Raw genomic sequence first — 92,414 nt, 5'->3', positions numbered from 1 at the left:
TCGTGGTTTTTGATGATTTCGGTTGAGATTTTGTCCAAGTAATCTTTTCTAGCATTTGATATGTATTCATGAATTCTAGCTACCTTGACTCGTTGTTTATTCCACCGAGAAGATCCTTTCATTCTTCTAGAAAGAACACGCTGTGCTTTCGCCAACTTATCTTCTAATGATCGGAAAAACTTCGGATTTTTATAGGGTTTTCCATCTGACAAAATAGCGAAATCTTTTAGTCCTACATCTATTCCAATGTAAGAATGTGTTTTCGGAAGTTCTTGTACTTCTGTTTCAACTAATAGTGACACAAAATATCTGCCAGAAGGGCTTCGTCTAACAGTAGCACTTACAATACGTCCCTCTACTTCACGACTTTTGGCACATCGAACAAGGCCTAGTTTCGGCAACTTTATTTTATTCCCTACAACGGCAATATTTTCATTTGTTTGTTTTGTGGTATAAGATTGTACGTTGTTCTTCTTAGATTTAAAGCGCGGGGCGCTGTTTTGTTTTTTGAAAAAGCGCGTATAAGCATCCGCAAGGTTGCGAACAGACGACTGAATCGCAATACTATCCACTTCTTTGAGCCAAACAAAATCTTTCTTCATGGCAGGGAGTTTGGCTGAGCATGTACCATAGGTCAAGCCTTGCCCTGTCTCTTTGTATGCGTGATCCCATAAGGATAGGAAATGATTGAATACAAAGCGGGAACAACCAATCGTTTTGTTGATTAGAATTGCTTGTGCTTGATTTGGATAGATACGAAACTTATAGGCTTTATTAATCATCATTTCATTCACCTCCATTTCGGTATATAACTATTATAAACCAAACGTACATTCGATAGATAGTAAAGTAACACTTTCTATATGTCGAACAATTAAGATTGCTTCCTGCCATCCCTTGTTCGAAGCCAATTCATCTCCCACCTACTCCTGGGCTGTTGCCCTTCACACACTCCTTGAGGAAGGAATCTTCTTGGCTAAAATGATAAATATATGCACATACTATTAACGGAAGGCTTGAATCATTGTCATTGAAAATGTTCAGCACTTCCGCTCCTTAAGAGAACAGTCTACGCAACTGTTCTCTTTCCTATTTCCTTTTTTCACGCATATAATCTGACAAGCATTATTAACTCAAACTCTCCTACAATCAATCGCATTGCAACATTTTCAATATTCCCTCAACAAATTCTCAATATTTTTCATGGACAACAGCACACTTTCTCAACGGTTTTAATATCTTAATATTAGATACTCAAAGGAGGTGTTGAAAAATGACTTGGTTCATTATTTTAGGATTTATGCTTATTTTAATAATAAGCGGTTTTCATGCACATAGTATTCATATCGTTTTCAAAATATGTTCAGATACAAAAGCTGTGCCAAGTTGGTCTTTCGTTAATAAAATAAACTTCCAAACATTAAAAGAATTAATAAAAGGACTAAATAAGGATAAACTTAAAATCCTTACAATAGGAGAACTTGTTATTCCTTTAAGTTTCTTTAATAGATTATTTAGCAAAACATTAATTTTTCTATTCCTATTCTTTTACTCTCAATACTTAAACTAACGTAATTTAAGATCAGTTAAAGAATAACAATCACTAATCTTAGCAAGCCAACATTATTCAATCACCTATGATGAACTGGCCCCAAAGAGTTAAACAAAAATTAAGCGACCATCTGAATGTGAGTCCGGTATTGTACTGGACTCATTCCTTTTAACTGTACTTTGATTCTTTTGCGATTGTAATGACCTAGATAATTATCTAATACTATCTTAATATGTTCCATACTTTCAAATTTCATAAGATAAATTACTTTTGCTTTGTCTTGTTCTGGAATTCCTTCTCTTTTTCAACTAAAACCTTTAACTTTTTTAAATAATCTATTTCCATACGTAAACATTCATTTTCACCTTTTAATGCCTCTATAGCCCCTTCAATAGCTGCATTATCTAACTTTGATTTTGTATTTGTAATTCCCATAGCTGGATCCCCTTTCTTCTTTTATATAGGAAATCCATGTCTTATAAATCATATATTTCCCTTCATCTACGGACTATTTCAATGAATTCCTTAAGACAAACGATTCATTTATTTCCTTTGAATTTAATCTATTTATAAACATTTCAGATATACTCTTTGATAGATCCCACTATATTCATTCCATATTTTTCTCTCCTAAATGAATCATAGTACATATTATCCTCAATACATTTATAGGTTTTTATAGGATTTTTAACAAAATCTTCTTACATTTAAATAGACATACTACTTTAATCTGTCAACTCCACCTATATTGATAAATACGAAAAAACAAATCTATTTGACGTTTCGATGACTTCTAACAGGAAAATATATACATTAAATGAAACCTGATATATCTTTAGTTTGTAAGTTGTAGTTAGTTGGCCAACTTTCCATACAATTTAATAATTTAAAATATGGGGGATCTAAAATGAATCAAGTATTAAGAAAAAGTAAGAAAAAAATGATGTATCTAGTTGGTTCACTTCTAATTTCTCTATCAATGTTTTCAACTACTAGTTTTGCAGCTACAGAAGGTGCTGTAAAAAGTGTTACAAATAGTACCTATACTGGGATTGCAGCTGATATAAATCTACCAAAATCAGTTGTTGTTAAAGATGGGTATGTGAATTGGTATTTAGGTATTGGAGCATCTAAAGTTGAGGGTGGTATTTCCAAAACACCAAGTGGATATAAAGTATTTCTAAATTCAGGATATAATGAATCAGGTCAAAACAGTAAGTATTGGAACACACAGTTTGATGCGTCAATTAAAGATGGTGATCGAGTAAATCTTAAAATAGTTAATAACGGAAATGGTACGGTTACTATGTATGTAAATGGAAACCCTAGATATGCAAATCAGCCTGTATATGGCTCATTTTCTCAATATGAGCCAGTAAAAATGGTTCAGGGGGTTGAAGATACTGGACGTAACTCCTTTAGCCAAGCTAGCTTTTCAAATGTACTTCTAAGAACAGATACATCTGGGGCTACCTATAAAAGTTGGAACGGTTCAATTTCTTCCTCATTTTCAAGACACGGTACTTATGGTAACAATTTCATAGTTTATTCCCAAGTACCCTTAAGCGCAAGTCTACGCTAAAGGTGTTATGTGCATAATAATGTTTTTGTGAAAAAAGTAGTTGCACTTGCAACTACTTTTTTTATATAGGATCCATTGTAATAGATATTCTTGCCAATATAAATACCATCTTCAACTTTTTCAAAAAACAAGCTGTTTATCTAAATGTTATGTACAAAAAAGCGTAGAAATTTTTAATTTCTACGCTTTTTATAAGTTAAGCAATTCATTTACTATTACAATTCTTCAAATTCATCAATTTCAGCTTTACGCTTTAAAAATAGTTCCATATCTTTATTCTCTCTTTCTATTAAACCAAGAGCATGTGTATCATCCAAGGCTAACTCTTTATATCCCCATATATATAATCTATAGTTGTATCTTTGACATGTCTGTGTTCTCCACAATACCATTCTATAGGTTGTAACGCATCGGATATTTTAAATAATTCTGCTGGATACCATGATGGCATATTTTCACGTTCTCCTAAAATTAAATATGTCAACTCACCACTTTGTAACTTGCATATGCCATAAACAATATACTTCTTTTTAATAACTAAGTTAAATATTTCCTCGGTTTCCTTTGTTAGATAATCTCCAGTGTTGTACAAACAAGTTACTTTCATAATAAACGCCCCTTATTTTTTATCTTTAAATTTAAAATCATCAAATTCACCAGTTTTTGTATTTTTAACATAATGCATTTCCACACCATTTACATTATGGGCCATTTTGGCCCATTCGTCTTCCTTAGACCATTTAGGATTTGTCATAGGTACCCTTATTTCCTTATCTTGAGAATTTGATTTAACTTCCTTCATTGCTAGTTGCACTTCTTTTTCAAAATAGGATTTCTATGTAAATGGAAGTCCTAGATACGTAATCAACCTGCATATGGTGCATTTTCTCATAATGAAAAAAATATTGTTTTCTTATGTAAAATTACCTCAAACACCTTCCATATTTACATTTCCCACTTATACCTTACTAGTTCGTATGAGTTTCTACTTTGGGCAAATATTTCATAAAAAACAAGAAACCACCCATTTGGATGGCCTTTAAATTTACTAGTTTTAATATTTTTCTGCTACTAAAATATAATCAAAGTTATTATCTTCATTCCCTCTTACCGATGAATTTACTTCAATTTGAATGATAAATTATTAAATCAAGATTTATTATTATGCAAAATTACATTTCAATTGTAGTTGATAATCATTCTTAATGTAACTATAATGATTACATGTTGGGTGATATAAGAAAGTTATTTACGAATTAAACCTAACTACACATTTAAATACAATTGGAATGGAGATGTTATAAGGTATGAAAAAAATCATTTTAGCTGGTGCATTAGGAATTGCAGCTCTTGCAGGCACAAATCTACCAGGATTAGAAGTAACAAAAGCAAGTGCAGCTTCTATCGAGTCAAATTTATCAACAATTGAAGGGCGTGTAGTTGAGGTTACTGATAATGTTATCTCTGTTGAGTCAACAAAGTATTCAGAACCTATTAGTATCTATTTAAACTCTACACCAAATGTAAAAGTTGGTGATCAAATAAAAGCTACTGGTGCAATGATGCGTAATTTTACGGACTATATGATTGCAGAGTCAATTGAAAAGGTTCAAGGTACTGATACATTACACCAGGGAAGTTATTTAAAACATGTTTTTGCATACGAATATGAAATAGGACATGTTACAAAAGTAGATAAGTTTAAATCTGGAATAGAAGAATATAATTATGTAATTGTTCAATATACTGGAAATGACGGAAGTAAACGTAATGTTACAGTTTATTTAACACACGGGCAGAAATTTAATGTAGGTGAAAAGGTTAAAGTTCATATGGCGAACGCTGAAAGAAGTAATGAGTGGTCGATAACAGATGAGATTGAAAAAGTTAATGATTCTCAAGCATTAACTGATGATCGATGGATTTGGTCTTAATATAAAATTGTATTTTTTCTCTTATTGAAAAGAATTATTTGTCATGGTTAATTTCTTCTGTTAGTAATATGAAGAATTGAAATATTATCCAACCAACTAAATGTATAAACCTTTTAATCGAAAAGAACTTGTAGACAAAACTACAAGTTCTTTTTACTTTTCCAAATAATAAGAGAAAGTAAACAAATATTCAAAACTTCATATTTATAAACCAATCTGTTCAAAATCGATGGTATATTCTATAGCAATATTGGTTCTTTAATGGTTGGTAAAAACTCGATACTCATAGCATAATTTAATAACAAATTGATATACTCTTGATTCGGTTCTAAACAATGTATATTCTTCAAATATCCTTGCGTGTATAAACAAGATGGTATAGCTACTGATAGCTCTTCTACAGATTCTAATAAAGGCATTATGAGCTCTAAAGCTTTCTGTTCATCAGTAGTTAAATTCGTATTAAAAAACTTCTCTATATACTTCTCTTGTTTCATTAACAGGATATCGTATCCAAAAGCTTGTAAACTATTAATAAATTGTTCCCATTTTAGCTGTATTGGATTACAAATATGCATGGTTTTATTTACTGTATTAGCCTTATAGGATAATTCAGTAATAGCTAAACTTCCATAGTCTACAGGCGTTAAATCTACATACGTAATGATTTCAGGCGCTATGCTAGATAGGCATATCCCTTTTAATAATCTATAAAATGCGTTTTCATTAATATTGTATTGAAATTTACCCGTTTTAGAGTTACCCACTAAATTCCCCACACGGTATATCGTGGCACGAACTCCTTTTTCCATTGCTTCTCTGACCATTTTCTCGCCTTGAAACTTACTTTCTAGGTACAGATTATCTAAATTTTGCCCTCTATCAAAATTTGACTCAAAGAATTCAAATTCTTTTGGATCGCTTTTAGCCTGACCTACTACACTTAAAGTCGATATATAATGAAAACGTGCATTTGTGTTCTTAGCTAATTCCAATAAGTATTTTGTAGACTGAACATTTACCTTTTGAAAATGCTCACGTTCTCCATAGTGTCTAACTTCTCCACCACAATGTATGATTGACTCTACCTTATTCTTTAAATGGTCCAATTGCTTTGAATCTAGACCTAGATTCATCAAAGATAAATCTCCTTCAATTAATTCTACTCTCTTCTTCAACTTTTGGAGAATTTCTTTACCGAAATAAAACTCCATTCTTTCTTTTAACTTTTCTCCAATTACTTGATCCTCATTTTTTCTTACTAAACAGTAAATAGTCGTAGATGGTAACTGTAATAACCGTTCTAAAATATGTGCTCCTAAATATCCTGTTGCTCCTGTAAGGAAAACTGCCTTTGGATAATTCACCATATCTAACTCACATTCTTCTAATTTAGTTGTTTCATAAACAGGAGTCATTTTCGTTTCATTTTCCATACATGCCACATTCATATTTTTCTCTATCTTGAACGACATATCTTCCATCGCTTCAATATGAGAGGCTAATTTTTCTATTGTTCTATACTTAAAGAAATCTTGAATTTTCAAGTTAGGGTATAACGGTTTTAATTTGACTAATGCCGGCATAACTTTTAAAGAATGTCCACCCAAATTAAAGAAATCATCTTTTAAACCTATAGATTTAATGTTTAGAACTTCGGACCATACTTTTGCAATATTTTTTTGCACTTTAGTTTGAGGCTTAAGTACACACGCTTCCTTTTGTTCATTATCAAACTCTATTTCTGGCAATTTTTCAAAATCAATTTTCCCATTCGCAGTTATTGGTATTTCTAACACATGAGAGTAATATTTAGGGATCATATATTCTGGCAATACATTTGATAAATGTATTGCTAACTTATTTTTCTCTATCCCTATACCGTCCACTGTTTTATAATAAGCTTGCAGTAACATTCCATCTTTCGTTTGTGTTACCACAGCCTGACTTATCCCCTCAAGTTGTAACATTGCATCTTCTATTTCTCCTAATTCAATTCTGTGCCCTCTAATTTTAACCTGCTTATCTTTTCTTCCCATAAATTCTATATTTCCATTTGGTAGCCATCTTGCTAAATCACCTGTTCGATATAATCTTTTACTCTTATCTTCCGAAAATGAATTCGAAATAAATGCCCGTTTTGTTTTCTCTTCCTGCTTCCAATACCCTTGGGCCAATCCTAAACTTTCAATATATAATTCACCTATGCCTCCTACCGGACAATGTTGCATATATGAATTCAATATATGAACCTTTGTATTAGAAATTGGTATACCAATCGGTACGCTTCCTAAAAGATTATTTGCGCCTTCTAAAACTGGTATGAAATAATACATTGCTGAAACGGTTGCTTCAGTAGGGCCATACTCATTTACCAGCTGTACTTGGTTTTTAAAAGTACTTTGCCAACTTCTAATAGCATTTGTTGATGCAGCTTCCCCTCCCATTATTATAAATCTTAAAGAACATATCTTTTCGCTATCAAGTTTAGTTAATGAAGTCGATAATTCATTGAAAAATACTGTTGGTAAGTCAGAAATAGTTGCTTGTGTTTCTTGAATGGCTTGAGCATATGCGACAGTTGAATAGCGCTGTTCATCACTTAATAAATTTAGTTCCGCCCCATTTAACAAGGTAGAAAAAATTTCTGATACTGAAGAATCAAAACCATGGGAATAAAACTGTGTTACTTTATCATTTTGGGAAATCTGAAATACTTCATTTCTCCATTCAACTAAATTTAATACTCCTTTATGCGTTAATAATGTACCTTTTGGTTTTCCTGTTGATCCTGAAGTATAAATTACATATGCCAAGTCATCTGGTTTATTTAAAATTTTCACATCATCATTTATAGTCGTACGATATATATCCTCTATTATTGAAACCTTATAATCACTTAAATTTAAATGACTTTTGTATTTGTTACTCGTTATAATTCTACATGCCTCACTGTCACGAACTATATAATTTATTCTATCCTCAGGATATTTTACATCGATTGGTATATAGGCAGCACCGGCTTTTAATATTCCAAGCATAGAAATGATACTATTCATACTTCTATCTAAAAATATGGCTACCTTATCACCTCTTTTTATACCTTTTTCGAGTAAATGTTGAGCTACTTGATTAGAGCTCATATTTAATTGTCTATATGTTAAAGATTCCGTTTCAGTCGCTATAGCAACCCGATTGGATTGTCTATCTACTTGCATATAGAATTGCTCTTGTATATTTTGAAAATAAGGATATGGTCTTTCTGTATGATTTACCTTTTTATATAGAGATTCTTCTTCCTGTGATAGAAATGAAAGATTCTCATACGCTACTGTTCGTTGATGAATAAATGCATCCAGTATAGTAAGTAAATTTTGAGTAAACCTATTAATTGACTCTTCCTTGAAAAGATTAATATCATACTCAAATGAAATCCCTACATAATCCAATCCTTCTTCAACAGCTAAAGAAATGTCAAACTTACTAATATCTTGTTTATTAGGTAACAATTGAAGCTTGTACGCATCCTGTTGCTGCAGAATATCTTTCTGATAACTAAACATAGTAGAAAAGATCGGGTTATTTCCAAAGCTTCTATCAGGATTTATTTGTTCAATTACTTTATCAAATGGGTACGATTGGTTTTGGAAAGAATTCAAACATTTTTCTCTCACTACTTGTAATAGCTGTGTTAAATTTTTCACATCATTTAATTGTGTTCTAATCGCTAAGGTATTTACAAAAAACCCTTGTATTTGTTCAAATTCTTGATGATTCCTTCCAACCACCGGTGTACCTACAATAATATCTTTTTGATCCGTGAGATAATGTAACAATTGAATATATGCTGCCAAAAATAGCATATACATCGAAACATTCTCTTGTTCACATACTTGTTTCAAAGACTCTTTCATTTTATTATCTAACTTCATTTCAAATACTGTACCTCTATTTGTACTTTGATGATTCTTACTAAAATCTAAAGGAAGATTTAGTATAGGAAGAGGTGCTGCAAGTTCGGCCATCCAATAAGACTTTTCTGTATCCCACCGACCTAATTTTAACTGCTCCTGTTCCCACTCAACATAATCTACATATCGATTAGAAATAGTTGGCAACGCAGGATTTCTTCGTTTAGCAAAGGCACTATATACCTTCATTAATTCATCTAATAAATTCCTTACACTCCACTCATCTGTAATAATGTGATGTAAATTGATATATAAATAAGACTTTCTCTTATTCAGATTAAAAATCCTAATCCTAAAAAGAGGGCCCTTTTCTAAATCAAATGGAGTACGATCCGTTTGATTTATTGTTGTACGTATATATTCTTGTTGTTCTTTTTTAGACATGTGTTCAATCTCATCGTGAATCAGGTCAATCGCTATTGAGTTTAAGATGACTTGTCTAGGCTCCCCATTTCTTTCAATAAACACTGTTCTCAGCATCTCGTGTCGTTCAACTAAAAATCTTATGGTGTCTTGTAAAATATTTTTTTTCAAACTCGGCTCAATATATATGTGTAGCGGTGTATCATATACTCTATTAATGGCGTTATATTTATTTAAAAACCAGATTCTTTTTTGAGCACTTGATAACTGATAACTTTCCTGATCTGCAACTTTTAATATTTGTATCTTCTGTTCTTCCCTATCATGATTTACATCCATTAATTTATCGATGTAAGCAGATAGACTAGCAATAGTTGTATGCTCAAAAATATCTCTAATTTCAATTTTTAGATGAAACTCTTTTTGAATTTGATTTAACACTTGCACAGCAATTAATGAATGTCCCCCAAGTTTAAAAAAGTCATCATCTCTGCCGATTCTATATTTCTCTAAATTTAAAATCTCTGCCCATGTTTTTGCCAACCTTTTTTCTGTTTCACTTATCGGTGGTACATATTGCTTCTGCATGTTTTCAAGTAAATATGGGATTTGTAATTCTAATTTTTTTCTATCTAGTTTCCCGCTTGGTGATACAGGAAAACTTTCAAGGTGAAATATATAATTTGGCATCATAAAATCTGGTAAACTTTCACTTAAGAATGTTTTTAATGCCTCTTGTTTTAGTTCTGTATTGTCTTTAGATAAATAAAAACTAACGATTTTGTCGTTTTGATAAGTGAATACTACAGCATCTCTCACCTCTGGATGTTTAAATAATGTTCCTTCGATTTCATCAAGCTCAATTCGATACCCACGTATTTTTACTTGATTATCTTTCCTTCCGATAAATTCTAAATTTCCATTTGGTAAAAGACGGACTAAATCCCCAGTACGATACATCTTTTTATCATAATTATAGGATTCATCAAAAGAAATAAACGACTCTTCTGTTTTTTCCTTTTGATTTAAATATCCGTTGGCAACTCCATCACCGCCAATAAATAACTCACCTACTACACCTGACGGACATAATGTATTGAACGGACTTACCACGAAAACTTCACTATTAGCAATTGGTTTACCTATTGGAATATTAGAAATTTCTTTTTGCATCTCACCATTTACTTCATACATGGTTGCACATACAGTAGTTTCAGTAGGACCATATGCATTAAGAACTGGAATCTTTAACCCTAGTTTACTTTGCCATTTACGAACTGATTCAGCAGGTAAGGTTTCCCCTCCCACAAATAAACGTTTTACAGAATTTAATTTAAGTAACATTTCTTTTGGCATATCAGCTATTAATTTAAAAAACGCAGTTGGTAAAACCACATTTGTAATACCATTCTTTTGACTTACATTTATAAATTCCTCTGCTGAACGTTTTTCGATTTCAGAAATTAAATGCATTCTTCCTCCACATAGCAAAATCGGAAATATTTCCATAATGGAGGCGTCAAAAATGATCGTTGCAAATTGTAAAAACACATCTTCTTTTCCTAAATGAAATGTATTGATTACTGAATATGATAAATTAACTACGCCTTTATGTGGAACAACGACTCCTTTTGGCAAACCTGTTGAACCTGACGTGTAGATAATATAAGCTGCATCTTCTACGGTGTGTGTAGACGCAATATTTTCTATAGAATTAGCGTAATGAAAATCTTCTAGATAAATTGTATGAATCGCAAACCGTTCAACCAAATCCCTGTATTCTTTCTTCGTAATAATCATTTTACTTTCGCTATCTTTTAAGATGTATTCTATTCTTTTTTCAGGAAACTTTGGATCAATTGGTACATAAACTCCACCTGATTTTAGGATACCTAGAATCCATACAATGGTATCAATCTCTCTTTCCATAGTAATACTTACACGTTGTCCCTTTTTTATATCATTTTCACGTAAATAATTCGCAATTTTGTTGGACCTTTGCTGCAATTCACAATAGCTAATAGATTTATCCCCCATTGAAATCGCTATTTGATTTGGCGATTTTAATGCTTGTAGATCGATTAATTGATCTAGTGTTTTTGAATTAGGATATGTAAGAGCATTTGAGTTCATATCTTTGTATAGACGATGATCTTTCTCTAAAAGCAAATCCAATGAATGGATAGGCTCGTTCACATTCTTCATTAGTTTTTGTAACAAATATATATATCTTTCAACTAAATCATTAATACTCTCTGGCTTATATAAGGCGGAGTTATAGTCAACCTCAATTTTATTCCCTGTTTCCCCTTCATATCTCATTATTCTCCAGGTCATGCTAAAAGGATTTACTCTTTTACAATCTGTTAAAACTGCGGACTCAATATCCGGAATTTTCAATTGAGGTACCCTTACCGTATTAAATGCTGTGGAATATATCATATTATCATTTATATTTTTATTTATATCTATATTTAAATCTTTTACTATATGTGAATAATGATTATGCTTATACTTAATAGCTAGATGAATAGATTTATTCACTTTATTAAGTATCCCCTTAAATGTCTCTCCCTTTTCTATTGTTATACGTATAGGTAATGTATTAACAAAATAACCAAAAGTATTTCGTTCTTCTGTATGTGGTCTAGTATTAATTGGAATACCAACAATTATCTCTTCAGCATTTGTCATTTGATGAAGTAAGGTACAATAAGTACTTAACATAACCCGATAGACACTTATGTTATTTCTTTTAGCAAAACATTGTATTTGATAAAATAGATCGGCATCAATATTCTTGCTTATATTTTTGTTCGTATATATCGGTTCATTCATTTTATTAATAGTAGCAGGAAACTCTGTAGGAGGTAATTCACCTTGTAAATAATCTTTCCAATAGGATGATCCTTCTCTATATATTGCACTGTCAATAAAACCTTCCTCAAATTCTACAAGGCTCTTATAAGGAGATTCTAATACTAAACCCGTATTTTCTTGAAGTAATTCACAATACGTATGAGACAATTGTTGGATAAAAATTCCTAAACTACATCCATCATAAATAATGTGATGAAAAATCATATGTAAAATAAATTCATCTTCACAAAATTTAATGATGTGGAATTTAAACAAAGGCCCTTCTTCTAAATTAAATTTCTCATTCACTATAGAGCCTAAGAATTTTTTTAAAATAAATTTTTGTTCTGTGTTTTTAAAAGCAGTTAAATCCTTAATTGGTATATCAAAGTCTATACTCTTTTGAATGAATTGTTTAATTTTTTCGTCCCTCTTAATAAATAATGTACGTAGCGCCGGGTGAGATTGCACTATTAAAGTAAGCGCTTTCTTAAGGGTATCTATTTGAAGATTTCCTTTTAGCTTTATTATGTTAGCTTCATTGTTCATTCCATTTTCTAATTCCATTTGATGAGCTATCCATAATGCTTCTTGCCCTACTGTTGCAACCAATTCTTCTACAATTTCATATTGCTTTTGTATTTCCTTCATATGAATTTCTCCTTTTATAAATATTTCAAAACGGATAATATTTACAATTACAACTATATGTACACATTCTGCGATTTGTAAATGTATATTTTCCGACTAAATTCAACATTTATTTCGCTTATTGCATAGTTATTAAAATGATGAATAAAATTCATATTTATACCGTGAAAGTTCATACTTTTATTCAATTTAAGCATAAAAAACCATTTCACTAATAATTCCAATTACTTTTTATAAAGTAATCTCATATATATTTATTAAAATATATACTCTAATTTACACCCCGAAAACAAATTCAAGAATATTCCAACTGGTGACTATATATATTTCTAATAATATAAACTGAAATGGAGGAGTCCGTACATAATGGAATATAGATTATTAGGTAACACAGGATTAATAGTTTCTGAGATAGGATTCGGCTCTTGGGCAATTGGTGGAGATGAATGGGGCACAGTAAAAGATAATGAATCCATTGATGCAATTGAGAAAGCAATCGACTTAGGGGTTAATTTTATTGACACTGCTGACGTTTATGGACTAGGTCATAGTGAAACACTCGTTGCAAAAGCTATAAATAATCGCAGGCAAGATATAATCCTTTCTACAAAAGGTGGTTTAATTGGTCATCATTATGACCCCAATCAACCAGCCGTTTATGGAGATCCTCAAAAGATCATTGATGCGTTTGAGGCTAGTTTACTGCGGCTTAAAACGGATTATATAGATGTGTACTTTTGTCATATTTGGTGGGATAAACCCGAAGAAACAGCAGCCTTTCTACAAGCTTTCCAAACCTTAAAAAAATCTGGCAAAGTGAGAGCTGTTGGCGTTTCTACTAATGATTTAGATTATATAAAACATTTTAATCAGGATAATGATTTGGATGTCGTACAATTCGATTATAGTATTTTGAATAAAGAACCTGAAAAAGACATCCTTCCTTATATTGAAAAACATAATTTAGGTGCTGTGATAAGAGGTCCACTTAAGATGGGAATTTTAACTGGGAAATTTAATCATGAAACTCAATTTCCAGACGATGATTTAAGAAAAGATTGGCCAAAAGAAAAGTGGTTTAAAGATAGCTTAAACACAGTAGAGAAATTACGTTCACTTGTACGTTCAAATCGAAGTTTAGCACAAGTTGCTTTACGTTATGTTTTAAGTCACCCAGCCGTTTCAGTTGCTATTCCTGGTGCAAAAAATTCTACCCAAGTTGAAGAAAATTCTTCACACTTAATTCGTCCATTATTATTAGATAATGAAATTGAATTCATAAAAAAACTTTGATTGAATAATTATTAATCCATAAAAAATCATGCTGATTTTTCTACCAAATCCATACTACTTCTTCTCCACTAGAACATATCTTTAGCACTTCCACTCTATTTTTTTATCTTTCCCCAACAATTTATACAGTTTATAAGGTAGTTGAACCCTTTTATTCAACTACCTTATAATACGTTCTACATTAGATCAAATTATCTACTACACTAGTTGAATACATGCTAGGGTATCATGCAAACCAAATAAACAATTAATTCAGAAATATTTTGAGAAACTTCATTATCTCACAATTACTTTTTTTAAAATAAATCAAAAAATTTTTCTTTACTTTAAATTCCATAGTTCATATAATCTTCTATGGAATTACATTTTTTTCTAAATAGCTCCTCATTTCTAAGTATTCAAAAGGGAAATTACAAATTATTATACCCTTATGTTTAACCAAGTAAAATAAAAATCCAGTTTTTCACAAGGAGAAGTGACTGCATGCAAGATATTTTAAAATTATTTCCGAGCGTTGACGGAAATGAAGAAAAACAACAACTTTTATTAGAATCTATGCAGAAAATAATTAAAAATCTTGACCGATTAAAAAATGAAGAGCGAGCTACTTTAGGTAAATGTGAGGAAAAATCAGAAGGATACTACAATGACTTAATTCACCAAAGTCATATTCCACTAGCTGGCATCACTATGTCTGAGGTTATAGAAGAGCTAAACCAATTTATGAATGGCCATCCTTATCCAAATAAATACTATTTATCGAACGCAGTACCACTACCAAGTGTTCCATCATTATTGGGTATACTAACCATGGCACTTTTAAATGGTAATGGTGTTTGGGATGTCTATGGCCCAGGGGCAGCAGAAGCAGAAGTAAAAGTTGTATCCATGCTTTCAAAACTGATTGGTTATAATCCGCATAATAGCGGCGGTTATACAACATGGGGTGGACAAGGTTGTGTATTTTCGAGCTTACGTTTAGCAATTTCTAAACAATTCCCATTAGCAAAAGAATATGGTGCTCCACAAAATGTATATTGCTTTACTTCTGAAAATGCACACTATAGTTTATTAAAATCAGCTGAAGCAACTGGCATTGGATCAAATCACTTAATTAAAGTGAAAACTGATCCTTATTCAAATTCTATGGATATAGATGATTTAGAGGCAAAAATGATACAAGTTATTAATAATGGTGGTATCCCCCTTTATATTCTAGCTACTATGGGGTCAACAGATACTTTTACCATTGATGATATAAAAAAAATTAAAGAGAGCGCTGAAGCAATACAAAGAAAATATAAATTAAAACCTATTTATATCCATGCGGATTCTGCAATGGGTGGATTCTATAGTTTCTTTAATAATTATAATTTCGAAGAAAATCCACTTTCATTTGAACCTAACTTAAAAAATGCTTTACTATACGTACAAGATAAAATGCAATACATGGCACTTGCTGATAGTGTATGTTTTGATTTTCATAAATTAGGACAAACACCTTATGCTTCAAGTATTTTAATCGTAAAAAATCATACTGATTTACAACTGATGGACATTGACCAAGATGATACACCTTATCTTGGTAATAGGTCATATGGAAGTTATCATACAGGCTATACCTTAGAATGTTCACGATCTGGTAGCGCTATTCCAATGTATGTCAATCTATTAGCCTTTGGAATTGAAGGATATCAAAAAATATTAGCAAATTATATTCGTGTAAACCTATTATTTAGAGAGAAGTTGCGCAAGGCTCTCCCTCAAGTCGCAATCACAAATGATTTTACATATGGACCAATTACAACTTTTCGGTTCTATATGAATGGAGATGGCCAAGAAAATTGGGAAAAAGAACGAATAGGTCTTGCAAGAAAAGAAGAAATTGAGGATACAAATCGGTTAAATATAGAACTATTTAATTATCTAGGAAAAAATCGTGATCAAATATTTTTAGGCGATACAACTCGTTCATGTGTAGTAGACGCAATAAACAGTTGTGATAGAAATCCGATTTCTACATTAAAATTCTTTTCTATCTCCCCATATACAACTGTTGAATGTATAGATGAGGTCGTAGCATTTCTTTATGAACATATTTCGATTGCTACTAAACAGATTCATTCATATGTTTAATAACCATTTTTATTAGCGCTTTAATAGTTAAACTTAACTAAATGAAATAAAATTTTTAATCCTTTTAATTACTATTAACTATATCAGGAAAGAGGAAAAACATATGAATATAGAGCTACTTGATACACACCACGTGAAAGATGCAGCACATTTACTTGCACATTCTTTTGTAAATAATGAACCTCTTGTAAGCAGTTTACAAATTCCTTTTGCTCCTTTTCACAAAATGTGTGAAGAAATGATGAAACAAGCTGTATCTCAAGCTATGTCATTTGTAGCAATAGAAAATTTTCAAATTGTTGGCGTTCTTTTAACAAAAAAAGTAACTCAGCCACTAATAGATACAGAGAAAGCGATTGAACTATGCCCGCAAATGGAACCTATTTTTCAACTTTTAGATACATTAGAGACAGAATCTATTGAGTTTTCTCATTTAGATAAAGAAAAATTGGTCTATCTAGATATGGGCGCTTGTCATCCAGATTGGATGGGAAGTGGTATAGTCACTACCCTTCTTTCTCATGCCATTCAAGAAATAAGTAAAAGAGATTATGATTTTATTGCCGCTTGTACAAATAAAATTTCTCAAAAAATCCTTAAAAAACTGTATACGACCTTTGAAATGAATGAAATAGTGTATAGTAAATTTCTTTATAAAGAAGCATACCCATTTGCTAATACAACAACTTCCTTAGCAGCTCAATTACTATATATACCTCAATCCCAATTCGTCATCAAGGCCATATAAATTTGTGAAGAAGACTAGCTGTACTTTTGTGCAGCTATTTTTTATACAGAATAAGTTAGTAATAGATATTCAAGTTAACATAAGTGTCACCTTTCACAATTTTACCAAATCATTAAAGGAATCTCCTTTCCCCTATCGAATTATTGTAGAGGAAAGGAGAGGAATACATGGAAATTCTAGGATTAGATCCTCGCGCATTAGCGACTTTAGGTGCACTTGAATACACCAATCGACGCAATAAATTAATTGAAGACTCAGAGAATAACATATATGAGTGTAAAGAAATAAAAGAAATACTTCAATCACTCCCTAAAGAGAAGCAGATTGAGGTTCTTGAGAATCAAGCTCACTTTGAAGCAGTGGCAAAGATGATTGAACAAAACAATTTAATTCTTTTAGAACAGATGAAAGCTCTGCAGCTAATTCAGAAATAAGAAATTTATGATTAATTAATTCTACATATGCTTCCATAAATAATATAACTTTATTTATACCATCAGCCTCTGTTTTTACAGGGGCTTTTGTTATGCGTTGATTCATATTTTGAATTTGAATGGTTTCTTTCACATGTATGAATAGATCTTCTAACAAACCTGGTGTAGACTCTAATTCCTGCTTTTCAATTTCCTCTGTGACGGCACTGATAAATTCCCATAGTACTTTTGCACCTAGTAGTTCTGCTAAACGTTTTTCACGCATTTCAAATGTTTTCATGTTCATATTGAACACTTCCCTTCTCCGTATTTTTTACCGTTAATTAAATTGTTTAGATTATGATGTAGCTGCTATGTAAGGTAATTGAATTCTCACTCACCCCACTTGTAAACTATAGTTTACAAGTGGGCCCAAAAATAGATTCAACGCTTTTTCCCAAAACCTTTGCTATTTTTATAGCTAACTTAACGTTTGGTTGTTTTTTATTATTCTCTATCTCAGAAATATAAGTGCGCGATAAACCAACTTGTTCCGCTAATTTTTCTTGTGATATTAGTTTTTCTTTCCGTAATTCAGCTATCCTATTCACTGATCTACTCCTCTCCGCTTATGTATTCATATGATTACAAAACAATTGTAAACCATGGTTTACTAAGTCGTCAACAATGCTTTACATATTTTTTCTCTATTTTAGTTTCTTTTTGTAAATTATTGTTTACAATTGTAATAGGAGGATTACATATGAAGAAAACTCTTGGTGAAATTATTAAAAATTATCGTTTAACAAATAAACTATCCTTGCGCGATTTTGCTCAAAAATGCGATGTTAGTCATACTTATATAGACAAACTTGAAAAAGGCGTAGATTCCAGAACAGGAAAACCTGTAGAACCAACACTATTAGTAATAGAAAAAATAGCAAACGCCATGAATATAAGTACTAAATCCTTATTAGAAGAAATAGGATTCATTGCAAAAGATAGTACCGAAGTACATAATACAGAATTAGAGAAATGGTTTACATCAATTAAAAGTGCCTCTCCCCAAAAGCGAGAGGAATTAAGGAAGTTTTGGGAATTTATAATACAGAAAGAAGATTAATGTATCAAAAAGACCTCCACATTGACAGGATAGAGGTTTTGAGTTCGAGCCTCTCCGGGGTCATAGTTGTAGAAACCGTGTCAAATTAATGTTTGATGCGGTTTTTATTTTCCGTTGACTTAACATTGACTTGACGCAGGGTGGCGGTCGGCTGCAACGGTTAGTTATACGCCTCCCATTTCGTTTTTTCTATAACACTTAATAATGAAGGAACAGTTTCAAAACATAAAGGAACACGTGTAAAGACATAGTGACGAATATTCGCTACACAAACGATTGACGATTTGTTCGAGAGATTCTATCATGCCAAGGTAGCTGAAAGACGAGCTACACGCACTTTGCATCAGTATAAAGAAAACTTCCGATACTTACGTATTTCCTCGATTACAAAGGTCTTAGCAGAAAGATAGATACAATTACGACTGATGTGATCCGCAATTACAAAGTATTTATGAAGAACGAAAAAATACAGTTTGAAGACCAATTGTTTTACAAACCTGATGATTGTAAAACAATTGGTCTCTCCCTTCAACGATTAATACAAGGCTAAAAACATTACGAGTGATGTTCTGCTTTTTAGTTGATAATGAATTGATTGAGCGTAATCCTATGAAGCAAATAAAAAATGTAAACGAACCACAAGAGGAGATTGGTGTACTTACAGTTGATAAATTACGACATTTACTTGATTCTCCAAATAAACAAAGCTATAGCGATTTTCAAAATTACGTTATTATGAATCTCTTATATACACATTCTTACGTATTAGCGAAGCGCTGTCACTTACAGTTCACGATTTTGATTTTTCCATAGTAACACCCGATTGTTATTGAATTCTTTTTTCTATGTATAAATCCGACTCCTGAATTGCTTCGTAACGTTAATTTCAAAAAAGCTTCAAAACTTCACATTCGTATATCTTGGAAGAAGCGCCGGTAGAAAGATAGCCAGCTACTACTCTCGTCTCTCACACTATTAAATCCGACCCTAAGTCGATTTTATAGCGGGGAAACTGAAAAAAACGCAAAAAAGACGTGAACCAAGGTTCACGCCTAGATTTCAATTATTCTGCTATTATTTATTCTTCATCTTCGTCATACATAAAATGTTTAGCTATCTATCACCTATCCTACACTCTTAACTTTTGAAGAATTTAAGATACTTAACATCCTCATTTTCAAAACATCTTCCTTCCGATTTTTTGTTAGCAAAGCTGAAAAACTCTTTTGCTATTTCTAAATCACCCAATTCATACGCAACTTTTCCTGAAATAAATTCTTTTTCACCTGTATCAATACGCATAAATCCAGTTAAAAACATTTTATCTGACCATTTTTTTGCTTTCTTAAAATCCTTTACAATAAAACAAGTATCAATAATATCATTCACTAAATCATAACTTTCATTATAAATACCTTTCGGAGTAGGCAATACACTCCAAGCCTCTTCTAATAATATAATAGACTCATTATGATTACCTTTATCAAATTCATCATTACTCTGATTAACGAGACTTTCAAATTTCTCTTTTATAGGTGATTGTAATATAGCCATATTGCTCCTCCTTAAATAATGTCTTTAATCAAGTCAAAATATTTTTGATCTTCTTCAAAAAATATCTTGTAACCCTCTAGCATGTATGCTTTTAATAAATATTCCTTAGCTTTTTCAAGTTCTCCACATTCGAACAAGCTTTCTCCAAGTCTTAACAAAATCAATGGATTCGAAATACCGTCTGGACAGTTTAAAGCATTATAAAAATTACTTTTTGCCATTTCATAGTCATCTTTAATAAGATAAGTGTCGCCTATTACTGTATATAACCAAGTACTTGCTTCCCAATCTGTCTTTGGTACTGGCACCATTTCTAAAGCCACTAAATATTTCTCCAGTGCTTGATCAAATTGTTCTACTTCAAATAGCATATCTCCCTCTTCACACAGTTGTACAATTTGATTGTATACTTTGTCATCTAGTTCCAATTCCCGTTACCTCCAATTATTTTTTAGTTGGTGGCAAATATCTCTCACCTAATTTAGCACCTGCTGATCTATTTAAACTAAAATGATCCAATTCATAATTAACAGAATCTAGCATCCATTTTCTAACTTTCTTAGACTTTGCTCCATAATGCCTACCAATACTATTCCACCACGAGACAGCATCGGTTAGATGAGTCATATCTGATTTATTAAGATCATACCACACTCCATCACTTGCCTTAAATTGCATTTTACCGGCACGTGTTGTCCTAATTCTTGGTGGATTTTCATTTTTCATTCTTTCTATTACTTCACGGTCAGTTTTTGATTTCTTTCCCGGTTTCTTTCCTAAAGATTCATTGCAAAAGATAGTACCGAAACACATAATACAAAATTAGAGAAGTGGTTTATATCAATTAAAAGTGCCTCTTCCCAAAAGCGAGAGGAATTAAAGAAGTTTTGGGAATTTATAATACAGAGAGAAGATTAATATATCAACAAGACCGCAACCTTAATAAGGTTGCGGTCGCTGGTTCGAACCTAAACGAGAATATACTGTTATCTCCCTGATATTCAAGAGGGTTTCTTATGTATAACAATGGAACAGCTCTTCTAGGGAAGAAAATTCTATTTGACTTAAGCTTCTTTTCGATATTTAGCTAATACTTGTTCTAAACGTTTACGTTCACCTTAGGTGCATTCTTTTCTAAGGCTATTTCCATTGCTTTGAGAACAAGTTCTACATTCAAATCTTCAATCCCCGCATTATTCCCTTCAACCACAAATGGTTTACTAACTCCAAAGTTTGCTCGTTGAATGCTATTGGATTTTCTTCTACTACTTTTCTATCACTTGAGCAGCTTGCTGCTTCTTTTTCCTTCATATCAAAAGCCTTTAAGCTAATTTTTCTCGCGTTAAGTTAGAGCTATCTTGTTAGTTTATTAGGTATAGATCCTTTTTTTCTTATCCTATATTTCTAACCTTTTAGTCTATCCATTTCCACGAATCACATATTACAAATTCATTTATAAATCACTCTTACAAATAAAAATAGAAGATCCATGCGAATAAACGCTTTAGAATCTTCCTATTCCTCCATACACACCCTTAAAAATAGTTGGCTTATTGCTTTGTATTAGATAATCCCCTTTTTCAATAAACTTACATAACTATTATCTCCAATGATGACATGATCTAGAAGAGGGATACCAATAATAATTCCACATTCTTTTAATCGCTTAGTTACTTCAACATCTTCTTGAGATTCCATACTATGGCCTGAAGGGTGGTTGTGAAAACATACTATTGAAGATGCATTGTTTAATATTGCTGTGCGGAACGTCTCGCGTGGATGGACTAACGATGAATCAACAGTTCCTTCGAACACAATGCTACATCCAATAATTTCATTCTTGGTATTTAAGTTAAACACACCAAAAATTTCATTTGGCCTTGATTCTATATCAAATATAATCTGTGCAAAGCGTACAGCATCCGCTGGACAAGTGATTTTCTTTTTCTCAATATCATAAATACGATTACTGTCTTTTACCAACTTTACAGATTGAACCATAATTTTCTTACCCATGTCCTTCTCCCTTCGAAATAAAAAAGACGAAACTGCTCCTCTCATCTTTTTTCAACTTCTTTTGTATTTTGAAATTCAAAATTCTTACTTCCTTACTACATTTCTTAAAAAGTTAAGACATCCTATCACTTCCCTGTTAGTTCAATACTTGTCCTATTCCTATAACGCAAAAAAACCTCTCAGGAATACATTCGTATTACAAATTAGCGTATATGTTTTATACACTTCCTTGCAATGAATCGTAAACCCGAAAGGTTTGTGGTTATTTAGGAATGATTAAAAAGGAAAAATTTCTTAGTGCTAGTATATAATATATTCAATATTCATTCAATTATTTTTATACATAATATAAAATAACTTTTATTGATTAACAGCTAGCAGATTTTCTAGTAACTACCATATATTTTGACATTAATAAGTAATACTTCAATTAAACTTATTTTGAATAATAGCATGTATCACTACTTAAATAAACATAATAAATAATTCTATAATCACCCCTGTATCAAGTCCTATGCAGAATTAATCCACTTTATTTATGGCCTTTTTTCAATTTTAACTTTGTACACCATTTATAACATCAAATCATATTTATCCCATTTGTTTAACTCAATAATCATTTTTAATCTCCTTAAGGCCTTGGCTTCTACTTGTCGAATACGCTCTCTCGTTAAATTATATTCGACCCCAATTTCTTCTAACGTCATCTGTTTATCCTCATAAAAGCCCATACGTTTTCTTAAAATATCAGCTTCTTTATCGGTTAATAAATCTAATAATTCATCCAATAACTCTGCTGTATCTATACTTATACATGCTTGATCAGGTTCTTCAAAATAGTGTAATTGTATATTAAAACCCAAATCCGGATTAGGATTAATCAGTTCCAATAATTCTGTTTCCTCACCGTCTGGAGACACATGTGTATTTAATGAAGCTAAGCTATAAAAATAGTAATCTATTTTTAATAATTCATTATATTTTTCTTTGTTAATACCCATTTGATCCGCGATCCACATTCCATCAATTTTCCGCTGATTTTCAATTGATTGCTTTTGTAATTTTTTTAACCTAATTAATTGTCCATGTAAATGTACTGGCAACCTAATTGTAAAGCCAAGGTCCATAATTTCTCTATTTATCCTTTGTTTAATCCACCAAGTTGCATAGGTAGAAAAACTATAACCTAAGTTCTCATCAAATTTTTCAACAGCCTTATACAATCCTATTATTCCTATTTGTACTAAATCATCAAATTCTAGCATGTGACCTAAGTTAAGAAATTTTTTAGCTATTGACTGCACCAATTTAATATTTACTTCTATAATTCTATCTAAATACTTAGATTCATTAGTGTCTCGATACTTTTGAATCAAATAATCATTATCACTATGTGTATACATACTTAAATCAATATTATTTTTAACCTCATCTAAAAATTCATTGGGATTAAAAGGTTTCCTCTTGTTCTTTAGTTCATCTCTTTTATTTCCTACTACAACTGGTCTTTCTTTCTCTACATATTTAATCTCTTTTACTTTTTCTTCTGGTGTTTGGTTAAAGAACATAAAATATCCTTTGCTCTGTAGATAGGAAATTAATTCTTTCTCACTTACGTCTTTAGTGGAGAAAGAATTACAAATATGTAAAAACCATTGAATATTTATTGGGGAATTTTTATCCAGACTTATTAATCGAGAAGAAAGGATATCATCCAAGAGTTCTCTCACCAAAAACACCTCCCTTACGTTTCCGTAAATGAATAAATACTGATATAATAGTAACATATTTACATTTACTAGGGGGTGTCTTTTTGCTTAAGCAAATTTTTAGAGATTCTTTTTTAAGCTTAAGAGAAAAAAAACAAGATACAAATACAGTAATTTATATTTTCAAAGGATTTCCACATGATTGGTTACAAGAAATTTTAGACTTCAAATTATTAACAATCCCTTTAGATACTTCTTTACTTTCCTTAGACTTAAAAAAACAACAAAATATTATAGATTTTTTTAAACAAGCTTCTTTAAAAAATCATCACTGGCTTACTTATGAAGAGTTTCAAACCATTCCACCAGGTAATATTTCAATTGTTGGAAAACCAATTATTATTAACAACAACTTTTATGATGCATACTACCCTTTAAGTTATTCTATTCCACCAGAACACCTAGATGCTTTTCATGACTCTCAAGTTGAGTCAAAAAATAATAATGAAGCCAATTATTTATTTGAATTCTATTCATCAATTGAAGTCTCTCCGAAAAAAAATATTTATGTTTCATATGTTACTAAAGAAGACTTCGAAGAATTAAATCTATTTAACAAGATTAATGAATTACAATTAGAAGAAATAAGTGAAAAAGTTGATTATGTTGAATTAGGGGGAGAAATCCCGTTTGATTTTTTAGATATGGTATCTGATCTAATCCAATCAGCTAAAATAAACAGTTCAATTTACATAAGTTTTGGAGAGAAATCCACTAAAAACTATATAGAAAGTCTTAATTTAGATAAACTGACTTTACTTTACTCATATATACCAAATCTAAAAGTTTATAAAGTGTTGAAGCAGGTGCAGCAAAATGAAATTCCTTCTGAAATGGAAGCAGCATACTTAGATATTTTGAAACGTTATTGGGGATATGATTCTTACCGCTCTTTAAAAGTTTATAAAAATGTTGACTCCCTTACTAATAAAAAGGAAATCATTGAAGTCTCTCAGATACAAATTATCCACGATGTAATTTCACAATCGGAAGCTGCAAAAAAAAATGGTACAATACCAAACTTTAGAGATATTTTTGTTACCGCACCAACAGGAGCCGGAAAATCTATTATGTTTCAAGTGCCTGCTATTTATTTAGCTGAAAAATATGAGTATCTCACAATCGTTATATCACCATTGATTGGCCTTATGAAAGACCAAGTCTATAATCTACAAGAAAAAAATATAACATTTAGTGCGACGATTAACTCTGAGATTTCTCCAGTAGAAAAAGCAAATATTGCAGATCGAATATCAAATAAAGAAATCTCCATTTTATATATTTCACCTGAAACACTTTTAAGTAGAGCCGATATCTCAGCACTTATTGGAGACAGGGAAATTGGACTGTTTATTATTGACGAAGCACATATTGTCACAACTTGGGGTAAAGCTTTTCGAGCAGATTATTGGTACTTAGGAGATTATTTACAAAAGATTCGTAGAGGTAAAACTTATCAGAAAAATAATCCAACAGATTTGGAAACAAAGCATCAATTTCCTATTGCTACTTTTACTGCAACAGCGATTTATGGTGGCATTGAGGATATGTATGCTGAAACTCGTGATAGTTTAATATTAAATAATCCTATTAACTACTTTGGCTATGTAAAGCGGGATAATATTGAAGTTCAAATTAACCCAATAAATTCGAATAACATAGAGAATGCAAATGATAAAGAGTACCTTGCAGCTAAGCACAAGTTTTTGTTGGAACAAATAAAATACGAGCTAGTAGATAATCGGAAGGTGCTCATATACTTTCCATTAATTAAATCTATTCTTAGTTTTAAAGAATATTTAGAACGCCATGCCTCAGATAATCTTTTGGAAAATATCGCAATTTATCATGGACGCCTTAAAAAAGAGCAGAAAAACGAAAATTTCTTAAGATTTAAAGATGGTAACGCAAGAATTATGTTAGCTACAAAAGCTTTTGGAATGGGTATTGATATTCCAGACATCGATACAGTTTTACATTTTGCTCCAACAGGAAATGTATGTGATTATGTACAAGAGATAGGTCGCGCTGCACGTGGTTTAGAGATGGGATTAGCAAGTTTCACTTATTTAAAAGAGGATTTCAAGCACGTGAATCGACTCCATGGTATTAGTACAATTAAAAAATATCAATTGATTCAAGTTATGCAAAAAGTTTTAGACTTATATAAACAACGAAGCAAACAAAATAAATCTCGTCACTTGTTAGTGAGTTCCGAGGAATTTCACTATATTTTCCAGTCTAAAAAAGATGATGCTTTTGACAGTGATTTAATAGATAACCAACTCAAAACTGCTCTCTTAATTATTGAAAAAGGCTTTATTAACTCACCTTTAAAATATTCACCTATTACTGCACGTCCACGCAGTATGTTTGCTGTAGAATATTTTAAAGTATTTAAAGAAGATGAATGTGATTTATTAAAAAATTATAAAGAATATGTTGAAAAATATCGCGAGGTAGATGCAGAGACACATTGTATTTATAAAATAAATCTTGATCATCTTTGGAGAGATAAATTTAGCCATTTATCATTCCCTAATTTCAAAAGAATCTTGCATGAAAAGGGAAGTCAACTTAAAGATAAGTTATTAGAAAAACTTGATCCAATTTTTATTATTTCTAGCCAATTGCAAGCCCCTTCCCAGGATTTCTTTATGTATAAGTTAGAAGAAAATCTTAACAAATTAAATGAAGTTCTCTCGCAATATATTATGAAAAGAAAAGTTTTTGAAGCTAAGGAACTTCAGGCCCTTATAAAAGACCATTTTTCTATTTCATCCTATAAAGCAGAAGCATTTGTCAGTCAATTACTTGAAAGTATAATCAATTACGAATCAATTATGAATAAAACAAATAACCAAAGAACATATATACTAAATAAAAACGAATATCGACTTTCAACAACATATCGAATTCATCCTAGTTTTAACACCTTTATTAAGTTTATTACCCAAGAAACTTCCAAGCTATTACATTATGCTAACAAACTAAATGAACAAGGAACTTCTATAGAGTATCTCTTACGAAAGCAAGACTCTTCTGGATCAGCTAAGCTATTTTTAGTCTTAGGTTTACTAGAAATGTTTGAGCTCTTAGTTTATGAAGTTAAAGGTGGCGACCACCCACAAATTTATATTCGTGTCGGTTCGGAATATCAAATTGAAAAAACACTCCAAAATCCTGCAGGATATAACAATAGTATTTTAAAGAATGTACACGATCGTCACTATACCTCTGTAGAGATGTTGAGATATTTATTCGAAAACGACTTTACCTCTGACGATTTTTGGAATCATATTGAGAATTATTTCTTAGGAGATTTACCTGATAAGGTTGTGGAAAGAATTAATACTAAGAAACAAACTCCAACTAATTTATAATAAAATGTTTATCCAAACTACTATTAGTTCTTTAATAGGCAAGTTTTACATTAATTCAATTTGAACAAAAAATGACTAGCATACAAAATTCAACTGTGAAATTTTGTATGCTAGTCCATTTAAAAGTCCATAATACTTTCACTCTAATTATACGAAAATATTCTACACATATTACCTGTTATTAGGAAGGCTCTATTAAACTAAAATATTAATAATAGTTTATGGTTCACATGAAGTTATAATTCAGACTACCCTCCCAATAAATGACAATTCAAACAAATAGAGTCAATGAATTTTCAAACTGACTTTTTAGAACATTAGTTATTTCTACATTCCTCATACACATTTTATGTATCTAAAGATACATAAACACCTTTTATAATTTCTTTTAACTCTCTAACAGTCTCAGGAAATTCATCAATTCTTATCGTGCACATTTCGATAGTTTTTTCAGTATCGATAACTTCCCACACAGGATGATCGGCTTCTATTTCTTGTTTCGGGTACAGCAATATACACCTTTCAACTTCCTTATAAGCAGTTACATACGCATACATTTGATAAATGTCGCTCTGTACATAACTACTTCTTCCATTATTTGTTGCACTTTTCCACTTCGTATCCATGATTATCATATTATCAATCACAAAATCTGGTTTTAATAAAATGTTCCGGCGTCCACTCTTCTTATTACGTAATAGCCTCTTCTCTGCATGTTGACTGATTATTTTATTATTACCAATAGCTTCTTGTAGTGCTACTTCAATATATTTTTCGAACAACATATTCATTTGAAATAAGAAAGAGAACGATGATGCTCCTCGGCCTTTACTATAAATCGTTGCCCGCTCAACAATTAGCTTAGCAAACAAAGCAGCTTGACGAAAACGTTCATTCTGTCGGTTAAATGTAATACTCTTTAATTCCTTCTCTGTGAAATACACTACATCCACAGGTTCTAAGTAGCCTAAACAGCGCTCAAGATAAAGTTTTAAAGTATGTATTTTTGTATGCTTTTTTACAATGAGCAATGCACATTTAAATAGCTGGTTTAAAGAGTTATTTTCCGTATATTCATCAAATGCACAATATGCTTTTGTTTTTTGAAATACATTCTTATAAATGTGTTTACTAAGCTCGAGTTTGCCACGCAGTGTATTTAAATTTTCTTCATGACGTTCGTATGTTTTAAAAGTCCCTTTTCTGAGTTCATTTAGCAAACGAGTAAGAAATGTAGCAAGAAATGCCGTAAGCAGTTCCCCTCTATCTTCACCATTTAGTACTTCCTCATAAAATGAAACCGGCAAAAATCCTGTAACCGAAAGCATTCTTAGCAATGCCTTTCGATCGTCATTAGATGTGAGTTTTATTTTGTGAATAATTTCGTACCTCACATCAGAACATTGGATCACACCAACATAATTAATAAAGCGAAGTCGTTTATACTTTTGATCAATCACCTGTTCATTGGGATATTTTTCTTCAATATATCGTATAAGCTCATCAAATTGTTCTGCTGTAACGTCACTTTCTGTAATCCAGTCATACGCCTCACGCACTATAATTGTCTTATTCATAAATCGCTATTAGCTCTTGCGCTGTTAATTTTCGTTTTACTCGGTACAGTGCAGGAATATAAATAGATGGCTTTTGTTTAAACAATTCATTTACATTAACTTCTTCTTTATAAACAATATATTGATCTTCCTTTGAACTCCCTATTCCACCCAAAACAAGACCGATCTTTTCCCAATCATCATAAAAATACTCTTGTAAAAGTGGAATGATTTTCGTTTGAAAAATAGCTATAACTTCATTATCTGTTTTCGCGTTTATAAAATATGCATGTCCAATCATATGATCGCGGTCATACAGTACTTCAATCCGCTTATTAATAACAGAAAGCATTTCAGCAAGGTCAATTTCATCACCAATCGATTCAAGAAGATCAGTATTTGGCATGATTGCTTCAAACACAAAACGGCGACGTAACGCTGTATCAAGCAAAGCTATAGAGCGGTCAGCCGTATTCATTGTTCCAATTACATATAGATTGGGAGGTAACGTAAACTTCTCTTTTGAATAAGGTAATTCAACAATCAATTCATTACTTTGTGTTAAACGCTTATCCTCTTCCAGTAACGTTAACAGCTCACCAAAAATTTTAGAAATATTACCTCGGTTCATTTCATCAATGATTACAACATGTTTTTTCGCATTCGAATAATCAAAGGAGCCGTTTTCCAGCAATGCCTTTTGAATAATTGCCTTTTTCTCATCTCCTTCAACTTCCATTTTTTCTTCTTCTGTTGTATCTTCCATTTTTTCTAGTATCCAATTTAGTACGGACCAATATTTCGTCTGATTACACCCACCAATTGCCTCACGAACAAACATTATATTATTCTTCCAATCAATATCATGCTCCTGAACATAGCGATACAAGCTTAGTAAACGATTCTTTGAAACTATTGAACTAGTTTTTACATCTTCACTCGTTACAACTATATTATTTTGCTCTGAAATATATGAAATGAAACTTGTCGTTCCTGTTTTTGATTCAAATTGAATATTATTCTTCAAACCATTTTCAACCAGGTAATCATAAAGTTGCTCAAAACGAACTTCATTCGAAAACTCCTGACTTGTACTTTGAATTCCTTCATACATAGCTTCAAGTGCCGATTTTTTCAAAATACCATCCGTTGGCACAAAATTCCCTTTTCCATCAGATTTCAAGCCTTCTATAAAATCTTCATATCCATATGACTGATGGAACGTTACAAGATGAATTTGTCCTTCTTTTGTTAAACGTGAAAACTCTTGTTGTAATGCTTCTCGTCCATCTACTTTCAGTTCCTCATATGTTCTTTTATCGATCAATTCAAGAGCACGTTCAACGATTTGATATGTTTTCCCTGTTCCAGGTGGACCAAAAAAGACATAGTTTCTTGGATCTGTATCTAATTCTTCGATAGATTCTTGGGGCGTATTACTTGTTTCCTTTCCCTGCATAAATACTAAGTTAATGACATTTTTATTTTTCACTTCATTTAATGTACTACGATATCCTCCATAACCTATGAACTCTCTCTCTTCAATATTAATCCACTCAACAGGAAGTAGATGTCCGTACTCTTCAGAGAATTCATAACCATCAATAGTATCTTTGGTAATTTTCCCAACAGCACTAACTCGTAACACTGATCTTGTCTTCCCATCAACCTTACGAGTAAATGATGTTTTTAAAGCAACAAGGTCTCCTTCTTTCATTTTTAAAAATTGCTTTAATGCTTTTTGTCCTGCTGATGTTTCTTCCTTCTCATCAATGATATCCTCAATATTTTCTTCTTCTAAAAGAGAGGATAAATTTTCACGTAAAAAGCCTATCGCTATACAGTTGTTTTTCAACAAATAATCTTGGATGGAACGATCTTTTCCATATGTATGTCCAGCTAGCCAATAGTTTGTATTCTTATCAAGCGATTTATCCCGCTCAGAAAATGTATCCCAGATAAATCTTGAAATCTTTTCATTTGACCAATCTAAAAAAATATTTTCTTTTTTAATAGAATGCAACACTGCATGATTCAACTCAATTGCATTCTGAGGAGTAAGCAATTCATCTTTTATATGTAATTCTTTTCCAAGCTCAATCAATATTGGTGGTGAATAAATATTAAAAAATTTCTCTGGAACATAAATATTTAAAATTTTTAGCAGCACCATATTATAAATTGGTAAATTCAATTTAAGAATTTCAGAGATGCGGCCTTCCTTTGCAAGTCGTATTGCCTCACAAATCCCTTCTTTTAGGACTCTAAATTCTTCTTGTAACTGTTCATCTTTTAATACCACTTTTTGTTTACCATAACTTTTACAGTACTCACCAGTTTTAGCAAGATAAATACCGAATTTAGCAGAATTGGCTCCACCAATGCCGCCTAAAATATTTTTTCGCTCGAGCCAGTAATTGAAACAATCTTTTGTTTTAGTATTTGCATATTCTTCTATGGTGAGATTTCTTAAGGATTCTAATGGAAAACGTTTTACGAATTCTTGGCGCCCTGATTCTTTTTCAGCAAGCAATGAAATATCGGGTTCAAATTGAGTAGCTTTTTGGGTCACGGTTTGAAGCTTCATTTTGGAAATTACCCCCATTTAATTTTATAGATTAATTATAGAATATGAGGAGAAAAGAAGGAAGTAATTGGGTGCAGATTAATAAACTTTGTGGATTAGGTTTGAAGATTGAAAAATAGTTACTTCCTCTAACTTAACTAGGAGAGCGGCACCTTGACAGGGTGGAGGTCGTGAGTTCGAGCCTCTCCGGGGTCATACATTGGTCGAAAGCCGCGTCAGATTAACGTTTGATGCGGTTTTTTATTTCCCGTTGACTTAGCGTTGACTTGACGCAGGGTGGCGGTTGCCGTCCAAACACGGTGGCGGTCAGCTAAGACGGACAGTTATACGTCTCTCATCTCGTTTTCAAAAACGAAATAGGAGGCGGTTTTTGTATGGCATCTAATAATAATGAAGGAACAGTTTCAAAGCGTAAAGGGAAACGCGTAAAGAAGGAGTTACGAACATTTGCTACACAAACGATTGACGATTTGTTCGAGAAGTTCTATCACGCTAAAGTTGCTGAAGGTAGAGCTGCCCGTACTTTGCATCAATATAAGGAAAACTTTCGATACTTTACGCATTTTCTCGACTACAAAGATCTCAGCAAAAATATAGATGCAATTACAACAGATGTTATCCGTAATTACGTAGTATTTATGAAGAACGAGAAGATACAGTTCGAAGACCATAACTACAAGCCAAATGATTGTAAAAAGGTTGGTCTCTCCCCCTCTACGATTAATACACGACTGAAAACATTACGGGTGATGTTCCGTTTCTTTGTTGATGAGGAGTTGAGTGAGAGTAATCCAATGAAGCGAGTGAAAAATGTAAATGAACTGCAAGAGGAGATTAATATACTTACAGTCGATGAATTACGAAATCTACTTAATGCTCCGAATAAACGAAACTATAGTGATTATCGAGATTACGTTATTATGAATCTTTTATTAGATACATTTTTACGTATTAGCGAAACATTATCGCTTACCAACAATGACATTGATTTCTCTACCAAAGTTATCACAGTTCGTGCAACTGTTGCCAAAAATCGTAAAGCACGTATTGTCCCAATTAAAAATACGACTGCGAACTTACTGAAAGATTTGATAAAGGAAAACGAAGAATTTGAAACGAATTACGTCTTTGTTACGAACTATGGAGAACAGATGGATCGTAATCATTTTCGGAAACGACTGAAGGTATATGCAAGGAAGGCTGGTATTACGAAGAATGTACATCCCCACCTATTCCGACATACCGGCTCTACGATGTTTCTAGAAGCTGGTGGAGATATACGTCATTTGCAGATGTTGCTCGGTCACGCTGACCTGCGTATGGTGATGCGTTATACGCATCTATCGAGACATGCGTTGATTAATCAGCATGATCAGTTTTCTCCGTTGAATGCTGTTATTGGAAAGTTGAATAAAGAGCGTAAAATATTGCGTTAGACGTCATCTGCGGATGACGTTTTTTTCTTTTCTGTATTCTTATTAAAACTATAGCCAACCCTTAGATTTCGTACGAGATAGTAACTCCTACTTGTTCACACCTAATTAACTACTTTTGAAAAAACTTTTTAAAAATTAATGTTTAAAAAAATCCTTTAACGGCTAGCATATAAGTAGTTTTTCCTAACCACATTATAATGTTACCAGAAAACAATGTATCAAAAAATTGGAGTACAGTGACATAAAGAATGTAATACAAGAAGAACTAATACGAGTAGCCGAAGTTGGAATACAGGTTATTTATATACTTTAGTGTAAATAAATACGTGATATCTTAAGGAGGATATATAGATGCCGAGGCCTATGCGAAAATTAAATGTAACTTATGAAGACTTATACAATTGGCATCACATCGATAGGTTAACACTTAAAGAAATACAAGAGCTACTTAAAACCTCCTATAGAGCACTAAGTAGAACTATGAAAGAATTAGGAGTACCGATTAAAAGAGCAGCAGATTATAAAATTAAATACATTCCTAATTTAAACACTGAGAGACTAGACTATTTATACAATGTTCGTAATCTATCTATTAAAAAAATAGCAAATCTATTTAATGTCTCGGAGTGTACCATACAAACAAAATTTAGAGACCTTGGTATCCCAAAAAGGACTAGCGGTGAGTCTAGATCAAAATTCTTTTGGGATCAATTTCCCTTTGAGTTAATGGCGCAATTGTACAATCGTTTTAACAAAAACATAAATAAGATAGCAGTGTTTTTGAACCAGTCTCCTAGTTCAGTAACACACTCCTTAAGAATTTATGGACTATTAAGAAGTAGAGAGCAGTATTTTGAAGATGTAAAAGCTCAAAATGATTCTGTAAATCCAGACTTCTTTAAAACCATGTCAAAGGAACTTGCATATATACTCGGCCTATTACTAACAGATGGTTGTTTATCTCCCGATAACGGAATAAGTATTGAATTGATTGATGAAGATGTTGTTAATTGGATTGCACAAACTATTCACTACAAGCATGAAGTAAAGAAACGGTATCGAAATGGAAATTGGCATTATAAAATTCAGTTTCGAAATGCAGAAGTGATTTGTGAACTTATGAAGTACGGAATGACATACCAGAAGACAACGACTGTAGAATGTCCAGATATTCCCAAACGGTTCCGTCCAGCGTTTATTAGGGGCGTTTTTGAAGGGGATGGTTCGGTTGGGAATAAAAAGAAAAATTACATAATTATGTTCAGTGCATCGAAACCATTTATGGAAAAAATAAAGCAATATGTAGAGGAATTAATCGGTGGAAACAATAAGCTGTACTGCGCCAAATCACATCGTAAAAAACCTTTATATACCTACACAAGAAGTTCTATGGTTGATATCATTGCCTTTTGGGATGCTATTTATAAAAATTGCACCTATGGTATGGAGAGAAAAAAGAAAATATTTAGGGATAAATATGGCTGTAATATCTAATATTCAACAAAAAAAATTTCCACTATTAGCGTTGTCCCGTTGGATATCATTAGAGATTTCGACATTTGTTATACATATTCATCCATCATCAGGCATAGTACGATATAACATATGAGTTTTCTCTTGTTTACGGGCAGCCCCTAAGCGTGGTCCAGAGCATACGGCCACTATGCGATGATAAATAAAAATTGAATTACTCGGCGTTTCGTTCTAATGTTGTTTCTGTTCCTATAAATGTTTGTAGGTTATCTCAGTAATTAAAATATTTAGCGGTTACTACATAATTTAAAAGCACATAAAAAATAACCCCATATTTTTCGAAGTGCTTGCGTGTCGCTTTATCTCACTGGTATTTTTACATAATTAACCCTGTAACACTCGCCCACCAAATAAAAAAGTAGCCGTTTGGCTACTCGTACAAATACTTATTGTTACACTATTCCATCGGAAGACGGTATTTATTAGAGTTCAATTTCTGCTTTTCTTGCCTTCTCCGTTAAGTAGTTAACAAAGGCCGAACATGTCACAAGCATATATTGAGCATCTTCTACATTAACTTCCTCATCATCCTTTATATAATGGCGAATACCTCCGTCACTTGTATAACCATACATCTTATCAAAAGCTACTTTTAATGTTGGATGTAATTCAATGTGCGCCTTTTTTTCAATTACTTTTAAAGCTTCTCCTAACGTTGATGTTTTCTGCCCATTAGCTTTTGTTATAGCGGTACAAATGGCTTCTACTGCTGATATAGATTCTTTAATTACATTACGAAAATCAGGATTGAGCTTATCAGCAAATAACTTTAATGCAGTTTCTAAATGTGTATTAGCATAATGTGTGTCATGCTTCGTTTGAAGGGCTTGCTCCACGGCTGCTATTTCCTGTTCATTTGTTATCGTTACAAGACAATTACCAACAAATCTATAAGCGGATAGTTCACGTTCTAGTATGTAATTACAATCCCGTATAAACTTTTTATTACTGTTAGCAGGATAGTTTTCGACAACAAATTCTAGGAAGTCGTATACTTGATACCAGTTGTTACTACTATGAATTCCTACATCTTCAAAACCTTTTAAGTTTAAGGGCTCCTTAAAATATGAAGATTTTAACTGCGCACCTATAGTTGATGGATATGTAGGCATAGAATCAACGGGCTCCTTTAAGAATTCCCTCCACATTTTCTTAAAAAACGCATCATAACGTTTGTTAGTATTTATTGGTCCTCCAAGATTAGCTAAAACATTTTCGTAAAAAACATTCCATAAGCTGTTTCTTAAATCTTTATCCATTGAGTCTTTTTGAATTACTGATCGCGCAGGTTTAACCCCTATCCTTTCAGAAAAACTTACCAATGCTATTCCCCCTTCCGTTTATGTACACAACTATTTTAACTCAATATTGATATAGGTACAATTTTACAATTAATGAAACATAACTTTTATAGTCTCTTGACAAACGTTTTTAAAACGCTAACCAATATAGAGTATTATCATAGGCTAAAACCGCTATCCAACGATGGCCACCACTGTCTTAAATTTAATTTTAAAAACGGCGTTTCGAATTAATTTGTTTTCTTCACAAGGTGATAAACTCAACTAACGAATGTTGTTGCGTTCAGGGTTCAGATTTTCACAACCATATTCGTATATCAGTAAGCGTAGTTTGATATAACATGTGGTCTTTCTCTTGTGCTGGGGTGGCGCCCTTTTTTTCTTTTCGTTAGTATCGATCAGCAAAGTAATGACAACTGATACATATTAATGGAAGTAGATAGCTAACGTAGCTAACTGCATTCCATTTACCTGTCATATGGCCGGAATGATACCATTTCATCATCCTCACTCATTATCGATAAAGTAGAGTTTTACAGTAATGTCTTTGCATTTATCTGACGTCAGTTAGTACCAAAAGTTTGTAGCTTTCCTCTAGTTGTTATTTAACTGTTCCGAAATAAATTGAGCGTAATGAAATCCATAGTACAGCTTGTCAGTTTTTTTGATTTGGCTATCATGTGTGCGTTACTCTAGGCAAGTGCCGATATAAAATGCCCCCTTTGTTTGTAATCGACAGCACCATTCGTCTTAGCATTTGCTAGACCACACTAATAAAATAAAGCTTAATAGGCGTTGTGAATTCCGCTAATTGTTGCGTATCATCCAAGGTTACACCTGAAACCTAGTGAATCTAATATTGACGAAGATAAAAAAAGATCGTCATTTTAACGATCTTTCTTTCTTAAACTCAAGCCCCCGGTAGTCAAGCCACAAATTATGACCAATAATAATATTGAATTGGGTCGATTCCCTAATAAGGTGTGCTTCTTAATGAATATCAGGGGCAATAGTTAACGATTAACAAAAGATTAAGTGTATTTATCCAGCTATAAATTCTTTTATTACAAGTTTATTATGATCTGCATTCAGCCATTTATCTATAGGTATTTTATGATGCCTTACAAAAGTTGAGCCATTATTCATTTCCAATAAAGTATCAACAATGGTATTTCTATTTTCTAATGGAATCTCTTTAAAAGAATCCCACTCTAATGATAAGTCATAAATAAATTCATTTTGAAACCTAAGTTCATAAAAAGTTTCATCTTCTTTCACTAGAATAGTCCTAGCACTAGATGGACGAAGACGAGTATGTTCATTCTCGAGACTAGAAACATCTACTATCTTTTTAATTCCAGCAAACGCCAATATATTATCCCAATTATCTGTAGTTTGTTTTATATAACCGAAATCCGATATTTGTATACCAAACAAGAAATCAATTAGCCTTCTATACCTAACAACACCTCTTGCTACCTCTTTTTCATTGCTTGTTCCAATAGATGTCAAAATTGCTGTTTTTAAATCTTCAAATTGTTGACTAAGAGATTCATATCGCCGAGCTTCTATTCCTGTATACCTTTGCTCATTTAATAACCTTTGAAAATAACTTGACCATTGCTTTTTTAATATTTCTTCAACATCTTGAATTTTAGAAAATTGAAATATATTATTTCCTTTTGTCCTTAACCTAACAAAATTTATAAAATTAAATATGTATTCTGCGGTTTCTTGCTTATCAATCGAAGGAAAGTGAATCTGGTTAATAATATCTGTTTTATCCTTATTTTTTTCATAAAATTCATGATCGTGGTAAACCTTTTGGTCAATAAAAGTATATACCGGGATTGACTCTTCAATGGCTTTTAATACTTCTAACTGTGTTATTGATAGGCTTTCCTTTTCAATCAAACTATCTATACTTTTGCTTTCATTTATTAAACTTTCAAAATCAATTTTATTTATCGCTTCAGGAACACCTCTACCACCAAACCTAGAACCTATAAGTAAAATTAACATATCACAATTAGCAACTTCATTAACACAACTTGTATGAGTATGTTCTCGAGGATCATATAATATATCGTTATAATCACTCATTACTGGTTCATAACCAATTGAATTAAGAAATGTTCTTAATTGAGACCTTACAATCGAAAGGTCATAACAAGTTGATGAAATAAATGTTTTTACACCAGCCACACAAAAACCCCCAAAATCAATAATTTTTATACATATATTAGTATAAACGTTTTTTGAAATTTGTAAAAATTTATATTAAATCATTTTTCCTTTTTAAGTTTTCATTTGTCCCAATGAGACATTATTAAGTCCGTCTACATTTACAAACCTGCACCGGTAGTTTTATAACACCACCGGATTTATGATTCGGGGAATTTTTTTTGTTCAGTCGGCTACTGCGCCGACTCATTTTATGGAAAAGGGACAGTCTTTTTACGAATCGTCAAGGATTCGAGATTTGAGCCTCATATTTACGTTGAACCAGGCATAGTTCGATATCATTTTCTAGTGCAAGGTCTATCCCCTCTCTCTGACGCTTCTTAATCCGTTCCCACTCCTCTTCCGCTAGCCATGATAATATCTGTAATACTAAATCGGAGATAAATGTTCCAAGGCTGTCCTGGTATTTCGTAGTATCCAATAAAGGCATATCGAGTACAACAATATCAGCTCTAATGTTCTTTGTAATGTCTGTCCATTCGTTTAAGATTTCTTCTTTATTACGACCAAAACGATCTAAAGAGTGAATAAACAGTACGTCTCCCGCTCTTAAATGGTGTTTAAGTGATTGATACTGTTCCCGATAGAAATCCTTTCCGCTTTGTTTATCGACAAATATGTCTCTGTTACTTACTTATACCTATCTCTTTCATAGATTGCTGCTGACGTGCTTCGTTCTGATCTCGACTGCTAACACGAATGTATCCGAATTTACGATTATCCATACTTCCGTACTCCTCTCAATCACCGGTATATAATTTTTCCCAGTATACCGACACTTTTGCGAACATGATAAAAAACGGTAGAATGAGAGTTTGTCTACATTACGCAAACTGTTCGTAATTGTATACCTTTTCGAATTCTAAAGAAACTTAATATTACATCTCACTTATAATATTACTAAATTTTTCGTGTTTTCTTCTCAAGTTGCTCATGCATAATCGCCAATCCTCTTAAAAACGCTCTGCCAAAATAGATGTAATTCGAAGTATAAAAGCAGATATTGTCACCAAACCAGGAAGTGTTTTACAATAAAAAGTACATGTTATCACTTATCTAGAACTTAAAAAATAATTTTTCGGATTCTATAGTAACCATTGAATCTATTTAATATAAAAGGAGAGAAAATGTTGAAAGAGAAAGACAATGTGCAATTACTAATAGAAAAGATGGATACTTTACAAAGGGTATTTAATGAAACATACAGCATTGATTTATTTAAAGGATTTAAATTTAGTTCATTACATAGGTTATCTAAGCAAGTAAGCGATCAAGATTCACTTACCTCTCAACTAATAAATTTAGTAAGTACTTCAATTGAAAGTATAAATGTAAAGGAGATAGATATGTTATCTGGCATATCTACGGGGAAATCAATAAAAAGCTTAATAGCGTTTCTAAAAAAGTCTTTCCCTGAAGAGTCACTAAGGATTGATGAAGAAATAAATAAAAAGCTATGGGCGGTTTACAATGTAAGAACAGAATACTCCCATATTAAAAATAGAAGTTTTCAAAAGGCATTAGGTACATTAAATTTAAAGTTAAATGAGTATACACCAGGAGAGCTATGGGATAAAGCCGTTCTAGCTATTTCAGATGCCTTTAATGAGATTATAGTTTTATTACTACGGAAAATTAGTCCATCAGATGATGAAGCATTGATATTGCAAGCACTTGAAGAGTATAGAACAAGAGCAAAAATAGCAGTAACATATTTAATTGAAGACTACCCCCATACTGAGGTTTACTTACATTATTTAATTAATCGCCCAGTTGTAACCGATGAGGAATTGGCACATTTATTCCAAAAAGATACTAATGAGATGAGGAAAACTCTTTATCCACTTTTAAGCCAAATTCTCATTTATAGATACATAGGACAAGGAGTAACCGAAATTAGAATGATTGATGAAATGATTCCCTTGGTTAGAGAGGTGTTATCTACAAAATGAAAATTAAGCCCATTCTCATAAAGGATACTCTTACTGCTATTAGGTATCTAGTGATCCAAGTTGAAGATAGTGACAAGGAATTCTTTTCTCCTGAAGGTATACCAGCGGGTTATAATATCGTGATTAAAATATTAGGCACAAGGGTGGCAGCTGTAGGAGGAATTGAATTTATACCCGATTATTATAGTTTCGATGATCTAAGCGTTGGATTTGATGCTTCGGCAACAGATGATGCGTTTGGGTTACTGTTAAATGTAGTTAATGATATAAGCATCTTGCCAAATGAGTTTAATGTTAAGGATATCCGAACAAAAGGGAATCAAATACGTGGAAAATATCCTACAATAAAGAAAAAATTAGAAGAGTTAGAGGAAGAAATTGATGTTGATGATGATACGTTGGCTAAAGCATTAATTTCAAAAAATGGGCATCCGATTCTGGTAATTCTGGACAAAGACTTAAAGATACTTTGGGAAACATGGTCTACAGATTTGAATAGCATGAAGGCTGATTACTTATGGATTCCTATCAAGGAATTTGATTATAATGATTTGGATAAATTGAGGGAAGTAAATAATATTCTATTTGGCGTAGAAAGAGTGTCCTTAGATTAGAGGAATATTTAAAAATATAAACTGTATTTTACAAAAAGCAAATTTAGCTATAGTATTCAATACATTTTATATTATAAAGTTACTATCCCACTTTATAACACCCCCTATTGTCCTATACTATAAATGATGATTGTATCATCCTGTATTGGAACGAAATGTAAACCGCTTATGGATAGAGCCTGCTGAATGGACTGTATTATCCGTTAACTTTGGAGTACGGTTATACGATAACATTATTGCATTTTCTGAATGGATGTACCTCTTCTATGAAGAGAAAATTTCACGGACAACAATGGCACGCTCACAGCTGCAAGCACTATTAGACAAACTACAGAAAGGTGATACGGTCATTGTTCTTGAGATAAGCCGTCTGTCTTGTTCCACCAAAGATTCGCTAGAGATTATCGAGTAGATCAAAGAGAAAGGCGCAGGATTGAAGTCTGTTACCGAAACACGGTTAGATACTTCCAGTGATAATCCGACGAACGACTTCCTGTTGACAGTCTTTTCGGGCATGGCGCAGTTTGAGCGCTCTTTGATTAAGAAATATCAACAAGAAGGCATTGGAATTACCAAAGTGCAGGGTAAGTTTAAAGATCGTAAGGTCGAGGTGACTGAAGGTGGTAAGAAGGCTGAGAAAGCTGAATGTAATATTATCACAGGCACTTCACCAAGATTTCGAAATTTGATATCTATGTTCACCTATTACCAGACGATATTCGCTAAGAAACGTCCCCTTCGCTCTTGTGATAGTATTGGAGGTGTTGCATATGCGAACTAAGAACACTGGAATTCAATCACTTTTGACCGTTTGTGTATCAATATTTTGTGGCGTTTTAGGGAATAGAGTGTACGAGGCTTATAATAGCCTCCAGAGCTAAGAACATAGGTTCGCTTCCTATCTAAGTAGTGATAGACAGTTTTTTTATTTTATAGGCGTCATCACTTAAGAATCATAGAAGGATTTCTTGTTTAACTAATTGGACAGGTTTATTAAAGAAAAAGGAAGGAATACCTTGTAAAAGAATGATGAAATATAAGGCTAATATGTTAATGGGGTGTATAAATTGAGTAATGAGCGTGAATCACTTATGATCATTGATGTAAGTAATATCCAAACTGCAAAAGAATTACATTTACTCCTTAAAGAAAAGCTTGAATTTCCTGATTTCTATGGAGAAAATTGGGATGCCTTTTGGGATTGTATTACAGGATTTGTGTGTCCTTTGCCAAATAAAATGATTTTCAACGGATGGTCAGAATTGGAAAAAATATTGCCAAGAGATACAAAAATAATGAAAGAATGCCTTCTTGATTACAATGAAAAGGATAGAAAGGACCCCGAATGGAAAAGCGAATTTTTATTTAATTAACGGACGCTTTAATCGAGTAACAGGACTGTCGATGATAGACAGTCTTTTTTTGATGCTAAGTATCATAACTTAGCAGTATTGACACCGCCTTCTCGTTGCAGTATTACCAAGGCATTAGTGAATGTCATAACATAGTTTCATAAATCGAAGAGGATTACATATAAAACACGAATGAAGGGTATTGAAGATCACGTGATAATATGAGTTCCTTTTGTATCGATATGGCACCTAAAATTATAGAATATCGACTTTAAGACGTACCCCGCGTCCTGGCCGCCAACCGACGAGTGTCCGACTATTTCTTCAGTAACCCTTTCAGATGTGCGACCGTGTCGACTAAATATTCCGGATGCATCACCAACACTATCCCGATAGCCGTTGCTAATATGATTGTTGCGATACCGCCAAATTCGTCTATAATACTTTTGTCCATTTCTTCTTTTGAGCCGTCTGCTTTCGTTACCTTCGTTTTGTCATTCTTCGTGCGTTTATAAAATCCCATATGTAATTACCTCGCTATATGTATTCACCCGTACTACTTTTCCGAGTGTATACGTATATCCAAAAGTTTTTTTAATTCTCCTTCGAGGTACCGTAAATTTTTAAAATTTTTTTTTTTGCGACATACGTTATTGCACTGATCCGTCATTTGCAGCTGGGGGGAGGTACCCATCCGTTACCAGTCGTCGAAGTTCGTAATTTTGGTGCGAATGTGTGTTATACACCAGGCGTAGTGCGCTGGTGATCGTGCGCCGCTCTTGTGCTGGGGTGGCGGTGGTGGTGGCGCGTTCGTTCGGTGTCTCAATGCCTGTCCTTATGAGGTTTGTGGCGTATTGGTGTTCTTTTTCCTTCTTATATCGTTCACATTCCAAACGGTTCGTGAACGACCAGTGATTTGGTTGTTCACTCTGTTTGTTCACACACTTTCATTTAGTGACCATTGCTGTTCTATATTAATTACGACAGAGATCTTTTTGGCGTCAATATCCGCTTTATGATCAATGTCATACCGTTAAGCGTTTTTCCTTTACAACTAATTTCACATGATTAGCAGAATGCTTGGTACACCTAGATTTCCAAAGATAAATTAACAATTGAATAATACCCCTCGATATTTTGGAAAGTGACGTATTCGGACGGACTGCACTAAGCTTTTTATCGTTCATAAACTAAATAATTTTTTGTCGCATTCGAAAGTGACAAATTTTTCGTTATTGAGCTAACCAACAATTATAATCGACTCACCATTCAATAGAACGTAATAGTACAAATGTACCGTATCAGTTATACGTATATTACGTTTAATTCGTAAAAAACGTCATAAGCCTCGCTAACGCTCAGCTGAACCCTACCTAGATAGGCAGGATTCACACTAAAATATATTATTTAATTGACTGCCACAGAAGCTGATAAGCTTTGGTGCAGACCGAACCGATGAGCCGTTAGGCTTTTTAGGTGAAGGTTATTACGTTCAAGATTAAGATATAATTTCAACCATTAAATAGCTGCATCGCTTGGTACTGTAGGGCTAAGCTTACTTTTTCGATGGTATCTGAAATACCGATGGTAGCATAAAAATGGAACTCGAAGTGCCGGTATTATACGTTATGATAACTTAAACACACCTATTTCAGATTGATCTGAACTTCCATCTTTTCGATATAATAGTAATGGATTCAACTTGTAATGCTTATTCCGTCCATTCTGCTCTTCTACAAACACACGCATTCCATTGAACTGCATTTTTTGTAGTTTATTACGTACAGCTCGTTCCTTTAATCCGGTTATTATCATAATTTCCGTCTGACTTAACGGCTTAGCTTTCGTTATATCTACTTCTGACGGATCAGTACATAAAATATTTGTCTCGTAATGAATGTATGGCGCTAATCGGTACATAATACCCAAATCAGCAACCGTAAGAGACTTACTACGATATAACTCTCGTATTCTTGTACAAAATACTTTAACGCATTGTCTGCCAGATGTAGAACCTTTAAAATGGTACAGTTCGTTCATTGAAAATGATCCATCTATATTCTCTATCAGGATGTTCTGAAACAACAGTCGCTTCATAAATTGACCAAATGCATGACGTTCAAGTCCGATAAGTTGTTGAATCTCCCTTTTGGTCATCGGTTTATGTTTCTGCCCTATCACTAAGACACTATCGTAATAAATGTATGTCTGCAAATATAGTAATCGCCCCAAATCCTCAGTAGACAATTGTTCGACAATCTCTTGTACAGCCTCTATGTTCATGAATGTAAATCCTTCACAGCGTCCGTTTTGTTTTGCAAGCTTCTTACGAAATGCTTGATCCTGCTCTTCAGAAATAAATCTTCCCCTTATCTCTTCTACAATCTCCCCCGTTTCGTTATCAAATAGTGAATATCGCGACACTTATATTTCCTCCTTTATATAAATTAAAAGGCAACTCTTTGCTTGATTGCTGGAACCACAACGTGGAAATCCCCCTATGATACATCATTTCTTAAACCGTTCCTTTCGTTTAGAAGGCTTCTCCTTCACTTTGGATGAATCAGGCGTCCTAAAAAATCTCCGTACTTTTTTGTTAATGACCGCTACATACTCTTTATCATGTCCAAGCGGTAAAATTTTTGCGTATATCTGCTCATCTGTCCATTTTCTGTTCACCACCATGTCAGAAATATTGGTTGATAAGCTCAACTCAGTTGTATTGTCGAATGTACCGTAATAAACCCCATTGACATCAAGTCGAAACCAATAGCGCCTATCACACTTCTTCTTATTTAACTCTGCTTTACTGAGAATATGGGCTTTCACACCTTTTTTTGGATCTCCAATAATCGGTTCCTTTGTGCGTCGTTTTCTTCTATGTTCACTTGGCGTCAAGACCTCTAAATTTTCACGAGTGTTATTCAATCCATTGCCGTCTTTATGATGTACGTGCATTCCTTTTGGCTCACCTTTTAATAGCCGATGAATATACTTCCCCCTGCTCATAACGTAAAAAGTACGGCTATCTTGAGACCATTTAGCGCAAATGCTATAGCCACGCCTTTCTAAAATATGAAAATCAACTGTACTAATACGCATCTCAAGAAGAAAATCAACTGTACTAATACGCATCTCAAGAAGAAAATCAAGACATTTAATATAGATGGATGTAGTACCATTTTCATGGTGAATGTAATCATTTTTCATAATTCTTCTCCTCATTTCTAAAATTTTCTAATTGTAACTTTTCTACTCAATATGTGAAAAACAAGATACTGATCTACTTCCGTCCTTAATTACAGAGACAAAGCACATTCTCTGTGCTAATTACGCCCGTACAACTTTAACTGTTGTTGCTGTGACCATCGAATATTCACCTCCAATTGTTTATTAAGTTGCCTTACACTAGTAAATCCGACCCTAATTCGTTTTTGTAACGGAGAAATCAAAAAAAGAAGCCACATATGTGACTTCCTAACTACTGAGGAGAGACATCTTAAAAATTACAAATATCCTGTAATTCAATCATTTACAACCTTCCTAACAACATATATTTTCCCCTACGAATATGCAGGACTACTCATTTACAACTGTTTTGTTTTTGTTCTTCAATGCTACTATGACTTCATCACGCAGTGGCATATCTTCAAATATCCAGTAAAACCAATTTGCAGTTTCTAACTGTTTCTTTCTTTTTCTGTACTCTGCTACTTCATTCGGTTGCATGTCCATTATTGCATCATGTTCTTGAAACATAGCATCTCGTAACTTTTTAGCTGATAAAGATAGACTAGCCTGTAATACATCTTGCGTGCATTGATTCGTTTTCATGAAATGTATGTTTAGCTTGTGGCGATCTTCTCCCCACGTTTCACGTCTTATTCTAAGCATAGCTGTATGCTCTAAATGTTGAAAACTATGGCAATATGTACATAACAGTGAAAGTTCCACTAACTTTAATACAATTTTATTTTCATCGTATTCCCACTGTTCATGAACTTCAAGCATACCTGTATCTTCTGGTTTAAAACCACATACAGAGCATCTACGATTATATTTCTCTAACATAACCGTTCTAACTTTATTCCAATTCTTTTTACCAATACTCTCTCTCACTGACCTTTTTTGAGCATATCTAGGCATTCGTTTTACTATTTTTAATGACAGCTGCTCAACGATTGCTTCATATTCACTTAAATCTTTTATTTTAGGATTTTTTCTTTTATAAATAATGCAACCCATTTCTTTTAAATCTTTTTTAATTGTTACTACTGACACCTCACATTCAGCAGCTAAAGAAGAGATTCCTACTTCATCAATTACCCCAAATGAATTATTCACCATATGCCTACTATTTATTAACTCTATACGCCCTTGTTTGTCCATTTCTTCATTTCCCCCTCTAAGGTCTTAATCTATATCTAGCTATATCACCTTTACCACTATCATAGTTATCCATAATTGTCTATATTTTCATCTATCTTAGTTAGTGATGTTTTTTTGTTAGTCAAATTTCATAATTTTTTCACGTTTCTTCGATAGAAGTAATATCTGAAAATGTAATAAAAAAAACAGACGTAGAACTTAACCGCAAAAGAAACAGTAGTGCGCCCTAACGTCTTGCAGTTTGGCGGTGCTACACGCTATAATTAATAATAGAAAACGAGACGGACGTATAACTATTTAGCCACAAACGTTGATATGACGGCATTCGTAACTAGCGCTGACTTACGATTTGACTTACGTTAAACTAACGATCCTTAGTGACACCTTGACAGGGTGGAGGTCGTGAGTTCAAGCCACTCCGGGGTCATACGAAAAACCCCTTGATAGTCAAGGGGTTTTCTTTATGTAGCAGACCTTTGTCTCTTTTTGAAAAATAAACTTTTTGCTGTTTGGTCAAGATTTGGTCAATAACAGGGTTTTTCGGTCAACGATTGTGTCCTGGTGTATTTTTTATGAAATACATACATTATCATTTAATCTTAATATTTATATAAAATATAGAAAGTTAAATTCGTTCTTTTATCTTCTTTTCTGCTTTGACCTTTCTCTAATTTAGAAAGGTCAACATATCCATCACTTATACCGCTCACTTTCTTCACCGAAAAAAGATCAAGAATTGCGATGAACAATTTTCTTCATCTTACAACAGCCGATCTTCTAAACTGCTGTAGTGATATACCTCCCCATAATCTCCGTACTGTGATAAGAATTCGTTTCGCTTTTCTTCTGCCTCTATCCACGCATCCTTTGGTAGGATATCCAGGTGACGATGCCCCATGTTGCCATACCCATACGCAAGTAATACATCGGTCGTTTCCCAAATCTAAAAACGAAATACATACCAATGATTGGTAAAGTCAATAATTGTACCAGATTGAAATGCAGTATTTTCAAATTGATTATACAGAAACTCTGCAGCTGCACCAGTGAGAGAATATCCAAGCAGAGTAGACAGATTCTTCTCTCGTTTATACAGTTTTTCCAGTTTTTCCAGTCCTTCCATTGTCGTCATGCCTGTATCATATTTTGTTGCGATAATCACAGGTACTTTTTTGAAGGCATCAAGCTCATGAAAGCTGATAACATCACTTTCATCCCATTGGATATAAAGCCCTGCTTCTTGCAAACATATTTGCCCACTGTCCTGTATTCACCGGATTTTCCAGCCGTTCACATGACAAATACAAGCCGGTTTCACTTAAAAGCGATGTTACAATAGCAAAATAATCTTTGGGTCCAAATGTAGGTTGTTCTGTCAAATAGTCTTCTAGTTTCCAATATTGCGGAATCGGTGTTGGGCCTATGATTTCATGGAAGCAGCGTACCAATTTAATGTGATCGAAGTGCCCTGTAGGGAAAATGTTCCCTATCTCAGTAAAGTCAACACAATGGAAAGTCACGTTTTCTAATCCAAGGTGTGCTGCTAGCTCTTCTGCACAAGCAATGCCTGCTTTCGATTGATCAATCCCAAATACCTCCGATTTCTAAGATTCTTTGCGGTTTCAAATCTTTATCAGCTATCCATGTACCGTAGTTCCGATGCAAGTCTCCTGTATACGAAGCAAACGCTAGACTGAAAGGTAATGTTTCGTTTTTCACTTCATAAATCATATGATTCTTAGAAATAGAGCGGTTTGTGATGAGAAGATTCATTTTTTCTGCTAATAGTGGATCAGCTGCATGTACATCTTCTCAAAAACGCTCTTCCTCTTTTGTCTCTGTGATGCCTAATGATTCAAAATAATCCCTTACAATACTTGTACTTACTTCTGTTGTCATTTTGCTACTCTCCTCATGTTGTTTTCGTTCCGTTAATCATCACTGGAAATAATAGATGACATTTTTACGGCTCTTGTTCTAGTAAAACTCCCCATCACTTACTTTCGCAACTACCTTACAAAATTTTGTCCACTTCGCAGGAAAATCATTACTATCCTTTTAATTTCATGGTGGGTATCATATTCAATTCGAACAGACCAGTGCGTGCCATCTAGTACATCCGCATAGTATTCTACTACCCAGCTTATAAAATCACATTAATAAAGTTCAGATCGAAACCACTCAAATTAGTGATAGATCATTACTCTTCATCTAAAATCAATAAAAAGAGGCACAGACTATTAACGATTGTGCCTCAGATACCTTTTTACTTTAATTCCATACTATTCAAAGGTTGAATATCTTTTCTTTTCAGTATCATATTTTAAGACCGAAATATTGCCGCTTTTTTTCAACAGTGCCATCAAGATAAAAATGACTTTCTCCATCCCAATAAACCTTTCCAAGATATTCTTTTTTATTTGCTATCTCCACACTTAAAAAGTAGGAAACTATTTAAAAATAAGCCTACTAAAAGGATTTATCAAATCGACAAATCCTTTTGGTAGGCCTTTTCTCATTTAATCAAGTATATATTTTATTCCCACTCTTAATATTGCAGGTTGTTAACAAACACTGATTTAAAGCTATTATCATTATAGTTATAGTATTTTGGTGGGTATTACTATAAATTATCAAATTTTATATTATTTCGCTACGGTTTAATATCGTTTAAAATTGGAATCATAATTTTATTCATGTAACTGTAATACTCTTGAATATTATTAAGTCTAAAGATATTAAAACTTTCTTCTTCTGATTCAATAAAATTATTTTGATCATTTCGAATATGAAAAATTCTATTACGGTTATTTGTTAAGAACTTATATTCTTTTGAACATAAGAAAATATCTAAATTAGTAAATACGTCTTTATTATTAATGATAATCTGTTCATTATTTTTATCATTAATTACATCTTGAAAATCGTCAAAATAAATATATTTACTTTCAGTAAACAAATTATATTTATTGACTAATAACCTTGCAAGTTTATCATTAACAGCATAAATACGATAAATTATATCATTAATCAATGAATCATAATTTTTTTCACATAACTCCTCAATTAAAACGTCTTTAAACTTCCAGTTATTATCTATAGCTGCAGTAATTAAATTGTTAACTATTACATGAGTTCTCGAAATTTCATTTAAACGATTCAAAATATCAAAAACCCTTTTTGAATTTTCACCTAAAATTCCGTCTTTTAAAAATGCTTTATTAAATTGATGAACTCTTTCACCAAATGTTTGAGAAAACGCATATGTGTCTTCAGGATTTGGATATTGAACTGATATAATCGAGGCATCTTGATATTTTAAATTAGAATAATCAGAAGGAATCTGAATATTTTTATATACGTTAAGAACCAATGTAATCATTTCGTCAAACAAATCATAGCACATGCATACTAGATTATATATAATATCTATTTTATCCAGTACACCAATCATTTCAACTCCGTTATTGTAAGAAAGGTCATGATCTAATGATTTTCTTGTATCTTCAAGGTTAAAGGAATCTCCCTTTTTTCTGAATTTATTCATCATTTCATAAAATTTTTTATCTTGAAAGGAGGGAATTTTCCTTAGTTGCTTTAGCAAAAACTCATATTTATTTTGAATTTTATTCTTTCTAAATTCAACATTAAAAGCAACGCTATAAAAAATTGTTAACTTCTCAATAAGACTAATAGATTTCAATGTTACATTTCTAAAATAAAACATGTATGAGAAATTATCAAAGTTAACTACTGTATGGTCTTCAAAACGATTAAATAAATATTTGAGCTCACTAGCTATTTCAGAACTCAAACTAAAACACTCTTCAATATAGGAAAATAAAAAAACAAATTTTTCTTTATCATCCTCTGAATCAGTAGATTGATTCCAAAAGAAATCACTGTGTTTATCTAATTTTTTGTTGACATCCACGTTTTTAGAAGAAACTTTTAAAAGAAGGTTGTCCACACTATCTTCAACAGTTTTAATTTTTGCAATACAATTATCACAATACAGCTCTATATCTGGAATGAAATAAGTAGTCGGCATCTCATAGAGACTTTCTTTCGGTACTCCATTTTCAATAGCTAAAATCATTCCATTAGCTATATACTGACCTATTCTTTCTTCGTAACCAGTATATTCCTTTTTACATCCCAAACAAGTCATTTCCATATATTCCGCCTCCATGTTTTACTTTTTTTTAAAAGAAATGAACCTACCGCTACATTTTAGCATTTGGTTCATTCCCTTTTTTGTTAATGTTTCTCTGTTTTATAAATATAATTATTTTGATAATCTAATTAAGATTTTTTTAAATTCTAGAATTAATGTTTTTCCCTCTTAAACTAACCAGATCAAGAAAATAGCTGATTTTTTTCGCTATATGTAAATCTGTCGACCAATGCTCAAAAGCTTTATTCTCTTGTCGAGAATTATTCATTATATCAACAAACCTCACAACATTATCTAATTCTTCCTCACTGCAATTTAAAAAATCTTCTTTAATTTTTTCAAGGCTAGATTTATTAATATAAGTTAACCAAGTTCTTATTATTCCAACCACTATGTCACAGACCTGTGTAAATTTATTTTCATGTGAATGTACAAATTCATAGTTATTGAGTGGTTTATCATTTATTACCATTTGTAGATTACTTAACTTTTCTTCAATAGTTGCCTCTTCATCAAAATAGTGGAATGAATTACTAAAAATAATTATTCTATTTAAATAAATATCCTCAAATGAAGAGATCAATTCAAGACTTGTATTATCTTTCAACAATTCAAGCCCATCTTTTCTGTTAGCTTTTAAGGATTGACGGAAGTATTCAATTAAAAAATCCTCTTCCCAATTATCAAACTCTTTGTCAAAAAGCCAATCCAAAATACTCCAAATAAAACCATTTACATCCGTAACATTAGGATAATTATAATTTCTTAATATATATACAAAATCCTCTTGATCGAGTTTGATATATTTGTACAAAACAGTTTTCATCTGATGAATCAATTCAATAGGTAAATGGTAAACCTCCCCCAGAGAATCTATTAAATCTACTATTACGTAATGCAGATTATCTCTATAAGAGTAATGAATCCAAATTCCATTTTCTTCTAGTCATTTCAACACTAAAGCTATTTTCTTTGCTTTCATTGTTGAATAAAAATCTTTTGCACCTTTTGAAGCTTGCTTAAATTTTATCTCTTTCATATTTTTCTGAGTCATTAACTCAGAAAATAAAGCATTGACTTTTTCATCCGAAATTTGATTCTCACTTCGATATGCAATCCCTCCAAGAATAAAAAATTCATTTTCATTTACGTTAAATCCCTCAGTTGTAATTCTAAACTTTTTAGGATTATTTGTTTCGTCGTAAAAGAATGTATATTTTACATCTACATTTTGCAAATCATTCATCTGAATAACTTGATTTCTAAATAAACTAACATCTTGAGGAAAACTCATCTATTAATTCATCCCTTCATTTTATGTCTTTAATCTACACCTATTACCCAGTTATATAAGTTTCTCACATTTTTTTATACTTACACAACACTTACTTTTATTTTACATTTTAGTTTATCATTACAATTATACTAAAAACTCATAAATTCAATTATCTTTCTTAATAACCTTAAATTGGAGATTGATACCTTAATACCTACACAACAAACAAAAGTGAACGTGAGACAATAGTTTTGATTTTATTTTTTAATTGTATAATACTTATTGTCCATCCTAAAAAACACTTTCACTTATTATGTCACAGTTAATTAAAGCTTGTAGAAACTTTGAAATAAAGAAAATGACGTACGTCTATTCATACGTCATTCCTTTTGTTATTCATTAAGAAAGAACCCAAAAGCTTAGACATTTATAAGAACTGGGGGGCTTTTTTGGGGGAACTATTTATTTTCAAGCTTTTTTACATTTCAATAGATGTAGAAAACACTTCAAAATAAGCTTCCACAGATCAATTTATTTAATACTCTTATTCCCACTCCATTGTTACTGGTAGCTTACTTATTACATCATATAAGATACTACAAAACGTTGATATAGCAATGTTTACGGTTATTTCAAAATTGATTGGATTCAAACTATAAAAGACTTAGTAAAATGTTTGAAAAATGATTTTATTTTCCGTTAAGATTGTGTTTTTTGTTTATCAGCGACTCCATCTGAAGTTTCCTATGCACGTTTAATTGAAAAATTAAGCAAGTCATCTATCCTTGAATCTGTAATTGAATCCCTTATTCTTCAAGCACTCAATAAAGGATTTATTTCTGATAAAAACGCTTCAATTGAAAATGATGAAAAAGCTGGCTATAAAGGATAATTATCAGCACTGCAAGTATTCTGACCTCAAGGGAAAAACGATTATATAATTATAAATATTTTTCAAACCCTTTACTAATTGATCAGCTAAATCCTTCCCTTTCAAAAAACTGATGTGCTCTTTCTCGAGTTGAATTACTCAGAAGCATAATTCTATGACAATTTATTAATCTACAATAATCCTCAACATATTCTAATAGTTTTCGCCCAATATTCTTACTACAATAATTCTCATGAACAATTATGTTTTCGACTACTCCATAAGGTCTAGTTCCATGCAATGCCTGTAAACAGATAAGTGCTATTCTTGAATAGGAAAAAGAGTATAGAAATAATCATTTATCGTAGCTTTTCTTAATAGAAACTATGGTTGTGTCTTTAGTTTTTATCATAAATTCCATTAATTATAAAACTTCTAAACATATTTATTTCTAGAAATGCTAAAATTAAAATACAATTTATTGAAAAAACATAGATTTAAAGCAGTGTGGTATCTAAAGAATTCTAATTTGTGGCGAGGTATAAAATGAATAATGAACAAACTTACAATGTTCAAAATAAGATTACTTTTAAATCCTCTACGGACAACACTTTTGAATTATCTAAAAAACAACTGAGTCAACGATACGATATTAATTTGAATCGTATTATAAATGGTTTTAAGAAAGTGACGTCCTTTAATGAGGCCCAAAGAGCTATAGAAAAAGATGGCTTCTATAGAGTGATAATTCCTAAAGATATTAGTAAGAGATTAGAAGATGGGAGTGCAGAATGGAATTTCGATAAAACTGGGATGCAGCTACCTACTATAAAAGACCAGAAAGGTTCATTTATATGTCAGGCAAGGTTAGAAGAAACTGATCCTACCAATTTTAGTAATGTAAATAATATAGCCCTTCAATCAACAATAGCTGCAGTTTTAGAGCAATTAGAATTGCTTAACGAACAAGTAGCAGATGTGTTACAAGGCCAACTTACTGATCGTATGGGTATAATTAAAGGTGCTGTAGACACATATAAACAAGCGTTACTAGTTAATGATATAACCGTAAGAAATCAATTGCTCACTCAAGCTGTATCCGAATTGAATAAAGGGCGCAGGCAACTAATTGAATCTTTAGAGAGCAAAACTAAATTTATAAATAAGTTACCCCAATCTTCTTTTAAGCAATTCTTCTATTCAATAATTAATAAAATTGATATAAATAAAATTGAAACTAAGTTTCTTGAAACACAGTTAATATTTGATAATATAATAAAATCTTCAAATTATATTGCTTTAGTTTATGAAGAGTTGGGGGAAGTCAACGCATTACAAGAATCTTTCCCACCTTTAAAAGAGTGTATCAAGGAATATTCGAGTAAAATGAGGAAGGTAGCTGAATTTTTGCCGTATAATCCCAACTCTGAGAGTCAAGACTCGTGGTACAAAAATCCTGAGACGATTATAGAAATGATTGATTTCCATATTCATAAATTAAATTCAAAATATATAGAAATAGAAATTACAGGAGAACAATTGTTGTTAAAAGAGGAGGTAGCAAATTTTGAATAAATGTAAAAAATGTGGAAGACCATTAACTAAGAATGAACTTTTTTGTACTCGCTGTAAAACAAAAATGGGCAATTTAACAGGAAAGATTGGGGGGATACTTACTGCAATTGTACCAATTGTTCTACTAGTTGCTAAGAAAATTAGAAAGTGAAATAAATAAGATTTTACTTATATCTTAAAATAACTACCATGAACCGTTGTATCAGCAAGGACTTTATCAAATGAAAATTATTGATTACCACTACATCTCCTTTAATTGTTAGTTTGTACTACTGTTAGCAATCTACACATGTGGAGTGTGTAGCTTAGTTTAGATAATAGCAATTAATTTATTCAGGAAACAATGAATATTTTGATGGAGGATTTTTCTGATAACCAAGTGATAATCGCTTCTATTTAACAGTATAGGGCATTAAAACCATTACATACTGTTAAAATCTTAAATCATTTACTTGAAGAGTAAGCGCTAATTTATTTTGAATATAGACATATCTTTATAATGATAATCCTCATTCCTGGGTTATATTAGACTCTATCCTAAGGTGTAGTGCAAGGAGGACAAATTTTTATACAAAAATTTTGTATGACGATGAGTTTTATAATACACTCAACCCTATATAAAATAATTTAATTGCGAATTTACGAAGGTTACTCTATGGCGCCTTACTATTTGATTACGAAAGGAGAATAGCATTGAACATTATTTTAATCGGTCCAAGAGGGATAGGAAAAACTACTGTAGCAAAAATTCTTGCAGAGAAATTAAATAAAAAATATATTTCGTTAGATGATGAAGGTAAGAACATTGCAGATATTGAATTAAGAAATTCACCAAAAGGGCGATTTTTTATCACAAAAAAAGTTTTAGAAGAAAATGCAACTGAAAATTGTATCTTGGATTTCGGCTGTTTTCACACATTTTTTCTAGATGATGCAACATTTAACGAAATTGATAAAATATTAGCTCCAATATCAAATATTTTTTTATTAATACCGTCTGCTGATATAGAAGAGAGTAAGGAAGAATTAAAGCAAATGAATGCACGGATGATTCAAGATGCAACTATTTTTAATATGGTTTGTAATTCAAATAAAAACATCTTAAAAAGTGGTTTTAACGAAAAACTTGCAAAACATATCATTTATACAAAGGGTATGACTTTTGCGCAAATAACAGAAGATATTATCGATAAATTAAAATAGTTAGCTTTAATTTAATTAAAAAGTATATACCTTCTTTTTCTTTCCTTAAACTTTTCTTAATAAATTATCATCTACATGTGTGATACACGGCAACATCATTTTTCAATGCTGACCATTCAACAAAGGTTTCTTATCATTAATTAAAAGAAAACGTGCTGCTAAATAATTTTGATTCAAAACGTTCATTTAGGATATAAATAAACCTACCGTCCACAGGTATCCCCTAGTTAATCTGATGTATTGAATGGTAACAAACAGGTATATTCACTACACTTTAATACCGCCCTTCCTTTAGAAATTTATACGAGACTAATTAAAAACTGGTCAAGATTCTGGTCAAGAAATTTCATTTTTCTACGTTACAGGATTTGCATAAAAAAATATAGAATACCGTATAAACCATTGATACAACTACCTTTACGTTCGATATTCCTGAAACGTAAAATATATGCTTCTTATCTTGACAGCCTGGAGGTCGCTGGTTAGAATCCATTCAGGATCACATAAAAAATCCCTTTGATAGTCAAAGGGATTTTTTACGTTGCAAACTTTTATTTCTTTTTAAAAGATTAACCTTTTGGTCAAAAGTTGATCAATAATTCTCTTTTAGTCTACTTTTAGATTTTATTGAAAAAGTTGGTAAAATTATAGATATTTAATAAAGGCATGTTTTTATTTGATACATTCATACCAAACTCAGGCTCTTTATACTTAGGTCTATCCCTAAGTAAATCATTTGGTTCCAAGAAAGCTGTTGCAGGAATTAAAAATAATTCGGGCGTATTCTCTCCTGAAAAGATTACCAAGGCTATGTAAAAATTATCCTGACTCGCATTCATATGTTTCTTTAAGATTAAGACATATTCCGTAGGTCTTCTAATAGATTTTACTAAAACTTTTATTTCTTTACCTTCTTTTGTTATTACTGAAAAGATTCTATCTTTTTCAATAATCTTAGCATCATATTCTTTAAACTTCTCTTTTACAATTTCTTTTGCCTTTTTATTTAATTCTCTATTCGTTAGAGTCATAATATTACCACTCATACTAGTTTCCACACCCTCCATAGCATTTAATAGGAAAGCTTTAGTGCACTGCATTAAATTATCGTATTCTTTATTATTTAGAACTGGCTCACATATCAACTTTTGCGCTTATACTGTTCCCATAATTCAACAATAGGGATAAATATTTTAGGAATTCGAATGGTATGAGAACAATGATTACATTTAGCGTGTGTATTGCTTTGTCCATTCCCTTTTGAAAAACGTTTCATGTTCTCTAACCCGCAATTTGGACATATATCACCAGGTACATAATACCAGCCCTTGAAATGACCTTGCATATTAGCAAAATCCCATCTCTCCTTATTTACTCCAGAATATTCAATATAACCAGGGTAATACTTGGGAGCCTTTGCCGCACCGCATCCAGTGCACAAATAATAATTCCGATAAGTTTCAAGTCCTGGATTTATAGTGCGGTCCTTCATATCCCTTACTCTATTATCGCGTGAATCAATCATTTGGTTGCAATCTTGACGATTCCAACAATCATTAAAGTAAATTTCATTATCATGATGGCCAGGTGTATGCCGCTGATAACAGGTGGCAACTGTCATGGAGTATCCTGCCTTGAAGTCCTTACTGTAGTCGAAATCATTAATCATTGGCTCTTTACATCCGCTACATTTCAGGCGTTCCTGCAACTCCAGAAGACGATTCAGCCATCCACCAAAACGGGTGAAGTACTCAAATGGGACCTGTATTTGCAAGAAGCTGAATATTTCAGGCGTACGCCAATTTAACCAATGGCTTGGCAAACCCTTGTAACTTCGAAAACGGGATCCGATGTCCTGTTCACTTATTGCCAATGAACATTCTTTCTTTGTTCTTGGGCAATACGCTCTACTTATTTGGTTAATATCCTCTTTCCCTCTCTTCCACGGCTTACCTTCGCAAAAATTACATTCTTTATGGTCGCAAGCAGGCCAAAGCCACTTGCTTTCTTTGAGTAATTTCTCATTGAAATTCTTTGCCAAATTAATATAGTAATCTTGTAATAAAGATTGCCATTGAGCAAAATCAAGCGGTTGCAATCCCAAATAATGCTTATACAGTAACTGAAATGATTTCAAAAGCGGATCTGTTACATTTTCCTCAAGAAAATTCAAATTTCTATATCCCCTTTGGAAAGCCAAGATATACCAAGAACATTTACCAATTACATCAAGCTGGTCCCACCATGAGGCCTTTACTGATAAATCGATTGTATCTTCCCATAGTAATAGGGCCTCAATACTCCCTAAATCAGGATAAAGCTGCTGTATAGAAAACCAATTTTCTCCCAGCAAACAGAAAACTGTAAGCTTTTGGGCCTGATGAATAACCATCCATTTCTTTCGTAGCCAAACAATGGCCCTTCCAGTTGGCTCAAAATTCCGTAGATAAAGTGCCCATGCCTCAATAGGAATATCCAGATCAACTTCTTCGTTTTTTATTTTTATGGACAATAACTCAAAGAAGGAAACAGGAAGGTCCTTCCACGCACAGCTAATTGGAACTTTAACTTGTATAGGACTACGCCAAGGACTTCTTATATAATAATTTCCATACAAAGTACCAATGTCCCAGTTTTGTGGTATATATAGATTCAGCTTTTGGCGCTTTAGGGCCCATTGTTCCAATTCGCCAGTTAGAGATATAGTCCAGCTTTTTTCAAACTCTCCTTCGTGTAAACATTGCAACCATCGGTTTAAACATTTCCCCCTTAAAGTCTCGTCATTTTCAATGGAACTCCAATACTTAGAGAAGGCGGTGTGGAACTTCTCTCCTTCAAACAAATACCATAAATTCAGCCTTTCCTTTATGTCGTCAGGAATGGAATATCTATACTTCTTTTTTTCACTAAATGGAACCTGTGAAAGCCAATCCTTTAGCTTATGCAAGAGACGGTTCCATGTACGAAGCCATTCAGGAAACTGGTACAAAACCTCCTGTAAGAAGCTCATTGATTGCTTATTCAGCCATCCATTTACATGTTGAATTCGGCTTTCACTTTCTCTAGCAACATCAAATATTGGCACTTTTTGATAAAATTCCAATCCCCATTTTGGAGGGTAATTCTCCCACATTGTATCCTTCACCAGCTCAGCTAACCGTCGAAGAAAATCAGGATTTATTATTCCTGCAGCAAAATAAGACTTTTCACAATTTGGATCGTTACTACTATGAAACTCCAGCCATTGTGCAAACCATTTTTCAGCAAGCTGTATATCATTCTCCTGCATAATAGCTTGAATCAATACAGTTTCCACTAAAGCAAATTGACCTGACAATAACAATTTTCTCAATGGAAAATCAGAATGTAGAGCAACTGTCTTTACATTTTGAGCATCCTTTTTCTCTTTGTTTTTTACCCTTTGATGTCGTGGCGTAAATTCTACCCAATCCCCCTCTCGCAAAATTGTTCCTTGTAGAATAGCTGATTTATGTACAAAATAAGAGGTGCCATCATTTGTTTCAATAAAACCATAATCATTTTCCTGCCCTGTCTTACGATTGTAACCACCAAACCATGATACTTTTCCAAACACAATCATATTTCTCACCAACTGTAGTTTAATATCTGCCCAAGTTACCTTCTGTCATAAATTAAATAGTCTATGAACAAAACTACTTCTATTGCTCATAATTTGAAATGTACATGAACTTAAAAATATTGTAACATAATTGCAATTATGTACTATCATTTACCTAGGTTAAACCATTCAAGAAAAAAACCGAAACATCCCTTTTATTAGGTGATATTTCGGCTTTTTTAGATTGCATCTTGAAATATAGATAATTTACCACTTTTTGATTCTGTTCATCACTTGTGGTTAAATATATATTCCTTGTATTTCAAAGATATCATTCATTTATGAAACGATTTAATATTACTGGGCTAAATGTATTTTTTTAAATTACATTGCTCTCTTTCAATAATTTTATTTAAAAACCAATGGTACTTACTTAATACTCCTAAATTTTTGGTTTCATCTAATTTATTTATTTCAGTTTCGATTTTTTGTTTAATAGGTGCTAAAAATTCTTTTTCTGCTTCTAATTTCACAAGCCATTTAAATGAATCCACAAAATAATGACCATCTACATCTCGACTTAGATCCATACCATTGACATCTTCTTTTATTAAATTAATAATTTTTTGGTCTAAAATGAATCTAGGATATATACTATGTTTTGACTCTAATTCATACGCATGAATAAGTGCTGGACCAAACAGTAAATTCCTATCACTTTTGTATCTAATGTCTCCTAAGACAATTGATCCTCTAATCAAAACGCCATATAAGCTTATCATTTTCATTTGGATTGCTGAGATTTCACCAACGATGACGTTTAGATAATCAGAAAAAGTTTGACCGTATTCTTCCAAGTGAGGCTTAAATTCTAAAATGTTTATAACTGAATCTGAAAAAACTATTAATTCAGACGGATAATGAGAATGAGCGAGTAAATGCATAGTTGTTAATATTTCTTCTATTTTTTCAGGATTATTTTTGTACTTTGTTAATACCATTTCTTTGAAACCTAGCACATCAAAAAACACTAATATTTTTCTTTCATATACAACCTCGGAATCCATTTTTACGTCCCCTTTTTCTTCATTTTACAACAAATAAATTTATTGAGTAAGATAACTAAAATAAAATATCAAACCAAACATAGGATATACATTGAAGATTTTTAGTCAAGAATTACCGTTTAAAGATAAGAATGTCAAAACATCTTCATTTAGATTTAAAACATGTAACTTCCAATTACCATTCGCGCACACTCAACAGGGCTATAAATCATATCTTCTCAACCCTCCGATAGCAATTTCATATGAGATTTTCTTAGTTTCAAAGTTACCTTGGAAAGGCATTTTTTATGATTCTACAACTTTTTCTATACATCAATCATAAAATAAATACTCTCTTTCCCACTTATCACATTCCTTTTTTGTTTTATAAAAAACAAAAAAGAAATAATTTATACCATTTATCATACAACGATTATGCGTTAAGCTCATCAATATGACCCCAAATTGGATAAGCGGATCCGATGTTACCCCAAACAAATGACTCTTGAAGAATCATTGAAACATATATCAACGTAAAAGGTCAATGGCTGACCTTTTATCGTACTGTTGGCCCGAAAATAAGCACAATTGATTTTTGACTAGGCAAAAAAAGATCAGAAAATCGCAAAATGCTTTTTTAAGAAAACTTTGTAGTCTTTTCATATTTCAAAGTTTCGATATTTAATACAATTACACTAAAAAATGGGGGACATTAAAAAGTGTGTGGTATCCCCTCGCTATCAAGTTTACAATACATTTTTCCTCAAAACGAAAATAATAACTAATTAAACACTTCGGCGCTACTTCAGAATCTTAGATCAATCGACATACGACATTACCTATAAGGAATCTAATACTCCAACATATTCACAGTTTTATATCTCGAAGAAATGGAGTTCCTCTGATTGATAAGTATATCTAAATAAATTAAAATATAGATTACAAAAGGGGGAATTGTTGTGAAAAAAGTTATGGCAACAGTTTTAGGTTTGTTAATTGTAGCAAGTGGGTGCAGCCCAAAAATGTATGATGAGCAAGTTGATTCAGGTAAAAAGGCCATTGAAAAAGGGGAATATGCAGATGCTGTTAACTCTTTCGAAAAAGCCGCTAAGGATAAATCAACAGATGACATTCAGAAATACATTCGATTAGCAAATGATATGAAAGACAGTGCTACTGCATTGAAAGAAGAAAAATACGAAGTGGCAATTGCAAATGCTGAAAAAGTTACGAAAGAAAAAACGGATGATAAAATATTCAAATCTGCAAAAGAACAAGCTGATAAAATCATCAAATCTGCTAAGAGTTCTCAAGAACAACAAGAATCAACAAAAAAAGAAATTCAATCGGGGAAAGATTTATTAAACCAACAAAAATATGATGAAGCCTATCAAGCTTTCAAAACAATAGCTGATAGAAAAGAATCACCACAACTTGTAAGTGAAGCAACAACATTAATGAATGAAGCGATTACAGCGAAGAAACAACATGAAGATGAACAGGAAAAGATAAGAAAAGAGAAAGCAGAAAAAGAACAAGCTGCGCAAGAAAAGAAAAAAGCGGAACAAGAAAAAACAAAAGAAGAAACTAAGAAACAACACGACACAGTTACAGATACAGGTGAAATAACTGAACACGAAGCTGAAGACCTTGTACGACGACAATTTAATTTCTCATCAGATGTAGTAGTACAATATAATAACGACGATGAGAATGGTAATTTTATTATCCAAGTGTATGAAGATCATCCCGATCATACGGCTACATTAGGATGGTTTGCTGTAAATCCAAAGACGAAAAAAGTTACTAAAATACAATTATAAAATTTAACAAAGCGAAACATTCGAATAAAAGACCTCTATTACTTTACAGTAAAATAGAGGTCTTTTTCATTACAATGTGAATATTGTCAACTCATGTGCTTCCTCTCCCTTTTTATTGTCCCTCTGATTCCTCTTGGTCTTGATTTAGGTATATGGCCTGGAAAAAAGGAGTTTTGCCTATCTATATAAATTTTATTGGGAAGGTGATTTCCCTTACAATATGGAATAACTCAACAGGTGATGATAATGATCATTTTGAAGAGTAAAATTGGAGAATTCTTAAAAAGCAATGGGTTAAAAGGAAACTGGATTCCACAGAAATCAAATATAAGCCAATATCAAATAGGTAATTATGTAATTTAACTATTATTTTCCGTAAAAATTCTTTATAAAAGAACATACACCGGCTTACTAAAGGGTGTATATTCTTTTATTTAAAGACAAAATAGAATGTTGACTGCTCAGCTAAATCTAGACAGAAATTAAAATTCTATGCTCAAAATATCCACAGTCGGAATATCCGCCGGTGCCCATTTTAACTCTAATAAATTTTCAACTTGAACCCACTTGATCTCTTCATGCTCAAGCGCCTTAGGTATACCGGATTCTATGTATGCCTTATAAGTAGCAAGATGAACTATAATATTCTCATATTCATAATCCACTTCTTCTATTTTTTCACCTACGGTAATTAAACACCCTAGTTCTTCTTTAATCTCACGCACCAATGCTTCTTGAGGCATTTCCCCTTCATTAATTTTCCCACCTGGAAATTCCCAATAGTTCGGTAATGACATTTTAGGAGAACGTAATGCACATAGGACCTCATTCCTCTCATTAAAAATGACAGCTCCAACAACCGATACTTTCTTCTTCATGAATCGTCACTTCTTTCACATCTTATTTAATACTTATAATCTCTACTTCTCGTCTTCTTGTTTATACTACAATATTTTTTAAATAATTTGTAAATATCTTCATGTAGGTTTAAAACATGCGACTGCGACTTCCGATGATAAATTGCATCTTTCTCGCTTTGGAATAGTCATTCCACGTAATGTGCTTCTAGATATGGATTCCTTTTTTATCTTGGAAAGAAGCATGCTATTCACATAACTCCCATATACCTTGCTCAAGTCTTGTAGCTAGCTCATCTACATACTCATTACGTTGGTATGGTGTAATCTACTAGTTTACTCACATAAACTTACAGCTGTTTAGCCTTGTAAAATGGGCTTTGTACAAAATTTAAGTTTATTCATACTTGCGTTAGTTGATTTATATCTGCACTGCCGTGCGTAGAGTTGAAAATATGAGTAAAGCACCTTGTAAAGTACAGGGTGCTTTATTTTATGATTTCACGGATATGCATTTCAATATATTCAATGGCAATGATATGATCGTTTTCTGCCATTTACTCACTCACTCTCTGATGTTCTAGTAAAGTTTTATCTGCCTTTCTTACTAGATCATATCAGAAAAAGCGCTGTCAGTACTGACAAACCCTATTAAAATAAAAACTATTATACTTTTTAATTAAAATTAAAGAATGGAAACATCCCTTTATTATCTATTTTTATTTCTTTCAGTATAATTGGCAATTATTGTAGGAGTATCTTTTTCTTCGCCTTTATCTGCCGAATAAGAAAAACTGAGTTCCTTATATCTCCCTAAAACTTCATAAAGTTCTGGTCTCAGTAATTTAGTCTTTTCATCATTATAAGGACTTCGATTCCCCCTAGTTCTCCCTACATCAAAACAATATTTTTTATTTGGATCTTTTGGATCACTAGCTATAACATGCTCTGTTAAGGCGATTTTGTTATCTCTTTCATCTTTTCTATCTTTGTTAAAACTTTTTGGTACTACCTCACCTAAAGCTTTGTATAGAGTTTGAAATATAGTACCAATATTGCCATACTCAATACCAAAAAACTCTCTGGTTTTTTTAGTATCATTTTTATAAAATCCATTTGACTTTGCCCATGTTTCAAACTTATCTGCTACGTTGTTAGCCCGCAAAAATATTAATTTTGCAAGCGCATATTGTGGTTTTTTATCTTGATTAAAAACTTCTACTATCACAAAATAATTTCTTTTTTTATATTGAAATTTAAAAATATCAAAGTTTTCATCTTTTGACTTCATATCATCTCTCAACGCTTTGAGATTAGCTAATTCGTTCATTTAAGATTCCTCCATATACCCTATTGATATTATAGACAGATTGTAACATTTTTATTTTCACTATCAAAATATTAAGATAAAGAAGACTGTTCAATTATAAGTGGTCTCATTATTCATCAAAGAAAACATAATATAGCCGTCTGAACTTAAACGCCTTATATTACCTGTGTGCTGTCCTCTCGTCAATGTTATGATGCTCCATAACATCAAGCCATTTCAATCGGCCTGTATATCTCAGCTTGATAATAGAAATCACATCATCATCTATCAAATACACTCCTTGCGACATCGAGTCCAAAAACTAACATCCACAATATTCCATATATCTTCGAACTTCTGTTGTATACAAACCAACTCTTCGCTTTTTTATTTCAACTTTATGTTTTTTACTTAGGGTGTATAGTTCTCTCACTACTTGTCCCATAATTTCATTCTCTCCGTAAAAATATTTTTGAATTTAATTTACAGAAAAAGTCACCGTAACAGGTGACTTACTAGTTAAATAGAAGATTTTTCGTTCTCATCTAGATATATATCAATTGCTTCTTGAATAATTCTAATCCGAGTTCTATCCGTAAAACTTATAAGAAATGAAATCATAATTATAATAAGAATTAATAGAAAAATAACACCTGTAGTATAGTAAAATAAACCAGATATTTCAATTCCTACACCATCTTTTGATATAGGGATAAAAAACTGTATAACGTGCTTAATGTTACCTGTAACCAAGGTACTAGCAAATGCTGATGAGAATATAGCCATGATAAATGTTTGAATAACTATTGGCGTACTATCTTTTTCCACTACATTTAAATATGCTTTAAATCTCTTCATCTTACTTTTATCATCCTTAAAATAGTATCTAATTCTTTCCTTTATAACCCCCATATTATCAATAACATCTCCTGAAACCTTCTTGCATCCAATTAAAATTTTTAATTGTTCATCCAAATCTTTTGTATTACCAGTCCATTGATATATTGTTACATCTTTTTTCCTTCTTCCGTATATACCTCCTATTCCTCCTTTAGTAATCCATTTTGCAGTATCAGCAATTATAATAAAGCTTAGAGCATATAATGCATAAAAAATTAATATTGCGATATACATAGTAGCAATCCCTATACTATCCACTATTGGTTGCATAAAGATATTCAATAACACTGTAATTACAACAAAAATTACTGCAAAAAAATATACTTTTTTCATAATTATCCCTCCTACATTGATATTCAAGTAAAATATTAACAATAAAATCATAAAAACACAATATCCATAAATTTATATTATAGGATTAAAATTTTCAAACAAAAAGGATACCAAATTTTCATGGTATCCCCCCTATACCTTACCCTGCTACTTCTACTTCAATTTCTAACTTATAATTTATAAGTAAGTTCACATAAATCCTTATTTCTCTTCCTATAATAATCAAGTTGAGACATATTCAATAACCTAGGCATCTTTACCCAACTAGGGTTCTCTTTCGCTAGATGAGCTAATTTATAAAGTTGCTTATCTTGCATGAATTTAAATAAGATTCTATCCTCTCCCATTAATTTACGAAGATAATTGGCATCAAGATTAATTTTATTTACAACTACTTTAACCATAATAGTTTTTTTGGGGATTGCTTTCTCAAATGATACAAAAGATCAAGAGAGTGGGCAAATCGAATTAAATTACGATACCCGCTACAACGTAATTACTAATAACCACATCTATGCAAGTAATAGCCGTATATTTATTAGCAATAATTTTAATAAAAACACAGGAAATAAACTTGATTACAATTATTACTATGGTGAATTTAATCAAAGTAATGACTTGTGGCAATGGAAAAAAAAACGTATAAAGGATTTTCATCTTATCAAACAAGTATGAATCTAGAAGGTAATGAACAACATAGTGAGTTTAGCAAATTACCTCCTGATTCAAAGTGAATTTTTAATACAACAACTCTACTAGAAACCTTATTTTCACTCAGTTCCTCTCCCCTATAAAAATGAAAGAAAAAAGTAGTAGTTTTATTTTCATTGAAACTACTACTTTTCCATACATATAAAAAAACTGTTTTCACTTTACCTGTACATAATATCGCTTGATTGTAATGTCGTATTCCTTAACTCTACCATTTTACTTTGTATGCTGTAATGCTTTCATATAATCCTCTTTTTTCTCAAGTGTCTTTTTTGCATTTTCAGCCGTTAATACATAATCTACTACAATATTTTGTAATAATTCCTTCTTAGCATTTGGCAGCTCAACCGTTATATCTTCCACGCTACTCTTATTATTTTCATTTGTTTTATTAAATGCTTGGACACTTCTTGCAAGCTCCGCTAATTTTTCGTATGTAAGGGATTGTTTACATCCAAAAAGGTGTTACTTCTAAAAACTGCTGTAACATATTTCTTTGAATTTTTCTTTTCTATTTCTGCTTCAGCCTTTTTATCGAAAACAGCATCTCCTGTATACATTTGATCAAAAGTAAATATATCGTTATTTCCTTTTCCAGCATAATATGTATTGAATTTTTCTTTTAAATCATTCGCTTCTTTTTTTATTTTATAATTATCATGAACTACTTTTGGGGAAACTTGTCCATCGAAAGATAATTGAAATTGTAAATACGGTTTATCTACTTGCTGTACATGGGCTATTCGTACATCTGGTCCCAGTATATTCTTACCGTTTCCAATTGTTTCAACTTGATCTAGTTTAACAGAAAGACCATACTCCGATTTTGTATAATTTTGTGCTTTTTGTTCAATTTCTTTATTCGATATATCACATGATGTTAATAGTAGTAAACTAATCATCATGCTATATGTTATTTTTTTTATTTTCATATGGTAGCCCCTCTTATTTTCACTTTATATACACAAATGCTAATATAGATTTAGAACAAAGTCACGAAGTTTCACAGAAAGAAGAACAATTTCGAATAAGTTTGCTATATGTATAAAATTAAAAGGTTTACATATATTCTACTACTTCTTAAGGAGGCATTTATCTTGAACTATGGCTGGGCTGGAACTATTGAACAATTTAAAGAATTAGATTTAAGATCATTCATTAAACAATTGCAATATCATGTTTATAAAACCAATGCAGATGATACCAAAATAGCTTCTCAAAAGAGAGCATGGATTGATAGTTACAATAAGCTACAAGATTTATTTAATCGATTTTCTAATTTAGATGCATCACTTATTTTTGAATATGAGATTTTACGCGGAGGTGGCCGTCGTCCAGATATACTTTTATTAATCAATGGTTATTTGATAGTCATCGAATGTAAAAGTTATAATCACGTTTCACCTTCTGAATACATTCAAACATCACTTTATATGCGTGATCTCCAGCATTATCACTCAGCTATTCAACAATCTAACATGCAAGTCATAGGTGTTCTACTGCTTACAAACTATGAAGGTGAACAATGGGAATTCCAAAAAGATTATCAAGTAACCCTTTCAACAGTGGATGGATTGGAAATTATTATTAACCGAATATTAGATAAAACAGAAGTACAAACTTTGACGCTAGAGGAAATAGTCAATGGTTTCTATGAACCTTCACCTTCTATGCTAGAAGCTGCTCGTTCCATTTTACATAATGAACCACTCCCTGACATTAAAGCAATATCAAGCAGTAATTTTCCAAAAGTACAACAAACTATACGCACAATTATTCAAGAAGCACAAAATACAAATACCCATCACTTAATATTAGTATCTGGTGAGCCAGGAGCAGGTAAAACATATTTGGGTCTGACCATTGCACATGAAATGAAAAATGCAGTTTATTTATCTGGTAACGGGCCATTAGTAGACGTATTACAAGACACGTTGAAAAATAGAACGTTCGTACAAGGTCTATATGGATATAAAATGGATTTTCTGGAAAAGAAAATGATTCCAAAAGAACAAATTATCATTTTTGATGAGGCACAGCGAGCATGGGATACCAAAAAAGTCGACCAATCACTCACTCGAAGAAAGCGAGAAGCCCAACACTTAAGTGAACCGGATATTATAATGAATATTACGACACATAATAAGCCGTGGAGTGTAACAATTGGCTTAATTGGGGAAGGTCAAGAGATCTATTCCGGGGAAGAAGGCGGTCTCCCGCTGTGGAATACTGCGATCGCTGGAAAAAACGTGACTGTTCACTCGAAACACCCTAATTCTTTATTCACAAATGCAGCACATTATAGAACTCATTCTCAGCTACATTTAAACTCATCTTTCCGTGCTCATGCAGCTTTAAAATACTATGAAATTATTAATACTTTATTAGATATTAATTTCGAACAAACGAAACTGCTTATTCATAACCTACCAAAGGAACATTATCAGCTTTTTATTACGCGTGATTTAGACAAAGCAAAAATTACTTTAAATCAGCTTTATCAGGATGATACAAAAACAGTTGGTGTCGTCTGTGCTGGTGGCGCTGATCGTCAAAAAGAAGTCCCTGTTCTACCACGAGATGAACGGTATGAAAGGCCTAGTAAAATCGCTCAATACTTTAACTATCCAGGGTCTCAATACTATTGTAAAAATCTCAACTACAGCGCAACTGAATTTCAAACACAAGGACTTGAACTAGATATGGCGCTCGTTCATTGGGATGATGATCTTTATCTACAAAATAGGGCTTGGAAAGGACGACACTATCAATGGGGTGTCGAAGATCCATTCCAAATTAAACTCAATGCATATAGAGTTATTTTAACAAGAGGACGAGATGGAACAATTATTTACATACCACCAAAACCGATTCTAGATGAGACTTGGAACTTATTAAAAAACCATTTGCACATTCCTGAATTGATGTTTTAGAACTTATGAATAAAAGAAGTGTAAAAAACGTTATCCTTTCGAAAAAGAAACTAGAAAGGATAACGTTTTTATGAATTTTTCGATTCAACAAGAATTACAACTTTTTGTAGAAGAATTACAGCGATATTTAACAATTACATACTTAGACAACTATTCAACGGGATTATCTGTTCTTTTAAAAAACATGCGCCAGAACCTTTCTTAGATACTAGTAGGTTCAGACACTAATATTGTTTTAATGGAATTAATCTCTTTTCTTTCATTAGTAGTTGGATCAAATCCCATTAAGTTACCAATAGCTGTATCAAAATTTTCAAGTGCTACCTTTTCCGTTATTAAATTCGATAATTCTGGAAGGTCTATAGCACAGGATAAAGCCTTTTCCATCATATGATGCGCTTCTCCAGTTCCAATAATTGTAATCCCTTTTGATAGTAATTCAAACGGTTTAACCTTAAACTCATAGGTATCATCAAACCCCATTGGAATAAGCCTTCCACCTTTTTCAATTAACGGATATGCCCAGTCTAGCTGATTACCTATGGCATCAAAAATTACATCGAACTTTCTTCCTTGATTAATCCGGTAGATTTCTTCTAAAGTAAGTTCTTGCGGATGATATACATATTTAGTTATTTTTCGGGCAGCTTCTGTTCTAAAGGGACCAATTTCCGTGGCAACTGTAATTCTAGAAAGTTTTCTAGCAATCATCTGAACTAATAGTCCAATTGGCCCAGACCCTAAAACTAGAACGGAGTCATCTGGTTTTATATTAGCTTTTTCTATAACGCTAAGAACACATGAAAGAGGTTCAATTAATGTTGCTCTCTCCCATTCCATTGATTCAGGTAATTTATAAATAAATCTATCTTCTCCAACGTAATACTCTCCAAAAGTCCCATGAGAACCAATTCCTAGCTGCCATTCATCAAACTCTTCGCAATAACATGTTAAACCTTTTCTACAGTAATAACATTTTCCACAAAACTGGGTAGGATCAATTACAACACGATCTCCCACGGTTACATTTCTAACCTCTTCTCCTACCTCCACTACGACTCCAACCGATTCATGTCCCATAACCATATTTGGAGCGGCATACATCTTCCCTTTTAATACATTTAAATCAGTCCCGCAAATCCCAGTACCATAAATCTTGATTTTCACATCATTATTTTTTTGTATTTGAGGTTCTTCCACTTCTTTATATTCTAATGCTTTATTTTCAGTCCATACCAATGCCTTCATACTTTTTCACGCTCCGTTTCCAATTTATTTTCTCCAATAAATTTTGGTGTAATTCTTTGGTAGAAGCTGCTATACATGACTGCTGGTTAGTATAACTGAGATCTGTTAAAAGAGTTTCATCTAAAGAGTTACCATATGCATCAGTAATAATTACTCCTGCTTTTTTCGCCAGAAATACACTAGCAGCTATATCATATGGAAAGAGGTGTAAGACTTGACCATTTCCTACCCTTTGAAAATCTGTTAACAAATCTGGATAGTCTTTAAGAAGTCTATTCCCGATATCTACATATGCATCCATTTGACCTGTAATAATTCGTGAAATAGAATAAGATGCACTATTAAATATAAATACACCACCATTATTTGCTGACTCATCAATTAGATGTCCATAAGCGTCAATCATTAAGTTAGTAGGATGACCGTTAAACTCAAAACTCCAAAACATATTCTTAATATCTTTACCCTGACTTAAGTTTGGTAATTGGCTATTATAGCCTTCAAATTCAATGGAATTTGAAAAAATATCACTATACATGTAATTACCTGTTTTCAGTTCCATTAACAACGCATATTCAATATCTTTGATTTTAGAATTGTCCTTGTATTTTGCTAAAGCAATAGAAATACAAGACATTTCAAGTCCTGCAGCCGCAGGACGAGTACCATCAATTGGATCTACAATTAAAATATATTGTGGATTTTCTCCAAAAATCTTAAGTCCACCATCTTCAGTATAGAATGCAACTGGTTCTTTCTTATCTGCTATATAATCTAGAACCGCATTTTCTGCTGCAGTATCAATATTAAACTGTGCATCTCCACCTGGGGAATATCCATTAACTAAACGGTTTTTCAAAGTTCCCTTTTGACTTTTCACCTTATCATATACGTATTTTCCTAACTCAATAATATAGGTTTTCACTTGATCTCCTCCAATAGATGAGTTAATTTATAACACAATTCTTCTGCTTCACTTAGAGTAATAGTAAGAGGTGGACGAATTTTAAAAACATTTCCGTAGCCATATCTAGACGTTCTGATAATTATGCCATGATCCATAGCACGTTTTGCAATATGATTTGTAAGCTCAACATCGGGTTCATTATTATCTTTTACTATTTCAACCCCAATCATTAAACCTACACCCCTTACATCTCCAATAAACTTAAATCTATCTTTCATTTTTTCTAAACGTTCCATTATATAATTTCCAACCACAGTCACGTTGTCCAAAAATCCAGGTCTTTGTAATATATCAATTGTGGTACATGCTGCAGCAGATGCCATTACATTGGATCCATAAGTAAACGAATGATGATGACCAGGCATTCCCACATACTTCTCTTCGGTAAGAATAGCTGCAACTTGGAATCCAGTTCCACCTAATCCTTTAGCTACTGTCATCATATTAGGTTGTACATCAAAGTAATCAGCAGCAAACATCTTACCTGTTCTACCAAATCCAGTTTGTATCTCATCAAAAATTAATGCAATATCGTGTTCTTCACATAATTTTTTCAACGCTTTGAAATATCCTTTAGGTGGAACAATATTTCCTCCATTTCCTGATATCGGCTCAACCATAATAGCTGCAACATTCCCTGTACTTGCATATTCAATAAAATCATTAATCCTCTCCACACATAGCATTCCACAAGAATCAGATTTTTGATTATAAAAACAACGCATGCAATAAGGGTCTGGGACTTGCAATCCAAAGGAAAATTGAGGTGGGAATGGTTCTCTTCGAAAAGCATTTCCTGAAAGAGCTGACATCATATATGTTTGTCCCAAATGGCTGCGGAACAAAGAAATAACATCACGTTTCCCAGTATTGTATTGTGCCATTTTAATAGCACCTTCATTCGCTGCTGAACCACTGCTAACTTTTGGGTGTGCTCTTGTGAGATTGCTAGGAGCAATTTCAACAAGTTTCTCTGCTAATTTATTTACGGGGTCTGTTTGATAGGATGAAGTAACATGAATAAGATTATCCATTTGACTTTTTACTACGTCGATCACTTCTTTATTACTGTACCCTAAATTCAAATTGAATGTAGCTGATGCGCAGTCAAAATATTTATTTCCATTCTGATCGTAAAGGTAAATGCCTTCCCCTCTCTCCATAACGACATCGTCTACTTTGTAATACAGACTGTCAGGGTTTGTTAAACTTTTAACTTTACCATTCATTTTTACAACACTCCTATTATTTTAGTAATGTTAAAATTTGTTTGTTAGGGGCCCCACCTAACAAATAATGGATTATGACTGTATTTACTTATGCACCAAAATTTGAAAATTGTTATTAAATAACAGTCTCATAATATAATGTGAAATATCCATACTACAAGTAAATTTAAAGTAAATTATGTTGAGAAAGTAAAAAATAATGAATTTTTAGAAAAAATAAAATAAAAGGTAGTATAATTAAAAATCATTAACATTTAAAAATTTAATTTTAAAATTTAAATTTTTTCTATATAACAATATTGGTAATATATAGATATTATATGCAATTGATTTAAACAATAAATAAATTACTTATAAGGGGGAGAAATAGTTGTTAAAACGTTTACTTTGGATAAGCTTCTTTTCGTACATGTTAATCGCTTTTACCTTAGTCATCATTGGTGCAATGCTACCTGAGATTTTACTTCACTATAAGCAAAACTATAGTAATGGCGGTTTACTCATCTTTGGTCAATTTGTTGGTTTTTTATTTGGTGTACTTAGCATGCCTATTCTAGTTAGAAAACTAGGACGTAAAAATGTTGTTCTTCTGGGTTTAATTATGATTAGTTTTGAACTTTTTTCGTTTTTTCTACCAAATTGGTATTTTCTTTTTCCATTAGTCGGATTAGCAGGATTCGGGGCTGGATTAGCGGAATCTTGTATTGGCACAATCATCTTAGTTACATTTCAAGAAAAACAAGCATCAGCAATGGGTAAACTAGAAGTTGCATTTGGATTAGGCGCACTATTTATGCCACTTTTCTCTAGCATACTTATAAGTAAGGGTATTTGGGAATATGCATTTTTGATATTGGGGTTGAGCTCATTTTTAGTTATGATTGGATGGAAGGTATTGTCTTTTGGTGAAGTAGATGAATTTCTTATAAAGAATACAAATGTCAATACACCTGTTAATAAAACAACTGGTTCTTATACTAAAAAGACGTTTTTAATCATTACATTTTCTGCAATATATTTCTTCTGTTATGGTGGGAGCGAAGTATCTATTGTTCATTTTTTACCTTCACTTTTCATGGAAGAGTGGGAAGTCCCTAATTCTCTTGCAACACTGACTGTAACTGTTTACTGGACGGCAATGGTAATAGGGCGTGCGTTAACAGGTGTTCTCTCCGAAAAGCTTACCTATAACAAGTTTTTACTTTCAATTAATATCGGCGGCTTAGTTGTACTTATCTTGCTAGCCATTAGCGGTAATGTTTGGCTAGGTTTCTTTCTATGCTTCTTTCTGGGTTTATTTATGGCAGCAATGTTTGCGATTGCCTTAATTATCACAAACCTATATTTTCCTGGTCAAACAGAAAAAACAACTAGTATATTATTAGCTACAAACGGCCTAGGTGGATCGTTAATCCCAATCATTATAGGACAAAGTATGGATAAGTACCCTGCCCAAATTACTTTCTGGCTATTTGCCTGTATAATGTTACTAATGCTAATATTGACAATTGGAATTCAAGTTTTAGGAAATACTTATTTATCAGTTATACGCGAACATGAAAACAATCATAAAATTTAGATTCTAGAGTCTTGATGCAAGTATATAAAGAAGAACAAGCATAAGCGTAGATTTCCGATAAACCATATTTTATAACAACTCCGGGATAAAAATTCCGTGGACTTTTAATAAAGAACGGCATAGTTTTTCATTTTGAGGATATTGACTTTTCTTAACTTGAAAGTGATGGGATACCTTCAGCATTTCGGAGAAAACACATGCTAAGCAAAAAATGAGCCGTCCATATGGACAGCTCATTTACATAATTTTAGTTATTTAAGTAAATAGTTTTAGTTTGTTAACTTTAGTCATTCACCAGTTAACTAATTGAAATAGGTTCTTAGTCTGGTAACTCTAAGAATTCTGTTAGATATTCTAAGTTCAATTTGAATATCTTTTTCTGATTCATTAATAAGTTCCCCAATCATTTTACTTCCAAGGACTGGGAGGCCAAAAAATGACGATTCCATTCCCAATTGGTATCGTTTGAACTACTCCCACTTCACTTTGTTTAAAAGTGAGGAATTCTTACATAAAAAATTCTATCAAACTCTAACTCATCAGGCCATCCTTTCTGTATATTTCTACAAAAAGAATAACGATTTTTTGAGCTATATGAATACAAATTTATTTTAATTTAAATTACGCCCTTTTCCCTTAAAGATATTTACTGTATTAATAAGGAAAATTAGTTCGCAGACAAGAAATAAAAAAGGGTACACCTGGGTAGCAAAATAGCAATTACCGATGAAATTAAAAGTAAATCTGAACAGATTGAAGAATCCACTACAAAAAAGCTAACAAAACAAAAGTAAACAACATATAAATTTGAATTATATTTCTCAACAACCAAAATTGCTTAATGTGGTTAAAAATAATCAGGTTGGCACCCAATACCATATTACGATGGTTCCAGTCGCAGGAAGGCACCTTTAGGTGTCTTTTTTTTGTTTGAAACACATTCTGCCAAAATACCTGTATCTTTGTTAATTTACGACTCATATAAACCAACAAACTTCGTATATATAATTTGTTACCCTAAATGGGTTGAAAATACGAACAGTTATAGGAGGATTTTGTGAATGGTAAAAACAGCTTGTGTAAGTATTATTACTGGAATTCTTTTAATATGTTCAACAGGATGTGCCACTCAAACTGATTCTATTACAGCTAAAACTCAATCAATAGATGATGGCACATATACAACAAAAGAGATCACAGACGCATTTCCTGTAGGAACACCCATAACTACTTACATTCGAAAAGAAGAAAAACTGAACGTAAAACAGCTCACCAGTATTACGCTTACAGATGGTGGCGTCGGTAGAGTTCTGGAAGCAACGGATGGTTTTGTTGTTGTATGTGGGAATGAAAAAGGAGTTTTTGATGTGTTAATATTTAAAAACATGGAAGATGTAAAGAAATATGAACAGAATTTAAAGCGATAATCAATATCCATCTTATGCCTTTACACAGACATTGTCCTTCTTGTACTTGCTATAGCTCTATGTACAGTATAATTGCATCATAAGTAATCACACGTTATAATAGTCACCTAATTACATATCAAGAGGTGCAGAAAATGAATAAAACAGAATTAACAAAAATAGTAGCAGAAAAAGCTGAACTTACACAAAAAGATGCTGCTGCAGCAACACAAGCGTTATTAGATACAATAACAAATGCGTTAGCAGATGGAGAGAAAGTACAGATTCTTGGCTTTGGTACATTTGAAGTACGTGAAAGATCTGCACGTACAGGACGTAACCCACAAACAGGTGAAGAAATGCAAATCGCGGCTTCAAAAGCACCTGCTTTTAAGGCTGGAAAAGAATTAAAAGAGGCAGTGAAATAATTATACATATTGAAAAGGGTTTGATATTTATATCAGGACCCTTTCAATAGCCTTTTTGTTCATAAAACAAAAAAGTATCATCCAATATATATTAGATGATTCCTCCTTTCCCACCTACCCACTAGGCTGTGACCCTTCAATTTTCTTAAGGAGGGTGTTTTCTTGGCTAAAATGATAAAAAGAAACATGTACCTGCAGAAAAAGAGAGGTTATGTTTCTTCTTTGATATATTGTGTAAGATATATAAAATTAGAATATATTTAGTACAAATAATCATTGATTTGTACTAGCTTTTCCTCATTTAACATTAGAAATTGAAATGGATGAGAACGGATTTGGAATGCTCTTCTCAAAAGCTAATGTAAAGGAAGGGATTAATTCATGTATTTTTTCTTGCAGCGATTTCTTATCTACTTCTCCAAGTCCGTTCAAAAGTTCATTCTTTTCTGAATTCTCATCCCCAGTGATTAACATGCTTAACATATCTGAGTTAATGATTTCATGAGGCGAATGAACTAGCCCATTCATCATTATATATTTTTGGAGCATGGTAGAATTACCCTCTCTTGCTTGCTTTAAAGCTTGTTTAAGATATAAATCAAAATATTTCTGTGCAAATTTCACACCTTTTAGTGGAACGGCTCCTACATGTTCAACACCTTTCCAACGCAAATCCGCAATTGAACTCAGCCACCATGCCGGCTCAATAGCTTGTTGCATACGTTGCAGCACTTTACGTTCGAATCCAGGTTTATGAGTAGAATGTTCTTTTAAACAAGTATCTAACATTTCAGCTTCAATGGCGGCTACGGTCATCCCTTGTCCGTAAATAGGATCAAAGTTACAAAAAGCATCACCTAACACTAATAATCCAGATGGCCAATTTTCCATTTGTTCAAAATGTTGACGAGTTGACTCCTGCGCTCTAAATCCTCTTGGGACACTAATTGGTTCTAACTCCTTGATTAACTCCCCCATCATAGGGGTAACTAATGAATCCAGTTCTTTTTCATATTCTTTTGAATTGGTTGGTGGATAGCGCAAACCTCCAGCAACAAATAGTAGCGCTTGAGCTATGTTATCTTCAATATATAATAACCCTACAGCACCAACGTTTTTAGCAGGATCTCCTTCAGAAATTGCACTCAATTTCTCTTTGATATGCGGGGGTACTTTATAATATCTCGTGCTATATCCAAAATTCACCTTTAAACGTTCTGGTTCTGGAACATCATATCCTATAGATGTAAGCCATTTATTGAGTTTCGATTGACGACCACATGTGTCCACTACCAAATCGGTTAACACAGTTCGCTTTGTTTTTAATTCGTCTCGTTCTTGAATATGAATTCCAATAACACGCTTGTGATCAGACGAAGCTAAAAGGCCTGTGACTGCTTGCCTTGAATAAAAATGTACATTAGGAATTTCTTGCACACGTTGGCGGATTGTCCATTCTAACAATGCTCGACTGCTCGCTGCACCTTTTCGCTCTATAACTAGTTCAAGTGCCCCATACGGAGAAAATCGAATCATTTTATCATTCTTGATATTATGGGCCCCTAGATTTAATAAATCATCAACATATCCAGGAAAGAAACGATTCATAATGATTTCTCCGCGTGGTAATACACGATGAGGATGAAAGTCTTGGGGTGTACCTGGACGTTCAGATGGTTTTTGGGGTAATTCATCTTTTTCAACAACTATCACTGTCTCAAAATAACTGGAAAGCACGCGTGCAGTAAGCAAGCCTGCAATACCAGCTCCAATCACGAGTGCCTTTTTTCTTTTTGGCTGTTGATATAATAATTGATTATCCATCAATAATCTCTCCTCTTCCTAAAAAATATATTTGTCCAGCATAAAACTATTAAAACTTTTCCAGAAATCAGAATAAACAAATGATGATTCTTCATTATTTCAGTACGGAGCCCGTTGCTATAATCGTTCATATAGGGAAACAAAAACAAAAACAAAAACAGATACATTTCAAAACACTACAATTCCCCCTATTACAAGTGAGAAATAATTAACGTGACCAGTAGAATTGTAGTATCTGATAGCACTGGTCTTGAATAGTTTGTTTTTTTCTGTTATAAATGTGTCAGTAAACCCAGCACATTTATCGTTATACTTTCAAACTCAGTCCTCTTAAAATATATATGTTTATATTTTTTAGATATACGATTTTAAATCCTTCTGAAATCCCAATAGACAAATGCCCCTTATCATTCCATTACAGAATTCACCCTAAAATAGTAATCTGTTGAAAAACTCATTTTAACGAACAAGTGCCTTAATTAGATCACTTTATTATCTTTATCTTTGCAAAGATATTACAATTTTAAATACGTTTTTCAATCCTTTGAATTCAGCTAAACAATTCATTTAAATAACAAGATTTTACTGCATGATAGGAAAACTAAAGCAATGTTGGTATTTCCTTTCATTATACCCATATTGGATCTGCACCCAACTTTCATCTTATAAAAATCAAGATGGTTCAAGTCAGAGAAAGGATACTCAAATGAGTATCCTTTTTTAACAAGATACAGGTTCATATAACCTGTATCACTGCTCACCGTTTATATTAGTTCTTTTTAAATACTTCTTTATTCCCCCTTTAATATTTTTTATAATTTGCCCCTTAAATGTATCACTTTTGTTATCCTTGTAAATATTTAGTGTTTTTAGAAATATTTATTTGATTTTTAGTAATATTAGGATTCTATTTTATCAAATAAAAACTAGAGGGTTTGAGAAGAGTATGTAATAATGCATAATAAATCAATCGGATATTATGATATACTTTCAAAGAGCTGATACAAAATTTCTTTAGATTGGAAAACTAGAGTTTTATCTACCTAATTGTGGGGACGCCTTATGGCGTCTTTTCTTTTTTATTATAAAGAAACCCCTAAGCATTCATATGCTTAAGGGTTTATCGATTGAAAGGTAGTGCTGTTTGGAATTCCTTAAATTAAGAACAAAGCGGGATTACTCCTAAACCAATTAATAAAGCTGCAGCAAACGCTGGAATTGGCGCAGGAATCTCGATACCTTCTACAACTAAAAAGTATTGTCCATTTACTACTTTAAAACAAACTAATTGCATGGCTAATCCTCCCTTCTGTTAGGATTAATATATTATATTAATTAATCTTATTATTGATATAATTAAATAGTTTGTTTTTAGAAAATGTGCGAAGTTTTTATTTTGGGTATTATAAAATCCTTAAGTTGTTGAGCATGTAGCAGTACCCCTACTAAAATACTTGCTTTTAAATCATATTCTCTATATTATATTTATATGATAATATAGAGAATATAATATATGAAGGGGATTCAAATTTATTAGTAAGATTTAAATCCTTTTTCAAGATAAAAAGATTTTTCCAAAACGTAAGATAACTTATGCTTGTCTTATAAAAACACATTTTTTATCATTAGAATTCTGTTTTCAATATAAATGGAAACATGTGAATAGAAGTTTATTTACTTTCAATGACAGAAGTTAGTGTTAGAAACAAGGCACTATACAAAGTAATCTGACAAACCTGAGAGGTATTGTATGTAGTTTGCTCATCTCCAGGTATAATAAAAGAGCCTTACCTCTCTAGGCAAGACTTTACTAGTTTAATTGTATACTATTTATATGATAACTAAGAAACAGAAAACATATAACACCAAATAGCAGCACCCTATTATTCCTCCTACAGCTAATACCTGTTTAACCCAACTCTTAAATTTTTGATTACTGTAAATCGCTTGCACTCTTTCCATATTTCCTCCTATCAAGGAGAACCCTTAAAGACTCTCATCTCGCTATAGTACCATTAAAAAATGAAAAATAGAGGTCTAATGTATAAATATGCAATATTGCATAAAAAAATGTATCGTTATTATTGTAAGCGCTTACTATAATAAGGTTATAAAGATTCACCACATCTTAAATCGAACTCCTCATTATCATCACCAAAACGCATTAAACCAATTTCCTCGTAATTCTTTGGTAATAAATAAATGATATCTTCCCTAGCGAATCTGTCGTATGGAATGACATACACCATAATCCCACCTTCTTGTAAATAAATGAACAAAAAGTTTTAGCTCATTAGAAGCATATCATCAAAAAAGGTGGAGTCCTTAATACAACTCCACCTTTTTTATATATAACGAATCATTTAATTATTTAGCAGTATGTTTTTAAAGTCTCTATATTTTAGAAAACTTAACAATAAAACCATACTTTCTTATTTTTTTGAAGAAACAGGATCCATTTTTAATGTTTTTATTCCTTCTTTTAATGTAAACGCATCTGCTCTTAATGTTTTCCAGCTGTCTTTGGCTGCATTCAGATTAGGTTTTAAGAATTTAAATTTATTTTGATCTGCTTTTTGGGATGCTTTATCAATATGATTAAGTACTCCTGAATATTGAGAATCTAAATCATGCCATTGTGCTGACATATAGGTGAGAGCATTAATAGCTGATCCAATTGCATTTTGCATTTCAGCAATATTATTATACGCAACTCCAACTACACGATTCAATGTTATTTTATAGTCTACCGTTTGGCGCAATTGCGCTAATAGCGGTTCTAGCGTACTTAAATTATTTCTTGCTACCCCTATCATTACACCTCCAGCAATCCATGTAGGGATTGAGGGAACTGATACAGTTATTATTCCATCCGATTCTACTTGTTTAAAATGTCTTACTTGCTCTAAAACATCATTTAGGCGCTTTTCATCTTCATCTATTCCAGATGCTTGATTTTTTAAAATCGATTGCAAGATATCTTTATGACCTCCAAATGCTCGGACATCTTCTCCAATACTATCTCTTAACTTAGCTAGTTCTTGTATTAAATTCTGTGTATATGCTTGGTTTTTTTTAATCTCACCTTGTAAATCTGTAATGCCTTCTTTTAATGTATCTGCATCTCCTTCATTAATTGCTTCTACTAATGTATCGTAATAATTGTCAAATGTAGTATCATACTCTACAATTCCTGTAAGAGTATCTAAAAGTTGTTTTTTTATGTGCGCATCCCACTTTGTAGCATGCTCTCTTGCATTCTTTTGATCTTGTACAATTTGACTAGGTAGATTTGTATATCCTTTAATATCAATTCCTTCAAAATTAACATCTGGATTATTAATTAACAAATAAGAGTAATCATTCATGGATTTTGCAAATACCCCAGCATCTTGCAAAGCTTTTTTCATCTTTTCGCTGTTTACAGAAAGTGATATATCTTCCGTACTCGTTTGTTCTATTTTACTTTCACTTGCAAAAGCAGCTACTGGAGAAACTACAGTAGTTGTTGTCAGGGTTAAAAACGTTGATACAGCAAGTAGTTTATAAGGAAAATTATTATTCACTTTAATTCCTCCTATTAATATATATATTAATTTTTAGTTTGTTTTTTCTTGTTTAAAAGCAATGTCTTTTGAAATGAATTCTGCGTCCTTATGAATATCATTCCAACTTTGTTTAGCAGCTTTTAAATCGTCAGGTATTAACGAAAGTTTATGTTCTTGCATTTGGTCGATATTATCATATAAATCTTTATAATTAGCCCCCATTTTATTCCATTGTTGCTGAATACTTGTTAGAGACATTATTGCTTGATCCACTGTCTGATACAAATATGTTAGAGTGTCTTTCGTATTAGTAAGTGAAATAACCGCTTGATTAGCCAAATCAGCTTTCATACTTAATTCTCCAATTTTATTCGAAATTTCATTATAAGAATTCATATGATTAGATGCCTCAACACCAGCTGCTGTTCCTAAACCGATACCAGCGGCTCCTAGAGCTGTAAGACCACCAACAACAGCTGGTGTAGCTGTACCACCAGTCACAACAATTACTACCGCTCCTGCAATCGTTCCAATAATTAAAATAGCTGCTCCTAATCCACCACCAATTGACCAGGCTAATACATTATCAAAATGTGATTTCTGTGTAGAACGTAAATTCTCAATTTCGGCCTGAAGTTGTGGGACTAGTGCTTGTTTTCCCGCTAATATAGCCGTCAATCCTCCCTGTCCATCTGGACCACCAACATTATTTTTAAAATCTACAGTATTTGTATACAACTTTGTTTTGAAAGCCTCTAACATCTTAATGACTTCCGTAACTTCATTTGAATTTGTATGAATTGTATCGATTAAATCCCCTATTCCTTCTTTAAGGCTCACCTTATCTTTCTTTTTTACAGTATCTACTAATGTGTCGTAGTAATTTTGAAATTGCTCATCATAATTTACAATATTACGTGCTGTTTTTTGAATGTTTGGCTTCGCTGTATCTAACCAGTAATTTGCATTGATTCGTGACAGTTCCTGATTCAGGTGAATATTTTTAATTAATTCTCCTCCTCCTGAACCTAAATCAATGTTGGATAAATTTACATTCGGTTGCTTAATCATAGTTTTTGCGTACAAATCCATTACAAGAATATGAGACCCTGTTTCAGCCAACGCTTTCTTTAATCCTTCAGATCCTAACGCATAATTTTCTATTTTCTGTTCTTGAGCTGTCTGTTCTTGTGCAAGTGCATGAATAGTACTACCATTCGTAGCAGTAATAACCGTTGCTAAAGTAGCTAAGGTTATGACCTTAAATGGAAATTTCATCATTTGATTCTCCTCCTTATTTTCCGTTTCGTTATAATTTTTTCGATAAACCTAATTTCTTAATATCAAAATTTATAAACTTGTTCTTCAAGTTGAGTTGTTACACTTTTTAATCGTCTTAATGTATCTTTTTGAGACTGAGTGTTATTGGTATCAACTTCAGTCGATAATTTTGTAATACTATTATTTATTAGATCCAAATCCTCTTTGTAACGTTTCATTAGCTCAATTTCTCCATCTACTTGGTTAGCAAATGTATGCAAGTCATTTTGCATGAAAAGAATCATTGATTTTTGTAAATCTGCTACTGTTAATTTAGTTGTTAAGTCATATAATTTCTGATTTTGTTTCTCTAAATCATTTAAATATGCTCGTTGCTCAGCTGTTAGTTTATTAATTTCAGCAAAAGTATTATATGTTTTTTTTATTTTTTCAGGATCAATCACTTTCATAAGATCATACTCTTTCGTTTTTGTAACTGCAGCTGCAGCGATTTCACCTTTTTTACTTTTCTCTATTGTTTCACGTGCTTCTTTTTTGGCAGCCTCAATTTCTATAGCTGATTTTCCCTTTTCTTTTGCTTCTTGCTCTGCTTTCTTCTCTGCGTCTACAATGGCATTGTTTATTTCTTTTCCTTTGTTATACGCTACTACTGCTGTTTGAGCAGCCGGTTCAATAATATCTTTCGATAAACTATAAATTTCTTGGAATACCTTTAGCCCTTGTTCATTTAAAGCTCCTGGTAATAATGCTATTTGCTGTAAATCATTTTGAATTGATTTTTTTGTATCTAGCATTTCATTTTTTAACTTATCTATTTTTCCTGTTCCCTCTGAATTAAGGACACTTTGTGCTTTTACCACATCAGTATCAAGATTTTTCAACTTCTTATCTACCTGGATTTTTAGATCTGTTAACTCATTAATTTGACGTTGCACACTTTCTTGGTTTGTTATGGTCATGTCTTGAAGGACTTCCAGTCTATCTGTAAACCCTTCTTTATCTTCCTTATTATCTATAAATCCTTTTAATGTTGGATAATAACTATTAAATTTAGTTACAAATCCTTTACTTTTTGAATTTAATAGAATTAATTTAGGATAAAGTTCGGATGACCACTCTTTCATATCTTGTTTAATTAGAAATTGAGTTGTATTTAAAGATGGAACTTCTTCAAGTTGTACATTCGGACTTGCTAAAGCTCCATCGATAAAGGTTTGTGTTAACTTGGAGTATGCACCTATTTTTCGTAATGCTGAGGAAATATCTACATTATCTTGTTTTGTTTCTGCCTGAACGATTGGCGTTGCTAGAGTATTGATAGGAATAGTCGCCCCGGTAACAATTGATGTTATTAAAAATCCTGTCATAATTTTATTCTTCATTCCTTACACCTCTTCACTATTGTTTTTTTACAAGTTTTAGTCGTAAATGTTGTACAACCTAACGTTAGAATTTCTTCACACACACTTGAGGATAGAAGTTTTTTCAAAAGAGTAATTGCATCTCGTTTTTTATTTATTTTTGATAGAATATAAGGTCCTTACTTCCCCCCCATTTTAATCACTATGCTTTTCATAAGTAAACTAGAAAATTGCACATCTTATATTTGATTTTTCTGACATTAAATTTTTTATTTTTTTCTAATTATACTTAAAAAGTTTTCATACTATTATCACTTCATGAAGTGAAATAATTTTACTACTATAATTAAACATAAAATTTGTCGATATCATTAAATCTTAATAAATATCATACAAAAAAATGTTTTCACTATAACTTTATGGGATTTTATGTATTATGTACTTTATATGAATATGTACAATTGCATACTCATATAGAGTACTATCCTTCAATAACATACAAGGTAGTCACTATACATTCCTATCAACTTAAGGGTTTTTACTCCCCCAAGTGTAAAAAAGTTTTTATTTCTAAAATTTAACTAGAAAAGATGATGTTTTTTATCTATCTTTCAATTTAAATTGAATTACAACTATTTTTTATAGTTTGTTCGAACTGGAGAATACAACCAAATTAATTTAGATAATATAGTGACGAAGTTTTTTCTCAGAAAGAAGGAACTGATTCTAAAAATGATATAACTTTATTGCTACTCAACATTTCCTTAATCGATCTTTTAGTTCAGATCTTCTTTTCACTATAAAAACATCCCTTTAGGTAAACAGATCCCAAGGAACAAAACATCGCAATTTTTTTAAACATCGAGACTCTATTCAAAACATTACGTCTCTCTCGTAAGCAATGTAACTTTATATAGATTTTATCGATTCTGGAACGTGATTGACTTTGTCCTAATCAAGTTAAATTTTTTACTGAAACAAGATATAAATCGTCAGTTTTAACTATATAGTTGAGAAGGAATGCATAAAAAAGGAGGAAAATAATAATGAAATATCAAACAATATTTCCATCGTTAAAAAAATCCTGTTTTATCTTAATACTCTCTTTCATTATATTAATTCTTGCACTTCCAGCACCAACTTTTGCACAATCCAATAACAATGTTACATCTGGAACAGATTACTATGTATCTCCGGCAGGAAGTGACCTCAACTCCGGCACATTAAATCAGCCTTTCGCTACCATTCAAAAGGCTGCTAATGTCGCAAAAGAAGGAAGTACAATCTACATAAGAGGCGGAGTTTATAACCAAAAGGTACGTGTAACTCATTCTGGAGCCTCAGGAGCACCGATTACTTTTCAAAATTACCAGAATGAAAAGGTAATTCTCGATGGTTCTAAAGTCAAGTTAGAGGATGACGGATTATTTACCATAGAAGATAAAAATTATATTCAGGTAAACGGGTTAGAATTTCGCAATTTAAAATCAACGAAAATTAGCGAAACCCCTATCGGTATTTATATTACCGGAACAGGGAGTAATATCGAGATTAGAAATAATTATATCCATCATATTGAAGCAAATGTAAATAATGGAAACGCACACGGGATTGCTGTCTATGGTACTTCATCTAATGCACAAAATAATTTAAATCAGATTGTCATTGATAATAACGAAGTAGCAAATTTGAAATTAGGACTAAGTGAAGCAATTGCTGTGAATGGGAATGTAGATTCCTTTGAAGTTACCGATAACAAAGTACATGATAACAACAACATCGGAATTGTTCTGATTGGACATGAAGGCGTATCTCCAGTAGCTGCTTTAGATCAAGCACGAAACGGAATTGTTCGTAACAATATCGTTCATCACAATTCATCTTTCAATAATACTAGTTATAATGAATATTCAGCTGATGGTATTTACGTGGATGGTGGGAAGGAAATTATTATTGAGCAAAATCAGAGCTATGAAAACGACCTCGGTATTGAAGTAGCTAGCGAACATGCGGGAAAAAGTGCAAGTCAAATTACAGTTAGAGATAATACAATATCTAACAATATTATGAGTGGCATTGCACTTGGTGGATATGACAGTCAGCAAGGTTATGCCGAAAATAACACAATTACAAATAACATTATTTATAAAAATGACACAAGAGATCAAGAGAGTGGGCAAATCGAATTAAATTACGATACTCGCAACAACGTAATTACCAATAACCACATCTATGCAAGCAATAGCCCTATTTTTATTAGCAATAATTTTAATAAAAACACCGGAAACAAACTTGATTACAATCATTACTATGGTGAATTCGATCAAAATAATGGCTTATGGCAATGGAAAAGAAAAACGTATAAAGGATTTTCAACTTATCAAGCAAGTATGAATCAAGAAGGAAATGAACAACATAGTGTATTTAGCAAATTATCCCCTTCGTTCAAACTAATTTCAAAATAAAACAAATCTACTAAAACTTCTCTATTTCCATCCAGTATCTCTCCCGTGTGAAAATTATACAAAAAACAAAAGGTTGTAGTTTCATTGAAACTACAACCTTTTTATTTTCCAAACTCATTACAATTAAATTATAACAAAGTATTATTAGTGATGATCTCCATCTGCAAATCTTGTAAACTCCGTATTATGCTGTTTTTCTACAGATGTTTGTACGCCCAAAGTTAAAGTTAATATCGTTATCATTCCCATTAAAATAGTCATTGTTTTTTTCATTTCAAAGCCTCCTTATCAACTGCTTTTTTTCTCGCCTGTGTACTTAAATAAAAATATTTACTAGCATTAGAGTGATTATCTTCTTGATAAAACTTAATCGCTAACTCTTCCATAGACTCTTGCATGTACATGTATAACTCTTCTCTCTCAAAATACTTAACTCCTTCTAATACTACTTTTTCAAACTTTTTAGCAGGAGCATCTCCATTCAGCGCTTCTAAAATCATAAAACGATGCTGATATTCCTCAAGTTTCAATTCATTACAGATTTCCAATCCTTTTTCAATAAGTTCTCTTGCTATTTCATGTTCCTTAAGTTTATAATGCTCCTTCGCTTTAACAAAGATAGCTTTATAATGTTTAGGCTTCTTCTCAACCACTTCAGAGAGATAACGAATTGCTAATTCAGAAAGATTTTGACTTGCATATAATAGACCAAAGTTGTGTCTAACCATTAAAATATAATAGTCTTCATCAATCTTTTGAAATTGATTCATTGCGGCTGCAAAATGTTCTTCAGCTAGTCCCCACTCCTTTAAATGGGTACAGGCCAAACCTAATAGGTTTTCACAAAAAGCAATGTTTGTTTCACATCCATTAAATTTACGGTAAATCTCTTGTGCCTTACTAACATACTTAATTGCTAAAAGTCCATGAAATATATCATAATAAAACGAACCTAATTTGTAATAGAATTCAGCCTTTTCCAATTCATCAGATATATTCTCAAAAAAAACTTCTGCCTTATCAAAATATTCGCTCGCTTCATTATATTTACCTGTTACACTCCTATGAATAGCTTTAAAAAAATAATAATAATAAGATAAAAGCTCATCCTCTGGCATTTCAAAAGACTCTATTTTTTCAAAGCTTTGTTCAGATAAGCTTACATTATCCACTAAATAACCATATCGAAACTCGAGAAGAGAATAATATAGTAGTAACTTCTTAGCTTCTAATGAATCCCATTCATCCTCTTTTAATTCTTGAATCAGGCTATCAATTTGCTCTTTCATACGGTGCGCTTTAGAAATGTTTCTTGAACGAATTTCAACATACCAATTATTCAATAACTTTGTAACTTGTTCGCTACCCATAATTACCGACATATAAATCCCCCTCACCCATATTATGTATATCTATTTAATTTTACCAGAATATTCTATCTATATGGATACCACCTCCAATTCTGATATTTCTAAATAAAAGATTGATTATTCAGAATATATTATTTTGCATAATTAAAATAAATAACCCTCGATTTAGGAATGCATTATCAATAGTTGTATCATTTTGTAGAGAATTTCATATGAGGGTTTATACGAGGTAATAGGATTTAATTACAATCGATAAAAGCAGAACCTTGCGAGGATTCTGCTTTTATTGTACTTATCTCACATATACATATGCTTGATTAGCAGTGACATAGTACGTTTTGCCCTTACTGCTGTGTAATTTGTATGTATGGATAGATTAAATTCAACATATAGTAGATAAATATCTAATTAATAATTTAATAACTACTTTTTCTCAATAATATCAATTGATACTTTATTATTATTTGTATAGATTTTTGCAAATTCAGTAGCATTACTAATAGGATTAATAGGTTTGTTATCTATTAAAATATCACTAAATGTAGCTCTATATTGGGTATTTACTTTAATATTTTTCGTTTGACTATCATCTTTTACTGCAATTGTAGATAACGCTTTCCAATTGTTAACTTTACTAATATTAGTATTCTTGATTTCAGAAATTAACCTTCCTGTATAGCCTTTTCCGTTTGTTCCCCAGTAGGTTGCCCTAGTGTTGCCATTTAAGTTCTTATAAATCGTAAGTTGGACTTCAGTTCCTGGTTTAAAGCCATTCAAGTTCGTAAACTCATCTTTCCCCTCAATATAAATGGGTTCTTTATTGCCGCCTACTTTCATATAAGGTTTCCAAACATTATATGTTTCACTATACAAGAATCCAATATCTGATTCCACCGGACCAGAAAAACCAGAATAAATATAAAGTTCACCACCTTTCGCTTTAAGTGTTCCATTATTATTTTTGATTTCTGGTAATGTTACTTTTGTAGTTAAAACTGAGCCTGTACTATTTAAGATTGATCGGCCACCAATTCCTTTTTTAATCGGTTCCGCTTGGAGCGCCTTCACATATGAATGCGCTCTCATTTCATCGGCATTGGCTTGAGTTGTACCAATCCCCCCCAATCCACTAATTACCATCCCACTTACTAACGCAACACCCATTATTTTTCTGAATTTACCCATTATAATTCCTCCTCTTAATTTTATATATTACAATTAAAATATATCATACATTTTATTCCATGGGATTATATAACATTTTTATAAAATTTATACTATTTATTAAGAAAACTCAATCTTTAGATTGATACTTGCATTAATATCCCTATTATGATGTGTAAGGCAAGAAGGACAGTCCCATTTACGTAGGTTTAGATTTTTAACGTCTTTGTTTTGATATCCACAACAAGAAGTGCACAGAAATGGAAATATCCACAAAAGAACTAAAAGAATTACTTATGAATGCGTGATATAAACGGGAGGCATCTCTATAAAAGTTGTACGTTCTATATTTAATTACATAGAAATAAAAAAAGCCGCCCAACAGGACGGCTTTTGTTTTATTTCAAATACTCGTACCACCAGTTTCTTTCGTCCATCCAAGCTGTAATCTTATCAAGCTCACCATTTGGTAACACTTCGGTTTGCAAGTATGCTAAACCAGTTAATGGATTAGAAATAACTTGTCCTTTAGTTCCACGCTCATTCATAGCATTTAGAGCTTCTTGAACCAATGAAATACCAAAGCCACCAGATTTAACATATTGATAACCGCCATTAGCAACAGATTGTTTCTCTCCGGTAAACCAATCTAGCGTTTTGTCACCTTGCAATAAATTAATATCCACTTTTCCAATACCATCAATATAACCATTATCGGTATATTGCCAAATGTCACAAGTATAGGATGGTTTCTTCTGTGGACTACCATCATTTGTTCCGTATCGTGGTAACCAAATAAAGTCAGCTTGTACACTTTGTAAATTATAGTCACCGTACATATGGTGTGCTACATAAAATCCTACTTTCCAACCTGCAGCTTTACATGTATCAATAAAAGCTTGTGATGCTTTAGCTAAATCACTAAGGTTACCTTTGCTTTTCATTGACTTTACTGTGTCATCTTCCACATCTAATACAAGGAATTTAGCATTAGGATTTACCCTTGCTAAGAAATCCTTAGCTTCCGCAATTGCATCCGCTACTGATACGAAACATCCATAAGCATATGCAGCATGTGGAATACCGTATTGTTCTGATTTGACTACATGCTCATTATACAAATGATCTACTAGATTTGAACCATATTGTACCCTAGCAATTACTAAATTTAATTGTGCTGCTGCTACATCCCAATTAATATTTCCATTCCATTTTGAAATATCTACAATGTGTCCCATTACTGAACATCTCCTTCAAATAGTTTTTGTTTACTTCCTGTTACGTCTTTAAAAATAGATCCAAAAGCTTTTGCCTATTCTTCAATAACTTCCTGGTTCTTTTGAATAACAGCTTGGTACTGCTCTTCACGCTGTTCATTCTTTTTTTGTGTAGTAAAAAGCATCCACACAAATAATGCTGCGCATGCTTTCTGTTGAATAACTGAAATAAAATCTCGATAAACAAAAAGGGCACCTCAGTTGAGACTGCCCCTTTTGCTATCATTTTTTATATTTGTCTTTATTTAATTTTTTTCTTTTCTAGATTCCGATCTTCTAATTTTCGCTTCAATTTCAGAAGATACACTTTCTAACAACCAAGTAGGAATCCATCTATCCCAGCCAATCCGTACACAATTGGCTGTAAAGCTATTAAAAATATGATAAATCAAACCACCCGTTACCATAAAATAGAAAAACTCTGGCAGTTTAAATGCAATATCAAATAAATGCGCTAATGAAGGTAATAAAAAAAGCACCACAGTTCGTGCAATGCCCTCAATTCCATATTGTGATGAATACGTACCATCTAATTTTGAAGCCTTACTACCAGTTATCCAATCTAATACAACTACCCATACCAAAATGATAATCCAAATTAAATTAGATTTACCATATAAAAAATTAAATATAGTTCCCAATCCCCCACTAATTACAGAAGCAACTTTAAATTGGGTGGTATTAATAACATCCAGTACATTTAATGTTTTTACAAGCTCATGCATCCGTTCCAAACTTTCACCCCCCCTTTTTACATTTCAAAGCAAAATAAAAAAGCCTGCTTTGGCACGCTATTGTTTTAAATGAACATATTCTCAAAGTATCATGTTCCAAGCAAAAGAATACTTAGCTACACCATTTTCATAGACATTAAATTTCCTTAAGATATGAAAATGGCTTTTACTCTACTAAAAATCTCTAAGTAATTATTTTTTCTACTTACTAATTGAGTGCTTCCACGGCGCTTCTAATGGTTCTTTTCTTGGTAATATTCGTTCTCCATTGTGTCCTTCTGCTTCATATGGATTTTGAAGAAAAATCCCTTCTCTTCTTGCATTTGGAATACGTACACCACCTGCTAAAAATAAACGTGGCATTAACCTTGATTGCTCAGCAACTAAAATTCGCTCTCCACCCATAATCCCTATCAACTTTAATGGACTTTTTGCTTTCCCAATAACTAAAGTTCGCTCTCCACTCATAGGACCTATTGGCTTTATTGGACTTTTTGCTTTTCCAATAACTAAAGTTCGCTCTCCACTCATAGGACCTATTGGCTTTATTGAGGTTTTTGCCTTTCCAATAACTAAAGTTCGTTCTCCACTCATAGGACCTATTGGCTTTATTAAATTTTTCGCTTTTTCAACTACATCGACACGTCTACCATAATCTCTCTTAACTAATTTAACAGGCAATTTATTAACTATACCTTTATTCATTCTTCGGATACCTGACGATCTATTTAAATTCAATATAGTACCTTTAAATGCAGTCACATTCTTCCCTCCTTGTAACTCACTCTATTCTAATAGCTAAAGTTGTTCTAGGAAACGATGAATTATAGCTAGAACTAGTAAATAACGGTTTATACACTTGTTTACCAATTTCAGCATCGAGCTCAATAGTATCATCCTTAGTAATTTTACCGTTTGGTACAAATGAATATATAAAACCAAGTTTTGCTCTTAGACCTGTTTGTGAATCATCGAGGTAGTAATCCGCCAACATCATAGGTCCTGCCCCAGCACCTCCATCAGCAGGCCCCGGCCAGCCATCAAAATATGAAAATGACATTTCATATGCCGCGGTATCTAGCAATGCAGCTGGCTTGTTATATATTAGATATTTACTATTACTGTAACTCGTACTACTTCCTGCGTGTATTACACAAGAATAAGAAGGAACGTTTTTTTCTTGTAAATAAGTTTCTTCAGGTATACCAAAAAAATGAACGGTGGGTAATGAATCCACACCTGAGTTATCTTGTTTACACTTTATCACATCAGGAATTGTAATAAAAACAACCCGATCTAAATCACAATAATAATAGTACTCTATAGGGATTTCTACATTTAATGTCACATTAGAACTGGAAGACAAAGAAGATTGTGCATTAATAAAGTTCAATCTATACTCACCACTAACTGTAGATACGTTTGTTTTTTGATTAAAATCCCAATCCTTAAATAGGTTAAAATACCCATTACAGTATCTTGAAGTTTTAATGTTATACGAATCATTCCCTTGAACATTAGACCCTGCGTAAGGATATAAACCCATGTACATGGGAGTATTTCCTAAGCTTCCTTTTGAGTGTAACACAACTCTATAATTTTTATGGTTGCCTTCATCCTCAAGTATT

At 32.3% G+C, this 92,414-nt stretch carries 71 protein-coding genes and 12 pseudogenes (1 of these 83 only partly in view); 27 read left to right on the top strand and 56 right to left on the bottom strand.

Features of this window, described 5'->3' with window-relative positions; genetic code table 11:
• Positions 1 to 785, bottom strand: a 785-nt coding sequence (locus COK05_RS09160; RefSeq protein ID WP_098612323.1) for an RNA-guided endonuclease TnpB family protein, incomplete at its 3' end; no start/stop codon positions are given.
• A 488-nt stretch (positions 786 to 1,273) separates the two neighbouring features.
• Here COK05_RS09160 and COK05_RS09155 point away from each other — a divergent pair.
• Positions 1,274 to 1,570 carry a hypothetical protein gene (locus COK05_RS09155; protein ID WP_098612322.1) on the top strand — a complete coding sequence of 99 codons (297 nt, stop codon included), beginning with the start codon at positions 1,274 to 1,276 and terminating at the stop codon, positions 1,568 to 1,570.
• 100 nt (positions 1,571 to 1,670) lie between these two features.
• Here the strand turns inward: COK05_RS09155 and COK05_RS09150 are convergent, their stop codons facing one another.
• A complete protein-coding gene (locus COK05_RS09150; RefSeq protein ID WP_170966131.1) occupies positions 1,671 to 1,793 on the bottom strand; it encodes an IS3 family transposase in 123 nt (40 codons plus the stop codon).
• 23 nt (positions 1,794 to 1,816) lie between these two features.
• The gene (locus COK05_RS31295; RefSeq protein WP_167754534.1) at positions 1,817 to 1,987 is read right to left on the bottom strand and encodes a hypothetical protein; all 171 of its coding nucleotides are present in this window, start codon (positions 1,985 to 1,987) and stop codon (positions 1,817 to 1,819) included.
• Positions 1,988 to 2,459: 472 nt separating this feature from the next.
• On the opposite strand from COK05_RS31295, the gene COK05_RS09145 reads away from it, so the two are divergent.
• Positions 2,460 to 3,134, top strand: coding sequence for a hypothetical protein (locus COK05_RS09145; protein WP_098612321.1), 675 nt, complete (start codon positions 2,460 to 2,462; stop codon positions 3,132 to 3,134).
• A gap of 215 nt (positions 3,135 to 3,349) precedes the next feature.
• On the opposite strand, the pseudogene COK05_RS09140 reads toward COK05_RS09145, so the two are convergent.
• Together COK05_RS09140 and COK05_RS09135 are read right to left on the bottom strand one after the other, a co-directional pair.
• Positions 3,350 to 3,741: pseudogene (locus COK05_RS09140) on the bottom strand (hypothetical protein).
• 12 nt (positions 3,742 to 3,753) lie between these two features.
• Positions 3,754 to 3,936, bottom strand: a complete 183-nt coding sequence (locus tag COK05_RS09135) for a mafB (protein ID WP_176539431.1) — start codon at positions 3,934 to 3,936, stop codon at positions 3,754 to 3,756.
• 505 nt (positions 3,937 to 4,441) lie between these two features.
• Here COK05_RS09135 and COK05_RS09130 point away from each other — a divergent pair.
• Positions 4,442 to 5,068, top strand: a complete 627-nt coding sequence (locus COK05_RS09130; RefSeq protein ID WP_000720470.1) for a F0F1 ATP synthase subunit alpha — start codon at positions 4,442 to 4,444, stop codon at positions 5,066 to 5,068.
• Between the two features lie 239 nt (positions 5,069 to 5,307).
• Here the strand turns inward: COK05_RS09130 and COK05_RS09125 are convergent, their stop codons facing one another.
• On the bottom strand, positions 5,308 to 12,912 hold the full coding sequence (locus tag COK05_RS09125) for a non-ribosomal peptide synthetase (protein ID WP_098612320.1): 7,605 nt from the start codon (positions 12,910 to 12,912) through the stop codon (positions 5,308 to 5,310).
• A 366-nt stretch (positions 12,913 to 13,278) separates the two neighbouring features.
• Here COK05_RS09125 and COK05_RS09120 point away from each other — a divergent pair, with 366 nt between their 5' ends.
• The 3 genes from COK05_RS09120 to COK05_RS09110 all read left to right on the top strand — a co-directional run bounded on the left by COK05_RS09120 (position 13,279) and on the right by COK05_RS09110 (position 17,089).
• A complete protein-coding gene (locus COK05_RS09120) occupies positions 13,279 to 14,205 on the top strand; it encodes an aldo/keto reductase (RefSeq protein ID WP_098612319.1) in 927 nt (308 codons plus the stop codon).
• Between the two features lie 483 nt (positions 14,206 to 14,688).
• Complete coding sequence (locus COK05_RS09115) at positions 14,689 to 16,341, top strand: pyridoxal phosphate-dependent decarboxylase family protein (protein WP_098612318.1); 1,653 nt, start codon at positions 14,689 to 14,691, stop codon at positions 16,339 to 16,341.
• A 103-nt stretch (positions 16,342 to 16,444) separates the two neighbouring features.
• A complete protein-coding gene (locus COK05_RS09110; RefSeq protein WP_098612317.1) occupies positions 16,445 to 17,089 on the top strand; it encodes a hypothetical protein in 645 nt (214 codons plus the stop codon).
• A gap of 309 nt (positions 17,090 to 17,398) precedes the next feature.
• Here the strand turns inward: COK05_RS09110 and COK05_RS09100 are convergent, their stop codons facing one another.
• Both COK05_RS09100 and COK05_RS09095 read right to left on the bottom strand, forming a co-directional pair.
• Positions 17,399 to 17,809: a hypothetical protein gene (locus COK05_RS09100; protein WP_098612316.1), complete on the bottom strand. Its 411-nt coding sequence runs from the start codon at positions 17,807 to 17,809 to the stop codon at positions 17,399 to 17,401.
• Between the two features lie 106 nt (positions 17,810 to 17,915).
• On the bottom strand, positions 17,916 to 18,113 hold the full coding sequence (locus COK05_RS09095; RefSeq protein WP_016136230.1) for a helix-turn-helix transcriptional regulator: 198 nt from the start codon (positions 18,111 to 18,113) through the stop codon (positions 17,916 to 17,918).
• A 152-nt stretch (positions 18,114 to 18,265) separates the two neighbouring features.
• On the opposite strand from COK05_RS09095, the gene COK05_RS09090 reads away from it, so the two are divergent.
• Entirely contained in the window at positions 18,266 to 18,625 is a 360-nt protein-coding gene (locus tag COK05_RS09090) for a helix-turn-helix domain-containing protein (RefSeq protein ID WP_098612315.1), read from the top strand.
• A gap of 609 nt (positions 18,626 to 19,234) precedes the next feature.
• On the top strand, positions 19,235 to 19,438 hold the full coding sequence (locus COK05_RS31680) for a hypothetical protein (RefSeq protein WP_255290318.1): 204 nt from the start codon (positions 19,235 to 19,237) through the stop codon (positions 19,436 to 19,438).
• 324 nt (positions 19,439 to 19,762) lie between these two features.
• Here the strand turns inward: COK05_RS31680 and COK05_RS09080 are convergent, their stop codons facing one another.
• From COK05_RS09080 to COK05_RS09070, 3 genes are read right to left on the bottom strand one after another with little or no spacing between them, the layout of a single operon-like run.
• Positions 19,763 to 20,179 (bottom strand): hypothetical protein, encoded by a 417-nt coding sequence (locus COK05_RS09080; RefSeq protein ID WP_098612314.1) that lies wholly within the window; start codon positions 20,177 to 20,179, stop codon positions 19,763 to 19,765.
• 11 nt (positions 20,180 to 20,190) lie between these two features.
• On the bottom strand, positions 20,191 to 20,607 hold the full coding sequence (locus COK05_RS09075; protein ID WP_098612313.1) for a tetratricopeptide repeat protein: 417 nt from the start codon (positions 20,605 to 20,607) through the stop codon (positions 20,191 to 20,193).
• 16 nt (positions 20,608 to 20,623) lie between these two features.
• Positions 20,624 to 20,905 (bottom strand): GH-E family nuclease, encoded by a 282-nt coding sequence (locus COK05_RS09070; RefSeq protein ID WP_098612312.1) that lies wholly within the window; start codon positions 20,903 to 20,905, stop codon positions 20,624 to 20,626.
• Between the two features lie 57 nt (positions 20,906 to 20,962).
• Here COK05_RS09070 and COK05_RS31675 point away from each other — a divergent pair.
• Positions 20,963 to 21,097: pseudogene (locus COK05_RS31675) on the top strand (helix-turn-helix domain-containing protein); the annotation flags it as partial.
• Positions 21,098 to 21,290: 193 nt separating this feature from the next.
• On the opposite strand, the pseudogene COK05_RS31670 reads toward COK05_RS31675, so the two are convergent.
• The 3 genes and pseudogenes from COK05_RS31670 to COK05_RS09050 all read right to left on the bottom strand — a co-directional run.
• Positions 21,291 to 21,484: pseudogene (locus tag COK05_RS31670) on the bottom strand (DnaD domain-containing protein); the annotation flags it as partial.
• A 258-nt stretch (positions 21,485 to 21,742) separates the two neighbouring features.
• Positions 21,743 to 22,195: a JAB domain-containing protein gene (locus COK05_RS09055; protein WP_000516687.1), complete on the bottom strand. Its 453-nt coding sequence runs from the start codon at positions 22,193 to 22,195 to the stop codon at positions 21,743 to 21,745.
• Between the two features lie 572 nt (positions 22,196 to 22,767).
• Positions 22,768 to 23,925, bottom strand: a complete 1,158-nt coding sequence (locus COK05_RS09050; RefSeq protein WP_176539430.1) for a sigma-70 family RNA polymerase sigma factor — start codon at positions 23,923 to 23,925, stop codon at positions 22,768 to 22,770.
• 83 nt (positions 23,926 to 24,008) lie between these two features.
• Between COK05_RS09050 and COK05_RS09045 the strand changes: the two genes are divergently transcribed.
• Entirely contained in the window at positions 24,009 to 27,347 is a 3,339-nt protein-coding gene (locus tag COK05_RS09045) for a helicase-related protein (protein WP_098612310.1), read from the top strand.
• A gap of 347 nt (positions 27,348 to 27,694) precedes the next feature.
• Here the strand turns inward: COK05_RS09045 and COK05_RS09040 are convergent, their stop codons facing one another.
• Complete coding sequence (locus COK05_RS09040) at positions 27,695 to 28,924, bottom strand: McrC family protein (protein WP_098612309.1); 1,230 nt, start codon at positions 28,922 to 28,924, stop codon at positions 27,695 to 27,697.
• Positions 28,917 to 31,490, bottom strand: coding sequence for an McrB family protein (locus COK05_RS09035; RefSeq protein WP_098612308.1), 2,574 nt, complete (start codon positions 31,488 to 31,490; stop codon positions 28,917 to 28,919). The genes COK05_RS09040 and COK05_RS09035 overlap by 8 nt, the downstream gene beginning before the upstream one ends.
• Before the next feature lie 374 nt (positions 31,491 to 31,864).
• Between COK05_RS09035 and COK05_RS09030 the strand changes: the two genes are divergently transcribed.
• The gene (locus tag COK05_RS09030; RefSeq protein WP_098612307.1) at positions 31,865 to 32,926 is read left to right on the top strand and encodes a tyrosine-type recombinase/integrase; all 1,062 of its coding nucleotides are present in this window, start codon (positions 31,865 to 31,867) and stop codon (positions 32,924 to 32,926) included.
• Between the two features lie 351 nt (positions 32,927 to 33,277).
• Complete coding sequence (locus COK05_RS09025; RefSeq protein WP_098612306.1) at positions 33,278 to 34,420, top strand: LAGLIDADG family homing endonuclease; 1,143 nt, start codon at positions 33,278 to 33,280, stop codon at positions 34,418 to 34,420.
• Positions 34,421 to 34,881: 461 nt separating this feature from the next.
• Here COK05_RS09025 and COK05_RS09020 read toward each other — a convergent pair whose 3' ends face one another.
• The 3 genes and pseudogenes from COK05_RS09020 to COK05_RS09010 form a co-directional block, all read right to left on the bottom strand.
• Complete coding sequence (locus COK05_RS09020) at positions 34,882 to 35,781, bottom strand: AbiJ-NTD4 domain-containing protein (RefSeq protein ID WP_176539429.1); 900 nt, start codon at positions 35,779 to 35,781, stop codon at positions 34,882 to 34,884.
• A gap of 1,020 nt (positions 35,782 to 36,801) precedes the next feature.
• Positions 36,802 to 37,965, bottom strand: coding sequence for a DUF4062 domain-containing protein (locus COK05_RS09015; RefSeq protein ID WP_098612305.1), 1,164 nt, complete (start codon positions 37,963 to 37,965; stop codon positions 36,802 to 36,804).
• A 319-nt stretch (positions 37,966 to 38,284) separates the two neighbouring features.
• Positions 38,285 to 38,729: pseudogene (locus COK05_RS09010) on the bottom strand (recombinase family protein); the annotation flags it as partial.
• 402 nt (positions 38,730 to 39,131) lie between these two features.
• Here COK05_RS09010 and COK05_RS09005 point away from each other — a divergent pair.
• From COK05_RS09005 to COK05_RS08990, 4 genes and pseudogenes are all read left to right on the top strand, one after another.
• On the top strand, positions 39,132 to 39,956 hold the full coding sequence (locus tag COK05_RS09005) for a hypothetical protein (protein ID WP_255290317.1): 825 nt from the start codon (positions 39,132 to 39,134) through the stop codon (positions 39,954 to 39,956).
• The gene (locus tag COK05_RS09000) at positions 39,953 to 40,570 is read left to right on the top strand and encodes a hypothetical protein (RefSeq protein ID WP_255290316.1); all 618 of its coding nucleotides are present in this window, start codon (positions 39,953 to 39,955) and stop codon (positions 40,568 to 40,570) included. Before COK05_RS09005 ends, COK05_RS09000 begins: the two co-directional genes overlap by 4 nt.
• Positions 40,571 to 40,823: 253 nt before the next feature.
• Positions 40,824 to 41,351, top strand: a pseudogene (locus tag COK05_RS08995) (recombinase family protein).
• 286 nt (positions 41,352 to 41,637) lie between these two features.
• Positions 41,638 to 41,943 (top strand): barstar family protein, encoded by a 306-nt coding sequence (locus tag COK05_RS08990; RefSeq protein ID WP_098612303.1) that lies wholly within the window; start codon positions 41,638 to 41,640, stop codon positions 41,941 to 41,943.
• 295 nt (positions 41,944 to 42,238) lie between these two features.
• Here COK05_RS08990 and COK05_RS08985 read toward each other — a convergent pair whose 3' ends face one another.
• From COK05_RS08985 to COK05_RS32035, 11 genes are all read right to left on the bottom strand, one after another.
• Positions 42,239 to 42,445: a hypothetical protein gene (locus COK05_RS08985; protein ID WP_098612302.1), complete on the bottom strand. Its 207-nt coding sequence runs from the start codon at positions 42,443 to 42,445 to the stop codon at positions 42,239 to 42,241.
• A gap of 1,103 nt (positions 42,446 to 43,548) precedes the next feature.
• A complete protein-coding gene (locus tag COK05_RS31665; RefSeq protein WP_255290315.1) occupies positions 43,549 to 44,346 on the bottom strand; it encodes a hypothetical protein in 798 nt (265 codons plus the stop codon).
• An 84-nt stretch (positions 44,347 to 44,430) separates the two neighbouring features.
• The gene (locus COK05_RS08975; RefSeq protein WP_176539428.1) at positions 44,431 to 45,132 is read right to left on the bottom strand and encodes an HNH endonuclease signature motif containing protein; all 702 of its coding nucleotides are present in this window, start codon (positions 45,130 to 45,132) and stop codon (positions 44,431 to 44,433) included.
• Positions 45,133 to 45,501: 369 nt separating this feature from the next.
• Positions 45,502 to 46,311 carry a hypothetical protein gene (locus COK05_RS08970; RefSeq protein ID WP_098612300.1) on the bottom strand — a complete coding sequence of 270 codons (810 nt, stop codon included), beginning with the start codon at positions 46,309 to 46,311 and terminating at the stop codon, positions 45,502 to 45,504.
• Positions 46,312 to 47,254: 943 nt separating this feature from the next.
• The gene (locus tag COK05_RS08965; protein ID WP_098612299.1) at positions 47,255 to 47,557 is read right to left on the bottom strand and encodes a hypothetical protein; all 303 of its coding nucleotides are present in this window, start codon (positions 47,555 to 47,557) and stop codon (positions 47,255 to 47,257) included.
• On the bottom strand, positions 47,523 to 47,876 hold the full coding sequence (locus tag COK05_RS32040) for a hypothetical protein (protein ID WP_369680716.1): 354 nt from the start codon (positions 47,874 to 47,876) through the stop codon (positions 47,523 to 47,525). The genes COK05_RS08965 and COK05_RS32040 overlap by 35 nt, the downstream gene beginning before the upstream one ends.
• A gap of 16 nt (positions 47,877 to 47,892) precedes the next feature.
• The gene (locus COK05_RS08955; RefSeq protein WP_098612297.1) at positions 47,893 to 48,084 is read right to left on the bottom strand and encodes a hypothetical protein; all 192 of its coding nucleotides are present in this window, start codon (positions 48,082 to 48,084) and stop codon (positions 47,893 to 47,895) included.
• An 880-nt stretch (positions 48,085 to 48,964) separates the two neighbouring features.
• On the bottom strand, positions 48,965 to 50,488 hold the full coding sequence (locus COK05_RS08945) for a hypothetical protein (protein WP_098612296.1): 1,524 nt from the start codon (positions 50,486 to 50,488) through the stop codon (positions 48,965 to 48,967).
• Between the two features lie 139 nt (positions 50,489 to 50,627).
• Positions 50,628 to 51,302, bottom strand: coding sequence for a DUF3800 domain-containing protein (locus tag COK05_RS08940; protein WP_176539427.1), 675 nt, complete (start codon positions 51,300 to 51,302; stop codon positions 50,628 to 50,630).
• A gap of 132 nt (positions 51,303 to 51,434) precedes the next feature.
• A complete protein-coding gene (locus COK05_RS08935; RefSeq protein WP_098612294.1) occupies positions 51,435 to 51,782 on the bottom strand; it encodes a hypothetical protein in 348 nt (115 codons plus the stop codon).
• A gap of 956 nt (positions 51,783 to 52,738) precedes the next feature.
• Positions 52,739 to 52,951, bottom strand: a complete 213-nt coding sequence (locus COK05_RS32035) for a GNAT family N-acetyltransferase (protein ID WP_369680715.1) — start codon at positions 52,949 to 52,951, stop codon at positions 52,739 to 52,741.
• A gap of 230 nt (positions 52,952 to 53,181) precedes the next feature.
• Between COK05_RS32035 and COK05_RS08925 the strand changes: the two genes are divergently transcribed.
• Together COK05_RS08925 and COK05_RS08920 are read left to right on the top strand one after the other, a co-directional pair.
• Positions 53,182 to 54,210, top strand: coding sequence for a hypothetical protein (locus COK05_RS08925; protein ID WP_098612292.1), 1,029 nt, complete (start codon positions 53,182 to 53,184; stop codon positions 54,208 to 54,210).
• Positions 54,211 to 54,903: 693 nt separating this feature from the next.
• Entirely contained in the window at positions 54,904 to 55,413 is a 510-nt protein-coding gene (locus COK05_RS08920; RefSeq protein WP_176539424.1) for a shikimate kinase, read from the top strand.
• A 617-nt stretch (positions 55,414 to 56,030) separates the two neighbouring features.
• Here COK05_RS08920 and COK05_RS08915 read toward each other — a convergent pair.
• From COK05_RS08915 to COK05_RS08905, 3 genes are all read right to left on the bottom strand, one after another.
• On the bottom strand, positions 56,031 to 56,459 hold the full coding sequence (locus COK05_RS08915) for a hypothetical protein (protein ID WP_176539423.1): 429 nt from the start codon (positions 56,457 to 56,459) through the stop codon (positions 56,031 to 56,033).
• Positions 56,460 to 56,554: 95 nt separating this feature from the next.
• Positions 56,555 to 59,014, bottom strand: a complete 2,460-nt coding sequence (locus COK05_RS08910) for a cold-shock protein (RefSeq protein ID WP_098612289.1) — start codon at positions 59,012 to 59,014, stop codon at positions 56,555 to 56,557.
• Between the two features lie 344 nt (positions 59,015 to 59,358).
• Positions 59,359 to 60,060 (bottom strand): hypothetical protein, encoded by a 702-nt coding sequence (locus COK05_RS08905; RefSeq protein WP_098612288.1) that lies wholly within the window; start codon positions 60,058 to 60,060, stop codon positions 59,359 to 59,361.
• 393 nt (positions 60,061 to 60,453) lie between these two features.
• Between COK05_RS08905 and COK05_RS31660 the strand changes: the two are divergent.
• Positions 60,454 to 60,690 (top strand): annotated as a pseudogene (locus tag COK05_RS31660) (DDE-type integrase/transposase/recombinase); the annotation flags it as partial.
• Positions 60,691 to 60,998: 308 nt separating this feature from the next.
• Positions 60,999 to 61,862 (top strand): hypothetical protein, encoded by an 864-nt coding sequence (locus tag COK05_RS08900; RefSeq protein WP_098612287.1) that lies wholly within the window; start codon positions 60,999 to 61,001, stop codon positions 61,860 to 61,862.
• A 482-nt stretch (positions 61,863 to 62,344) separates the two neighbouring features.
• Here the strand turns inward: COK05_RS08900 and COK05_RS08890 are convergent, their stop codons facing one another.
• The 4 genes and pseudogenes from COK05_RS08890 to COK05_RS32140 form a co-directional block, all read right to left on the bottom strand.
• Positions 62,345 to 62,740, bottom strand: a complete 396-nt coding sequence (locus COK05_RS08890) for a (deoxy)nucleoside triphosphate pyrophosphohydrolase (protein WP_098612286.1) — start codon at positions 62,738 to 62,740, stop codon at positions 62,345 to 62,347.
• Positions 62,741 to 63,428: 688 nt separating this feature from the next.
• Positions 63,429 to 64,049 (bottom strand): DUF6037 family protein, encoded by a 621-nt coding sequence (locus COK05_RS08885; RefSeq protein WP_025117891.1) that lies wholly within the window; start codon positions 64,047 to 64,049, stop codon positions 63,429 to 63,431.
• A 498-nt stretch (positions 64,050 to 64,547) separates the two neighbouring features.
• Positions 64,548 to 65,261: a hypothetical protein gene (locus tag COK05_RS08880; protein ID WP_255290314.1), complete on the bottom strand. Its 714-nt coding sequence runs from the start codon at positions 65,259 to 65,261 to the stop codon at positions 64,548 to 64,550.
• 170 nt (positions 65,262 to 65,431) lie between these two features.
• Positions 65,432 to 65,572: pseudogene (locus tag COK05_RS32140) on the bottom strand (ArpU family transcriptional regulator); the annotation flags it as partial.
• A gap of 109 nt (positions 65,573 to 65,681) precedes the next feature.
• Here COK05_RS32140 and COK05_RS08870 point away from each other — a divergent pair.
• A pseudogene (locus tag COK05_RS08870) lies at positions 65,682 to 65,995 on the top strand (DUF5123 domain-containing protein); the annotation flags it as partial.
• 193 nt (positions 65,996 to 66,188) lie between these two features.
• Here COK05_RS08870 and COK05_RS08865 read toward each other — a convergent pair.
• Positions 66,189 to 66,904: pseudogene (locus COK05_RS08865) on the bottom strand (hypothetical protein).
• Between the two features lie 165 nt (positions 66,905 to 67,069).
• Here COK05_RS08865 and COK05_RS08860 point away from each other — a divergent pair.
• The gene (locus COK05_RS08860) at positions 67,070 to 68,905 is read left to right on the top strand and encodes a DNA/RNA helicase domain-containing protein (RefSeq protein ID WP_098612284.1); all 1,836 of its coding nucleotides are present in this window, start codon (positions 67,070 to 67,072) and stop codon (positions 68,903 to 68,905) included.
• 70 nt (positions 68,906 to 68,975) lie between these two features.
• Entirely contained in the window at positions 68,976 to 69,110 is a 135-nt protein-coding gene (locus tag COK05_RS31655; RefSeq protein WP_255290313.1) for a hypothetical protein, read from the top strand.
• Here the strand turns inward: COK05_RS31655 and COK05_RS08855 are convergent.
• From COK05_RS08855 to COK05_RS08845, 3 genes are read right to left on the bottom strand one after another with little or no spacing between them, the layout of a single operon-like run.
• Positions 69,107 to 70,153, bottom strand: a complete 1,047-nt coding sequence (locus COK05_RS08855; protein WP_098612283.1) for a zinc-dependent alcohol dehydrogenase — start codon at positions 70,151 to 70,153, stop codon at positions 69,107 to 69,109. The genes COK05_RS31655 and COK05_RS08855 overlap by 4 nt on opposite strands.
• Entirely contained in the window at positions 70,131 to 71,078 is a 948-nt protein-coding gene (locus COK05_RS08850) for an inositol monophosphatase family protein (RefSeq protein ID WP_098612282.1), read from the bottom strand. Before COK05_RS08850 ends, COK05_RS08855 begins: the two co-directional genes overlap by 23 nt.
• Positions 71,075 to 72,349 (bottom strand): aspartate aminotransferase family protein, encoded by a 1,275-nt coding sequence (locus COK05_RS08845; protein WP_001013649.1) that lies wholly within the window; start codon positions 72,347 to 72,349, stop codon positions 71,075 to 71,077. The genes COK05_RS08850 and COK05_RS08845 overlap by 4 nt, the downstream gene beginning before the upstream one ends.
• A 370-nt stretch (positions 72,350 to 72,719) precedes the next feature.
• Between COK05_RS08845 and COK05_RS08840 the strand changes: the two genes are divergently transcribed.
• From COK05_RS08840 to COK05_RS08830, 3 genes are all read left to right on the top strand, one after another.
• Positions 72,720 to 73,928: an MFS transporter gene (locus COK05_RS08840; RefSeq protein ID WP_098612281.1), complete on the top strand. Its 1,209-nt coding sequence runs from the start codon at positions 72,720 to 72,722 to the stop codon at positions 73,926 to 73,928.
• A 1,061-nt stretch (positions 73,929 to 74,989) separates the two neighbouring features.
• Positions 74,990 to 75,355, top strand: coding sequence for a hypothetical protein (locus COK05_RS08835; RefSeq protein WP_098612280.1), 366 nt, complete (start codon positions 74,990 to 74,992; stop codon positions 75,353 to 75,355).
• A gap of 134 nt (positions 75,356 to 75,489) precedes the next feature.
• Complete coding sequence (locus COK05_RS08830) at positions 75,490 to 75,762, top strand: HU family DNA-binding protein (protein WP_050845355.1); 273 nt, start codon at positions 75,490 to 75,492, stop codon at positions 75,760 to 75,762.
• Positions 75,763 to 76,059: 297 nt separating this feature from the next.
• On the opposite strand, the gene COK05_RS08825 is transcribed toward COK05_RS08830, so the two are convergent.
• The 6 genes and pseudogenes from COK05_RS08825 to hblC all read right to left on the bottom strand — a co-directional run bounded on the left by COK05_RS08825 (position 76,060) and on the right by hblC (position 83,797).
• A complete protein-coding gene (locus COK05_RS08825; RefSeq protein WP_098612279.1) occupies positions 76,060 to 77,586 on the bottom strand; it encodes an FAD-dependent oxidoreductase in 1,527 nt (508 codons plus the stop codon).
• Between the two features lie 1,159 nt (positions 77,587 to 78,745).
• The gene (locus COK05_RS31650; protein WP_001177696.1) at positions 78,746 to 78,880 is read right to left on the bottom strand and encodes a hypothetical protein; all 135 of its coding nucleotides are present in this window, start codon (positions 78,878 to 78,880) and stop codon (positions 78,746 to 78,748) included.
• 838 nt (positions 78,881 to 79,718) lie between these two features.
• Positions 79,719 to 79,856, bottom strand: a pseudogene (locus COK05_RS31290) (DUF6094 domain-containing protein); the annotation flags it as partial.
• A gap of 162 nt (positions 79,857 to 80,018) precedes the next feature.
• Positions 80,019 to 81,152, bottom strand: coding sequence for a hemolysin BL binding component B (gene hblA / locus COK05_RS08815; protein WP_098330955.1), 1,134 nt, complete (start codon positions 81,150 to 81,152; stop codon positions 80,019 to 80,021).
• Positions 81,153 to 81,185: 33 nt separating this feature from the next.
• The gene (gene hblD, locus COK05_RS08810) at positions 81,186 to 82,415 is read right to left on the bottom strand and encodes a hemolysin BL lytic component L1 (protein WP_098612278.1); all 1,230 of its coding nucleotides are present in this window, start codon (positions 82,413 to 82,415) and stop codon (positions 81,186 to 81,188) included.
• 62 nt (positions 82,416 to 82,477) lie between these two features.
• Positions 82,478 to 83,797 (bottom strand): hemolysin BL lytic component L2, encoded by a 1,320-nt coding sequence (gene hblC, locus COK05_RS08805; RefSeq protein ID WP_098612277.1) that lies wholly within the window; start codon positions 83,795 to 83,797, stop codon positions 82,478 to 82,480.
• A gap of 1,025 nt (positions 83,798 to 84,822) precedes the next feature.
• Here hblC and COK05_RS08800 point away from each other — a divergent pair.
• Positions 84,823 to 86,241 (top strand): right-handed parallel beta-helix repeat-containing protein, encoded by a 1,419-nt coding sequence (locus COK05_RS08800; RefSeq protein WP_098612276.1) that lies wholly within the window; start codon positions 84,823 to 84,825, stop codon positions 86,239 to 86,241.
• A 144-nt stretch (positions 86,242 to 86,385) separates the two neighbouring features.
• Here the strand turns inward: COK05_RS08800 and COK05_RS31545 are convergent, their stop codons facing one another.
• From COK05_RS31545 to COK05_RS08760, 9 genes and pseudogenes are all read right to left on the bottom strand, one after another.
• Positions 86,386 to 86,514 (bottom strand): hypothetical protein, encoded by a 129-nt coding sequence (locus COK05_RS31545; RefSeq protein ID WP_017657325.1) that lies wholly within the window; start codon positions 86,512 to 86,514, stop codon positions 86,386 to 86,388.
• Positions 86,511 to 87,623 (bottom strand): tetratricopeptide repeat protein, encoded by a 1,113-nt coding sequence (locus COK05_RS08795; RefSeq protein WP_176528049.1) that lies wholly within the window; start codon positions 87,621 to 87,623, stop codon positions 86,511 to 86,513. The genes COK05_RS31545 and COK05_RS08795 overlap by 4 nt, the downstream gene beginning before the upstream one ends.
• Before the next feature lie 411 nt (positions 87,624 to 88,034).
• A complete protein-coding gene (locus tag COK05_RS08790; protein WP_050845318.1) occupies positions 88,035 to 88,796 on the bottom strand; it encodes a YrpD family protein in 762 nt (253 codons plus the stop codon).
• A 99-nt stretch (positions 88,797 to 88,895) separates the two neighbouring features.
• A pseudogene (locus COK05_RS08785) lies at positions 88,896 to 89,024 on the bottom strand (zinc ribbon domain-containing protein); the annotation flags it as partial.
• Between the two features lie 149 nt (positions 89,025 to 89,173).
• On the bottom strand, positions 89,174 to 90,013 hold the full coding sequence (locus tag COK05_RS08780; RefSeq protein WP_098612275.1) for a GH25 family lysozyme: 840 nt from the start codon (positions 90,011 to 90,013) through the stop codon (positions 89,174 to 89,176).
• A gap of 77 nt (positions 90,014 to 90,090) precedes the next feature.
• A pseudogene (locus COK05_RS30865) lies at positions 90,091 to 90,222 on the bottom strand (BhlA/UviB family holin-like peptide); the annotation flags it as partial.
• Between the two features lie 75 nt (positions 90,223 to 90,297).
• The gene (locus tag COK05_RS08770) at positions 90,298 to 90,786 is read right to left on the bottom strand and encodes a phage holin family protein (RefSeq protein WP_097814472.1); all 489 of its coding nucleotides are present in this window, start codon (positions 90,784 to 90,786) and stop codon (positions 90,298 to 90,300) included.
• Positions 90,787 to 90,987: 201 nt separating this feature from the next.
• On the bottom strand, positions 90,988 to 91,548 hold the full coding sequence (locus COK05_RS08765; protein ID WP_255290312.1) for a hypothetical protein: 561 nt from the start codon (positions 91,546 to 91,548) through the stop codon (positions 90,988 to 90,990).
• A 19-nt stretch (positions 91,549 to 91,567) separates the two neighbouring features.
• Positions 91,568 to 92,414, bottom strand: partial view of a hypothetical protein gene (locus COK05_RS08760; RefSeq protein ID WP_098612274.1) — the 3' portion only. Its footprint extends 86 nt past the window's final position; the window shows 847 of its 933 coding nt (coding positions 87-933); the start codon falls outside the window, past its right edge — the gene reads right to left on this strand; the stop codon is at positions 91,568 to 91,570.

It is taken from the genome of Bacillus cereus (assembly GCF_002567495.1).
GTDB lineage: Bacteria > Bacillota > Bacilli > Bacillales > Bacillaceae_G > Bacillus_A > Bacillus_A cereus_AQ.
Note: the sequence above shows the minus strand (reverse complement) of the source record. Positions and strands in the feature narration are given on the sequence as shown.

What these genes read in the sequence shown, in the direction of transcription:
- COK05_RS09155 (WP_098612322.1), top strand. Translation starts at nt 1,274, where the DNA reads ATGACTTGGTTCATTATTTTAGGATTTATGCTTATTTTAATAATAAGC.
- COK05_RS09150 (WP_170966131.1), bottom strand. Translation starts at nt 1,793, where the DNA reads ATGGAACATATTAAGATAGTATTAGATAATTATCTAGGTCATTACAAT.
- COK05_RS31295 (WP_167754534.1), bottom strand. Translation starts at nt 1,987, where the DNA reads ATGGGAATTACAAATACAAAATCAAAGTTAGATAATGCAGCTATTGAA.
- COK05_RS09145 (WP_098612321.1), top strand. Translation starts at nt 2,460, where the DNA reads ATGAATCAAGTATTAAGAAAAAGTAAGAAAAAAATGATGTATCTAGTT.
- COK05_RS09135 (WP_176539431.1), bottom strand. Translation starts at nt 3,936, where the DNA reads ATGAAGGAAGTTAAATCAAATTCTCAAGATAAGGAAATAAGGGTACCT.
- COK05_RS09130 (WP_000720470.1), top strand. Translation starts at nt 4,442, where the DNA reads ATGAAAAAAATCATTTTAGCTGGTGCATTAGGAATTGCAGCTCTTGCA.
- COK05_RS09125 (WP_098612320.1), bottom strand. Translation starts at nt 12,912, where the DNA reads ATGAAGGAAATACAAAAGCAATATGAAATTGTAGAAGAATTGGTTGCA.
- COK05_RS09120 (WP_098612319.1), top strand. Translation starts at nt 13,279, where the DNA reads ATGGAATATAGATTATTAGGTAACACAGGATTAATAGTTTCTGAGATA.
- COK05_RS09115 (WP_098612318.1), top strand. Translation starts at nt 14,689, where the DNA reads ATGCAAGATATTTTAAAATTATTTCCGAGCGTTGACGGAAATGAAGAA.
- COK05_RS09110 (WP_098612317.1), top strand. Translation starts at nt 16,445, where the DNA reads ATGAATATAGAGCTACTTGATACACACCACGTGAAAGATGCAGCACAT.
- COK05_RS09100 (WP_098612316.1), bottom strand. Translation starts at nt 17,809, where the DNA reads ATGAACATGAAAACATTTGAAATGCGTGAAAAACGTTTAGCAGAACTA.
- COK05_RS09090 (WP_098612315.1), top strand. Translation starts at nt 18,266, where the DNA reads ATGAAGAAAACTCTTGGTGAAATTATTAAAAATTATCGTTTAACAAAT.
- COK05_RS31680 (WP_255290318.1), top strand. Translation starts at nt 19,235, where the DNA reads ATGAAGCAAATAAAAAATGTAAACGAACCACAAGAGGAGATTGGTGTA.
- COK05_RS09080 (WP_098612314.1), bottom strand. Translation starts at nt 20,179, where the DNA reads ATGGCTATATTACAATCACCTATAAAAGAGAAATTTGAAAGTCTCGTT.
- COK05_RS09070 (WP_098612312.1), bottom strand. Translation starts at nt 20,905, where the DNA reads ATGAAAAATGAAAATCCACCAAGAATTAGGACAACACGTGCCGGTAAA.
- COK05_RS09055 (WP_000516687.1), bottom strand. Translation starts at nt 22,195, where the DNA reads ATGGGTAAGAAAATTATGGTTCAATCTGTAAAGTTGGTAAAAGACAGT.
- COK05_RS09040 (WP_098612309.1), bottom strand. Translation starts at nt 28,924, where the DNA reads ATGAATAAGACAATTATAGTGCGTGAGGCGTATGACTGGATTACAGAA.
- COK05_RS09035 (WP_098612308.1), bottom strand. Translation starts at nt 31,490, where the DNA reads ATGAAGCTTCAAACCGTGACCCAAAAAGCTACTCAATTTGAACCCGAT.
- COK05_RS09030 (WP_098612307.1), top strand. Translation starts at nt 31,865, where the DNA reads ATGGCATCTAATAATAATGAAGGAACAGTTTCAAAGCGTAAAGGGAAA.
- COK05_RS09025 (WP_098612306.1), top strand. Translation starts at nt 33,278, where the DNA reads ATGCCGAGGCCTATGCGAAAATTAAATGTAACTTATGAAGACTTATAC.
- COK05_RS09005 (WP_255290317.1), top strand. Translation starts at nt 39,132, where the DNA reads ATGTTGAAAGAGAAAGACAATGTGCAATTACTAATAGAAAAGATGGAT.
- COK05_RS09000 (WP_255290316.1), top strand. Translation starts at nt 39,953, where the DNA reads ATGAAAATTAAGCCCATTCTCATAAAGGATACTCTTACTGCTATTAGG.
- COK05_RS08985 (WP_098612302.1), bottom strand. Translation starts at nt 42,445, where the DNA reads ATGGGATTTTATAAACGCACGAAGAATGACAAAACGAAGGTAACGAAA.
- COK05_RS08975 (WP_176539428.1), bottom strand. Translation starts at nt 45,132, where the DNA reads ATGAAAAATGATTACATTCACCATGAAAATGGTACTACATCCATCTAT.
- COK05_RS08970 (WP_098612300.1), bottom strand. Translation starts at nt 46,311, where the DNA reads ATGGACAAACAAGGGCGTATAGAGTTAATAAATAGTAGGCATATGGTG.
- COK05_RS08955 (WP_098612297.1), bottom strand. Translation starts at nt 48,084, where the DNA reads ATGAATCTTCTCATCACAAACCGCTCTATTTCTAAGAATCATATGATT.
- COK05_RS08945 (WP_098612296.1), bottom strand. Translation starts at nt 50,488, where the DNA reads ATGGAAATGACTTGTTTGGGATGTAAAAAGGAATATACTGGTTACGAA.
- COK05_RS08935 (WP_098612294.1), bottom strand. Translation starts at nt 51,782, where the DNA reads ATGAGTTTTCCTCAAGATGTTAGTTTATTTAGAAATCAAGTTATTCAG.
- COK05_RS08925 (WP_098612292.1), top strand. Translation starts at nt 53,182, where the DNA reads ATGAATAATGAACAAACTTACAATGTTCAAAATAAGATTACTTTTAAA.
- COK05_RS08915 (WP_176539423.1), bottom strand. Translation starts at nt 56,459, where the DNA reads ATGAGTGGTAATATTATGACTCTAACGAATAGAGAATTAAATAAAAAG.
- COK05_RS08910 (WP_098612289.1), bottom strand. Translation starts at nt 59,014, where the DNA reads ATGATTGTGTTTGGAAAAGTATCATGGTTTGGTGGTTACAATCGTAAG.
- COK05_RS08905 (WP_098612288.1), bottom strand. Translation starts at nt 60,060, where the DNA reads ATGGATTCCGAGGTTGTATATGAAAGAAAAATATTAGTGTTTTTTGAT.
- COK05_RS08890 (WP_098612286.1), bottom strand. Translation starts at nt 62,740, where the DNA reads ATGAAGAAGAAAGTATCGGTTGTTGGAGCTGTCATTTTTAATGAGAGG.
- COK05_RS08885 (WP_025117891.1), bottom strand. Translation starts at nt 64,049, where the DNA reads ATGAACGAATTAGCTAATCTCAAAGCGTTGAGAGATGATATGAAGTCA.
- COK05_RS08880 (WP_255290314.1), bottom strand. Translation starts at nt 65,261, where the DNA reads ATGAAAAAAGTATATTTTTTTGCAGTAATTTTTGTTGTAATTACAGTG.
- COK05_RS31655 (WP_255290313.1), top strand. Translation starts at nt 68,976, where the DNA reads ATGAATTTTTCGATTCAACAAGAATTACAACTTTTTGTAGAAGAATTA.
- COK05_RS08855 (WP_098612283.1), bottom strand. Translation starts at nt 70,153, where the DNA reads ATGAAGGCATTGGTATGGACTGAAAATAAAGCATTAGAATATAAAGAA.
- COK05_RS08845 (WP_001013649.1), bottom strand. Translation starts at nt 72,349, where the DNA reads ATGAATGGTAAAGTTAAAAGTTTAACAAACCCTGACAGTCTGTATTAC.
- COK05_RS08835 (WP_098612280.1), top strand. Translation starts at nt 74,990, where the DNA reads ATGGTAAAAACAGCTTGTGTAAGTATTATTACTGGAATTCTTTTAATA.
- COK05_RS08830 (WP_050845355.1), top strand. Translation starts at nt 75,490, where the DNA reads ATGAATAAAACAGAATTAACAAAAATAGTAGCAGAAAAAGCTGAACTT.
- COK05_RS08825 (WP_098612279.1), bottom strand. Translation starts at nt 77,586, where the DNA reads ATGGATAATCAATTATTATATCAACAGCCAAAAAGAAAAAAGGCACTC.
- COK05_RS31650 (WP_001177696.1), bottom strand. Translation starts at nt 78,880, where the DNA reads ATGCAATTAGTTTGTTTTAAAGTAGTAAATGGACAATACTTTTTAGTT.
- hblD (WP_098612278.1), bottom strand. Translation starts at nt 82,415, where the DNA reads ATGATGAAATTTCCATTTAAGGTCATAACCTTAGCTACTTTAGCAACG.
- hblC (WP_098612277.1), bottom strand. Translation starts at nt 83,797, where the DNA reads ATGAAGAATAAAATTATGACAGGATTTTTAATAACATCAATTGTTACC.
- COK05_RS08800 (WP_098612276.1), top strand. Translation starts at nt 84,823, where the DNA reads ATGAAATATCAAACAATATTTCCATCGTTAAAAAAATCCTGTTTTATC.
- COK05_RS31545 (WP_017657325.1), bottom strand. Translation starts at nt 86,514, where the DNA reads ATGAAAAAAACAATGACTATTTTAATGGGAATGATAACGATATTAACT.
- COK05_RS08795 (WP_176528049.1), bottom strand. Translation starts at nt 87,623, where the DNA reads ATGTCGGTAATTATGGGTAGCGAACAAGTTACAAAGTTATTGAATAAT.
- COK05_RS08790 (WP_050845318.1), bottom strand. Translation starts at nt 88,796, where the DNA reads ATGGGTAAATTCAGAAAAATAATGGGTGTTGCGTTAGTAAGTGGGATG.
- COK05_RS08780 (WP_098612275.1), bottom strand. Translation starts at nt 90,013, where the DNA reads ATGGGACACATTGTAGATATTTCAAAATGGAATGGAAATATTAATTGG.